Origin of the sequence: Burkholderia sp. FERM BP-3421, assembly GCF_028657905.1 — a bacterium.
GTDB lineage: Bacteria > Pseudomonadota > Gammaproteobacteria > Burkholderiales > Burkholderiaceae > Burkholderia.
In genome coordinates, this window is the sequence record NZ_CP117780.1 from 171,470 (window position 1) to 286,812 (window position 115,343).

Genomic DNA, 115,343 nt, shown 5'->3' on the forward strand with positions numbered 1-115,343 from the left:
ATAGGTCGGCAGACTGACGCGCACCGGCTTGCGCGTCTCATGGAGGGCATCCCAGGGAATACTGAGCCCGTTCAGCCATAGCTGAGCGATCTGATGATGCGCTTGTTCACGGCCCCACTTGTACAACAGCGCACGCATGTCCACTTGCTCATTGAGAAGCTCGCCAAGCCGGTTACGCACGGTCGTGCTGCCGCACATCCAACGCGCGTCGCTGGTGACGCCCCCCTGGAAACGCTCGAGCGCATCGAGCAGCGCGTCGCGGCTGTCAACCACGAACACGACGCGATGGTCGAGATGATGGCGGCCGACTTGCAGGGTATATGCGACCGCATCGAGATCGATCGTAGCCGGATCATCGCGCATCAAGCGATCGCGCAAGCGGCGCGCGAGGCGCGGCAAGAGGGCCGGCCGATGGGCGGACAATGGTATGAGATGGCGTCCCGCGCGACCTTCTCCGGCGCTTGCCGGCCAAGCCTGCAACACCACATGCGCATTCGACCCACCCGCACCGAAGTTGCTGATGCAAGCCGACACCGATTCGCCGTCTGACAATACGGGCCAGTCGGCAAGCGTGCGCTGCACCTCGAAGCCGGCCGCGGAAAAATCGATCGCCGTGTTGTCTTGCGCCGAAGTCAGCGTCGGCACCCACTGACGATGACGGAATTGGAGCAGGACTTTGCTCAGGCTCGCGAGAAACGCATTCGACTCGCCATGGCCGACATTCGCCTTTACGGAGCCGATGCGCCGGGAGCCCGTTGCGCCCAGTTCGCGAAACGCGCGGCCAAGCGCGCCGACCTCGATCGGATCGCCAAGCGCGGTGCCGGTACCATGCGCCTCGACATAGGCAATCTGCTGGACCGGCACGCGCGACGCGCGCAGCGCGCCCGCGATCAGGCTCGCCTGCGCATTCGGATTCGGCACCGTGAAGCCATTGGTCTTGCCGCCGCTGTTGACTGACGATGCCTTCACGACGGCGTGGATGTTATCGCCGTCAACACGTGCGCGAGACAAGCGCTTGAGCAGCACTGCGCCAATCCCCTCCCCGAGTAGCGTGCCGTCCGCGTCATGCCCGAACGGCGTGCAACTGCCGCTGCCGGACAGCATGCCCGTCTGGGTGTACTGGACCAGCCGGCTCGGGTGCAGGATCAGGTTGACGCCGCCGACAATCGCGGATTCACAGTCGCCGTCTCGAATCGCCTGGCAGGCGAGATGAAATGCGGTGCCCGATGACGCGCAGGCCGCATCGATCGACATGCTTGGCCCATTGAGATCGAAGTGATACGAGACGCGGTTCGCGATCTGGTAATAATCCGTATGGCGATATTGCTCGGGGTACTGCAACGCATGCAGATTCGCGTACATCGCGTAGTCACTCGACAACACGCCGACGAAGACGCCGGTCGCGCGATCGAGCATCTGGCGGGTATAGCCGGCGTCCTCGAGCAATCCCCAGACGACCTGCAGAAACAAGCGCTGCTGCGGGTCCATCAGCTCGGCTTCCTTCGGCGTGATGCCGAACAGTTCAGCCTCGAAGCATTCGATGCTGTCGAGGTAGCCGGCGCGGTCCATGTAGCCGTGCAACGTCGACGCGACGCCAGGCAGCGCACGATCGATCAAATGCCGCCTTGCAAGGGGCATCGGCACGATATGGCTCTCGCCCGCCCGCAGCAATTGCCAGAATGCCTCCATGTCGTCAGCACCCGGATAAACACCGTGCAGCCCGACTATCGCGATGTCGTCGTGATGCTCGTCCGCCTCGTCCGATCGGATGTTCGATTCCGCCGATCCCACGGTTGCCTTCTTCGGTTCGGGCATGACGCCCGGAGCCCTCGCGTCGTATTCGGCAATCAGGCCGCGCACCACATCGCGCAGCGTGCGGTGCGCAAACAGAAACGTCGGCCCAAGCCTGGGAACGAGACGGGTCAGTTCGACGGTCAGATTTACGACATCGATCGATTCAAGGCCGTATCGCTCCAATTCCTCATATTCGGACAAAGTGTCAGGATCGATCGACAGCACGCGCGCGTAGCACAGCTTGACCTCACGCAACAACGCCGCCTCGTGCTCAGCCCCACTCGCGGCGGCAACCAACTCGGTTTCGCCGCACGCCAAGGTATCCGGCAAAAGGGCGGCGCCGGACGCGGGCTCCTCGTCGCCCGATGCGCCGATTGCGTCGAACGCTCGATTCGACCGTTCCGCAATCCCCACATAGTCGGTGCCTTGGATGGGCGGACTCGCGCCGACGACGAACGGCGGCGCCGAGGAAGCACCATCGGGTTCCGCCCGAGGCCCGTGCTCGAGCCAAGCCTGCCGATCGAGCGTTTCGCGCAGCGCGCCGAGTTCGAATACATAGCGCCCCGTCTCGCCGCGCGCCTCGTCGTCAACCATGATCTCCGACGGTGCGAGTTTGTCCAGAAATTGCTGGAACGGCATATTCTTGCGGGTCGACACGAAGGCAACGTGGATATGCTCGACGCCATGCTGCCCCGCGACCGTGGCAAGATATCGCGCCACGCGATCCTCGACCGTGCGACCGAGCACGCGGCAACTGAGCAGAAAAGCATCGACGTAGAGGCACGATAATTCGATCCGGTACGCGACGAAGCCGGCGGTCCCGTAGTCACCAAACCGGTCGATGACGTCGATCGTGACCAGGCGCCACGTGTCATCGTTCATCATCGCGATGATTTCCGCCTTGTCGCGCCGGATCGTCGTGTTGTTGAACTGATTCGTGCGCATGGTCATCTGCGACGCGCGATCGACGCCGCCAGCCGTAAGCGGCTCGATCGCGACGTTGAGATTCAACCCGTCGATGAAGACGCGAAACGACTCTGTCGATTGCCGGAACCGTTCCCGCTCGGACTGCTCACGATACATCCGCGCACGTGCGCTATCCTCGCGCGTGTGCGTCAGTTGGTCGAAAACCCAGAGCCGTTCAGCCCATTCCGATGGAGCAATCCCGCTTTGCGTCGTGCAGACGGTCAACACCTCGGGCGCACCGGCTCGAACCTCCGCGCATTCAAGTGGATTGTCGTCGAAGAACACGAAGCTGTTCATGCCAAGTCCGAGTTCATCGGACAGCATGCGTAGATTGTCCGATTTCGGCAGCCAGTTGATCTTCGCGGCAGTGATGTCCTCGCGGGTGAGGATCATGTCTGGATGCTGGTCGAATACCTTCCAGACATCTTCCTCCCGATTCTTGCTGCAAAGACACAGGATGAAACCTCGCGCGAGCAGCGCTTTCATCGACTTTTGAAACGCGCGCATCTCGTCGTCGATCAAGAGCTTGACGACATCGCTTTCCTCGCCACAGACGCCGTGCCACAGCGTGTTGTCACAATCGAGCACCACTACCTTCGCGGGCAGCTGGCGCCGGGCGTTCAGCATCCGGATCGCCAGTAACGCGAGGAAGCCGAAATAGTCCTGCACGTAGGGGATGTGTGCGATACGGTTGCGTGACGCATCGTCGATGCGCGTCGCGTCGATCCGGTGCAGCGCATGATGATCGCATGCGAACACGGTGGTGAGTCCCGGCAGCTCGACGGGCAGTGAGCGCAACCTCGCATGCACCGTAGCGAGTAGCTCGGCGCCTGCCACATCGGCCGGATCGAGGCGCGGATCCGGGCAAACAATCAGCAATTCCCAGGCGCGGCTACGTTCCGCGAAGCCATGCAGCGCGGCGACAAAATCGTCCACGACGCGCCGTATGAAATCCCCCTCTTCCGATAAACGCAGCCCTTGATCTTGCCAGCAGGCCTCTCGATCATGCAGCCAGTCCGAGACGCGCAAATACAGCAGATTCACCGTGCCTTCAGCGATATTCAGCACACTGTCCGGGCTGAGCAAGTCCTGCATCATCCGGTTGTAGCCGGTCTGCCGCGCCGCCTGCTCACCTGGCAGACACGTGAGCCAGCCATCGAACTCCCCGAGCATCGCATCGAGCGCGAAGCTGGCGGTCACCATGAGCGTCTCCGGCGCGCGCGGTGTCGCATCGTCCGTGAAACTCGCCAGCAGGTGATGACGATCGCTTCCCACCGGCAGTGCATTGACGATCCGCATTGCGATCTCGTTAGGCGGGTGCGCATTGATGATGCGTGTCGGCGTGTTGCTCATCTCCGTCAGCAAATTCGGCGGCCGCGCAATCAGTGTGCGAATCGACGGTTGCGTGTCGGCGAGGTGTCGTACGCATGCCTCTGTTTGCCGCTTCAGATCGACGTAGTGGGCGTAGCCGGCCGGTACGCTGTCGACCATCTCCGACGATATCGCAACACAAACACCTTGACTCGCCGCCAACAGATCGGAGAAAACCGCGAGCGGAACGTTGACGAGTTGCAGGTTGCGCGAAAGATAGTGTTCGCGGCGCACCGCGAACGACGGCGCATCGTCCTCCATCCGCAGCGGCGGCTCGCAGGCATTGCAGATCAGTATGTCGAGGCGGCCGTGTCGAGCAAGCAGTTCCATTCGCACGACGTCGAGCCAAGCGCGATCGCCGACATCACCCTTGATCAACGTGACCGAAAGACCATGCGATTCAAGATCGTCGACGACGGCACGCGCATGCGCGGCACTGCCAAGATAATTCAGATAGACGTGGCATCCGAGCACCGCGAGACATCGCACGAGCGCCGCCCCGAGACCACGCGAGCCGCCTGTCACGAATGCGACCTTGCCCGCCAGCCGTATCGCGTCCGAATCGGACCGCGCCGTGAGATAGCCCTGTACCGGCAGGTCCACGATCGTCTTCCTGACGAAGGACCGCAATTCGCCCTGTGCGATCGTCGTGTGTGCGTCGCCGACCACAAGCCGTGTCTCGAGCAAACCGTAGTCGCGATGGAACGACTGAGTCGCATGCAGATAGTTCAGCGCCCCATCTGACTCTCGATGTTCGAATGTCAGCGTCAGCGCCGAGAACAGCGCTCGACGGCCGGGCAGTTTCATCCCCGTCAGGAAACTGCATAACGCGATCGTGTCCAGCACGGTCTCGCCGAACATGCGAAGCGCACGGGGATAGCATGTTCCGAGGCCGGTCGGCGGATATTCGCCGGACAGTTCGATGCCCGCTTCCAGTGCGCCGTCGTCGTGGTCAACGATATTTTCAACGCTGCTGGCAAGCGCGGGTTCCGTGTGAGACGCTGGCTCCTCACCATCGATTGGCGCCCATGTAACTCCGATCTGCGTCAGCAGCGTTGTACCGTCGCGCAAGGTCACAGTGCGGCAGTTGTCACCCTGCACCTCGACTTGGCACGTATAGGTCCGGTCGACAAACATCGGATTCTTGAAACTGGCCGACAGGCTGGTGACGCGAACCCTTTCCGCGAGCCCGATCCGATCAAGCGCGGCCAGCACCCCAATCGCTCCATGGACGATGCATCCTCCAAACGTCGATCTCCGTGCGTAATCCGGATCGATGTGCAGAGGATTGCAATCCCGGCTGAGTCGAGCGAAAGCTTCGACGTCCATTTGCGTAAACCGCACATCAAGATGAATCGGATCGGCATTTCTCATGGCAATGGCTCGCACGTGATTCGATACTCGTTGCCGAGCGCACCTGGAAAAGTGCGGGACCGGCGAACATACTCGCCCAAGCTGGGCGAACGATGGTCCGGCAGCGGCGTTGTCAGGCCGCTGTTCGAGCAGGGGATGCACGGTCGAACCAGGTGATGCGAGAGGACAATCTGGCGCGGAGCAGCCCGCGAGCAAACCGGCCCGATGCCTCAATGCATGGACAAACGGAACGTCGGCACGCGACCACGACCACGACCACGACCAAAGCAAGCATCGTTTTGGCGCAGGGCGCAGCGAGTGTGATGGAAGGCAAATCGGCGCCATTCGCTGCGGATATGCCCGACCGGGACATTGACGAGGCAACCCGTATACCTCGCTCCTATGCGCGCGTGATGACAAGACCTGTGCGATCGACCTGTCAATTCACCTAGGCCGCCAACCGACTGATTGATGGCCCGCACCGACTCTCGTGGCTAAAATTGCAATCACAAAGGCACCTTTGGCTTCAATTTCACCTCATTCAAAAATGCGGTTCCACATCGACAGGTTAAACGCTCTCTCAAACCATGTCTGCACCGAATTCCAGGGACAACACCCCGCACAGCGGTCGAAATGGCACGATTCGATGACGCATTTCGATTAGCAAAACTAAATATTTTCCTCACTTTGTCATGAGGAAGTGGAACTCGGCTGATACTCCCTCAACCCCGAAGCAACCTTAATCTTGGAAAGCTCGCTTTCGTCGCGTTCCCCAGGCGCGAGCAGACCGCATATTGCGGTCGCACGCTCGCGTCAGCACGTTCCTTCCGCCGAACGCTATGCCGCGCAGCCCGGCGATTCGGGCAGGGGAATGGATAGCGCCGTCGCTGCGCTTACGCGGTACGCATGCGCATGACAGATACGGGCGTCGGGCGCATCCAATGCACGGGATCAAGCGTCGGGTGTCGAGAAAATGGCGTGCATACGGCGAACGTTTCCGATCGGCTAGCCTCCTCAAGCAAGGTTCGGCAACCAGTCGACAATGTGCCCGATGGACTGATGTCAAGATAGACGCAGGCGCTGCGCCGCTCCATGTATTCGATGGTTCGTTTGAAATCGATCACGTCCCGCAGCACCGTGTCGAAATGCTCCGCGTCGTACCGCTCGACCGGCCTGCCCGTGCGACACGACCAGGCCGGCAGCACCGGCCGGCTCGATGCCACGGACTGAAAACACAACCGGAGCGGCGCACGTGCCGGATCAATCGCCGAGGAGTGGAAACCGTACTCCACCGGCAACCTCATTGTCGTCTCGCCCAGCACGCTCAGATGCGCCTCGGCCATGTCGATCCCGGCTCGCGTCCCTGCCATGACGAAGTGCTGTGCGGACGGAATCGAGGCGATCTCGCCAGCCTCACGCAGCCGGGCGTCGCGCTCAAACAGGTCCGGAGTCGCGAGCACCGCCAGCATACCGCCCGGGGCACAATGGCGCGCCATCACGCGCGCGCTGTCCGCCAGCAAAGCAATGCAGTCACGTGGACTCAGCGCACCAGACACGGACGCGCACACCAATTCACCGAGGCTCGCGCCGAGCAGGTGGTCGGGATAGACGCCATGCGAGATCAACGCTTGCGTCATCGCATACTCGAAGCAAAACACGGCCTGATTCGAGTACAGCGTCATGTCGAACGGCGATGAGACGTCGCGACCCGCGTCGAATACGTAGTCGATCAGCGACGTACCAATCTCGACCGTGACCATGCGGTCGAGTGACATGAGGCTATCGCGGAACACGCGGTCGTGCTCGAAAAGAGACTTGCCCATCTGGAAATACTGCACCCCCTGCCCGGGATACATGAACACGATCTCGCGATCATCCATTCGCTTACGTAAGGTCATGATATTTGCTTGGTGCCGTCCGCCGGCCCAGCCGCTGACGAGCACGATCAATAGAAGTGTTGGTCGCCGCTCTCGCACCGCCCTTCAGGTACGTAAGGTTTGATCCCCAACGGCGTGGATTCGGGAACGCGCCTTGTGATGCCACTCGGAACGGCACGCAAACCCTCAATGCTCACCGGTCCAAGTGCGCCCTCTCGCCCATGGCGCCAATTCCGCGCATCGCCCAGCCTCGCATCAAGTCATCGCACCGGAAATGACCGTGCCGCGAGAAAGTCCGACTGAAGCGACGACCCTCTCCGCGCAAAATCAATGCCTTAGCCAACGGCGCAAGCATGTCCGGCACGCCACCACAAACCAGCCGGTGCTCAACGGCACGGCTACTCAAGGCCCTGTCAGGATTCGCTTAGCGCCCACTTGACGAGGCCATGGCGCCCCTTGAAACCGAGCTTTGTTGCCGCACGCTTGATGTACGTTTCGATCGTGCTGCTTTTCACACCAAGTTCATCAGCCAATTCGCGAAATGTGCTGCCGCTCAGCAATCCAGCGCACACTTCAATCTCACGATCGGACAGCGTAATCGCCGCGCTCCTGAGCCTGGATTCAAATTTTCGACGCACCGTCAAATGACCAATCGAACTCTCCGCGTCGCCCGACACCTGCATTGGGCGGCGCGCTAATTCGCACAGCCTGTGCGATGCATGTATCTCGACGATCGGCATCAGTGCTTCCGCATAGCTCTTCAGAAGCGACATTTCCTGAATTGTATAATCAGGCGTTCCACAGGTTCGATACAGCGAAATCAAGTATCGACGGTTCAATTTGCGCGATACGAGATGCACCTGGAAGCCTCCATCAGAGCCGCAGGAACGCAGCCTCTGCCACTCCGTTTGAGGTGTTGCCGATGTGCCAAAGTGGATCAGATGTAGTTCTCGGGCGATCAACACCCTTTCCATCAACCGGCTGTCTACAGCATCAAATACGGACTTCTGCAGCAGACCCACGTCGATATCACTTCGTCCATCGGCGGAAAATTCCCCCAACGGATGCATGCCGACGATCTCTTCCTCTCTTTCGTTTATGAACCACACGGCGATCTTGGTGGATCCCACGTTTACGGAGGTAACGAACAGCGAATGCAGGGCTTCAGCAAAGCGCTCAGTGCCGATGTTTGATATTACTCTTCCAAGTTTTGTAAATACGCTAACCATCCAAATTTCCTCGAATTTTGCATGACTAAATATATCAATCAACCTATTTAATTGATGAATTTTTAACATGCTCCTGTCAGAATTTAGGACCGGTCAAATGTGAAGGAATGATGACCGCCGGAAAGAACCTGACCGCCGAAAAACCAGGCATCAGCCATCGTCACAGCAACGTCTACGCACGCGCCGCGGCGCCTGTGCCGATGAGTAACGGCTCGTCCGCGGCGAACGCAGCGGAGCGTCGCCGGTCGAGCGGGCAATCGCCCTACATCTGAGGAAGAACCTAGCGGGTCGATGGCGTTGCCGGGTTGGTTCGTGGCCACGGCGGAAGGTGTCCGCAAGTCTCGTCCGGGAAGACGATCTCGACTGCAGCTCAGGCATCCCGAGCTGAATCGTCGACGTTGATACACATCGCTCAGCAGGTCGAGGCGACTCGCTGTGGACCGACATGCTGCATTACGATCTTGAGCGGCGCGCTCGCGCGCAAGGACGTCACGCTCAAGCGCAGTTGGGTCTCTCTTTGAAAATGCACTGCGCGAATGAATCCACCATAGTGCAGGCCCTGTCCGACAAGCACCGGAAAGCCTCCAGCACGGTCGCAAGGCGCTCACCATTTCAGCACGGAACCGGCCATTGCGGTTCGCTGCCAGTTCCGAGAAGCTCGTCACCACAAGGCCAGCCTCATGAGATCGAACCGGAAACGTCTTGTCGGCGCTGTGTGTCCGGGGCACTCGATTTCGGCACGAACGAATGGATCTATAACTGCGCATGCTGGCGCCAGCATGCGTGTGGATGTAGCCCGATTCATCGCCAACCTTCCCGCCCCGGTCGATCGAGAACCACCTCGGCGCGCGATGTCAGGCACGCCGCAATGGACAACGCCTCGCGACGCAAAGACGTCCGATGACGCTCGAATGGGCCGCCGACAGACGTCTGCCGCGACGCGGCAATTGATGGGAAATGCATTGCACGATCTCCATATTTCGACAACTGTTCCGGTCGACGGACGAACGCGTCATAGCGGGTCAGCCATCGGCAACGGCAGGACGAGAGGTCCGCCGCCCATCACTTCGAGTTGAGGCTGACTACCGGGCAACACCTCCGTGACGTGTCTGGATGCAAGGCCGATGGCAACCACGCGATGCGGATCGACATGGTTTTCGTACGAACCGTTAGCGCAAGGAATTCGTAAGTGTCCTAATGTACATTGAAACTTAGTCAAATCTTCAGATTTCTCATGAAAATTTTCGAAATATACATTCACAAAACACGATAAAAACCGATACAGATCGATGCATTGTTTCTATTTTATAAATTTTCCTCTGCGAATCGTTGTCGTTTCGATGCGTGCCGACCTGCCTCGGGTTTTGTGGACGCGCCAGCCCTTGAGAGTAATTCGTCAGGATTTCCCGACCCCGAACGGTGGCTAAGGTCGGCCCATTGTCTAGTACATTGAGCCCAGTTGAGAGTGGGACCCGCGACCCAGCGAGCACCCCGAAGCAGCTTCTCTGTCATAAGGCTCCCTCACCAAAATGGAGCCATGAACAAGAAGCCAGGCACCGAGCACGCACAGTGCGCCTGGTATGCTGGCAACCTCAGTGAGAACTATTGACGCATGGCGAACCGCCCTCAGAGCTAGAGCTGCCTCCGCCCCACACCTACATGCGCACCGAGTTCACGGCGCGGCGCGCTCGCGTGAAAGGCCTGCCGATCGCGACGATCGTGCAGCTCTATTTGGCCCCCCACAAGCACGAGATCCTCGACGTCGAGCGCCTGCCGCGCAGCATGCGCGATGACTGCGTCTCGATCGAGCTGCGCAAAGGCTCGCCCATCCTGCATCGATTCAGAAACGAGGCGAGCCAAGACTGACCGCAGTGCCGCGCAGCTGATCGAGGCGGCTTTGTCACGTTGGCGCCCAGGAGCATGAAGGTATGGTCCGCTCCTTGTAACAGGTAATACGTCGTGACCGGTATCAGGCATTGCGGCGGCAGTCGCTCTCCTGATTATTTTAGGAAGGCAGTTCGTTACTGAACATCTATCAGAGATCCGAGCCTGGCCGCCCCCGCGCGGCGTCCCCACTACGCAAACGGCCCGATGACGTGATTCAGTGCATGTTGAGCCTCTACATCGGCGCTTGATTACAACATCGAACAACGTGTTCGAAAAATTCTTAGCCGGCAAGTGCTATGGATCGGCCAGGGCCGCTCACGCGAAACCGCCCGAGCCTTCTTCGAGCAACTTCCCGAATCCGCGCTGCGTTCCCCGGTAATCCACGATGAACCAAATTTAAACCACTGACTCTTCCCACCCTATACAAGCTCGAAGCCCGATCCATCAGTCCGCCCCGTTGCGACTGCCGCGAAGGATCAGCAATCGGCTGTTCGCGCGAAACGCAATCGGTTCGTCAATCTCAGGAACCCAGCAACACAGCATGAACGGTAGCCATGCCGTCTGACCTGTCTTCGCGTCAACGGCCACCGTCGTGACGCACGAAGCGCCACAACCCCGGCTACTCAAAATGTAGTGCCCGGCAAAATTCCGGCTTACCGCGAGTGACGTCCCGCAGGCGAGTCGCAAATTCTCGGTCCGCCATCGGCGGCCTTGCGCCGATGGCCAGACTTCCTGCTTCGAGAATCAATCTATTGACGCTTCACAGCCAATCGGCGCAGGCACCGCAATCATTGTGCTCTGGCAAGCCCCAGATAGGTTACCCGCGCCGGATCGCGTGCATCGATGACGACCCTCACCCGCTCCCCCGCGCGCGGCATGTTGCCGAGATCGACGTACTGCCGGATCGTCACGTCCCGGGACACGCCGTGATCGCTGATGCGCAGCACCATCCGCATCTGCGGCACCTGATTGAGCGTCACCCCCGTCTGCCCGATCTCGACAACCTCGGCGACGGCCTTGACGCCATCCGTGACGATCGCGTCGCCCCGCGCGGCCGAGATGATCCGGGGCAATACGACGCCCAACGAGAAGATCAGCGAAGTCAGCGCAATCGCGACGATCGTGCTCATGATCGACATCATCGAAAATGCCATCATGCGTGCTCCCCCTTTCAACTGTCCGGCGCGTCCGAAGGGCTCGGGAGTTCGCCGGGCGCCACCCCGGCCCGCCTCATTGCGACTTCGCGCCCCGGGACTCCTGGAACACGCCGCTCGGTTGCACGCCCGAGGCTTCCTTGCTCGCGGCGGTGTCGGGCGTGCGCGCCGACTGGATCACCTTGTGCGCACGCGTCGTCGCCGATTGCATCGCATCGTTCGTCGCCGACTGCACGCCCTGGCTCACCTGCCGCTGCGTCGTGCTCGTCACCTGATCCTTGACCGACTGCAACAGCTGGTCGAACTGGGCATAGGCGCTCACCGAGAATACACCTGCAAGGAGTCCGAATAAAACTTTCTTCATGATCCTGTTTTCCTATCGAATGGTCGGGCGCGCCGGCTGCCGCCGGCCGCGCCCCGAAAGCCCCGAACCCCGCCGCAAACACGGCGACGTCCGAGGACGGTGCACCGCTCCCGTCCGGGCGGCCTACTTGCCGGTCTTGAACGGCGCGAAGAAGTTGGACGGCATTTCCTGCGGGAAGCCGACCGAGTTGGTGGGCCGCAGGTCGTTCATGTTGGCGTTGAAGTCGTAGGTCTTCTCACGCTGCTGCGCATCCTGGTGCGCGGCGACCTGCTTGTCGACCGACGACTTGATGTTCGACATGTGCTCCAGCATCTTGCCGCCCACCTGCTGCACGTTGCCGATCAGGTTGCTCGCGTTCTGGGACGACGCCACCGACATGTCGGGGATCGAGTCCATGAACGGCTTCGCCATCGAACCGCTGGCGTTCTGTCCGTACTCATGCGCGTTGCTGCACGCGGACAGGATTTCCTTCGGGTCTATCATCTGCTGCTCCTTTCCAAGTTCGCGCCGGCTGGCGCATTCCGATACAAGAGGCGTGTCACGACGGGCACCTGAACCCCTGCAGGATCCCCGACCAGATCGGCGACGGCGTCGTCAGCGCCTGCCACTCCAGCCGGACGGTCCCGATGTCCGTCTGATACAGCCGTTCGCGACGGTCGGCCGTCCCGCCCGCCGCCTGTCCCGCGTCGAAGAAGCGGAACAGCGCCCAGGGTCCGTCGAACTGAAGCGTGCTCAACCGACCGTCGACCGATTTGAGTTGAAGCTGGATCGCCAGCTTGGTGCCTTGCCCGCTCCAGTCGATGCGCTGCGGCGACGTCATGCCGTGCGCGTAGCGCAGCGTCTGCCCGCCCACGATCAGCTGTGCTTCCGAGATCTGCGAATCCATGTCGAGGAAGCGCAGCACGGTCGACACGCGCAGATGGCCGGATTCATCGAGCGTCACGCCGCGAATGCGATCGGCCGTCTCGTAGGACGACAGCACGCCCGGGCTCACCAGACCAAGATTGCCGCCGTTCGAGCGCAGCGCCTTCCACGGCGTGCTCGACGTATCGACATAGGCCGCCAGATGGTCGCGGAAGTAAGACGCCATCAGGCCCTGGGCGCTGAACAGGCGTTCGAAATCCGCGACGCCCGCGTCGACCTGCGCGTTGCGCCGGAACGGATAGCGGCTCGTGAAGCCGGCGCTGCACACCGTCGAGGTCGCGCCCGCCGCGCCGCGATTGAGCAGCGCGCCCGATTCGCGGGTCGTCATCGTGCTGCCGCTGCCGATCAGGTCGAGCATGATGCCCCGCACCGGCTCGGGCTGCCGCGCGGCGGTTTCCTTGAGCCGCGAGAACGCGTCGTACTGCGCGGGCAGCACCTGGCCCGCCTGCAGCGCGCCATTGACGAGCCCCAGCTGCCGATACAGCGGCTCGAACAACCGGGAGAGCGGGTTGCTCGACGCCACGCTGCGGTTGTTCAGCTGCGCGGCCAGTTGCCGGACTGCCAGGAAGTGTTCCTCGACCACATGTTCCGGCAGCAGCACGGTGCGGTAGTGCTGGCCGCTCAGTTCGCCGACGATCTGGCGACGCCCCTTCTCGAAGCGGTATTTCTGGCGATCGATCCAGCTGTCGATGTTGCCTTCGTCGCTCGCGCCGGTCAGGGTCGTCTCGCGCGCCGCGAAGCGCAGCAGGCTCGCGAGCGGCGATTGCGAATCCATCATCGCCGCCGCCAGCTGCGACGCATCGTCGAGGCCCGTGACGCTGCGCACCGTCACGTCGTTGAGGAAGTTCTGCCAGCCGGCGATGTAGTCCTGCAGGAACTGCGCGCGGGTGGAATCCGCGAGCTTCTGCACCACGCCGTCGATCTGGAAGCTGTTGCCGCGCAGGGTTTCGTCGCGCAGCACCCAGCTTTCCTCTTCGAGCATCGCGCGCGCGGCCTTGTCGAGACGCGGCAGGAACACGTCCGTGTAGCCCGCCCGCGTGAACCAGCCCGATACCGCGACGTCGGTCGCCGGGACGTCGCTGCGCATACGCAGGCTCATCGCCGACTCGAAGCCGGCCGCGCGCGACAGCGAGATGTCGTTGACCGACGCCGGCAGCCCTTGCGCATGGATGTGCTGCAGCACGCGCGTCACGATCGGGATCTGCGCGGCCCGCACGCGCGCCGCGCGCACCAGGTTCGCATCCTCCGGCGTGCCCGGCAGCTTCGGCAGCTCCATCAACGCGCGCACGTGCGCGAGCAGCGCGCGCCGGTCGTCGTCGCCGTATTGCTGCCCGCCGGACAGGCTGTCCCACCGGCTGCTCAGCCAGCGCTCGACATCGGTCGCGTTGCGCCGATCGGGCCGGCACAGCATCAGGTAGACCTTGAGCGTCTGGTAGACGTCGCCGGGCGCGCCGTCCGACTGCGCGACCAGCACGCGCCGCACCTCGTTGTACAACTCCGGCATCAGCATCTTCTGCAACTGCCGGTGATAAGTGTCGCGCGCCGCGGCGGCGACGAGACCATGCTCGAAGTACGGCGTCGCCAGCCCGCGCCCGGCGTCTTCCGCCTGTTCCTGCGCATAGCGCATGTGGCTCGCCACGTCGAGCAGCGGTGCGCCGCCGTCCGGGCCGTAGGAGGCCTGCGTCTGCGCGAGCCGCTTCGCCTCGCTGAACTGCGCGCCGATGTCGTCGAGGTAGTTGCTCTCCGCGACATAGCCCCAGCCGAACCACATCAGCAAGCCAAGCGCGAGGACGGGCAGCGCGGCCCAGCGCAGCAGGTGCCCGACCCGGCCGCGCCACGAACGCACGCCGCTCGGCCGCACCGCGTCGCGTTCGAGCGCGACCTGCCGGAACAGCGGCGCCCACAGCTCGCCGAGCGGCCGGGTCTGCGCGGGCAGCCCGGGCGCCGCCCCGCCCGGCTGGGCCACCGCCAGCTCCGCCATCGAGCCCATCCAGACGCCGCGCAGACGCGCGGCCGAATGCGCCTCGCCGGGCGCGATCGCGATCTGCAGCCACACCAGCAGCGCCTTGTGCAGGCTGGCTCAGCGTCTCGACGAAACGCAGCGCGTAGTTCGCGCCGACCTCGGTCGCCGCCGGCGCGGCGAACAGCACCTGCTGCTGGACCCGCTGCTGCAGGTGCTGCAACGCCTGCCGCTCGCGCCCGCTTCGGCGGCCGTCTCGCCGAGCGCCTGCTCGGGCAGGCAGAAACCCATCCCGCTGGCCCAGCGGCCCGCGTCCACCAGCGACAGCATCGAGACCGCGCCGTCGAGCCGGTCCACGCCGTTCAGCGCGACATAGACCTGCGCCTGCTCTCCGAACACCTCATGCAGTTCCGCCAGCCGGCGATGCACGACATCGGCGAGGCGCTTGCGCGCCTCCAGCGGCGCATCGACCATCGACGCGCTGTCGACGCACAACACCACGCCGTTCACCGCCGCCCCGCCGCGCAGGCGACGCATCCCCTGCAACAACCGCTTCCAGGTATCGAGCGCCGTCTCGTCGAAGCCGTCGCGCAGGTTCCAGCGCCCGCCGATGTCGAACCAGACCGCGTCGCTCGCGATGCGGAAGTTGAAGTCGTCGCCGCGGCTGTTCAGCGGCTCGACCGCGAGGGCCCGCTCGCCTTCGGAGCCGGCCGCGTTCACCGCCTTCGCGACCAGGTTCGTCTTGCCGCTGCCTTCCGCGCCCATCACCAGATACCAGGGCAGCAGGGTCCGGTGCTGGCGGCGCAGCGCGCCGGCCCAGCGTTGCCGGCGGCCGTGCGGCTCGCGCTGCCAGCGCGCCTTCAACTGGCGATCCAGGTCGCGCAGGCGCTCGTCGATGAAATCGGCGCGCGCCGCCGGCTGCGGCGTGCGCACCCGGCGCGGGCTCATCGCGAGCCTCGCCCACAGTCGCGCAAGCGCCGGCCACAGGCCCCAGACGAGCACCGCCGCCACCAGCACCTCGCGCACCCAGAGCGGCGCGAACGGCCGGTAGATGCCCAGCGCGAACAGCGGGCCCACCCACCAGATCAGGACGGCGATCAGAATCGCGACAAGAACCCTCAGGCTGGTTCGTATCATGGTTGTTTATCCTCCGTTGCATACGGCGACTGGCCGTCGGGCGCGATCACCACGCCCTCCGGCAGCGCGGGGCGCGCGTCGGCGTCCGCCGTGCGCCGGCCGCCCGCCGGGATCACCTTCCACAGCACGTCCACGCGCCGGTTCCGTTCGTAGGCGGCCGGCGTCTGCGCCGAATCGATCGGCTGCGTGTCGCCGCGCCCCGAAAATCCGATGTTCCGCTGCACGGCGTTCCCGGGCGCCTGTGCGCCGCCCGGCAGCGCGGTCCGGCGCAGCTCGTCGGCGACGGTGCGCGCCCGGGCTTCCGAGAGCGCCTGGTTGTTCCCGAACTCGCTCGTGCGGATCGGCTGCCGATCGGTATGACCGATCACCTCCAGGTCGCCCGGCCACGGCGCGAACGCCGCGCCGAGCCGCTCGATGTTGCGTTCGAAATCGGTGCGCACCTGCGCCTTGCCGACATCGAACGCGCCGTCGCTGCGGAACACCAGCAGCCAACCCTGCGGATGCTTGTATGCCGTGAGCCAGCCCTCGGACAGCAGTTGCGGCAGCGGCGGCGGCAGCGTTTCCGCGAGATTGATGGTGCGGGTCGGCGGCATCCAGGCCGCGAGTGCATGGCGGATCGGCCCGCCCTGCGCGTCGAGCACGGCGCTGACGATGCCGTAGGTCAACAGCACCGCGCCCAGCGCCGCCGCGCCTGCGCGCATCGGCGTCCACCAGCGCCTGCGCGCGCGCGCCGGGGTGATCAGCCCGGTGCCGAGCGGCTCGGGCGGCACGTGATGCCAGATCAGCGCATGCAGCTGCGAACGCAGGTCCTGCAGCAGCACGTCGCCGCGATCGAGCACGCGGTAGCGGCCCTGCCAGCCGAGCGACAGGATCAGCTAGAACGCGAGGAGACGAATGGGCGGATCGTCCGCCTTCATCCAGCGGCCGAGATCGGAAAACGCGTCCTCGCCGCCCCACGCATCGTCGTGGAACTCGACCAGCAGGCTGCGCTCCCCGTCGTAGAGCACTTGCGACGCGGCGCGCGCGATGTCGCTGACGTTCTCGTCCAGATACGTGCACAGCAGATACGAAGCGTCGCGGATCTGTTCCCACTCGCAGCCCGAGCCGGCCAGCCGCTCGCGGTACAGGCGCACTTCGAGGCCGAGCTGGGTGCGCACCGTCGACTGGTCGGGCGGGCCGTCCGCGAGATGACGCTGCAATTGCAGGATCGCGGGCAGCGCGTGCGACACGAACGGATTGCTCCAGTTGGCCGACTGCTGGCCGGCCTTCAGGATCGCCACCTGGCCGCCCTGGGGGGTATACACGACGGGCGAGGCGTCCGCGCCGTCGTCGTACGCCGCGCGGAACGCGCCGGGCGGAGTCGGGAAGCGCAGCACCGCGTGCTCCGCGTCGCGTGGCGCGGCGAAGCCGCTGGAGCCGCTGGAGCCGGTCGGGCCGACGGCGTCGGTCGTGACCGCGCCGGCGACCGACGCCTCCTGGGCCAGCGACGACAACGTGGGCACCCGGGCGATCAGGTCGGGATTCGTCATCGCCCGGTCGATCAGGTTGGAGGCCGACGACGTGCGCCGGATGGCGGAGGAAAGGTTTCTGAGCAGGTTCATCGTGGATAGCGGTTCATATCGTGTGTCATGCCACCTTCCCGTCTCTCAAGCCCCAGGCTTCGAAACGCAGATCCGGAAAATCGCCGACGATGCGCAGCGCCATCGCCGAGCCGGCGAGCGTCTGCGTCCAGAACGGATCGGTCGATTCGACCTCGAAGTAGGTGCTTTGGGCGTAATAGGGAATCTGGCGCGGCGGGTTGGGCAGCGGGATCAGGCGGGCCCCCGGCAGTTGCAGGTCCACCAGCTTCTGGATCTGTTCGACCGCGCCGAGCTTGGTCTGCTGCGGCAGCAGCTGGCGCAGCTTGTCGGCCGGCATCGCGGCCGACACCGCGAACACGAGCTTCTTCAGGTTCCACTGCTTGTCGACCACGCAGATATGGACCTGGTCGCCGCGATCCTCGAAGCGCAGCGGCAGCACCGGCGTCTCGATCACGCGCGCGAGCGCATGCCGCAAGGTGGCCGCGAGCGGCTCGAAGCTGCCTTGCAGGTCGTCGTGGCGGTAGCCGAAATCGCGCTCGGCCAGCTCCTCGTCGACGCCGGGCAGCACGCTCAGCCGCCCGAGCAGGCCGATCAGCTCGCGATACAGCAGCGCGGGCGGCAGCGGATCGAACGCATCGAGATGCGCGAGCCGCATCCGGTACTCGGCGATCGCCTGCCGCAGCAGCAGCTCGATCAGGTCCGCGATGCCCCCGCCCGCGGACAGCACCCGCTGCCCGGACGTATGCGCGAGGCGCACGCGCAGCGTGCTTTGCAGCTCGTCGATCAGCGAATTGAGCACGACGTGCGCGCGCGTGTCGAGCAGCGGCGGGATGAAGCGCGGATCGAGCAGCACCGTGCGGCTCGCGCTGCGCCCGGCCACGCGGGCGATCGGCAGCGCCGCTTCGTCCGAGCGCAGTTGCGACTTCCAGCACAGCCGCGTCGCCAGCTGCCCGGTCTCGATCGTCAGGCTGCGCGGCGTGCCCGGCGCGTCGAGGCCGACCGCGAGATCGGGCACGTCGGTGGTCATCGCCCGGTAGCGCGACGACGACGCTACCTCGCCGAAGGCCATTTCCGGGCCGCCGCTGCGCGCGGCCTGGATCGCGAGGCACGCGATGTCGCCCGCCTGCGCCCGTTCGGTCTCGAGCGGCGCGGGCAGCGGGGTCGTGCGACGGCAGCGAGAATGCAGTGCCGTCCTGGAACACGCCGCGCGCGCCGCGCAGCGCGAGCCGGCCGAGGCCGAGCCCGTCCTGGTCGACGTCGAGCAGCGTGAAGCCCCAGCCGTGATTCACGGTTTGCCCGAGCCGCGACGCGACCTGATGGGACAAGTGGCGCTCCAGTTGCTGAAAATGCTGCGTCTCGATCAGCATGCCGTCGCTCCACGCGACCGGTCCAACCGGCAGACTGCTCATTGCCTGTATCTCCTCGTGCCCGAGCCGTGGCGTCGGGCGGGTTTGTCGGTTGCGGCGTCGGGGTTCGGCGCGCTCGCGGCGATGGGCGCGTCGGGCGGCAGCGGCACCGCGCCCGGCAACGACGCGTTGTAGATTCCGCTGCGATCGAGCCATACCGCGAGATGAAGCACCCCGCTTCCGTCGATGCGCACGCGCAAGGGCGCGTACTGGGCCGGGCGCTGCGCGTAGTCGGCGTCCGCGACGAGCCAGATCTCGCCGCTGCGCGGCACGTCGATCCAGAACTGCAGCACCTGGTTCGGCGCGATCACATGGCGCGACACGGTCAGCACCGCGCCCTCCTGGTCCTTGGCGGCGCACGGCGCGTCGCCGTTCGCCATCGGCAGCCAGTCGGCCGCGCGCACGATGTACACGCACGACTGGATCGGCCGCGGCTCGCCGCTCGCGCCGACGTTCAGCCGGCTGCCGCCGACCAGCGTCACGTGCAGCTGGCGCGGGTCGGCCAGTTTCGAACCGAACAGCGAGCAGCCCGACAGCAAACCCAGCGCCAATCCTGCAATCAGGATACGAATGGACTTCATCAGCTAAGCGATATCGTGATGATCTGGGACGGCGCGATGGTCTTCATGGCCGCGGGTAGATTCGTGTCGGTCATGCGCGTCTGAGGCGCGCCATCATGAATCATCACCTTGTCGGCCCCTATCACGTGGCGCGGCTGCGTCGACACGATGCCCGACATAACCCCGCCCATCGAGCCCGGCTCGCCGTTGTGTGCACGAACAGGTTGCATCAGCTGAGCGTCATCGTGATCGTCTGGGACGGCGCGCTGGTCTGCCCAGACGTGTTCTGGTTGTTGGGCAGGTTGGTATCGGTCAGCCGGGTCTGGGGCGAGCCCTGGATCAGTACCTTGCCGGACCCCGTCACGTGGCGCGACTGCGCCGACACGGTGCCGGACGCCACCCCGCCCATCGATCCCGGCTCGTCGCTGTGCGTGACGGGAATGATCGTGTTCATGTTGTGGACGGGACCGCCCGCGTAAATGATGTTGGTGACGTTCGGGACCGCCTCCGGCTTGTTCGCGATGTTCGAATACGACACGGGAATCGCGAGCGGCGGCGTCTTGCAGACGTCCGAGCCGGACAGCGCCATTCCGCCGGCAGAGCAATTGGCAAACATGAGAATCTCCAAGCGTAAATCGCATCAACCCACGTGAATCTGGCCGGCGTCCATCTTGAGCAGGGCTTCCGCCGTCACGACCGCGCTTTGCGCGTGCATGCCCAGGTGGCCCTCGGTATGGACGAACGTGTTGCCGGCATGCGTGGCGTCGGTGCCGCTGACGTGCGCGTGGCGCTCCGCCGCGGCCTCGGTGATCACTTCCGCGCGGCTCGACAGCTGCGCGGCTTCGAGCCCGAGCCGGTCGCGCGCCTGCACGCGCACGTCCTGCGCTTGCAGCAGGACCTCGGCCGCGCCGAAATCGAGCACGACGTCGGCCGCGTCACCACGCCGTTCGAGAATGGCGAGCACCCAGCATCCGTCCGCCGCCTGATAGAGCTGGACCAGATCGTCCGCCTGCGGCCGAACGATACAACTGACCGCGGCGCGGGCATACAGCGCGCAACCCGGCTCCACGACGATGCGCCACAGTCCGTCGGACTCCGCGCCCGTCACACGGCCGATCGACATGCGTCCCGCCGCGCCCGGCGAGAACGGCGCGGCGCTTCGCTTCAGCAAGGTGCGCATCGGTTCCGGCATCTCGTCTTCGCTGGATTCGACCTGCCGCTCACGAACCATTCGAGTCTCGATCATCGTCACACTCCTCTGGCGCCCGGCTGGGCGCGTTGCCGCCATTGGCGGTCTTCTTCCAACACTGCATCGTCGAACGTCGCCTGCTGCGTATCCGCCGCGCGCCAGGCCTGCCTGGATTGGCCGACCAGCATCCCCGCCCGGCAATCCGCGCCGTTCAGGCCGACCTCCTCCAGCGTCGCGCCGCGCGCATCGAGTCCCGCCAGTTGCGCGGCGGCCAACTGCACGCGCGCGAGCTGCGCGTGACGCAGCGCGATGCGCGGCGCGCGCAGGCCGCGCAGGTCGCTGTCCCGCACCTGCGCGTGATCGAAGATCGCCTGCGGCAATTCCGTGTCGCGCATGGACAGGCCGCTCAGCTTCGCGTGATCGAAGCACGCGAGCGGCAGCCGGCTCGACGCGATCCCGCCGCCCGACCAGACGCTGTGCGACCACGCGGCCTGATTCAGTTCCGATCCGCGCACGTTCATCCGATCGATCTGCGAATCGATCCAGCGCACGTTGATGCCCGTGCAAGCGTCGATCGAACACTCGGCGCAGCTGGACTGCCCGACGATGAAGTTGTCGAGCCGGCTCGCCCGCACTTGCAGCCCGCTCAGTTGCAGGCTGATCCAGGACGCATCGGACCAGTGGCCGCCGTCCAGCTCGACGCCCGTCAGCTCGCCCGCGATGAACGACGTATGCGCCGCGCGCACCGCGTCGAAACGCAGCGACGCACCGTTCGCCCTCGCGAAGATCACGTCCTTCAACAGGCTCTTCGACCAGGCCGCATCGCGTATCCCGCTGCCGGCGAGCGACATGCCGCGCAGCACGCAATCGCTCCATGCGGTTTCGGCGATGCTGCAATCCTCGAAGACGAGACGCGTCAGCGCGCTGCGCACGAAGCGGTTCGCCTCGAAACGACAATTGACGAAGCGCAGGTTGGAGAGCCGGCATTCCGACCAGCTCACCCGCTCGAAATGGCAGTCGCGGTAGATCGTGTCGCTCAGTTCGAGCCCGTGATGCGACGTGGTGTAGCGCCGTCCCTCGATCACCTGGGGCAAGGCCGGCGCGGACACCGGCTCGCGGGGTGCGTTCATTCGTCCCTCCTCGGCACCGCGAGCATGCCGGTGTACAGGTTGCCTCGCCATGCGCCGGATTCGGGCAGGTGGGCCCACGACGTGCGGGCGCGGATCAGGTTGCAGTCGCGCATCCGGGTCTCGCGCATGTCCGCGCCGTACAGCATCGTCTCCTTGAGCGAGCAGCGGTCGAACGACGCGCCGCTCAGGTGGGCATGCGTGACGTTCGCGCCGTCGAGCTGCAGGTCCGTCGAGCGCTCCGCCTTCAGGTGCTGCGCGTTGAGCTGCATGAACGAGCAGTGGTCGACCTGCACCGACGACGCCCGCAGGTCCTGGAAGCTCGACGCGTTGAACAGGCAGTCGCAGAGGATGGAGCGGTCGATCGAGGTGCCATGCGACAGCACCGCGAACGTCAGCACGTTCTTGCGCCAGGTGCTCGCCGACAGGTCGCTCAGCAGCACGCTCGGCTTCATCAGACGGCAATGCGACAGCGTGAGGCCCGGCATCCCGCATTCGACCAGCCCGAGATTGCCGGCGCTCACGCGGCTCCAGGTCCAGTGACGCGCCTCGACGCCGTTCCACGACACGCTGTCCCATTCGGTGTCCTGCACGACGCCGCGGATGCCGCCGCGCCCCTTCACCGTCACCATCGACCACGATCCGCCCGACACCGACAGATCGTCGAGCCCACAGTCGTCGAGGTTGACCCGCTCCAGCGCGACGCCGCGCCATGCGCTGCGCGCCAGATCGCCGCGCGCAATCGCGCCGCCCGTCCAGACGAGATCGTCGAACGTCGTATCGGCGAACCCGCAATCGACCGCATGCACGTTCGTCAGCTGGCAATGGCGCCAGGTGCTGTGGGCGAACCGGCAGCGCTCGAACCGCACGTTTTCGAAACGCCAGCCATCGAGATGCAGCGAGGTCAGGTCGGCTCCGCGGATCGTTGCATCCGACAGCGCCATGCTGCCGGCCTGATCGAAGCGCTGCCGCCAGTCGATGCCGTCGGCCGGCGCGGCGGGCAGCGCCATCTGTTGCGCCTCCTCTTTGAAGGCCTGCAATCGGGTTCGCCCCTGCTGCGCCTCCACGAGACTCCGGCGATGGCGCGCGAGACGCTCGCCGACTTCCTCCCGCGTACGTGGCGGCGGCGCGAAACGCGGATGGTCGTCGGTGTCGAGGATCAGTTCCCAGACCCAGTTCCGCTCGACGGCCGGCATCAACGCATGGTCGGCCTGCTGGAGCGGATCGGTGTCGGTCAGGTCGGCGCGCTGCGCCGCGAAGGCCGTCAGCATGCCGACGTCGATGGGCTCGTCCGCGTCCTTGAACGCAGCGATCAGCGTCGCCGGGCTGTCGTCGAGCACGTAGTCGGTGCGGATCGCGCCGTTCCACCACAGCACGCCGAGGTCGTGGTCCGGCAGCAGCCAGATGGTCTGCTGCCGCAGCGGCACCGGCTCGACGCCCGCCCGGTTCCCGCGCAGGATCATCGCCACCGCCGTCAGGCGCGGCAGCGCACCCACGCACCCTTCGCCGCGCGGGCCGAAGCCGCCGAGCTCGAAGCGGGCGCCCGGCGTCCAGCTGTCGTGACGCGACCATTGGTCCGGCGCGGCCAACTGGAAGTAGCGCAGGTCGACGTGTTCCGGCCAGCCCATGTGCGTGCCGTCGCGCGCCATCGCCTCGGCCGTGCCCGGCCGGCTCGGCATCCATTGGTGACGCTCGGGCCAGTCGCTGCCGAGCGCGCCCATCGCGGCCAGCGGGTCCGGCCCGACGCCGAGCGCGCCCACGCGCTGCAGCGGCGCGGAACCCGACGCCCGGCCGAGCGGGTTCTCGCGCGCGCCGCCCGCGACCGCCTGGGCCGGATCGATCGCGAGTCGTGCGAACCCATCGGATTGCGCCTGTTCGTCGACCGTCGCGCGACACGACACGGTCTTGCGCACGCCGTCGAGTTCGACCCAGGCGGCCCAGTCGATCGCGCGTCCGCACGCGCCGGCCGGCGCGCGCTGCACTGAATGCCCGGCGAGCAGCCACTCCGCGCAGCGCTTCGGCATGGCCGCCTCGGTCAGCGGCACCGACGGCGCCGCCGCCTTCAGCGCCTCCCAGACCGCCGCCTCGTGCACGAGGATGGCCGGGTCGCTGAGCCGGAATCCCACCCCGACACTGATCGCGAACATCGGCGTCGAGCCGATCTGGGTGCGCGTCGTCGCGACGAGCGCGGCTTGAGGTTTGATGTGTCGGACCGGCATCAGCTTTTCACCTGCATGCCGAGTTTCTTCAGATCCACGCCCACGTCCGAGTAGCTGGCGCCCGTATAGGAATAGCTGAAGCCCGTGGTCGACACGCTGCTGCCCGTGGTCGACACGCTCGACCCCGTCGCACCGACCGAGCTGCCGACCGTCGACATGCTCGATCCCGTCACGCTCGTCGAGCTGCCCGTGGTCGAGGTCGACACACCCACTATGCTGGTCGACACCCCTGTATTTGACATTGACGTACCGACGATACTGGTCGACGTGCCGGTCACCGACGTACTCGTGCCCGTCATGCCGTTCGAGGTACCGACATACGACTCCGAGACGCCTGTCGTGCTCCGCGACTGCCCGACGCATGACATGCTGACATCCGTCATCGATGACGAAATGCCTGTCATGCTGTTCGACACACCTACCACCGACGTGGTCGTGCCGGTCATGCTAGTCGACGTCCCCGTGAACGACGTGGATGTCCCCGTGAAACTCGTACCGACGCCGGTGAATGACGTGCTGGTGCCAGTAATTCCCGTCGACACGCCAGTAAATGATGTGCCGACACCCGTGAAGCTCGTGCTGACGCCCGTAAACGAGGTGCCAAGCCCGGTGAACGACGCCGACACGCCGGTGAACCCCACCGATAGGCCCGTGTACGACACCGCGATGCCCGTAAAGCTGACCGTGATCCCGATCACCGACGTCGACGTGCGCTTCACCGTGAGGTTTTTATCCTGGCCGACGGCCTTCGAATCGTTGCGCTCCACGGTGTGCTGCATGTCGCGTTCGGCGTGGATCATCACGCGCTCCGCGCCGCGCTGGTCGTCGAACGTCAGCTGGCTCGCGTTTTGCGCCTGCCCCGCCAGCTTGGTCGAACGCGACACCAGCCCCGTGTAGCGCGTGTCCTTCGGCAGGTCGTAGGGCGTCGGGTTCTCGCCGTTGTAGACGATCCCCGTCGCGAGTGGCCGATCCAGATCGCCGTCCACGTAGGTCACCACCACTTCCTGCCCGACCCGCGGCATCGCGATCACGCCCCAGCCCTTGCCCGCCCACGCCTGCGACACCCGGATCCAGCACGACGCGTCGGCTTCCGTCGTCTTGTAGCGATCCCAGTGGAAATGCACCTTGATCCGGCCCAGCTTGTCCGTGTACACCTCGGACACCTGCGGCCCCACCACCGTCGCGCTCTGGATGCCCGGCACCTCCGGACGCTTCGTCACGAGCAGCGGCCGGAACGGCTGGTCGTCGGCGAGCGCGCGGAACTTCACCGTCACGTTGCGGCCTTTCGACGTGCTGTCCGGGCCATCCTGGATGAACGACAACTCACTGCCGATCACGTAGTAGCGGCGATTCCGGTTCAGCGCCGGATAGCCGACCAGCGTGAACGCCTGGCCGGTCGTCAGGCCCCGCGCGTTCGCCTCGCCGACCAGCACGTGCGCATCCGCCTGGAACGCCTCCAGCCGCAGCCGCGCGAGACGCTCGCCCTTCTCGGCGTCCTGATACCCCGTCGCATAGTCGTAGTATTCGAGCTGCACACCCGACAGCCCCGGCCCCGGCTCCGTCTGCGCATCGCTGTCCAGACGATTCGACGGCGACCAGTAGTTGAAGTCGCGCAGCGCGACGTTGTTCGAGCGCACCCGCCGGGTCCGCTGCAGGCGCTGCACGCCTTCGCGTCCCTGGATCGCGCGCCCTTCCTCGCCGTCCGGCAGATATTGAAGCTGGCCGGACTGGGACGGCTGGTCCTCGAAGCGCTGCGTGTCAGACAGCACCACCACGTGACGCTCGTTCTCGTGCTCGACCCAGAAATAGATGCCTTCGTCCTCCAGGAGACGCTTGACGAAGTTCAGGTCGGTTTCCTGGAACTGCACGCAGTACTCGCGCGGCTCATACGTGCTTTCGAGATCGAACCGGTAGTCGGTACGCTGATGCCCCTGGAACACCTGCTCGACGATCTCCGGCACCGTCAGGTTCTGGAAGATCCGGCTGTTGCGGTTCTCCTCCAGGAACGACAGCCAGCTTTTCAGTTCAAGCGTATAGGTGTACTGCCCGCTCAACTGCCCCGTGTCGTAGCCACCGAACACGTAGGTGCTGAACGTGCGCACCGCGCCGTTGCCGAGGTCGATGTCGGCGAACAACGGCGTGCCGAGCAATTCGTCGAGGTCCAATTCCGGGTCTCGGCTCAGCAGCTCGAGACGGTAGGACGGTTCCCGCGACAAGCGTTCGTCGGCCGTCAGGGACAGCGCGATGTTGCTCGGGGCCAGTACGTCACTGCGCAATTCGATCAGGCGCATGCTGCTTCTCCTTCCGATCCTGCGTGGATCGGTGCGTTGGTTTCATCCGGTGGGACCGCCAGCAGCGCATCGTCATCGTCGAACGTAAGCGACAACGTGTCGCCGGCCGACAGCCGCACGCTGCGCAGCGTCCGGCCCTCCGCCCGCGCGGCGAGCACGCCGCGCGCCACCGCCGGCAGCACATGCTGGCGCAGCAGGTCGCGCACCGCGCGACCGTTGGCCGGGTGCTGCGCGACCGCCCGGGCCACCCAGCCCGCGACCGCCTCGTCCACGCGCCAGTCCAGCCCGTTCTGCGCGAGCCGCTCGCCGATCTCGTCGAGCGCCTGGCCCGCGATGCCCGTCAGCGCTTCGGCATCGAGCGGCCGGAACGCGACCACCTGGATCCGCGCGAGCAGCGCCGGCGAGAACCGCTCGCGCAGCCGCTCGTACACCCGCGCCGCGAGCTTCGCCTGCGACACCTGCGGGTCCGCCTTGCACGACGCCTCGATCTCCGCATCGCCCAGATTCGTGGTCAGCAGGATCAGGCTGTTGCGGAAGCTGATGCGACGTCCTTCGCCGTCCTCCATCCAGCCCTGGTCGAACACCTGATAGAACACTTCGTGGATGTCCGGATGCGCGCGATCGAACTCGTCGAGCAACAGCACGCTGTACGGCTTCTTGCGGATCGCCTCGGTCAGCCGGCCGCCCTTGCCGTAGCCGACATAGCCCGGCGGCGCGCCTTCAGCGTCGACGCCGTGTGCGCCTCCTGGAATTCGTTCATGTTGAACTGCACGAGATTGCGCTCGCCACCGAACAGCAGTTCGGCGAGCTTCGCCGCGGCCTGGCTCTTGCCCGTGCCCGTCGGCCCCGCGAACAGCATCACGCCGAGCGGCCGATGCGGATCGCCAAGACCCGAATGCGACAGGTGCAGCGCCTGCGCGATCGCCCGCATGCCGTCCGCCTGCCCATGGATCGACGCACCGAGCGCGCGCTCCAGATCGACGATCCGCTGCGCCTCGTCCTGCGCCAGCTGCGCGACGGGAACACCGGTCCACTCCGCCAGCACCTCCGCGATCACATGCTCGTCGACCCACGGCCGCACCCAGCGATCGGCTTCCGCCAGCGCCGCGCTGTCTCCCGTTTCCTCGGCCGACGCGCGCATCCGCGCGAGCCACGCGCCGACTTCCTCGCGCTGGGTCGCGACCACGCCTTCGAGCGTGCGCGCCTCTTGCACGAGATGGTCGCGCTGCGTCTCCAGCTCGGCCTCGTCGCCGGGTGTCGAAACCCCCATGCGCCGGTCGCTCGCGCGCCAGTCGAGCGTCTGCCCGATCGCCTGCGCCTGTTGCCCGAGCCGTTCCAGTTCGGCCGGCGCGCAGCGCTGGCTCATCGCCACCCGCGCGCAGGCCGTGTCGAGCAGGCCGATCGCCTTGTCCGGCAGCTGCCGCGCCGGCAGGTAGCGGCGCGACAGCGCCACCGCGCTGCGCAGCGCCGCATCGACGATATGCACTCCGTGATGCTCGGCGAAGCGCGACGCGATGGTCCGCAGCATGCCCACCGCCGCCGCGTCGTCCGGCTCCTCGACCGGCACCGCCTGGAACCGCCGCACGAGCGCCGCGTCAGGCTCGATGTACTGCTTGTACTCGGACCACGTCGTCGCCGCGACCATCCGCAAGCCGCGCGCGAGCATCGGCGATCAGGTTCGCGGCGTCGCCCGTGCCCGCCGAGCCGCCCGCGCCGATCAGCGTGTGGGTTTCGTCGCAGAACAGGATGATCGGCGCGGGCGCGGCGATCACCGCGTCGACCAGCGTCTTCAGGCGCTGCTCGAACTCGCCGCGCACGCCCGCGCCCGCCTGCAGACGGGCCAGATCGAGCGCCCACACCTGCGCGCCCAGCAGCCCCGGCGGCACCGCGCCCGCGTGGATCTTCTGCGCGAGCGCCTCGACCACGGCCGTCTTGCCCACGCCCGCCTCCCCGACCAGGATCGGGTTGTTCTGGCGACGCCGCGACAGCACGTCGATCACGGTGCGCAGTTCGTCGTCGCGACCGACGACCGGATCCAGCTCGCCACGCGCCGCCTGATCGGTCAGGCAGGTCGCCCATTTCGCGAGCGCGTCGTCCGGCGCCGCCGCGTCGACGGACGCATCGACGTCACCCGACGACGGGCTCTCGATCGCCTCAGGCCACCCGGCGGCCAACGCCTCGTAGCGTTTCACGACCTCGTCGATCGCGACCGACGTGAGGCCCTGCGGACAGCGCTGCTGGAGCCAGCGGCGCGTGACATCGTCGTCGAGCCACGCCAGCAGCAGGTGGCCCGAGCGCACCTTGCCCGACGGCGCGGCGACCTGGCTCCAGATCACGGCCGGACCCACGCTGCGCTCCAGCGACGCGGAAATGTCGCGCAGCGAATCGCCGCCCACGTCGAACGTATCGAGCGCCTTCTCCAGCCGGCGCTTGAGATCGCCGACGTCGTGGCCCCATTCGGCGAACAGTTTCGCCAGATCGCTCTGCTCGCGCTGCAACAGGCACAACGCCCAGTGATCGAGGTCGATGAAAGTATGACGGCGCGAACGGCCCAGCACCGTGGCGTCGACCAAAGCCGCATAAGTCGTGCGGCCGAGACAGTTGAAGATACGTTCCCGATTCACGTTTAGTTCCGAAAAGATTCGTAGATAGTCAGCGTGCGCAGCGCATGATCCGGCCGCGACCACGCATCGACGCCGATGCGCATGCGCCCGACTTTCCCCGCCGCAGGGCGCGTTCGTACTTCGACCTTGATGACAGGGTCGATCCTTCCGTCCACAAAGTCCGTCGCGACCGCGCATACCGCCATCACGGCCGCCGACCGGCGTTGCCAACGGTGAAACTCCTCGGCCTCGATCGGGCCGATCACGATCTCCATCGAATGCTGGACATCCCAGATCCGCGCGCCGAGCCGCCAGCCGCCCAGCCGCCGGCCGCCGCGCGGCGGCACCGGAATCCAGCGTCCGTGGCGCGGCAGGATCCGCAGCGGCACGCGAAAGTAGCCGGCCAGCATCCGCCGCAGGTCGCCGAGCGAGCGCCGCGGCGCGCAATACACGCCGGGAAACGCGCGCCGGCACGCTTGGGCGTCCCGATCCGGCGAGGCCTCGCCGGATCGACGAGCCGCGTTCGCGAGCGTGGTGACCCGTTCGACGAACGGATTGCGCGCACGCTCGTAGCCCAGCACCGGGTGCATCGCCGACCAGGCGCTGTAATGCAGCCACGCCAGATCGCCGCAGGCCACGTTGACGAAGCGCTCGAACGCCGCATTGCGCTCGAAACGCTTCTCCTGCATGGCGTGTTCGGTCACGTGCAACGGCAGCGGACCGAATGGCGCGAACAGGCCGAAGTGCCGCTGGGTGATCTTGACCCGCGGGTGATCGTCCGCGTCGACGAAGCGGGTCTGCTCGACCGTCACGTTCGCCACCTCGGTGCTCGCGAAGCGCATGTCGGCCGACTGCTCGATGCGCAGCCACGCGGGGCGCGCGCCGCGGCGGCCCGCCCAGTTCCCGCTCCAGCACCTCGACGCGGCGCATCAGCTCGAAGAAGGTGCGGCGTGGCGTCAGCGCCCGCTCAACGCGTGCGAGCCTCACAGCAGCCTCCCGTCGCCGACGGCCGTGTTGACGTGGGTGCTGACGGTTTCGCCGTCGAGCCGCACGATCGTCTCGATGCCGTCGTTGAGCGTCGCCGCCTCGCCGAGCGCCTGCGCCAGCACCCGGCCGAACAGCCAGCCGCCGCGGTCTGAGTGGGCGCTTTCCGCGACGTCGATCTCCACCCGCGTCGCCCGCACCAGCGCGAGCGGCGTCGCCCGGCCCGCCGCGATGAAACGCGCCCCGAGGTGCACCGAACGCAGGCTGTCGATGCGCTGGCGGTCGAGCGCGTCGTCGCGGTTGGCCGCCAGCAGCAATTGCTCGACGATGCGGGCGGTGACGTCCTGCGACTGCCCGGCCCGCAGCGCGAGCGGACTCTGGCCGAGCTGCGCGGTCGCATCCCAGCATGCCTCGACGGGCGGCGCGCCGCGCACTGGCGGGCCACAGGCACTCGATGCGCCGCACCCCGACGGGATCGAGCAGGCTCAGCTCGGCGTCGAGCAGCGCCGACGGCCGCCAGTCGCGATCGGCCACCAGCGCCCTGCCGGTGATCGACGCGATGCCGTCCAGCTCGATGCTGTCGTCGAACGTCGAGACCGCGATCAGGTCGTGGCTCGCGAGCGGATCGAAGCGATCGCGCCGCACGCCGTCGGCGAGCAGCGCGTTCTCGCGCCGCAGGCTGTAGCGCACCGCCTCGTCGCGCGCCCCGTAGCCGCCCGTCTCCAGCACGGAACGCGCGGCGTGCGCCCGGCCGTCGCTTTCGCACACGCGCACCTCCGTCAGTCCCCATAGATGGTGGGCGGCGGGCGACATGCGGTCGACCGGAATCCATTGCTCGGTCAGGTTGGGGTCGTACGGCACCGGGTCGAAGCGCTTCGTGTACAGGTTGATCGCCGGGGTCGCGAACAGGCGGAACTGGCTCGCCTCGACTTCGCCGACGAGGCCCGTCGGCACGTGCCGCAGCGCGAAGAACAGCTCGAAGGCGCGCGCGGACGGATCGACCGCCGCGACGCGTGCGAGCACGTCGAGATAGACGCCCAGGAGGCGGGTCGGCTGCGCGAAATACTCGCGCATCAGCCGCAGGCCGGGCAGCCCGCCGAAATCAGGCGGCAGCAGCGCCTCGGCATCGTCAACGCCGGACAGGCGGATGCCCGCCGCGGGCAGCGTCAGCACCTCGTCGCCGCGCCGGGTCGGCACCACCGCGTACCAGGCGCTACTCGACGCCAGCAGCGCCTGATGCAGCGCATAGGCGCGCGGCAAGTCGCCGGCAAGGCTCAGGTGCAGCGGCGCGAAGCCGCCGTCGCCGCGCCCCAGTTCGCCAACCGTCGTCAGCCCTTCCAGCTCGAAGCGAAAACGCAGCACCGCCTGCGAAGACGCCAGTTGCTGGGCGAGTTGGGACGGCAATCCGTTCAGGCTCCGGCTGCACTCGACTTGCGCGATGCGCAACGGCAGCAAGGTCACGTCGCGCGCGGTGGAAAACGTGACGGGCAGCTTGCGCCCGGGCAGACGGGCCGAGATCAGCGAACCGCGCGGCAGCGTGCTGCCCCGGAACGCTTCCGGTGACTCCAGGTCCGGGTGAAACGCAAAACTCGAAATGGCAGGCGTGGCCGCCATGAACAACGGGCAGACCCGCCCGAGCGCTTGCTGCGCGAACTCCGCGCATTCGCGATCGAGGCGCGTCTGCACCCTTGCCGACAGATAGGCCACGCCTTCAAGCAACCGCTCGACGAACGGATCGGTCACTGCATCCGGATGCAGGCCGAGCGCCGATGCGACCTGCGGGTGCTCCTTCGAAAAGCGGGCCCCCGCGTCGCGCAGCTGACGCAATTCGTCGTTGTAATGGTCCAGGAAATTCATGATCGTTCGCCGTTCGTCATTCGTCGACCAGACTGAAATAACCACTGAGATAGTCGAGCGCGAGGCTCACCCTGATTTCCGCCCCGTCGTCACGGGACAGCGTCAAGATGTCGAAATACATCGTCTGCGGCGCGTGCCGGGCGCCGCCGGCTCTCGGCTGCACCACGGTCCGCCCGCTGTCCACGCGCGGCTCGAAGCGGCGTATCACCTCGCAGATGTGCGAAGCCGTACGCACCGGATCGATCCGGGTGGCGCCGCCCAACTGCAGCGGCGGGCAACCGTAGTTCAGCACCGAATAGGCAGCCGGACTGCTGTCCGACACGCCGATCCGCGCGCCGCGCGATGCACAGTTCATCAACTCGACCAGGTGATGCCCGACGATGTCCTGGAGCGAGTCGCGACGAAACCGTCTCGACAGCTTGTTGTAGAGCGGATGCGCGCTCACATGCGTATTCCTGCGTGTCGCGCCCTAGGTCGCCACACGTCCATGGTTTGCTCGAAAAGAAAACGCGCGGCCGATCAGATCGCCGAGTTCAGCTTGAGGTCGTAGCCGGCCTTGATCACCGCGCCCATCGTGCCGTCGTTGCCCTGCTCGCGGTACTCGAACTCGATCTTCGCGAAGTTGATCTTGATCTCGTCCGTCGGCAGCACGTTGTCGACCTCGCCGCTGCCATGGCCCAGTTGCGAGAACGGCATGTTGCCGAGCGTGCGGAACGACGACACCAGCCCGCTTTCGAACGAAATCGTCAGAAACTCCTGCTGGCCCTTGCCCGACTTGCGGCAGATCAGCTTGGCGCTGGGGATGTGGTCGCCGGTCGCGCACATCAGGAACAGTTTCGGCGAGGCCTTGTTCGACACCATCCGGAACTCGAAATCCTTCATCTCGACCTTCCCCGCACCGCCGCCGCTGCCGAAGCCCCAGCGACCCGAGTTTTCTTCCGCCCACTGCCAGCTCTGGATCTGGATAAGGTTGGGATATTGCTTATCGATCGACTCGCCATCAACGCCGTCGATCTTCAGAAAATAGTCGACCAATGCTTTGGACATCCTGAGAACTCCTAATATATTTCAAGAAATGAAACAAGCTCACCATGCGTGCAACGACACCGCGCCACGACCTCCGCCACGAGGCCGTCCCGCGATCTTTCGAATCCGCCTTCCGCCGCGCGGGAGGGGCTCCACCGGCTGCCGCCGGTCAGGCGCCGACTCCTGCTTGGTCGACGGCAGTTTCGAAACCAGCCGGAGAGACACGGTCAACCCTCCAGCTGGAAATGGGGCGCAGGAAAACTGCGCGCGATAGTAGCCGGGGTTCTCCGGGATCTCGTCGACCACCACCTCGGCGGCCGACAGCGGCCGCTTCGCCTTGGTGGTCTCGCTCGAGATCGACGGATCGCCGTCGACGTAATTCATCAGCCAATCGTTGAGCCAGCGCTGTGTATCCTCGCGCGACTTGAACGAGCCGATCTTGTCGCGAACGATGCACTTCAGGTAATGCGCGAAGCGGCAGGTCGCGAAGATATACGGCAGCCGGGACGAGAGGTTGGCGTTCGCCGTGGCGTCGTCGTCCTCGTAGATCGACGGCCGGTGCACGGTCTTCGCGCCGATGAAGGCCGCGGTATCGGAATTCTTGCGGTACACGAGCGGCATCAGGCCGGATTCCGACAGTTCATGTTCGCGACGGTCCGAGATCGCGATTTCCGTCGGGCAATGCAGCTCGACCTCCTGGTCCTGCGACGGCAGCACGAACTTCGGCAGCACTTCCACCGCGCCGCCCGACTCGATGCCGCGGATCTTGGTGCACCAGCCGTAGGTCTTGAAGGCACGGGTGATGTTCGCGCCCATCGCATAGGCGGAATTCGCCCAGCAGAAATCCTCCGAGCGGTCCGGATCGACCTTTTCCTCGAAACCGAACTCCTCGATCGGCTGCGTCTTCGGCCCATAAGGCACGCGCGCCAGGAAGCGCGGCATGGTCAGCGCGAGATAGCGCGAATCGTTGCTCTCCCGCAGACGGCGCCAGAACGCGTACTCGGTCGACGTGAAAATCTTCGAGACGTCGCGCGGATTCGACAGTTCGTTCCAGTTGTCCATCTGCAGCAGCCCCGGCGCGGCCGCCGACACGAACGGCGCGTGGGCAGCCGCCGCGATCTTCGACATCTCGGTCAGGATCGACACGTCCTGCATGCTGTGGTCGAACTGGTAATCGCCGATCAGACAGCCGAACGGCTCGCCGCCGAACTGACCGTATTCCTGCTCGTAGATCATCTTGAAGATCGGACTCTGATCCCACACCACACCCTTGAAGCGGCGCAGCGTCTTGCCGAGGTCCGACTTCGAGATGTTCAGGTAGCGGATCTTGAGGTTCTCGCTGGTGTCGGTGTTCGATACCAGATAGTGCAGGCCGCGCCACGCGCCCTCGAGCGCCTGGAAGCGCTTGTTGTGCAGCACCTCAGTCAACTGCCCGGAGATCTTCTTGTCCAGTTCCGCGACCAGCTGCTCGATCGTCTGCGCGACATCCTCCCGGACCACGACCCGGTTGCGGCGCGCATACGTGAGCAGCGTCTCGACGGCGCTCTGGACCGCCTCGGCGGCCTCGTTGGTCCTGGGCCGGAACGAACGGCGCAGGATGTCCTTCAGGTCGTCGTCGACGCGTTCCTCGACGACGACGTGTTCGGCGGACGGTTCAAGCTGGCTGAGCGTGCTCATTTCACCTCCTGGTTCGATTCCGGATCGCCGGACGGCCCGGCAGTGGGCGCCGGTTCGGCAACGGCGGCCTCCTCGTCCGACCATTGCGGATTCTTGAGCAGCTCGTGGATCAGATCCTCGGCCGCGGCCTTGCCGTCCATGTAGGTCAGCAATTCCTTCAGACGATTGCGCGCTTCGAGCAGCGTGGACAGTTCCGGAATGCGCCGCACCACGTCGGCCGGCTCGAACGAATCCATCGACGTGAAGGTCAGGTCGATCGGAATCAGCGTGCCGTCGTTCGTCAGGACGTTCTTCACGTGATAGCTCAGCGACGGCGCGATCTTCGCCATGCGCTCGTCGAAATTCTCCACGTCGATTTCCGAGAACCGACGATCTTCGACCGGGCCGAGCGGCTCCACGTTGTCGCCCGACAGGTCCGCCATCACCCCTGCCACGAAGGGCAGCTCGACCTTCTTCTGCGACCCGTAGATCTCGACGTCGTACTCGATCTGCACCCGCGGGGCGCGGCTCTCCCCGATGAATTTCTGACCATCCTTGTGACGCACCATGCTATTCGCCCTCCTAAATTAAGAAATCCAATTACCTGGCCCCTGCCGGGCGCCCGAGCTGGGCTGCCAGTGCCGCCCCTTCCGGATAAAGCTCCGCCATGACCTCCTCGAAGCCCGCGCCCAGCATGCGCCGGACCCGCGACAGGAAGATCGGCGCCGGATGGCTCGGTTCGTGAAGCAGGAAGTATTCGACGATGCGATCGAGTGCCGCCTCCACGTCCTTTCTCGTTGCCAGACTGGATCGGATTCCATACGTTTCGCCATGGCGGACCGGCTCAACGACTGAGACTGATGGCTCATCGCTCGTGTCAGGCGGCTCATTCGTGTTGATTCGCGACAAAGCCTGACCCAGCAGCGTCAACACGCCCGTGACGTCGACCGGCTGCTCTGTGGCACCCATCGATTCATTTATCCTTACAAAGGAATCCTGAATTTGATGAAGAAAGCTTGATGCCGACGCCTTATGCGCGGAATCCTCGAGGATCGCACCGGCCTCTCCGTTCGCCAGTGCATTCAAAGAGATATCCGTCTCGCCGAAACAGGCACCGCCGAACTGATGCAGGAACTGATGACCCGAAATCCAACCCAGGTGCAATGCGTGAATTTCTCCGGGCACCTCACCCGCCAACGCGCGCGGATGAATCGCATCGACCGGCAGGCTCATGATGTCGGCCAGCACCCTGACGCTCTCGGCCAGCCCGGCGATGCCTCTTCTCGCCATGCACGCGCGGATGTACCAGATCGCCACGCGGATATCCTTCGCCCGCGCCAGCAGCCCCAGACAGGCTTTTTCGATCGACGTCCACTGAAACGCGCTCTCGCCTTTTCGCTGCGGTGCGCTTCCCACAGAGTCGTATTCCGAAATTGCCGCGTCGATTCGGATGAAATCTTGATCAAATTCCAGTTCATCCAATTCCTGCGCTGACCCCTCGCCATCATTTTTTATCATTTCGTTTATCGATTCAAAATCACAAACAATTTCAATTAAATAATAGATCAAGCAACATAAAATCTATGAACGATGACCCACAAAATTGGTGAAGTGACAGTTATCCATAAAGAAACTCTATCAATCATGGTTTCACGAAATGTAAAGATTCGGAGGGGCAGATGGCCCGGCAGAACCTCGTGGCATCACCAGCGATAACCGACTTGCGCCTTGAACGCGGTAGAGCCGCCTTGATTCGAAGCCGCCAATGCCGTGGCAACGTTCAGATGCATGTTCACCTGGTATGCAGCGCCGATACCTAGTGCACTCGCCGTTCCGTAAGTACCGACTGCCGCACCCACCCATTTCTCGCCGGCGGCGAGCATCGGAATGCTCGGCATTGCGAGTGCCGATGCGATCCCTCGATCCACGTATGCACGCGTCTCGCCTAGGCCACGATTGAACTGCTGGACACTTACGGCATCCGTTGGGCCAATGCCTTCCGCGAGGTTCGTAATGCGACGCTCCTCACCCGGCCGTCCGACAGATACCGTGTTCGGTTCGCTCGCGATCGACCGTGAACCAAGCGCCACCGACGTTCCCTGTGCGACTGCGCCTGCGCCAAGCGCAGTGGCGTCCTGGCCACTCGCGGTAGCGCCTGCACCTATCGCCATTGCACGTTCGCCAACCGCCGCTGCACGGGCCCCGTATACAGCATTCGAGTTGCCGCTGCTCCTCGCGAGTACACCCTCCACGGTTGTGTCATTGCCCAATGCCGAGGCGCCGAAACCCGACGCAATCGAGCCCTGGCCGCGCACCGACGAACCCGAGCCTTGTGCAATCGATCCGCTACCTTGCACGTTTGCCATGAAGCCATTCGCGACCGAGTCATTGCCGGTTATATTGGTCAGCGCACCGGCGGCCATGGAGCGGCTCCCAATCACTGTGCCGTTCGTACCCAGTGCGACCGACTGGGTTCCGGCTACGGATGAGTCTGTACCGACCGACATCGCACCGGGGCCGTTTGCATATGCACGCGTGCCGCCAGCGAACGAACCAACATCGGCAGCCCTAGCCTGAGCACCAAATGCGCTGGAGTCGATGCCCGATGCGAGCGACGACTGACCGTTAGCCGTGGCGTTCATGCCAGACGCGAGCGAGCTTTGACCGAAGGCAGCGGACATTGCACCCGTCGCCTTTGCACCCTGCCCATTGGCGGTCGAGTTCTTGCCGGACGCCACCGAATCATTACCCGCAGCGGTCGCGTTGTCGGCGATGGCCTGTGCGTTCTGGCCGTTCGCCGTCGAATTCACACCGGACGCCATCGCGTTGTTACCCGTCGCCGTTGTGTTCTTCTTGCTGGCCTGCGCATTCTGACCGAGGGCCGAAGCACCTTCGCCGGTGGCCTTTGCACTCTGCCCGGTCGCGATCGAGTTCAAACCGGACGCCATCGAATCATTACCCACCGCCGTCGCGTTGTCGGCGATGGCCTGTGCGTTCTGGCCGTTCGCAGTCGAATTCACACCGGACGCCATCGCGTTGTTACCCGTCGCGGTCGCGTTCTTCTTGCTGGCCTGCGCATTCTGACCGAGGGCCGAAGCACCTTCGCCCGTGGCCTTTGCACCCTGCCCGGTCGCGATCGAATTCAAACCGGACGCCATCGAATTACTACCCACCGCCGTCGCGTTGTCGGCGATGGCCTGTGCGTTCTGGCCGTTCGCCGTCGAATTCACACCGGACGCCATCGTGTTGTTACCCGTCGCGGTCGCGTTCTTCTTGCTGGCTTGCGCATTCTGACCGAGGGCCGAAGCACCTTCGCCCGTGGCCTTTGCACTCTGCCCGGTCGCGATCGAATTCAAACCGGACGCCACCGAATCATTACCCACCGCCGTCGCGTTGTCGGCGATGGCCTGTGCGTTCTGGCCGTTCGCCGTCGAATTCACACCGGACGCCATCGCGTTGTTACCCGTTGCGGTCGCGTTCTTCTTGCTGGCTTGCGCATTCTGACCGATGGCCGAAGCACCTTCGCCCGTGGCTTTTGCACTCTGCCCGGTCGCGATCGAATTCAAACCGGACGCCATCGAATTACTACCCACCGCCGTCGCGTTGTCGGCGATGGCCTGTGCGTTCTGGCCGTTCGCCGTCGAATTCACACCGGACGCCATCGTGTTGTTACCCGTCGCGGTCGCGTTCTTCTTGCTGGCTTGCGCATTCTGACCGAGGGCCGAAGCACCTTCGCCCGTGGCCTTTGCACTCTGCCCGGTCGCGATCGAATTCAAACCGGACGCCACCGAATCATTACCCAGCGCCGTCGCGTTGTCGGCGATGGCCTGTGCGTTCTGGCCGTTCGCCGTCGAATTCACACCGGACGCCATCGCGTTGTTACCCGTCGCGGTCGCGTTCTTCTTGCTGGCTTGCGCATTCTGACCGAGGGCCGAAGCACCTTCGCCCGTGGCCTTTGCACTCTGCCCGGTCGCGATCGAATTCAAACCGGACGCCACCGAATCATTACCCACCGCCGTCGCGTTGTCGGCGATGGCCTGTGCGTTCTGGCCGTTCGCCGTCGAATTCACACCGGACGCCATCGCGTTGTTACCCGTTGCGGTCGCGTTCTTCTTGCTGGCTTGCGCATTCTGACCGATGGCCGAAGCACCTTCGCCCGTGGCTTTTGCACTCTGCCCGGTCGCGATCGAGTTCAAACCGGACGCCACCGAATCATTACCCAGCGCCGTCGCGTTGTCGGCGATGGCCTGTGCGTTCTGGCCGTTCGCCGTCGAATTCACACCGGACGCCATCGCGTTGTTACCCGTTGCGGTCGCGTTCTTCTTGCTGGCCTGCGCATTCTGACCGAGGGCCGAAGCACCTTCGCCCGTGGCCTTTGCACTCTGCCCGGTCGCGATCGAGTTCAAACCGGACGCCACCGAATCATTACCCAGCGCCGTCGCGTTGTCGGCGATGGCCTGTGCGTTCTGGCCGTTCGCCGTCGAATTCACACCGGACGCCATCGCGTTGTTACCCGTTGCGGTCGCGTTCTTCTTGCTGGCCTGCGCATTCTGACCGAGGGCCGAAGCACCTTCGCCCGTGGCCTTTGCACTCTGCCCGGTCGCGATCGAGTTCAAACCGGACGCCACCGAATCATTACCCACCGCCGTCGCGTTGTCGGCGATGGCCTGTGCGTTCTGACCATTTGCAGTCGAATTCACACCGGACGCCATCGCGTTGTTACCCGTCGCCGTCGCGTTCTTCTTGCTGGCTTGCGCATTCTGACCGAGGGCCGAAGCACCTTCGCCCGTGGCCTTTGCACTCTGCCCGGTCGCGATCGAATTCAAACCGGACGCCACCGAATCATTACCCACCGCCGTCGCGTTGTCGGCGAGGGCCTGTGCGTTCTGGCCGTTCGCCGTCGAATTCACACCGGACGCCATCGCGTTGTTACCCGTTGCGGTCGCGTTCTTCTTGCTGGCCTGCGCATTCTGACCGAGGGCCGAAGCACCTTCGCCCGTGGCTTTTGCACTCTGCCCGGTCGCGATCGAGTTCAAACCGGACGCCACCGAATCATTACCCACCGCCGTCGCGTTGTCGGCGAGGGCCTGTGCGTTCTGACCGTTCGCAGTCGAATTCACACCGGACGCCATCGCGTTGTTACCCGTTGCAGTCGCGTTCTTCTTGCTGGCCTGCGCATTCTGACCGAGGGCCGAAGCACCTTCGCCCGTGGCCTTTGCATTCTGACCATTCGCCGTCGAATTCACGCCGGACGCTATCGAATTGTTACCCGTAGCCGTTGCGTTCTTCTCGGTGGCCTGCGCATTCTGACCGATCGCAGAAGAACCCTCGCCCTTGGCCAGTGCATTCTGACCGTTCGCCGTCGAATTCACGCCGGACGCTATCGCGTTGTTACCCACAGCAGTCGTGTTCTTCTCCGTGGCCTGCGCATTCTGACCGATCGCAGAAGAACCCTCGCCCTTGGCCAGTGCATTCTGACCGTTCGCCGTCGAATTCACACCGGACGCTATCGCGTTGTTACCCACAGCAGTCGTGTTCTTCTCGGTGGCCTGCGCATTCTGGCCGATGGCCGAAGAACCTTCACCTGGTGCTGTCGAATTTTTACCCAGAGAAAATCGGACGACACCTGACGATTCGGTTGGGCACCCAACACCGACCAAGCAGGTAATCGCTCCTAGCCCACTCGTGACCATATTTTTCACATTTTCGAATGAGCCCTTGAGCCCGACGATCTCCTTCTTCTGCTCTTCGACAGATAAGGTCAGCGCGTTTTCCGTTCCTTGTGGATCGCTAGCTTGAGATGCGTCTGACATCAGGCCCGGGTGATCATTCGCAAAAGCAATACCACTCGCCGATACCAGCGCCACGGCCAGCGCGATACGATGCAACTTCATTCTTGCTTCCTCTTTAGGACTATTGATCGCTTAAGAACCCGTCGATCGAATGAGTTTCGGGTCGACCAGATCGACGCGATATCGAATTGAAACGACTCCCCGACAGTGCGGTCAGCCTCTCCCATGGGATCTAGTGCTGGCTGCAGACACGGCGATATCTCCTCGCAAGTTAACTTCCACCCCTTCTCAGACCCGCGCGGTCAAACATGGCCATCATCTCGGGGAAGGCCGAGGCATGAGCTTGAGTGCTGCGCGAAATTGGTTGGTGCCAATCACAAGTATTTCGACCGGCAATAGACGCCGGGGCGGAAGAAGAATTGTCGCGACGAAGCAGGATTGTGGTAATGGTTAGAATCCTGAATTTATTAATAGGAATATTCCTAAAATCTATGTCGGAAAATTCTTATTGTTAAGTTATGTATTGATATTGTATCGATTTGCATGCCGAAATTTTTACAACAGAAAGTTCAAATACAGTACGCATTACCAAATAAGACTGATAGCCTCTAAGCCACCGCCAGAGAAAATTCGACCTAGACCTCCATCGCGCTCCTTCCAAAAAGCTATCAATGCCTGATCACAAAACATGTGCAGCATCTGATTGTTTTCAGGAAACCAATATAAACAAACTACACGCAAGAGCGCCACGATCCCTCATCAGTGACGCTGATACCTGAGCTAGGCAATATCCATGGATACAACGACACCGCATTCGTCTCAACGCATTCGGGTAATCGTCGCGGACGATCATCCCGTTGTCCTTATGGGAATCCGCAAGGCACTGGAGGCAGATGCGAACATCGCCCTCATCGCGGCCGTAGGCAATCTTGGCGAGTTGCATGCAGTACTTGAGGCCCATGTGTGTGACGTCCTCGTATGCGACTACTCTTTCAACGACGACATTGCACAAGACGGCATGCGACTGATCGCTCGTCTAAAGCGCACCTATCCCGGCCTGCGCATCATGATGCTGACCGTTCACGACGATCCACTGCTGGTGCGTCGACTTCTTGCAATCGGCGTCGGCGGCTTCATCTCGAAGGCCAGCTCCGCCCTCATGTCACTCGTCTCCGCAATTCGCACGGTTCATCAGGGTGATCTGTACATCGACCCGAAAGTCGCGCAGATGCTGATGTCCGAGCACATCAAATCAATCTCGAATCGGGATACGCAGGGAGAAAAGACCCTCACCAATCGAGAGTACGAAGCTGTTCGGCTGATCTCACAGGGCCTGACAATCAGCGAGATCGCCCGTCAGACATGTCGCAGTGTGAAGACCATAAGCACACAAAAAGCATCGGCCATGAAGAAGCTCGGGGTACGCAACGACATTGATCTTGTGATCACCTTCCGCAGCCTGTCCGAGGACGACGCTGCATGATCACGAAAGTCGCAAAAGTACTTAATTTACTGTCGAAGATCCTGAAAAAAAGATGGCTTCGCACCACGCGCAGCGGCTTCCAGTTTGCTGCGGACGGTTATGCACGAGCTATCCTATTCGCTGGCTCTTCTCTCCTGACAGTCGCGCTTTTTTCTACCACGGCGTTACTTGTCCTGCGCAATTTCGACAGCTACCTATCGAGCCAGGCCGAACTGCTCGATGATCAGATCAACGCGGTCAATGTGTCGCTCGCACACATCGCATCACAGGCCGACTACTCGATCGGCTTGTATGAAACACTTTTGAACGTGGAATTGGGAAGCAATCTACGCAGGTTTGGACCTAGCGACCGCAAAAGGCATTCCGACTATCTACGGCAGTTTGACATCGCCGAGCGCGACTGTCCTCTAGTCGTCTATCATTCGCCCTCGCGTCGAGGTAGGGGCAAGCACGACCACCTACCCTGCTCGTCGCGTCTCCTGCGTAACTTCTGGTTCTGGGTCATGGACGCCCCAGACCCGCTGAGTCATCCAAACTACGTCAGCTATATCTTCGGTGCCAACGGAAATTACCTTGCAGAACTAGGCAAAGTGATCCGAAGCAATCCGAAGGACATCGATGCGTACATTGCTGATCGGATCCATCCCATATTCGAATCGCTGCGCGCCAACCCGCCGAAACGCCATAATCATCAGAAAGGATGGTGGCTGCCGCTGCACTACGATCGCGCACTACAGCAGCAAGCACTGAGCTACGTTTTGCCGGTTGTACACCAGGGCAAGGTGATCGCCATCTACGCATTGAGCATTCCTCGATCGACGATATACAGTCGTGTGCTTAAACATAAGCGGCTACATCATTATTGCCTTGTCAACGGTACCGACGTGCTCGCCTACCCACCCGAGGAAACTCGCCAATGCGAGGCGCATGCACTGGCTATCGCACGCAACCGTGGGGACCATGCCCATACGTCCAACGGAGGCTGGATACGAATCGGTTCGACATTTTATCTGTTGAAAGAGGCTATCGACCGGAAGTGGATTTGGGTGTACACAATCGACCCAGCGCTTTCCGTCAAGGGGCAATTGCTGGACGCGCTTGTCGTAATCAGCGGACTTGTCGCAATTCTCACCTTACTGTGGATGATGACCTTCTGGTTCGACAGCCGGGTTCTGATGCCGATTGCAATACAAATCCGCGAGGGTCGCGAGAACGAACAATTCACCCGCGCGATGGTCGATCTGCTGCCGTTCGGCGTATCTGTTCACGACCGGAAGTTCGGCGCCGTTGTAATGATGAATGGTGCTGCCCGTGCCTACGCCTGCGAGCACGCAAAGCTATTCCTGCTTCTCCATTCACGCCTACCCAACAACGATTCGGTCGAGGTGACCCCGTTACGGATAGAACACGAGATCACGGCGGGGGGCGAATCGATCCACCTCGAAGTCATGGGTCTTGGCACAAGATACATGGGACGTGACGTCGTGCTCTGCACGACGCACGATCAAACTGCACGTGTTCGCTCCGAACAGTATCTGCTCGCGGCGAAGCAAGCGGCGGATGAAGCAAGCCGTGCGAAGAGTGCTTTCCTTGCAGCAATGAGCCATCAAATTCGCACGCCTCTCCACGGCGCGCTCGGGAATCTCGAATTGCTAGGCAATCGAAGGCTCAGCGCCGACCAGCGTGAACTTGTGGATGTGATCCAGCGTTCGTTCGGTTCGCTCCTTGCACGCGTCGACAACGTGCTCGATCAGTCAAAGCTTGAAGCGAATCAATGGCGGGTCACAACGTCAATGCTCAATCTCGGAGAACTCGTCGAACAATGCATCCAGGCATTGTTACCTCTTATCAGGCGCCCAGGCGTACGCATCGACTACCGAATTGGCGCCGGGCTGGATTCGATATGCGGAGACGCCACAATACTGCGGCAGGTGCTCATGAATCTGCTCCACAACGCAGGAAAGTTCACTCATCGGGGTGCAATCGTTGTGACCGCGCGTCTATGCGAGGGCGCAACCTCCAAACATGACGTCGAGATCATTGTTGCCGACTCGGGCACCGGCATCCCCCCGGAGCAAATGCAACGGCTTTTTGAGCCTTTCACGCAGTTGACACATGCCGGGGCGGATTTGCACACAATCGGCGTCTACGGTTCGGGGCTGGGGCTTGCGCTCTGTAAAAGCTTCTGCGACTTAATGGGTGGAAGCATTCATGTCCACAGTACGCTCGGCGAAGGCAGTCGCTTTTCGTTTCGAGTGCCGTATGCGGGAGGCAACGAGTCCTCACGTCACGACAACGCGCGACTGCGTGGAACGACATGCTTGGTTTGCGTCGAGCGTGCCGACTGGCCGAATGATCTGCCGCGCTGGCTTCTTGGAGAAGGTGCTCAGCTGTCGCGCTGCTCTTCGCAGGAAGTTTCCGAAGCGTCCACTGACCATGTGGTTATATTGGTAGTAGGCATGCAAGCACCTGCACGACAGCGACTTGCGAAGATAGCTCGTTCCGCGCGCGGCATCGTCGTGGTTGCGGACGATGGACCTCTACGCCCCGTGCGTCGTGGTTGCGCGTGGTTCGTGTCTTCATATTCGAAAGTCGCATGTATCGATGCGGTACTCCTTGCAGCGGGGGGGAATGTCGAAGATGAGGGTGCCGCCACCGCCGCTCATTTCTGGACCACGAGCCCTCCGCCGAATGCGCTCAGAATGAGCCGCCGGATACTAGTCGTCGACGACGACGAAATCAGCCGCCAGTTGATTGCGCAGCAACTCAGGCAACTCGGCGTTGCATGCGTCGACGAATCAGCAGATGGTGACGATGCATTCGATCGGACGTTGTCACACAAATACGACCTGATTTTCACCGATCTCAGGATGAGCCGCGTGAACGGCGACACGTTTGTGCGGATACTTCGCGAGGCCAACATAGCAACGCCGGTCGTACTGGTCACTGCAAACATCGAATGGCGCAACGTCGCAGACGACGATCACACCGGATTTGCGGCGATACTAGTCAAGCCAGTGACACTTGCGGACATCGGGCGCGTGCTGGAAGAAAACATGTCCGGTATTGTCCGCTTGCTGAGCGACCCTCATCCACGGCTCGACTATTCCCGCGACCCGAAACTGGAAGAGATCGTAATCGAATTGGTCAGCGCGGATCTTGCACTCGGGCGCGCCGCGACTGCCAATCATGACGCGGAGTTGCTCGCCCGAGTCACACACAAGATTGCCGGCGCGCTACTCATGGTTGGCGAAGAGGGTCTCGGCGCACGCGCTCGGGCACTAGAAAAGGCTTGTGCGGGCGGCTATGACAAAAAACTCGAGGGTCAGTTTGAAGCGCTTGACAGATGTGTCGACGAGTGGCTCGATGGGCTGCGTACTGGAGAAAAAGGTATGCCGCACGCCTGGACCATCGAGTATGCGATCTAGACTGCCCAGCAATGATCCGGTTGATAGAGGATTCGACGAATCCGGTCGAGATTCCCCGGCCAGTATGCGGTCGTGTGCGGTCATCAATCGGAAAATCGCGATTAGCCAATAGATACATGACCACGTTCATGCGTTTGTGACGTGCCTGCCTGATCTGACGGCTCGAATACGGAACGCGTTACTCGCACCGGTCAAGGAGCCGATAGAGTTTCTCCACGAGCGCTTGCCAGCCTGCGGCAACACTGGTCCAGAGGAAGCTGCGTTCGCCGACCCGAGCGTGGTCTTCAATTCAGCGCAATGACTGTCGTGGAGGCGGCGAAGTACACCGCAGCCTTGCGCGAAGTGCAGAAGCGTGTGATTTGCACGACAACATATTCCTGCTGGATACAGTTGATCAGCAACTTCCCTCCGTCTCGTAGACAGGAAAGAAACGTTGTGCAATCACTTCCCAGGCTTTTCAACGGCTACCATGGCTAACAAAAAATTATCTCAATGAAAGTCGCCATGACGCTCGGCCTGCGCGGCCCGACCTCGCTTTACCGACGTCAAGTTCAAGGAACCCTCCATCATGACGAGATAGGCGAGACAGCACAGCACCGTCATATTCTTCGTCACTGGGCCGAACGGATGAAAAATGAACGTCGGAATACACACAGCAATAGCGATCGAATAGAAGACAACAACCACGAACTGCAATTGCCAGATTCTTCGAGATGGAAAGAAGCACGACACCACACCCATGGCCAGATCGAGAAAACACGCGGCTACAAATGCGGGAACGGCGTTGTGCGTAAGCCCAACCTGTCGCAGCCATTCCAGCGATTGCGCGTGCGGAAAGATGAACCATGAAGTGAATGCGGTCCATATCCATATGAAGGCCATTGTCATCCGCATGGCCCAATACAGCCGAACAAGATTTTTCCCGGGATCGCTCGGGTTTCGATGATGCTCAGGATTCTTGATCGGTTCGTCAACCGTTTCTCCCCGTGTCGACCTGCTCGATGTATGACGAGGCGAATTCATAGCGCGGGCTTGAACACCATCAACCAATACACGATGACGAGCGCACTGAATGCCGGAACGCCAAGCCAGAACCAGGCGCGCGCGTATTGCCAGTACTGTCGAGGGAGCGTGGTGCATTCGGCATCGGCGATCCGCGCGATATCGCGCATTCTCATCTGCAGCCACACCACCGGAAGCCAGCAGCACCCTGCGAGCAGGTACAGGCAGATTGCATAGAAGATCCAGCCGCTACCGATCGCATAGCCGGCAGGCCAAGCGAGCCCCAAGCCGGTGAGCGGCTGAAGGATGACGGCAGGGGTCGTGAAGATCCAGTCGGCTAGCACCGTGCGTTCGGTCACAATGCGGATCGCCCTGACGTCTCCGCTGCGGTCCGTTATCCACTTGAAGAATGCGATGCCGATTCCCGTGCCGAACAGCACAGTCGAACTGAGGATATGGACGCATTTGAGGATGAGATAGGTGTTCATGCGGGCACTTCGTGAATGTCGAATTCCCTCAGCGCGGCGAGATAGTCTTCAACAGTCAGCAGGCCAACGCACTGCATCGCGCCGCTGGGCAAGATGTCTCCTCGCGCCAGCTTCTGCGCGAGAGCGATGGCGGCCCCGCACGGAATATACGGGCCGTGGTTGTTCGCAGCGACGAGATGCCAGTCGAGTTTTTGCGGCCTACCGTCATGACCCGCTCCTTCCAGCGAGACGAACATTGCGCCTTTGTCGCTGACGAACGGCTCCAGCCAGCGGCTTATCGCATGTAAAGGCGCCGCGAGCGGCAGGATGCTGGAAATCAGGCCCAGGCGCACCAGCTGCGAAGCCATCCACACCACAAGGTGCCCCGGTGCACTGGCGAAGCCGGCATGAAACGTAACAGTGCGCACATCCGGATAACGACGCGGGAACACGACCAGATCGGGGACATCGCAACTGCCGAGAAAGCGCTTGCCAACAGGAGCGGGAAAAGGATAGCGCTGCAAATCGAGCCAGCCGCGAGTGGTTTGCCAGCGCCCCTCCACCAACCGGTGAATCGGCTTTCCGCAATACCCAAAGACGCCTTTCATCGTGGCAAGCCCTGGAGATCTTGCACCGGAACCGATGCCGTGACGAATGGAATCAAGACGGGAGAACCGGCTCAGATAGCGATCGACCACGGCTGACGAAAGTGCTGGCAGCGAGCTCGCACCGCTTGTCACGAATACGCCGCGTTCGCGAGCCGCCGTGTCCAGTTGTTCGATGCCGACGACAAAATCGCGGCCGTCCGCCAAATCGATGTAGTTTGCACCGGCAGCAATCGCCGAACGCGCCACCGTGTAGTCTTGGTTCTGAAAAGGACCGGCCGTGTGAATCACGGAGTTGACGCCGAGTGCGAGAAATTGCTCCGCGAGATCCGCCTTGCGTGCGTCGATGGCCAAGCCCTGAGAGGACTTCAAACCGAGCTGTTCAGCGACCGCCCTGGCTCGGGCAGCATTGCGTCCGCCGATCAGCAGGCGGATACCCTCGGTCTGCGCGAGGGCCTCACAGATGCGTTCGCCAAAAAAGCCATAACCGCCGATAACGAGAATGGTATGCATGTTCTTGTGCTGTAGTTTGCTTCCCGGCGCGCTCACGGGACGACAACCTGGCCGTTGGGGCTTTGGCGCAAATAGCTGTCCTGATCGAGACGTTTCTTATAAATACGGATATCCCAGCGGTTGGCAAGGATAGCATTCCAGACGACGGGTGCGGTGGTACCCCTGAGCCCGAGAGCGGAGGCGTAAAACTGGCCTTTGAGAATGCGATGAGTTCGCCTCCAATGACCGCGTTGGGCTGGCGCGACAACGCGCTGCGCTCAAACAGCATGGGCTGCATTCGCGCGTGGAGTTATCGCGACGCCAGCGTTCGACGCGACAGAGCGCGATATGGAAGTCCCGCTTCAGCGGGGCATCGAGATAAATGAGCGTCTTGAGATGAGTCCGGCTTAATTCTCTCCGCAGTGCGGAGAAAATCGGCTCATCGGGAACAACCTCAGCCACGCGCAGACAGTGTCGCATGCTGCTTGCTCCAGCCGCGCCCATATTCGGCCGTGAGCCGCTGCGCCGGCGCGGCAACGATCTGCTCGCCCGATCCCCTCGCAGCACGCGTTCTGCAGGCGCCGGCCGATCTGCCAGTACCGCCAGGTCAGCTCGCCATTGACCGCGGTGGCAGCCCGTCTCGTTACGGCTACCATGAAGATTCGAATCAATTTCTCGTGAACTCTCATGCCGCAGGCCGGATGCTTTGCTCCAGTATTGGGCTTGCCTCACCCGACATCATGTCGAGTCGGCTTTCGTTCGAGGGCATGGAATTGCCCACCGTTGAGATTTCACCAACCTCGTCGAGCCGATAACCGTGCGTATACACGGCACTCAACCGGAATCCATTTTCCGGACGAAGTGCTAATTTCAGTCGAAGTCGATAGATGTGGGTATCCAGACTCCTTGATGTTCCGTCCAGGGCTCTGCCCCAAGCGAGCGTTGCCAGCAGATCTCGAGAAACGATATTCCCAAGGTTGTCGAACAAGCAATTTGCCAAAGCGAATTCTTTCGCTGTCAAATCGATGATCTCGCCGCGAAACGTCACAGTTCGCGCCATCGAATTTAAAACGTAATCACCGACCCGAATCAAACCGGATCGATTCTGGGTGCGCTTATTTCGGCGTATCAGCGCATTAATCCGCGCTGCAAGTTCAGCGCCACGAATCGGCTTGACAATATAGTCATCCGCCCCCGCCTCCAGCGCTGCGACGACGTCAATCTCCAATATCCGGGCCGTCAGGAACAATACGATTGGTTCATCGCCGAGATTGCTACGAATCCAATACAACACGCCCAAACCGTCTACTACTGGCAATCGCCAGTCAAGCACCACGAGCTCAATCGCCTTGCTTTTGAGCGCTTGCACGGCGCGTTCACCATCGCATACCCAGCAAACCTCACGACCCGCCTCTCGTAACGCTTTCTCAACAATTGAAGCTTGAGCCGGATCATCTTCCACTAATAATATACTCATCGCGTCACCACACGTTTATATTCCGCCATTTCGAGTTCGCAGATATTTCGGCAAAAATTCCTCACCAATTGAAACTCGATTAATCCCGCCATCGACTCAAGCGTGCGCACCGAGATCGCATGATCCTGGCCCCGACAATCCAGGAAGCGATCAACGAATTCAGATTCGGCATATTTAATGCCACCTTCAATTTTTTAATTGTTATTAAAATCTGAAAATCCGATTCAATATGCCCGCAACCTCGGCGGATTTTATATGCCAACCACCTCCTTGAAAATAAATCAACCATTTATCGGCATTGAAGCCACATTCTCTTCAACCCACCACCCCTATTCATTGCGGTCAGATAGATATATCCAAGGCAGCGCAAATTCAGTCATTTTTTTCGATGACGCCGCCGCCTTCGGCAAGCTGCGAGCCACCGCATCGCAAAGTGCTTCGATATAGGCCAGGATCGTTGCGTTCGAGCACGCGGTCAGCTGTCGGTTGGCGTTGATGCACAAGGAAACGTCAGCAATTCCGGCCAAAGGCGATGCAGGGCTGTCGGTCAGGGCAAGAAGCCGCGCCCCTTGCTCATGCGCCCGTTTAGCCAGTGCGATCGTGTCGCGCACATATCGGGGAAAAGCGATCGCAATAACCAGATCCCGCGATGTGACATTGAAGAGGTGACGCGCGGCATGTTCCGGCCCGCCCGCCATCGACAGGGCCTGCACGTTATTCCGATAAGGATTCAGCCCGTGTTCCATCAGGTTCGCGAGATAGCCGCTGGACCCGTAACCGAGAATAAATACCCGGTCAGCTTCCACGATTTCCTTCACGGCTTCCTCGGACGCCTGATGATCCAGTCCGCGCAAGCACATGTCGATATTCTGAGCCTCACGGGCAAGAGCCTCGCCAAGCGCCTGCCGGACGGGCGTTTGCGATTCAAGAGCACTGCGCAAGCGCTCGACGGGTGCGAAGACTGCTTCAAGGTCAGGCACCAGACTTGCCCTGAAATGCGGATAGCCGTCGAAGCCTAGTGCGCGCGCAAAACGGTTGGCGGTGGCGACAGACACATCAACAGCCTCTGCAAATTCGTCAATCCGCATGGTGGCGGCATGGAGAAGATTCGTCCTCACGAATTCCGCGACGCGCCGATGTGCTGGCGTGAGCATCGGCATCATGCGGGCAATCCGCGCGTCGACCGACTCGTCACAAGACGGCTCGTTCGAATCGACTGGAACAGGGGCCATATCCACTGGGGCACGCTCGCATCAGGTATGTAAACCAATTTACAGGGAATTATATGTTGTAAATTGGTTTACGCAACCGGGGAAAAACGAGAAAGTTCTTGTCTGACATTAAGGGCAGCCAAATTTCAGGAGTGGCGATCCAAAGCACTCCCAACGTCTTCCGCCACGGATGCCTGGCAGCGATCAAGCGTCGCGCCTGTGCGCAACGCAGCCTTGAAGGCAATTTTCAGCGCCTCGTCCGGATCGCTCGACGTGATGTGATCAATCGGCCTGACCTCGGGAACGACGCCGCCGCGGTTCGTCCAGTGCCGCGTCTCGTTCAACGCGTGTTCAGCGAAATCCTGCTTGAGATCCGGTTGCAGAATCCCATCGCGTTCGGAACGGGCGCGGCGCTTGTCCGGATCGCGCAGTTGCGCATCGCCTGCCTCACCCGGAGGCAATCTGAAACGACACGACTTCGCCGAGCCGACCGACCCGCGCCTCGGATTCGGCCGCGACGCGCGACCGGCTCGTGACCGCTTGTGCCGGCACGGCCCGCATCGCGTCACGCGGACGCCGGCCGCCGACGCCCTTGCTCCCCGGCCGTCAAACGAAAGGCGCCCGCGCTGAAGTCCGGCCCCGCCCCCGGCAGGCGAATTCAGGCCGTCGCCGCCTCGACCGCGACATAGTCCGCGATGTTGAAGAACCGAGCTTCGTTCAACAGGTCCGTCCCGGGAAAGCCCTCGGGATGGATGCGGCCGTAAATCGCGTCGCGCGGGCTCAATCCCGCGAGGCACATCCCGAGCACGAACTCGTCGAACGGCGCCATGAACTGCCGCGACACGCAGTGCATGCCCCAAATGAACACCGCCGGCACTTGCTCGGAACGGGTCCAGCGGCCCGGGTCGGCAATCGCGTCGTCCAGCAGGCCCACGGCCCACGGACTGTGCCCGTCCACGACGAGGAAGCCGTGCTTCGCGTGCGGCTTCCAGCGCGCGATGAAGTCGATCAGATCGGCGGCCGCGACATAGCCCGGCACGAGCCCTTCGGCATCGCTGAACGCGACGCGGAACGCGCGCTTGATCTCGTCGAGCGGAATTCGTCCGACACCGTCAGTTGTCCCGGATAGTAGTGCTCGATGACGCTGCGCAGATTCTTCCGGTCGACCTGCCGCAGGAGCGTTCAAGGATCGCGTCGGCAGCATCGCCGCGACGCACGTCGAGCCGCCGGTTGTGGACCAGGAACATGAACGTATGCAGCAGATCGCTCAACCGCGCCGCGCGGCAGACGCCGTCCGGCCCCTTCACGGTCAGACCGCTCGCGGCCACCGCTTCGTCGTAGCGATCGGGCTGCGAAATGTCGGCGTCGATCACGCGCACCTGCACGCCCGGCACGCTGCCCAGCGCCGACAGCGTATCCGCGGCGCGGCTGCGCGCCGATTCGTTGTAGTCCGCGCCGACCACGATGAGCGGATAATCGGCGAGATGCCGGCCGCGCCGCGTCGAATGTATGACGTACTGCGCGAGGCACAGCAGCGCGCTGCCGTCGCCGCAGCCCATGTCGGAGAGGCCCGCCGGCTGTTGATCGAGCGGCGTCTCGTCGAACAGGCGGCACATGATCTTCGTCGAGATTTCCCTGGACGCCGGGCCCGACCCCGCGCCGCTCGATGCGTAGACGTTCATCACGCGCTCGACGTCGAGCGGATCGGGGTTCCGAACAGCAATTCGTCGAGCAGCGCGTAGGTGCGCAGGTACGATGCGGCGAGCCCCGCGTACGGCGCGGCGATCGGCCGATGGATGCGACCGGCTTCGTTGAGCCGCGCGCGCGGCCGCCTGATCCACGTCCGCGACGCCCGTGCTGCCCATCAGCGCCCACGCCGCGTTCAACACGAAGTGCTCACGAGAAGTTGACTGGGAAACGGGGGTGATTCGGCGGCGCAGGCGGCGATATTCGCGGCATGGCCACTCACGGCATTCGAATTCCGCGATGACCGCCGCGTCGGACGATCCATCGAAAATCCTCGAATTGAAACTCCGACATCATCAATTCATTATTTGGAATTAAAATCAAAATCCTTACAATCACATTTCACCAGCTCAGTACGCGCCATACCAAATGCAAATCCCATAAAAATAAATCACCTCCAGATGCCATCCTTTTCAATAATTGCGCCCAAAGTATTCTGCACAAAGCACATTATGATTCTATTTTCTTAAACAATTTCATGCATCATAAGATGAAAATGAAATTTTCTATCGAATCATTAAAATTACACTCTATCAATGCACTTTTATTTTCACCAATAGAACAACAAATCGGCATTTTTGTGATTAACACCAATTCCCGCTATTGACCCGTTATCCGATTGAATGACGCGTCCTGGCGGGTCATTAACTTGAGCGGCGCGCCGATGCAATTTCGTTGAGCGCAACGTCGGCGACCTTGTTCCCCGTCAATTCACGCGCGCCGCGTCGACCTCGATCACCGACCGATTTCCGTCCAGGTGCCGCGATGTGTCCGCCCAGGTCGGAAACCGCCGCGCGCTCCGCCCAAGAAGCAACGCTTGCCTTGCGAAGGAGAAAGCCCGTCGCGACGCCAGCGCCTGCGCGAACCCGAGACGGCGTGTGCGATCGCGTCTGCCCGCGTCCGGGGCGAATGGCGAGCGCAAAATGTCGGGCATGGGGTCAGGGCGAGACAACCGCGCTCCACCGCGCACGCGCGTCGGCCAGACGCATTGGGGAAGGCCCGGCCCGGATGGTCGCTACTCCTATGGCACAATCGGCGATATCATGCGTTGCACGCCCCCGAGGGACGGCAAAGCCCCCGGAGCGAATCAGCGCCGCTTGACCGCCGAGGCCACGGCGCCAAGGCCGGGTCGGCTTCCCGACGCATGGGCTGTCGTTGACCATGACGCATGCCGGCGCAATTCCGACGGGGGAGCCCGCGCTGCATGTATCCCCGAGCGGGCCGCGCCCATTGCGCCGCAAGCGGCGCCTGCCGGGCACGATGCTCCCTGCTCGACGCGTCACAGCGTATCGATCACCACTGAGAGAACCTCTACATTCCGACATGCCCTGCCCTGCACGGCCTGGATTTGATGTCGCGGTAAGGAAAAATTTTTGTACAAAGGCCTCATGAAACAAGGGAAACCCAAACTTACCCGCCAGGACGCCGAGCGTCTTTTTGCCGGTCTGCCGGGAGAGAACACGAGCAGGCCGAGCAGCCGGCCGGCCAATCCGTTCGACGGCAACCCGTTCGACGCGGCCCGGCCCGCGGAAAAGGAAATCAAGCTCTGGAAGGACAACCTCGTCACGCTGCCGATCGCGATCGTGTTGCCCGCCGGCTACGCATCCCTGCCCCAGCTGCGCGAGGCGATGGCGCGCGCGTGGGGCGTCAGGTGGGTGAGGGAAACGAGCCGCGAGGTCGTCGCGGAGTTTCCCGAAGGATGGAAGGCCATTCGTCCCGCCACGGGCCCCATTGAACTACGCGACCCGTCGAACGTGGTGCGCGCGGTATACGGCTGGGCCGAGGACGCTGAACTCCGGCTGTTGCCGCGCTACCTGGTCGAGACGCAGTCGAACAGTTCGACCGGGATGGGCAGCCTGCTGGTTCGCGATCGCGCCAACGGACAGATCCTCGAGCGCGCCTCGAACTGGTCGTCATTGACCGGCACCAATCATCCGGACTGGGCCCGGCTGTCGGGGTGGATCAACTTGCACTACCCGCAGCATCAGGATCCGCTGCGCTACTGGGAAGATTGCGAGCTGAACGTCAGCAAGACCGGCGCCTAGCCCGGGAAATAGCTCGCCCGCGCTGCGGCCGAATCGCCGCCGGACCCGGGTCGAATCCGGCGCTCGGTTCCAGCGGTGACGCTGGCCGCTCATGGTCGACAACCGCGACAGCGGCACGCATTCCGATTGCGGGTTGCCGACGCGCCATGACGCGAACGCGAATCATTCGGCGCTCAATCCCGGCGTGTCGTCGAGCGACAGTGCGACCTACCCGCCGCGCGGCGCATCGCACGCCTGCGTGTCGTGCAGCGTCACGTCGCGCTCGTTGAACCGGCCGGCACGATTGAGCGGGTACAACGCATCGCGCCGGCCGAGCCGGTTCTGTTGCGGATCCGGACGAATGGGCGTGCGTCGCGCCAGGCACGCGCATATCGCCGCGTGGACACCGTTTCGGCATGCTCACTTTCAGAGCGCGCCGCAAGCGGCTCAACCGAGATTCGCCCAACGACAACCGGGATTCGTCCCGGCTCAACCCCGCGACCCAATCACCGACATCATATTTCTCAGCGTATTGTCGCGTTTGACGAAATGGTGCCACAAGGCAGCACTCACGTGTATTGTCAGAAGTCCATAGAAAATACACGCCAGCGCCACATGAACGCGAATCAACTGGCGGACGAGGTCGGCATCCTGCTTGACCAGAATTGGCAATTCATAACCCAGCAGCGGCACCGGAATCGCCATGCCCTTCGCGTTGACTATCGCCCATCCGATCAACGGCTGAGCGATCATGAAGATGTAAATCACAATATAGACCGCGCATGCAAAATATCGACCGATATCAAATTTTCCCGATGCAACAGGCTTTGCGACACGGCGTCTTGCAAGGATGCGAGGCACGATCAAGGCGAATCCTGCCATGCCCGCCGCTACGTGCAACACCATGATGGGATACGCCACCATTGATGGCGCGCCTTGACTCCATCTGAAATATTCCCCGGAAAGCGCGACCATCAATAGCAATATCGCATTTATCCAATGGATTAATACAAAATACCCCCTGCGCGGCCCGACCTCGATCGCCAACGCCCCACCTCTCATCGCATCCATTGTAATTTTCCCGCAAGCGCCACAAAATATTAAATTCGAATATCCAACAGGCTTGTAAAGCGTATTTTCAATACCAGTAGTAACGCAGGCCGCTCATGATCGAGAACCGCGACAGCTGCACGAATTCCGATTGCGGATTGCCGACGTTCCATTGCGCGAACGCGAACCATTCGGTGCTCAACCCCAGCTTGTAGTTGAGCGACAGCGCGACATTCCCGCCGCGCGGCGCATCGAACGCCTGCGTGTAGCGCAGCGTCACGTCGAGCTTGTTGAACAGGTCGGTGCGGTTGAGCTGGTACAACGCATAGCGCCGGCCGAACAGGTTCTGCTGCAGATTGAGCGCCTGCCCGAGCAGGCCCGCCGCGGCGGGATTACCCGTCGCGAGCGCGGCGTTGCCCGCGCGGATCGCCTGCTGGTACGCCTGCCGCTCGCCGCTCGTATAGCCGTCGCCGTTGTAGAGCAGCTCCAGCGTCTGCGTCCACCCGGAGGCGAGCGTATAGCTCGCGCCGAGCAGCGCGCTCGCCCGCACCCCACCCGCCCCGGTCTGGTTCTGCACGAATCCCCAGCCGCCCGGCGCGCCCGGTTGCGGGACGGCGAACAGCGCATTGTTGCCCTGTCCGAGCGAACCGTCCGCGTAAAGCAGCAGCGCATTCGATGCCGTCCACGTGCCATACGCGCCGAGCCGGTTCACGCCGTTGTCGCGATGCGAGACCAGCACGCTCGCCTGCGCCGCCTCGCCCGTCCAGTTCAGTTTCAGCGCGCCGACCGGCGAGAAATACGGCTTCGCCGCATCGCGCGTGTCGACGTGGAAATTGCGGATGCCTTCGATGCTCCAGGCCGGCGCGAGCTGTGCCGTCACCCTCACGAAATCCCGGCCCAGCAATTCCCGCACGGGATCGGTCTTGCCGGTTTCGGCGAAGAACGGATTGCTCGGCGACAGCAGGATCGCGCTGCCCCACAGCAGCACGCCGCGCCCGGCCTCCGCGTTGACCGAACCCGACACGCGGCACGACAGGCGCCCCTCGTTCAGATAGGCCTCGGCGGACCCATAGCCGGCCGACGCGGGCGTCCCGCTCTGCCATACGAAGAACCCGCGCGGCTTCAGCTGCAGGAAGCACGGCTTGGCCTTGAAGGTCAGGTCCAGGCGCGGATCGATCTCGGCCCGGCTCTCCGAGATGGCCGCGACGCGGTTGCCCGGATTGACGAGCGACGCGTGGTTCAGCACGGTTTGCGTGCCGTAGCCGAGCACCTGCAGATTGGACTGGAACGACAGCCAGTCCGCCGCGCCGCCGCCGCTGTCGCCGTCGGCCCGGGCGGGGGCCGCCGCGCCCAATGCGAGCAGCCACGCGGCGGCCAGCAGGCCGCGCGCCGCGCGCCCCGGCCCGCGCCGGAGCCGCCTCAACCCGGACGGATGCATGGTCAAACCCGACCTCCGCCGTCAGGGCCGATTGAGCGCATCGATGCTGAAGGTATCCGCGTCGAACCGCTTCGTCCTGACCTCGCGATACTGCAGCACCGAGTAATTCGACTTCTCGATCGTGTCCTGGATGGTCATCTTGCTGACGAAGGTCTGGGGCTTGCCGTCGATGTCGAGCCGATTGTCCATTTCGAACGCGGCGGTCTTGAAGAGCTTGCCGGACACGGTGTAGAACTCCGCCTTCAGCGGCACGAGCCGCGCGACGGACACGTAGTAGACGATCCGGTCGTAGGTGACGAACTTGCTTTTCGCGACCAGGTTGATCACATAGGCGTCCTCGCCGTTCACCTGCTCGGTGCGCAGGATCGTCGCGTCGTAGTCCTTCGCGTAATTGGTCGACGCGATGTCGCCGTTCGATGCGGGGCCGACCATCTTCTGCCGCGCGGAGATCGACACCGGCTTGGTCAGGCTGGGCTTGCCGAACCACATGCTGCGGCCGTTCTGCAGCAGCCGGCTGCCCGCATCGCGCGGCGGGTAGGTCGATTCCGCGAGGCTGTCGTCGTCGCTCGCGCGCACCGCGTAGCTGCGCTTGTCGATCGGGCTGCCGCCGTCCTGGCCGGTGATGTCGAGCTGCCACTCGACGCCGCTCAGGCCGCCGCCGCGCGCGCGATCGCTCGCCGCGACGATGCGGGTGGCGTCCTGCGCCGCCGGCGGCGTGGCCGCGAGCGCTGCGTGGACGACGATCAGCGAGGCCGCGAGGGCGACCCAGTGTTTCAGACCTTGCATGATGAATCCTCGAAAGTAAGCGATGAGCGTGAATGACCGGTCAGACGAAACTGAGCGCGTCGACGATCTCGACCCGCGTCGCGCGATACGCCGGGTACGCGGCGCACAGCACGGCGAAGCCCATCACGACGAGCGCGATCAGCGCCATGCGCAGCCAGTCCAGGTCGATCTGCAGCAGCACCTGCTGCGACGAATTGGGCGGCACATAGCCGATCTGCGCGGCATTGAGCGCGGCCGCGACGACGAGCGTGACGACGAGCCCCAGCAGTGCGCCGAGCAGCGCGATCCAGAAGCCCTCGAGCGCGAACAGCCTGACCACGCCGCCGTGGCTCAGGCCCAGCGCGCGCAGCGTGCCGATCTCGCGCGTGCGCTCGACCACCGCCATCGACATGGTGTTCGCCACGCTCATCGCGGAGATCACCAGCACGATGCTGGCGATGAACGAGAAAATCATGTCGAACAGCCCCTTCACCTGGGTATAGAAGCTCGACAGCTCCTGCCAGGTCCGGATCTCGACGTCGAAGCCGGCGGCCCGCAGGCTGGCTTCCAGGTCCGTGCGCGCCTGCGCGGTCAGTTCGGCGCGATCGAGCAACACGACGAAGCGCTCGACCGCGTCGGTGTTCATCAGCGACTGGGCGAGCGCGAGCGGCACCAGCACGTACTTGTCGTTGGTGCCCGCGCTGCCGGTATTGAAGACGTCGGACACTTCCGCGTCCACCGCATTCGCCTGGCCGTCGAAGGTCGACGCGAGCAGGCTGAACACCTCGTCCTTCTTCAGGTTCAGCAGCTTCGCCAGATCCTCCGACACCGCGACGCCGTTTTCGCGGTGCGCGTTGAGCCGCCCGCTGGCGTCGCCCGGGCTCGCGGCGCCCAGCGCGTCGTTGTGCGCGGGCACGATGCCCTCGCCGATGAAGATGGTCGACGCCTGGCCGTTCGACGCCAGCCCGTCGAGGCTCAGGCGCGGCGACACGAGCTTCACGCCCGGCTCGCGGTAGATGATCGACTCGACCTTGCGGGTCTCCTGCGGCGAGAACAGGTAGCGCTTCGGCTTGAGCTTGCCCTCCAGCATGAAGCCGCGCTTGAAGATGGTCAGGTGCCCGAGCCGCTCGCCCATCACCGCCTGCTGCTCCAGCCCCGCGTAGACGTTCGCGATATAGCCGCTGAACAGGTTGATCGCCGCGAGCCCGAACGCGATCGCGATCAGCGTGACGACGCTGCGGCGACGGTTTCTGAACGCGTTCTTGAGCGCCAGTACAAAGGAATGCATCACAGCTCACCTCGATCGAGAAGCTGGCCGTCGCACAGGGTCAGGCAACGGTCCATATAGCCCAGCGCACGTTCGTCGTGCGTCGAGAACACGAAGGTCACGCCGTGACCGCGATTGAGCCGCTGGAACAACTGCATCGCGGCGCGGGTGTTCTGGCTGTCGAGACTCGCCGTCGGCTCGTCGGCGATCACCAGCTGCGGCTCGGCGATCAGCGCGCGCGCGATCGCCACCCGTTGCCGCTGGCCGCCGCTCATCTGGTCGGGGCGCTTGCGGATCTGCTGGGCCAGCCCGACCTCGCCGAGCAGCGCCTCCGCCCGCTCGCGCTCGGCCGGCGTCGGCTGGCCGTTGAGGCGCAGCGGCAGCAGCACGTTGTCGAGCGCGTCGAGCACCGGGATCAGGTTGTAGCTCTGGAACACGAAGCCGATCGCGCGGCGGCGACGCGCCGCGTACTCGGCCGGGGTCAACGGGGTGGTCGATTCGCCGAGCAGTTCGAGCTCGCCTTGCGACGGCCGGTCGAGCAGGCCAATCAGGTTCAGCAGCGTGGTCTTGCCGCTGCCCGACGGCCCGACGATCGCCAGCATCTCGCCCTTCCTGACCGTCAGGTCGATGTGGCTGAGCGCCGCGACGTCGCGATACTGCTTGCTCACGCCGATCAGGCGCGCGATCGGCGCGTCGTCCGGCGCACGCGCGCCGGGCGAGGACAGGTCATGCCATGCGGTTTTCATGAGGTCACCAAGGAAGCGGCGGGAACAGGGCCGTTCGGCAGCAGGAACACCCTGCCCTGCCGTCCGGGTTCGTCGGCATGACGCAGCGCCTGCGCGATGGCGTCCAACGGATAGGCGGCCGCGATTTCCGTGCGCAGCACGCCGGCGCTCAGGAGCGCGACCGCTTCGCCAAGCAGTGCGTCGCGCTGCGCATGCGTCATGCGCGACAGCCGCTGCGTGAGCCAGAAGCCCTTGAGCGTCATGCCGTGAAAGATCAGCGCCTCGCTCGCGAGCCGCACCGGCTGGCCCGACAGCATCCCGTAGTTGACGATCGTCGCGCCGGGTTCGAGCAGCTCGGCGAGCCGCATCACGCCGTCGCCGCCGACCGCGTCGAGCGCGAGCGGCGCGGCGTCGCCGCCCATCGCGGCCCGCGCGCGCCGCGCCAGCTCCGGGCCGTCTTCGACGGCGGCGTCGCCGCCGGCGGCGAGCACCTGGGCGACGGCCTCCGGCCGCCGCACGATGTTGAGCGTGCGCAGGCCGTCCTGCCGGGCCACCTGCATCACGGCCCGTCCGACGCTCGACAGCGGCGCGTTCTGGACCAGCCATGCGCCGCGCGCGAGCGGCAGATGGCGCCGCACCAGTTCGAGCGCGGTGCACGCGCTCACCTTGAGCGACGCCAGCTGCAGCACGTCCAGTCCGGGCGCGACCTTGTGCACGAGCGACGCGGGGATGCGGCGGCGTTGGCACCAGTTATCGTTGCCGACCAGGATCACCCGGTCGCCCACCGCGACCTCGCGCACCGACGCGCCGCATGCCGCCACGCGTCCGACGGCCTCGAGGCCGAGCGTCGCGGGCAGCTTCGGCAATTCGCCGTAGCGGCCGGCCAGCCGGGCCAGGTCGGCCGGGTTCACCGCGCAGGCCTCGACGTCGACCAGCACGTCCCAGGCGGACGGCGGGCCGGGATCGTCGACCTCGCAGCAGCGGGCCGCCTGCGCGGGGCGGCCGAAGGCATCGAAGCGGATCTGTTTCAAATCAACCCCTTGCTGGCCGGCGCGCGCTGCTTCAGCGCCGCGAGCAGGTCGATCGTCGTGTCGATCTGTTCCCGCGTGTGCGCGGTGTTGAGGAAGAAGCGCAGCCGCGCGGCGTCGCGCGGCACCACCGGAAAGATCATCGGGAACGTGAAGATCTGCCGCTCGAACAACTGCGCCGTCAGCCAAAGCGCCAGCTCGGCGTCGGGCAGCATGATCGGCACGACCGCCGAGCCGTGGCTCATCCCGATGTCGAGGCCCGCCTGCTGCGCGCGCGTGCGGAAGTAGTCGGCGTTCTCCACGACGCGGCGCGCGCGCTGCGGCTCCTCGCGCATGATGCGCAGCGCCTCCAGGCCCGCGGCCGCGTTCGACGGCGTGAGCGACGCGGCGTAGAGGCCGAGCCCCGGCGCGTAGTGCTTGAGCATCGTGATCAGATCCTTGCGGCCCGCGACATAGCCGCCCACCGTCGCGAACGCCTTGCTCATCGACGCGTAGTGGATGTCGATGTCCGCGCCGTCGAGCCCGAAATGGTCGACCACGCCCAGCCCGCGCGGGCCGATCACGCCCATCGAATGCGCCTCGTCGACCATCAGGAGCGCCTGGTGCCGCCGCTTGATGTCGATCAGGCGCGGGATGTCGGGAATGTCGCCGTCCATGCTGAACACGCCTTCCGTCAGGATCAGCACGCGCTCGAAATGAGCGCGGTGTTCGACGAGCAGCCGCTCCAGCGCGTCGTAGTCGTTGTGCGCGAACGCGAAGCGGCGCGCGCCGCTCAGCTTCGCCCCGGTCAGCATGCTGTTGTGCACCAGCTCGTCGTACAGCACGAGATCCTGCTTGCGCGCGAGGTAGCCGATCGCCGCGACATTGGTGCCGTAGCCGCTGACGCCGAGCATCGCATCCTCGACGCCCAGCACCTCGCTCAGCATCCGTTCGAACTCGCCGTACAGCGGGATCTCGCCCGTGATGATCCGGCCGGAGCCGGTCGAGGTGCCGTACACGTCGATCGCCTGCTTCGAAGCAGCCTGCACCCGCGGATCGCCGGACAGGTCGAGATAGTTGTACGAGGAAAAATTGACGACCTGGCGCCCCGCGATCTCGATCTCCGCGCCGGCGAAGCCGGCATGCTCGCGGTACATGTTCCACTCATAGCCCTGCTTGTCGTAATACCAGCGGGTGTTCGTGTATTCGCGCAGCTCGGGAAAATGCGCGAAGTCGTAATGCTCCGGCCCGATCTTCACCTTGCTCGACGCGGCGCGCGGCAAGATCGCATCCTCGCCGGCCGCGCTCGCCTTGCCGAGCAGGCTGGCGCGCAGACGCTCGACGTGCAGTTCTGGTTTCATGCTCTGGGTTCCTTTCGTTGGACGCGTGCGGGTCGGGTTCAGGCGGCTTCGCTCTGCGCGGCTGCTTCGCCGAGCCCGAGGTGGCCGAGGGTCTTGTCCGCGATCGCGCGGATGGTCAGGTCATCGAGAATCTCGAGCACCGACACGCCGATGCCGAGGTCGCGACGCAGCAGCGACTGGATCTCGGTCGCCATCAACGAATCGACGCCGAGATCGAGGATCGGCCGGTCGACCGGAATCGCATCCGCCGCCGTCTCCAGTTCGTCGGCGATCAGCGACGCGATCAGGCTCGCCAGCACCGTGAAGCGATCGCCCGCCGGCAGCGCCGCCAGCTCGACGCGCAGGCGATCGCCGGCGTCGGCGTTCGCCTGTGCGTCGGCCGCGATCAGGTCGGCGTAGCGCGACGATTCGCCCGCCCGGGTCTCGTAGCGCCCCCAGTCCGCCCAACTCGTGATCAACGTGATGCCGAGCTGCGTGACGCCGCGCCGCATCGCGCGTTCGAGCCAGTCGAGCGCCTCCGCCGACTCCATGCCGCGCAGCCCCATGTAGCGCATGAACTGTTCGAGCTTTTCGTCGCGCGTGACCACGCCGACGTCGGCGATCGCCCCCCAGTTGATGCTGGTCGCCGGCAGCCCGAGCGCCCGACGGTGCCACGCGAGCCCGTCGAGGAAGCCGTTCGCGCTGACGTAGCTCGCCTGGCGGCTGTTGCCGACCAGGTTCGCGATCGACGAATACATCACGAAGTGATCGAGCGGCATCGCGCGCGTCGCCACGTGCAGCAGACGTGCGCTTTCCGCCTTGCTGCGCATCACCTGCAGCAGGTGTTCGGGCGCGAGATCGACGATCGGCTCGTCGATGATCACCGCCGCCGAATGGAACACGCCGCGCAACGGCGGCGCCGCCTCGGCGAGCGTCGCGAACAGGGCGCGCACCTCGGCCTCGTCGGCGAGATCGGCGCTCATGCACAGCACTGTGGCGCCGCGCGAACGCAGATCCGCGACGAACGCGCCGCGCTCGGGCGTATCCGCACCGGTGCGCCCGACCAGCACGACATGCCGCGCGCCCCGCTCGACCAGCCAGCGCGCCGTCTTCTGGCCGAACCCGCCGAAGCCGCCGGTAACCAGATAGCTCGCATCGGGCTTGAAGCTCGCCGTTTGCAGCACCTGGACCTGGAGCGCCTCGGCGGCGTCGTCGAATTCCACGATCAGCGGAATGTCCGCATCGGGCAGTGCGAGCTTGCGGGTCGCCAGGTCGGTGATCGACACCGACAGACTGTCGCTCGGCGGGCAGCCGCCGGCGGCGACATGCGACACCGCCCAACGCAGCGCCGCCGCGAAGCGCTCGGCGCGCTGCGTCAGCACCGACAGATCCGCCCGCACGATCGACGCCGCCGCGTGCGGCACCGTGAACGGACGCGTGGACGGCTCGGTGTCGATCAGCACGCCGCCCGTCGCGAGCGCGCGCCAGCCGAACCGGTCGCCCCACGCGGCCATCGGCCCGACGACGGCGTCGAAGCCGCGTCCGCCGGTGCCGTCGAGCACGGCCGCTTCCAGCGCCGCGTGCGAGGCCGGCACCCGCGTCTGACCAGGCGCCTGCGCGGCCGCGCCCGGCGCGGCCAGCAGCGTCGTGCGGATGCTGCGCCGGCGCAGCGCCGCGTCGACCGCCAGGCCCAGCGCGTCGGCTTCGACCAGCACGTGCGCATCGGCATCGAGATCGGCCTGTTCGACGAGACGCGCCGCGATCGCTTCGCGTACCGCGACGAACAGCAGTCTCGCCTCGTCGACGCCGGCCGGCAGTTCGATCACATGGAACGCCGAGCGCGGCCCGCGCAGATGGCTGGCGAACTCGGCGGGCGCGAGGCCGTAGACGCGCTGTCCGACCCGCAGGTCGGTCACCGAGGCGCCCACGCCCGACACCGTGCCGATCACTTCCACGTGATCCTGGTCCAGCGTCTGACCGTTCGAAGTGCGCAGCCCGGCCATCGTCAACGCGACGCGCGCGACCTTCAATTCGATCTCGCCGGCGCGCAACGGCTCGCGCGGCACCTCGATCAGCTTGACGCTGCCGGGGCTGCCGTCCTGCTCCTCGGCACTGCGCACGCACACCGCGCGCTCGCCGCCCAGCGGCAACGCTTCGACCAGCGGCTCGGCGAGCCACGGATTCACTTCGAGACGGCTCGCGAAGCGGCGGCCACGACGGATCGCCACCTCGTCCTCGGCCGCATCGCACACCAGTTCCAGCACGGCCGCGCGGACGTCGCCGTCGGTGGCGAGCGCGGGCAGGTCGAGCGTGCCGAAACGCATCCCGTCGATCTCGTTGAAGGCGACGCGGGCGAAGCCATTCAACGCGGTCTGCGCGGGCTGCACCGGCGGATCGCTTTCGGTCACCCGGAACGCGTCGCGGGTCACCACGTAGGCGCGCGGCCGCTGCGCCGCCGGCAGGCCCGCCAGCTGACGCGTCACGGCGAGCATGAACAGCAGCGCCCGGGTGCCCGTCGGATCGTCGCCTTCGAGCGTCGCGTGTCCGCCGTGCACGAACACCACGCCGTCCATCGAACCGACGGTGGCGAGCGCGTGCTCGATGTCGCCCGCCGCGTCGACGCGCACGACGGTGCGCTCGTCCTGGATGCCGGGCGCGGTCCCGGCGCACAGCCGCGCGCAGACCCGCGCGCCGAAGCCCTCCAGGCCCGACGCGAGCTGGTCGGCCAGCACCCGGCTCGCCTCGTCCTCGACGACCAGCCAGTGTCCGAGCCGCTTGGGCTCGGACAGGTTGCCGGCGTCCGCCCATTCGTAGCGCGCCATCTGCAGCTTCACCGGATCGCCGAACGCGTCGGTGCGCGCGAGCTTCGTCGACGAAGCGGTCACGCGCATCCCGCGAATCACGGCGAGCACCGCGCCGGCGTCGTCGCAGAGCGTCAGGTCGGCGTCGACGTGGGTCGGCCCGGAGCGCACCTGCACCGCCTCGCACCAGTAGCGGGCGGGCAGCGCCGGCACGAGCAGCCGCAATTCCTTGAAGCCCGTCGGCAGATACGTGACGTCATTGCCGTCGAGCAGGCCGACCAGCACCTGGAAGCACGCGTCGAGCATCGCCGGCTGCGCGCGGTAACCCGCGCCCGACAGTTCATCGGGGCATTCGATCCGCGCCAGCACGCGTCCGCCGGCGCCGCCCGCGTACAGCGCGCGCACGGCCCGGAAACTCGGCCCGTACTGCAGGCCCAGACGCGACAGCCCGAGATAGAACGCCTCGGGTGGCTGCTCCGCGCCGAGCGACGCCTTCAGCGAGGCCAGATCGATGCGCCGGGTCTCGGCCGTCTGCAATGCGCCCACCTGGCCCGTCAGATGCAACTGGCCCTCCCCGATCTTGCCGCTCTCGACGCTGCGGATCGACACGTGCCCCGTGTCGCGCGCATAGCGGGACACATAGTCGACCGCGCGGTCGTTCGAGATCACGAGCGGCGCGCGGATCTCCACGTCGCTGATGCGCCAGCCCGGCGCGTCGGGATGCACGACCGCCGCGACTTCGAGCAAGGTCTCCACGTACCCGGCCGCCGGCATGATCGGCACGCCGGAAATCACATGCTCCTTGAGGAAGGCCAGCGCCTGGTGTTCGAGATCGTTGACCCAGATGTCGGTGGCCGGATGCTGCTCGCAGCCGAGCAGCGGCAGGTCGGTCGGGCTCACGCGCTGGTACACCGCGCGCTCGGTTTCGAGCCAGGTGCGCTCGCGCTGCCACGGGTAGGTCGGCAGCGCCGTGCAGCGGCCCGCGCCGTTGAGCGGGGTCCAGTCGATCGCGCAGCCGCTCGCGAACACCTGCGCCACCGCGCGATGCACGCGTGCGCGCTCGGGCTCGTTGCGCCGCAGGGTCTCGACCACGCGGATGTCCTTCGCATGCTGTTTCGCGCAGTCGCGCAGCGCGCTCGACAGCACGGGGTGCGGGCCGACCTCGACGAACGTGACGAAGCCGTCGTCGAGCAGCGACTGGATCGCGCCGAGAAAGGCGACCGGCCGGCGCACGTTCAGCGGCCAGTAGTCGGCGCCGAACGACGGCCCGGTCGCGCGCCGGCCGGTCACGGTCGAGACCAGCGGCAGCGCGGGCTCGCGGGCCACGATGGGCCGCAGCGACGCGCTCAGCTCGTCGAGGATCGGATCCATCAGGTAGCTGTGATACGGCACCTCGACGGCCAGCACGCGGTTGAACACCTCCTGCGCGCTCAACGCATCCGCGAGCGCCTCGATCGCCGCCGTCTCGCCCGACAGCGTCAGCGTGTTCGGGCCGTTGACGGCCGCGATCTCGACGCGCCCGACGAACGGCGCGAGCCATGCCTCCATCTCGCGCGCGCCGAGCCCGACGGCCAGCATGCTGCCGCTGCCGGCCGTCAGCGCCTGCAGGCGGCTGCGCTCGTAGCTCACGCGCAGCGCATCCTCCAGGCTCAGCGCGCCGCTCACGCAGGCCGCGGTGACCTCGCCCACGCTGTGGCCCACCACCGCGCCCGGCCGGACGCCCGCGGCGCCAAGCAGCGCGGCGAGCCCCCACTGGATCATGAAGTTCGCGGGCTGCGCGTAGGCAGTGCGCGTGATTTGCGATTCGGCCTCGCTCTTCAGCATCTCGGCGACGATGGAGAAACCCGCGATGCGCTGGAAGATGAGGTCCGCCTCATCCACCGCCGCCCGATACAGCGGCTCGTCGCGATACAGCTCCTGGCCCATCGCCCACCATTGCGGCCCCATTCCGGTGAACACCCAGACCGGGTCGGTGCGGCCGAGCGCGGCCTGCTGGCCGGACACAACCTGCTCGGAGAGCTCGCCCTGCGCGAGCGCGTCGAGCCCGCGCCGCAGCTGCGCGCGATCGGCGCCCGTCACGACGGCGCGGTGCGTGAGCGGCGCGCGCTTGAACGCCGCCGAGTGCAGCAGATCCGTGAGGTCCGCATCGGGCGTCGCCAGCTGCGCGTCGTAGCGGCGGGCCAGCGCCTTGAGCGCCGGGCCGCTGCGCGCCGACAGCGGCAGATAGAGCGGAAAGCCGGCGGGGCGCGTCGGCGCCCTGGCCGGCGCGGACGCGGCGGGCGGCGCCGAGCGCAGCACCACGTGCGCGTTGGTGCCGCCGTAGCCGAACGAATTGACGGCGACGAGGAAGGGTTCGTCGGGCACGGCGAGCGGGATCGGCGCATCGGCGAGCCGCACACCGATCTCCTCGAACGGGATGCCCGGATGCGGCGTCTGCAGATTGCCGAGCGGGAACGCCTCGCGATGCATCAGCGTCAGCACCGCCTTGATCACGCCGGCGATGCCCGCGCCCGCTTCCAGATGGCCGATGTTGCTCTTGATCGAGCCGAGCACGACGCGCGCGTCGCCCTGCCGGTTCGCGCCGTAGACCGATCCGATCGCGGTCGCCTCGATCGGATCGCCGACCGCCGTGCCGGTCCCATGGCACTCGACATAGCGCACCTGCGCCGGGTCGATGTCGAACCGCTCGCAGACGTCCCGGATCAACAGGCTCTGCGCCTCGCTGCTCGGCATCGAGATGCCGGGCGTGCGGCCGTCGGAATTCACGCCCGCGCCCGCGACGGTCGCAAGGATCGTGTCGCCGTCGGCCAATGCGCGCTCGAGCGTCTTGAGCACCACGATGCCGCCGCCTTCGCCGCGGCCGTAGCCGTCGCCGCGGGCGTCGAACGATTTGCATTGTCCGTCGCGCGACAGGAATTGCCCCTTGCACATGCCGATCGGATACTCGGGGCGCGTCATGATGTTCGCGCCGCCGACGACCGCCATGTCGCATTCGCCGGACCAGATGTCGCGACAGGCGTAGCTGAACGCGACCAGCGACGACGAACAGGCGGTGTCGATCGACAGGCTCGGCCCGCGCAGGTCGAACGCATGCGACAGGCGGTTGGCGAGCATCGTCATCATCATGCCCGCCGCGGTATTGGCGTTGTGGCGGGTGCGGTTCGTCACCTGCATCAGCGTGATCATGTGGTCGAGCATGAAGCCGCCGACATAGACCCCCACCTTCTTGCCGGCATGCGCGGGCAGGTCGAGCCCGGCGTTCTCGAACGCTTCCCAGATCAGTTCGAGCAGGAGCCGCTGCTGAGGATCGAGATTCTCCGCGACGCGCGGCGGCAGATCGAAGAACTCCGCATCCATCGACCGGACGTCCTGGCTCAGGAAGTTCCCCTTGTCGACGTAGGCCTTGCCCTTCGCGCTCTCGTCGGCCGCGTAATAGCGCGCGGCGTCCCAACGGTCCGACGGGACGGGCCCAGCGGTCACCCGGCGCGCGCGCAGCGCGGCCAGCAGGCCGTCGAGATCGTCAATTCCCCCTGGAAGCCGACAGGCCATCCCCACCACCGCGATTTCTTTCATTATTCGTCATCCAAAATAATATGAGTTCAAGCAGACGTAACAGGATGTGAGTAAATCACATGGATTGTTTCCTCTACTGTTCGCTACATGACTGACTCGCTTTAGCAATCCTGATCAACTCGGATTGCCTGTTTATCTGTAAACCCGATCCTGAATCGGCTTGCTTGTTACGAAACGGAAACGTCGCCGATCGAGGGGATCACGAAGGCGCGACGCAGGTGGATTTTGAGATGGCGCGGGCCTGCGCGATGCGCGCAGGCGGCATGTCGGAGGCAGGCGTTCCGTCGGGGGAGGAAGCAATGCGCTTGAATGCGACGGGATCAGATACGCGAACTCAAGCGATGGCGGAATGAGCATGAACGGCTGAAGAAACCGCATGCCGTCCCCGATCATCCTGCAGGAGCCTGCTTCAAGAAATGACCGGGGCCGTACCGAGGAAATGCGCGGTGAATTGCGTAGCGAGCGACTACGAATTGATGATGACGCGGGCCCGTCGACGCGTAAAACGTCTCACCGCCGTTGCATTACAAAATCGTCAAAAAAACGCCATGCATGGCTTACTGATACGTCATGGTGAAGGTCAGCACCGCGTTCGCGCTGCCGGCCGTCACGCTGGCGGCCGTCTGGTAGTACGCGGCCGTGAGCGGGATCGTGTAGGAGCCGCCCGTCGTCTTGCTGTAGCTCGTCAGTGTGTATTGCGTGTTGTATTTCAGCGGATTGCCGCTGCCGTCCTTCAGTTGCAAACCGATGCCGGTGGCCGTCGAACCGCTCGACAGCGCCAGCACCCCATTCGTGGCGTCGAGCACGGCATTGACCGGAATGAACTGATACTGGATCGAGTTCAGCCCCGTCGGGCAGGCATTGACCGCCACGTTGAATGCCTTGGCCGGCGTGCTGGTCGAGCCGATGCCCTTGAAGGCCGACTGCATGTACGAACCCATGGTGACCGTCACGTTCGGCGTGGTGCACGCCGCCACGGTGACGGCAGTCTGGGTCAACGAATACGACACGTGGTTCGCGGTGCCAACCGTATACTGACTGTTGACGTTTGACGCCGTCACGGATGCCCCCTCGAACAGTACGCCGCCCGTCACCGTCCCCGCCGTGATGGGCCCAGTCTTGACCAGCGCCGCCCGGGCCTGGCCACCATTGGTGACCGTCCCGCTCGAACCGTTTTGGTTACAGGCACCGCCCGTCCACGGGCTGGGAAAATAAGACGCCGGTGTACCGAGATCCAGCCATGACGTGTACCAGCCACACCCGTTCGCGAAAGCACTCACGCCAATCGCAACCCCGACACCGGGCACATTGGTATTCCAGACCGTATAGGTGCCACCGCTCGGTCCGGCTACGGTCATGCCCGCTTTGGTCAGCGACAGCGGTTCGAAAGCCATGCCCGAGGCGGCCGATCCCGACACCGTGCATTTGTAGAAATTGTTGACCTGTGCGGTGGTGATCCAGGAGGTCAGCACCGTTCCGACCGCGGCGTCGCGCGGAACCGTCACCGAAGTCGGCATCGAGAGCGTCACCGTCTGCGCCGTGCCCGTGCAACTGACGCTCTGGGCGAAGGTCGCACGCGAACCGAAGCCCAGCATCAACACCGCCAGCGCGAGCAGCCAGAACGCCAGGCCACGCGCCGATTTCGCCTGCCTGCGTATCGCGGCCGGCTTCTCATTCCATTTCATAATCTTTCCCAGGCTTTTCGGAGGGCGCGAACGATGTCGAATCCGACGCCCCCGCATGACCGAATGCATCGATGCGCAGACCACGACCGGGCGTCATGCGCCCGGCAGCATCCCTCGCCTCGACGGTCGCCACCATGACTTACTGATACGTCATGGTGAAGGTCAACACCGCATTCGCACTGCCGGGCGTCACGCTGGCAGCCGTCTGGTAGTACGCGGCCGTGAGCGGGATCGTGTAGGAACCGCCCGTCGTCTTGCTGTAGCTCGTCAGTGTGTACTGCGTGTTGTATTTCAGCGGATTGCCGCTGCCGTCCTTCAGTTGCAAACCGATGCCAGTGGCCGTCGAACCGCTCGACAGCGCCAGCACCCCATTCGTGGCGTCGAGCACGGCATTGACCGGAATGAACTGATACTGGATCGAGTTCAGCCCCGTCGGACAGGCATTGACCGCCACGTTGAATGCCTTGGCCGGCGTGCTGATCGAGCCGATGCCCTTGAAGGCCGACTGCATGTACGAACCCATGGTGACCGTCACGTTCGGCGTGATGCACGCCGCCACGGTGACGGTGGTCGAGGACAGCGAAAACGACACTTGATTCGAGGTAGCGATCGTAAACGCACTCCCGCTGGTCTTCGTCGCTGACGCCCCCACGAACAGCGCGTTGCCCGTCACTGTGCCCGGCGTGATGGGACCGGTCTTGACCAGCGCCGCCTGGGCCTGGCCACCGTTGGTGACCGTGTAAGTAGCACCGGTTGTGTTGCAAACGATCCCCATCCAAGGAGAGGGATACGACGAACTTGGCGTTCCGAGATCCTGCCATGGCTGCCATGCACAACCGTTCGCGTAGGTACGCGTGCCGATCGCAATGCCAACGCCAGGCACATTCGTATTCCAGACGGTATAAGTCCCGCCATTCGGCCCGGGCACGGTCATGCCGGACTTGGTCATCGACATCGGGTTGAAGAGCATACCTGCGACCACAACACCCGATACCGAGCAAGAGTAATAGTTGCTGGTGGCCGGGGTACTGGCCCACGCGGTCAGCACCGTGCCGACCGCGGCGTCGCGCGGCACCGTCACGGAAGTCGCCATCGGGATCGTCACCGTCTGCGCCGTTCCCGAGCAATTGATCGTCTGGGCGAATACCGTGCGCGCCCCCAAGCCGAGCATCAGCACGGCCATCGTCAACAGCCAGAATGCCAGGCGGCCAAACCCTCGCGCCGTTTTCGCCTGCCGGCGCGCCGCGGCCGACTGCTCATTCCGTTGCGCGCTCGTCCCCGTGTCCGACGCACCGGCTCCGCTTATTGGGTGCATACCGCCTCCGCATCCGTCCAGCGCTGCTTGCTCGACTTGTCGGCCATCGGCAGCGTGTATGTCAGCGAGCACGCCTCGCCGGCCGTATCGCCCCACTTCACCTGCAGGGTGCCGGTATCGGTCTTCACGCCGCGCAGCACGACGCGGCCTTCCTGCGCCACCGTGCCGACGTTCTGCCCCGCCGCATCGCTCACTTCCGCGCCGAACGGAACCGGCTCGCCACCGGCCATGCGCGCGCGCAGGATCACCGCGCGCCCGCCGCCCTCGGTCTCGAACTTCAGGCGCACCACCGCGCCCGCGGTCGGCGCCACGTGCTGGGCGCTCGACTTCAGCTCGACGCTCATCGGCACGCCCTTCGGATCGATCTCCACCTCGTTGGTCGAGAACGGCGTCAGATACGACACCAGCGCATGGCCGAACGGATCGATGCGCAGGCCGCTGCCGGACGTCACGCGCGCCCCGCCCGCGTCCTTGGCCTCGATGATCGCCACCGTGTCGCCCATCGTCGGCGTGAAGGCCACGCCGCCGGCGTACGCCACCATGCCGCCCGAGATGCCGCCGCCGTACTGCGTGAATCCGGTGCCCTTCGAGGCATTGCCCATGAAGGTCGCATACGGCGACAGGTAGGACAGGTTGCCGCCCACGTTGGTGGTCGTCTGCGCGCCGCCGCTGGTGTGGCCGACGTTCACGCCGTAGCTGAGCGCGTTGTCGACGCCGAGCGAGCCCGTCATCGATTGCTGGACCAGCGTCGAACCGTTGGAGTCGTGCTGCAGGCTGGTCGACGCATACACCGTGTGCGAGCCGAGGTTCAGCGGGATCGACAGGTTCAGCATGAAGCGGTTGTCCCAGCGATTCTGCGTCACGTCGAATTGACGAGACGCCGACACGCCGTAGTTGATGCGCCGGAAATTATTGTTGTAGCCGGCCTGGAATTGGGTGTCGTTGCCGGCGCGATTCCAGTAGTTGACGGTCGAGCCCGACAGGTAGAACGAACCCCATCCTTCCGGCAGGCTCTGGTTCAGCGTGACCTGGAACTGGCCGCGACGCACGCCGCCCGACAGCAAATTGTTGACGCCGCCCGTCAGCTGACCGCGCAGCTGCATCGCATCCTGCAGGCCGAGGTAGCCGCTGCTCGAATAGCGATAGGCCGCCACGGCAATATTCGTGCTCGTCGGACTGATCAGCTTGCTGTACGAGACCTTCACGCTCTGACCGTGACGCGTGCCCGTGCCGGGTACATCGGTGTTGGCCTGCGTGATGTCGACCGCGAACGCGCCCAGCTCGGTATTGAGCGCAGCGCCGACCAGGCCGGCCACGTAGCCGGGCGCGGCCGTCACGCCGCCGTAGCCGGTGAGCAGGTTGGTGAAACCGTGCTGCACCGTCGCCTGGAACAACGCCGGCTTGCCCGAGAACAGCGCGTTGCGGTACTGGCCGCCCGTCACGCTGAAGTGCGTGACGCCGGGGCGCAGCGAATTGACGGCCGACGCATACGGCACCTTGAAGGTGTGGATGCTGCCGTCGGCCTCGGTCACGACGACATCGAGGTCGCCGCCATAACCGGTCGGATAGAGATCGTCGATCACGAACGGACCGGTCGCGACGTTGGTGCTGTAGATGATGTTGCCGTTCTGGCGCACCTGCACGAGCGCGTTGCTGTTGGCGATGCCGTGGATGGTCGGCGCATATCCGCGCTGCGATTCCGGATACATGCGCTCGTCGCTCGAGAGCTGCACGCCGCGAAAACCCACGCTGTCGAACATCGTGCCGTCGGTGAACGCGTCGCCGATCACCAGTTGCGCCTTCAGAGACGCGATCGAGCGCTGCAGGCTGGTCTGCACGCTCTGGTAGTGCGAACCGCCGTGCGTATCGTAGGTGTAGTTGCCGTTGTGGCGGAAGCGCCAGGGCCCGACGTTGAAGCCGGCGGTCAGGCCCAGGTAGGCCTGGGTCGACGACGTGCCCTGGTTCTCGGCGCGATAGATATTGCCGTTGTACGACAGCAGCGCGGCCGGCACGCCCTCGTCCCAGTAGCGCGGGTCCACGTAGCCGCGCGCATCGCGGCTCAGCGCGGCCTGCGGGACACTGACGTCGAGCCGCTGCTCGCCGTTGTCGAAGGTGGCGACGGCGTCCGGCACCAGCATGCCGATCATCAGGCAGGCCTGGCTGCTGTCCGTCAGCATGTGCGTCGCCTCGGGCGACAGCTTCGCGAGATCCACCCCGACCTGCTGCAACAGCTCGCGATCGAAGCAGGGCTGGACGTTGTTCGGATTGTTGCCCACCGGACGCAGCGTGATGCCGGCGCGACCGATCCAGTTCGTGTTGACGAAGAGGTCGACGCGGTACGCACCCGGCATCGCGGCATTCCCCTCTTTTCGAAGCGGCTCACATCCACCCGCGCACCGCCAGGATGCTGCAGGAACATGTCGTCGAACTGGACTTCCGCCACTTGCGTGGCGTCCGGGATGGCTGCCATCGCGCCCATCGACGCGAACACGGACAGCACGAGCAGCATGCTCTGGCGCGGACGCCAGTACATGGTCCGCGGCAAGCGAGATATACGTTGAATCACGATAGACAGCCGAGCATAAGCGAGCCCGCGCCCTGCCCGTCCGGGCATGCGTGGTCTTGCAATGAAAAGGAGAGCGCGCGCTATCCGCGCCTCGCGCAATGGAAGATGGTCAGCAGTGCATCACGGCGACGTCGCCGCAGCGCCGGATCGCAACGGCGTCTCGCCGCTGACCGCGCCGCCATAGTCATTGAGTGACGTGTAGTGCACGCGAGCGCCCGCCGCGTCGGGAACGTCGCCCTTCAGCGGGAAGGCGCGCGTCTCGCCCGGCCCGACCATGCCGCCGTCGTCGAAAGCCGCGCTGCGGTCGCCCAACTGCACGCTGATCGCGGTCAGCGACACGTGGAACGGGGTCGGGTTATGCGCTTCGATGGCCGGCTTGCCGTCGACCTGCGTGAGGCGCCAGGTGAGCTGCGCCGGCATCCGCGGGCGAGCCCTGAGCGTATCCGGTCGATAGAACACCTTGATGCGCGAACGGAATGCGAGCTGCACCCGGTTCATGTCCGCGTCGGCTGCGCTCGGCTTGGGGGGCACTTCGAGCACGTTGAGCCAGAACACCGACTCGCGATCCTGCGGCATCGGCTCGCCGGTATAGACGATTCGCAGCGTCTGCGACTTCGACGGATCGATTCGCGCGATCGGCGGTGTGACGGTGAATGGAACCTTGATCGTGGACGGCGCGCTGTGCACGTCGCCTGTATCGACCCATGACTGCACGAGCGCCGGCGCCTGGCCTGCGTTCGACAGTTTGAGCGTGACCTCGGACTCGCTCGCGCCGTAGATCACGCGCGTGCCGCCGATCACCACGGAAGCGTCGGCGGGCGTTGCCAATTGGCTGAACCACGCGATACACGCGGAGGCGATCGCAAATCGTAGTGCTTGACGGAACTTCATGGTCTTAACCAGTGCGTGTGAAATGGGAGGAGTGAATACGAATCACCCCATCCCTTATTATTATGTAAAGCTAATTAATTATTTACTGATAAATGAGCGAGTACGTCACGCTCGACGTTGCCGCGCCAGCCGTTGCGGCGCCGGTGGCGACATACTGCGCGTAGTACGCGAGCGTGGCCGCGCCGGCGGAGCTGATCGCGACCGACTTCGAGTTTTGCGAAGCGTCCGCCGCGCCGACCTTGATCGTCGAGAAATCGCTGTTCAGCAGGCCGATCTCGACGTTGGTCGCGCCGCCCGTGGTCAGGACCAGGTTGCCGGTGGCGGTGTCGACCGTCGGGCCCGGTTCGAAGTAGGTGTGGACATTGCCCGATGCCGGCGTGCAGGCCGTCAGCGCGACAGTGAACGGCGTGGCGCCGGCGACCTTGCCAGCGGCAGGCAGCGCGCTGGTCGACACTTGCGGCAGCGTGACCGTGAAGTTGTTCGAGCCGCTGCCGTTGCCGTTGATCGTGCAGGTTTGCGCGGTGATGCTGCCGTTGAACGTGATCGTGCCGTCACTGGCGGAGGCGATTTGCGAAGCGGTGGCGGCGCCCACGAGCAGCAGGGCGGGAATGATTTTGGTTTGCATGGTCTTTTATTTCAGATGCGATATGAATTGATATACGACGCCGCGGTATTCATTTAATAACGTCGTGCGCCATCCGGCGGCAACCCCGAATCAAACCTTGCATTGCGATCAATGCATTGCTTTCAAGACGGCAGCGCTTGGACAAACGAATCGTAGCGAGACCACCCCCCCACAAAATGAACTATTGTCACTGAGCAGAGCAAGTGAGCCGATCCGCGGCGCCGTGGGTGATTGAAGGGGCAGAAGACTGCGACTGGCAGCGTGTCGCCGCCGCGGGGTCTGACCGTCTGGAATAGCGCACGCATCACACATCGGGCTGAAACAGCCTTCCAAACGCACCGCGCCGTCGGCACACCTGAGAAGAATGATTGACGATCATGGGGACCGAATAATGCAATACCTCGTCTCGGCGCTGGCGTTGTTTTTTGTCACTCATGCCTGGGCCGGGAAAGATCCGGAAATCAGCAGCGACAGTCAGATTCGATCGTTCCTGGGCAGCCCGGGCGTGCAGAACTTCAACTACCCCGACCCAACCCACTGGAAAAGCTACCGGAAATACATCCAGCTCGGCACCTGGATGCCCGACGGGTCATGCCGATACCGCTACGAATCGATCAGTTCGTCGAAGCAGGCATTCGTGCGGAAGGCGATTGCCGTCGATCGGGCCGGCTGTCGGTCGCTCATGCTCGAAGGCGTGCCGGACGACGCCACCCTTGCCCAGTGGAAACAGATACAGCAGGCCATCCACCCGGGATCGAGGCTGCCGGGGCAGACCGCCGGCAAGACCGTCACGATCCGTCAAGACACCACGTCGGGCGCGCAGAGGCTCATCAACCGGAATTCCGCCGTGAGCACTTCAATCCTGGCTGGGTGATCGCGCTTCGTGGGCGATCACGGCCCGCGTGATGGGCCTCGATCCGAGCAACGCATGCGCCACGGCGCGGAGCAGATCTTCGCGCGGCGGCAAGCCGACGCATCGACATTCGGGGCGGCATACTCCGCATGGCGTCCGATGCAAACGCAACGCCGTCGCCGATCCCGACCGCCAATACTGAACCAAACCGACGCCATCGCAATCAGAAGACCTGACCGCAAAACTCGAGGAATGTCCATGCCGCCATCCAGACCCGCATCGCTGAAGCGGTGCATCGCCGCTGCCTGCTTCACGCTATCCGCCCTGTCCGGGCAAGCGAGCGCGGCGCCCGTGCGAAATTTTCTCTATGCCAGCGCCGGCGACCTGAGGCAGATCGACGCGATGATCAAGCGGCCGGAGATCGAAGGCGTCCAGGTCGTATACAACTGGAAGGCCATCGAGACGAGCAAGGGGCAATACGATTTCTCGCAGATCGAACAGGATCTCCATTACCTCGGCGGCTTGAACAGGAAGCTGTTCATCCAGATCCAGGATCGCTTCTTTGAACCGCAGGCCCGGAACGTGCCGGCCTACCTGCTGCAGGATCCGGTGTATCGAGGCGGTCTCGCGCCGCAGTACGACAACCCCGGGGAAAACCGCCCCGTCGGCAACGGCTGGGTCGCGCTGCAATGGAACGGGGCGGTGCAGGAACGCTACCAGCAACTGCTGGCTGCATTGGCCAAGCAGTTCGACGGTCGCGTGATGGGCATCAACCTGCCGGAGACGTCCGTCGATCTCGACATGAAGCGCGACAAGACCGGCTTCAACTGCGACAAGTATTTCGACGCCACGCTGGGAAATCTCGACTTTGCGAGGAAGGCATTCCACAAGTCCTACGTCGTCCAGTACGTCAACTTCTGGCCATGCGAGTGGAACAACGACCATCGATACATGTCCCGCCTGTTTTCATTCGCGAGCAAGAACGATATCGGGCTCGGCGGGCCGGACATCGTGCCCTGGAAGAAAGGCCAGATGAAAAATTCCTACCCGTTCTTCCATCAGTACAAGGGCAAGCTCGCCCTCGTCGCGATGGCGGTCCAGGAACCGACCTTGACCTATACCAATCCCAAGACCCGCAAGCCCTTCACGCGCGGTGAGTTCGTGGACTACGCACAGGACTATCTGGGCGCCGACATCATCTTCTGGAGTACGGCGGCTCCCTGGTTGCAGGAAAAGTAGGCTCGCTCGGGGCGAGCCGGTCCCGGCAAGTCCTTCGATGCGCAAGGCCCGCTCGAATCACGCCCCCGGCGGCACGCCCCCGGGCCGGGCCGTGAACACTGCGCCTCAGCCGCCGGGCGGCCAGAACCGCCCGGCGAGCAGATCGACGAAGGCGGCCACCTTGGGCGAAAGATGGCGTCTCGTCGGATAGCGCGCATACACGGGGACTTCCGCGCAGGGCCAGTCGCCGAGCAGGTGCAGTAGACGCTTTCCGCGGATGTCATCGGCGCAGCAAAGCTCGGGCAGGCAGGCGACCCCCACGCCCGCCAAAGCGCCGCAACGCGGCGAGGCCGAGATCCGCCGTATCGGGCATCGGCTTCGCGCCGAGGGCAAGGACAGCCGCGCGCTGCGGTCGATCCGACATCTGACCTGGGCGCCAAATCGATGTCCAAGGGCGCGCGGCGCTCGCCCGCTCAGCCCGACGATGCCCGCGCCGAACCACCGGCATCGAACCGGGTTCGCCGCATCGCGTGATACTCGGCGTCGAACTGGAGCGTGATCCCGCGCGCCTGGCCCTCGACGGCAAAGGCGTCGATCAGCTCGCGCACCGCCGGATCGATGAAATCCGCGCGCGTGGCGTCGACGATGATCGTCGTGTGGTCCGGAATGCCCTGCAGTTGCGCCTTCAGCTCGACCACCGCAAGAAAGGAGATGTCCTTCCTGAACGACAGCAGCACGTAGTTCTCGTGCCGGACCAGCGTGAACGTGCGGTGCAGGTACGGCCGCATCGACAGCGCCAGGCTGCACAGCACGCCGAGCACGATGCCGATCAGCAGGTCGGTCGACAGCACCCCCACGACCGTCGCGACGAACGGCAGGAACCGATGGGGCCCCTTGCGCGCCATCTCGACGAACAGCGCGGGCCTGGCGAGCTTCGCGCCGGTGACGATCAGGACGGCCGCCAGACAGGCGAGCGGAATCATGTTGAGCACGCCGGTCAACAGCAGCACGCTCAGCAGCAGCAGCACGCCGTGCAGTATCGCCGACAGACGCGTCTGCCCGCCCGCATGGACATTCACCGAGCTGCGCACGATGACCGAGGTGATCGGCAGCGCACCGAGCGCGCCCGCGAGCAGGTTGCCGACGCCCTGCGCCCGCAGTTCCCGGTCGGTCGGCGTGACGCGCCTGCGCGGATCGATCTGGTCCAGCGCTTCGATGCTCAACAGGGTTTCGAGGCTCGCCACGATCGCGAGCGTCGCCGCGAGCCGCCACACGTCGGGATTCGCCAGCTGGTCGAGGCGCGGCCAGGTCAATGCGGCGCGAAAGCTGTCGAACGAATCCAGCAGGGGCAGCGCGACGCGATAGTCGGCCGCCAACGCGTACGGCGATGCGCGCTCGCCCAGCAGCGCCACGACGACGATGCCCAGCACCACGACCACCAACGGGCCGGGCACCGCGCGCACCAGCCGATACCGGTTCAGCGCCGGGCCGCTCCAGGCGGCCAGCACGGCGACCGACGCCGCGCCGAGCAGCAGCGCGACGGTCGACAGCGCTCCCCACGGCGTCGCGAGCGACGCGCCCGCCGCGAGGCCGCCTCCCGAGCCGCCCAGGCCCAGCGCGATCGGCAGCTGCTTGACGATCAGCAGCAGGCCGATCGCCGCCATCATCCCCTTGATGACCGGCGACGGCACATAGGCGGCGAAGCGGCCCGCCTTCAGCCGCCCCAGCACGCATTGCAGCGCGCCGGACAGCATGACCGCGGTCAGGAAGGCCTCGAAGCTGCCGATCTTCGCGATGCCGTCGACGACGATCACGACGAGCCCCGCCGCCGGGCCGCTCACGCTCAGCGGCGAGCCGCTCAGCGACGCGACCGCCAGCCCGCCGATGATGCCGGCGAGCAGGCCCGCGAACGGGCTCACGCCCGACGCATGGGCGATGCCGAGACACAGCGGCAGCGCCACGAGAAAGACCACGGTTCCCGCGAAGACGTCGCGCGGCAGATGAGTCGGTGTATTGCCGAAATTCATATTCGATTCGATGAGTATTGCGGGTTGCGGCGCGGGCGCGCGCTCAGGTCAGCGCCGCGCGCCTGTCTGCGTCGACGGGATGAGGCGTCGGGTTCATGCGGCCATGGCGGGCTCGCCGTCGACCGCGAGCGCCCGGATATGGCCGCTGCCGACATCGAAGATCCAGCCGTGAATGCCCAGCGGCCGGCCCGCGTTGCGCACGATGTCGGATTGCCGCAGCGTCCGGACCTGCTGCAGGACGTTGAGTTCGGCGAGCCGGTTGATCCGCGCATCGCCGTCGGGGAGGCGGTCGAGTTCCTCATGGTGAACGTGAGCCAGCTGGCACAGCGGCGCAATCCGTCGCGCGACGCGCGGCAGATCGTCCCGGATCGGGAACAGCGACGCGCGCACGCCGCCGCACCCGTCATGCCCGCACACGACGATTTCGTCCACGCCGAGCGCATGGACCGCGTATTCGACCACGCTCATCGTGTTGTCGTCGCTCGGCAAGACCAGGTTGGCGATATTGCGATGGACGAAGATCTCGCCGGGATTCGAGCGGGTGATCGTTTCGATCGGCACGCGGCTGTCGGAACAGCCGATCCACAATACCTTCGGGCTCTGGCCCTGCCTCATCCGTTCGAGCAGCTGGGGCGCGACGCGCTCCGTCTCGTGTGCCCAGACGATGTTCTGCAAGCGCAATCTTGTCGAGAAGTTCATTGGATCCTCACTCAGTTCAATACCGTGAAGCCGGGGATCGTGCGGGCAGGCGCGCCCCGCATGGACGCGCCCCGGCCCCGCTCAGTCGTTGACGACCTTGTCGGCCTGGCTGCGCGCCGTGCCGACATCGTCGGGATAGGAGATCGCGTAAAGCTCCTTGTTGCGGAGGATCGTTTCCTCGCTCGGCGGGTAGTCGACGTCGCGCGTCGGCAGCAAGCCGTCGCGTTGCGCCTGGATCAGTTCCTGGTAGACCTGCTCGCGGGTTTTCCTGACCGGCGTGTACTCGTCATAGGCGACGGCGGGAACGGCCGCGCACAGACCGGCGACGATCGGGATCCATCGAATTGCTTTCATTTTCAATACCTCCAGAGTGGGGGGGTTTGCCATGCGGCGTTGGAAAAAAACGCGAGCCCGGTCCTTCCCGTCAGGCTTAGGAATACTTAAAGAGACGGAAATGGGCGAACCCGGCCGATCGCGCGGCTTGCACTCAGTCGCAACCCGCCATCACGTCATGCATGACGGGCGGCAGGATCGCGGTGCGCGTCCGTCGCATCGAATGTCTCGGCGATGCACGCGCATGGACGTCTCATGCGCGTGCAAACGTTTGCCGCTATCGGCGGGAAAAATAGACGCCTGGTGAGTTCACGGGGACATCGATCGGCCGCGCGCAGCGCAACGCACGGCGCGATCGGACGAACCATGCGCGCCGATCGGCGCGGCCCATTCCCGAACGGCGCGCGGCGCGCGTCCGTTGCCGCGTCGCATCGCGCCGCCGGGCGTCGATCGCCTGTCCGACGGCGGATTCGCGCCCTGCCGCAACCGCGACTCGCATGCCGAAGCCATTCGCCCTCCACTGCCGGCCGCCACGCTGCTCGCGCGCAATTTCGGAATCCTGAATCGACATGGGTTCTTTCCGCGATAGTGTCTGTAAGACAAATGTAATTACATCAACCTTCGATGTAAACGCGGCGTTTGTAGTGATTTGTGCAATGCGATGACGCAATGTGACGACGCCTCATGCGCAGCGGCAAACGCGGTTCGAGCACACCGTGCCGGGCCGCGCTCACACGCCGTTGCCCATGCAACGCGACGCGCGAAACCGGCCGCGCATCGATGCGCGGCGGTCGCATCGAGCCCGCGAGGCATCGCGCGTCGCGGCGCTACGCGCGCCTGCGCGCGTACAGCCCGATGCTTGCGACGAGCGTGACGGCTTCCGTGATGAGCAGCGTGTACCAGATCGCCGTGCCGCCGAGCCAGGTGTTGAGCAGCAGCAGCACGCCGAGCAGCAGCACCCAGCTGCGCAGCGTCGCGATCACGGCCGAAGGCCCCGGCGCCTCGATGGCCGTCAGATAGCCGGATACGATCAGATTGCCCGCCGCCGGCAGGAAGGCCATCGCATACCAGATGACCGCGTGTTCGAGGATCGACCAGGCATCGCCGCCGGCCGGCAGGAACAGGAAGGTCAGCGGCTTCGACAGGGTCGCCATGACGACCGCCACCACGGCCGCGAACGCCAGCGAGGCGATCGCGCCGATCCGGAACGCGCCGCGCACCGCGCGCGCGTCCGCCGCGCCGCGATAGAAGCTGATCATCGGCTGCATCGCCTGCACGAGCGCCCCCATCGTGACCATCGCGCCGAGCGTCAGGTATTCGAGGATCGCGTAGGCGGCCAGACCGTTCTCGCCGAAGTTGGCGAGGATCACGCGGTTGAACGCGAACACCGTGACCGCCGGGGCGACCGCGCCGAGAAACTCGGACGAGCCGTTGTACAGCATCCTGCCGATATACGACACGCCGTCGGCGAACGGACGCCACGCCGGCACGACGCGCGTGGCCAGGAACAGGTGATAGCCGAGCATGACGAGGCTCGACACCATCATGCTGAGCCCCGTGGCCAGCGCGGCGCCGGCCATCCCGTCGCCGCGCATGACGATGAACCAGTAGTCGAGCGCGGTATTGACGAACGCGCCGGCGATCATCGCGTACAGGCCGAAGCGCGCGGCGGCCGCGCCCTCGACGCGCAGGAACATCTCCATCGCATACAGGCAATTGGCGAACAGGATGAACCACGCGTAGCGCGACAGATAGGCGTTGACCTGCCCGGCAAGTTCGCCGTGCGCGCCGAGCGCCGCCGCGATCTCGCGGCCGAACGTCAGCACCAGCACGCTCATCACGACGCTGAACGCCAGCATGCTCCACAGCACTTGCGAGAACGCCTGCCGCGCGGCCTGCTCGCGGCCTTCGCCGAGCAGCCGGGCGATCAGCGTGGCGCCGCCGACGCCCATCATGACGCTGAAGGCATAGGGCACGTAAAGCAGCGGCAGGATCAGGTTCAGCGCCGCGAGCGCCTGCGGGCCGACATAGCGCCCGATGAACACGCCGTCGATCAGCGTGTAGATCGTGTAGACCCAGCCGGACAGGATGGTGGGCACGGCCAGCGCCGCGTAGCGCTTGAGCAGTGCGTGACCGTGATCGTTGTCGAAGAATGACATGGAGGCGTCCTTGAACTTGCCGGTCAGCCGGCGGCTCGACGGCGACCTGTGAAATGGCGGGTGACGTCGGCGCACGCGCGGGCGCGGTTGGCGCCGCGCATCCGGGCGTGCGCCCCGTCGGAGACACAATAATCCGATCCGCCTCGCCGGGCAAAGCCGGCATGCCGCGCCGTTCCGGCGGGAACCCCGCCCAAGGCGCGTGCGCCCCGGCCTGACGTCCGTGGCCGTCGCCGCCGGTCGGCCACGGCGCGGGACGCGATCTAACGTCCGGTCCGATACCGGTTCCACGTCACGCCGTCGTCGAGCAGCGTGTGTTCGAACCATGCGAACGCGGCCGGTCCGGTCTCGACGCCCTCGAACAGGCCGGGCGACGCGGGTCGCCCATCCACCACCGGATAGGTCAGGATGCTCAGCTCGTCGATGCGGCCGGCATCGAGGAAGCTGCCGTTGATGCGCCCGCCGCCGCCGACGACGAGCCGGGCGACCCCGAACTCCGCGCGCATGCCGGCCAGCATCGCGTCGATGTCGATCGCATGCCGACCCGCGAACATATAGGACACGTCGCGCTCGCGCAGATACGCGAGGTAATCGTCGTCGACCTGCTCCGTCAGCACCGCGACCACGTGCAAAGCGTCCCCCTCCTGCAACTCGAACACGCCCCGCTCCCACAGAAGCTTGCCGCCTCCATCGATGATGAAGGCGAGCGGCGCGACGCTGGCCGGCGCGGCCCGGTACGTCGTCCGGGGAATCGGCGCGGTGGCCAGCCCGCGCGGGGCGACGCCGATTTCGGCGTCGCCGTTCTCGCTGACGGTCGCGCGGCCGAATACCATCGCGTCCGGCCGGTGCAACTTCGCCACCCGGCAATACTCGGCAAGCTCGCGCCCCGCGAACGGCGGGAAGTCCCAGCCGCGGATATCGATCTTGCCGTCCAGCGACACCATCATGTGACACACGATGTAAGGCCTGTTCATTCACACTCCTGCAAGTTGACGCGCGACATTCATGGTTCCCCGCGCCTAGGCATGCCGAGGCATCGCCTGAACGGCATGGCGCCACGCGGATTCAGATTCCCCGATCGGGCATGCCGTGCGCTTCAAGTACGCATGAGCACCTTGACCAGCCATCGGATCGACCACATCGGCCAGCCCGCGCGCTTCGCCCCTGACCGCGCGGGATCGCATGCCTCGATGATCGTGTTGTTCAACGGCGTTCTCCCATCGCGACGTCATTCCGTCGGCTTGCCGCCGCGCAACGCGGCGGCGACTCGTTCGTGCAGCATCACCAGTTCCCGCGTGACTTCGCACATGTGCCACGACGTGACAGTCACGCGGTCGGTCACAGCGGCCAGCGACCGGTCGAAGCGCTCCGCCCCATACCGCCCGGCCGCGTCGTGCGGCCAGGAGGCGTCCGCACCGCGCCCGGCGTCGCGCATCGCACGATGCTCCGCGAACGGCCGGTCCAGCGCGACCCGGTCCAGCGCGACTCGATCGAACGCGACCCGCTGCATGGTCTCCCTGAAGCGCTGCTCGACCTCGCGCATCTCGTTGCTGATCCACTGGAGCCGCGCGACGATCCGATTGATCGGGATGAATACGTGCTGCTCCACGTGGCATCCGCCCCGCCCCGCATCGCCGGCGGGCGACGGGCCGCCGAATCCCGCCGGCGAGGCGGTCGACGTCGCATGGCCGCCCGCCCCGTCGCGTTCTCCCGGTGCGATGTGTGGCCCCGGCCCCGGCTTCGACAAGATGCTCATGTCATTCCTCCTCGTCGTGGCAAGCGAGGCAGTGCTCGATACGCGCCTTCAACGCGCTGTGGACCCTGTGTTCGCCGCACCAGTTGCGCGCGGTCTGGAACGCCTTGACGGCATACTCGCGCTCGCCGATTCGCCGGTAACTGCAACCGGCATGATAGGACGGCCGCGGATCGCCCACGCGAATGATGTCGGACCAGCTCAGGCAAAAGATCGCGTGTTCGTGCCGATCGAGGTTCTGGTAGCAAAGCCCCAGGTTGAACCAGTAGTCGAAGTTCCGGCGCTCGATGCGCGCCAGCATGAAATAGCAGTCGCGCGCGACAGCCCAGTCCCCGGCCTCGAAACGCCGGCGCGCCAGCACGCCGAGCGCGTGCAGGTCATGCGGATCGAGGTCCGGCGAAATCCGGATCGAATCCTCTCCGGCGAAAAAAGCGCGCAGCAGATCGCCGTGCGCCTGCTCGATGTCTTGCGTTGAAAATGTCATGCAACGGTTTCCCGGCGGGCGGACCGACACTGCGATCCGCCCCGCGCCGCGCAGGGCGAACGGCCGGATTCAATTCCTGGTTCGACACCGCGCTTCGGCCCGGCGCGTTGCCGCCGCACCGAACGGCGATGCCGTGGATTAACGATTGATGGCGACGAGCCGGTTCATCCGGCCTGATGAACGCCGCCGGCGCGATCGGAACCGGCGCCGCCGCATGGCGGCGCGCCGGCCCCGTCCTTCATCGGCATCCGCTGATCCCGCCGCGTGGCAACGCCCGGCGAGTCGCGTCGTCGCGACGATGTCTCCTCCTCGACGCGAACCGCACCGGCTCGCCGTCGATTGCGCCATCCAGGCGTGATGCGAACGCGCTCATCCGGCTCGCATCGCGCCGCGCGTCTGCGCGCGCGACTTGGGTCCGCCAGGCGGGCGCACGCGCCGCCGGCGGTCCTCGCCTACGGACCGATACCGACGCCCGCATCGACGCGCCGCACAGCCGCGTCGACGTCCCGCATACCGCGCTCCACCTGATCCGCCTGACCTTCCAGGCGCTCGATCCAGCACCGGCCTTCGTCCCGCATCCGCGCGCCGACGCATTCGAGCCGCCTCCGCGCCTCGAGATCAGTCGACGCGCCGTGCAGCAGCCCGCCGATTTCACCGCGCAGCATATCGAACGCTTCAATCTGGCACTGGAGCGCGGTCCGGCTGCAACGCAGCGTGGCCATCGCGCTTTTCAGCTGTTCCAGGGCATCCATGGAATTGAACTCCTCGCTCGACGGCAGTTCATCGTATCGGCGCATTCGGACCCCGTCTTCCGCAATCGCGCCGAAGGTATTGAAATTGACGCGGCCATACTCAGGATGCCGCACCCGCGCGGCCCCACGTCGATCGCCACGCGGCCGCGACGAATCCCGGCAGTTGCCGATAGGCATCGTCGGTGCTGATCCTGCCTTCCAGCGGGTGCTCGCCCATCCCGTCCGACACGAACAGGCCGGCAATGGACCTTGAGGTCGCCGCCGGACTCGCGCATCGCCCGGAAGATATGCGCGGTCTCGACGTCGACGTTGCCGGTCGCGCGGTTCTCCGCGACCCGGCGCTGATTTTCCGGGGGCGGAGAATCCACCGTGAGTTTGTCCGAACGCGCATGCGAGAACATCGCCCCCCCGGCGGCGCGAGCAGGCTCGATCGAGACGCGCCTGATTCAAACGTATTCATGCGCCGTCGCCTGCGCATCGTCGCACTCCCGGCCGTCGATGAAGCCTTCGACGCACCGCACGATCCGGCCGAAATCCGCCAGCAGGGTCGGCAGATCGCATCCGGCGATCGACTTGGCGATCCAGCATTGCCAGCGTTCGCCGCGCAGGGCGAAGACGGGCTGGATATCCACGCCCGCCGGCCGGTTCAACGCCAGCGCGCGCGACAGATCGCGCGCCGTCGCATGGCGCGCGGGCCACTCGGCCAGCAACAACAGCTTCCCGGCGTCGGACAGGCAGCAGTGGACGTCGAACCGCTGGTCCACGTTGATGACCAGTGAGGTCTCGTCCGGATCGGCTGCGCCGGACAATCCGAGGTGTTCGAGCCATTCGGTCACCAGGGCTTCATAGTGATGCTGATCTTTCACGACAGAATTCTCGCGGGTTGAAGGTTGCGCCTCGCCATCGGCCATCGGGTGTGCCGCGCGAGGCCGGCCCGCGCGCGAACGCGCGGGCCAGGCGGCCGCGGCCGCCGTCTGACGCAGGGGCGCGTCTACTGCCGCGCGCCCGCGACCGGATAGTGCAGCCACCAGTCGCCGTCGATCTCCCGCCAGTACGCGCCCTGCGCCTCGAGCACCGTGGCGAGCCGTCGGCGCAGCGCGTTGAGCGACGGATTCGACGCGGTCTCGAACAGCATGCCGCGCACATCCCGCAGCGGCACGCCGCCCCGCTCGATCCGATGGACCAGGCGAATGAAGGTGGTCACGGCGTCGCTCGCGCCGTCGGTGCCGTCCGCCGCCGAGAAATCGCAGATCACGAGGCTGTCGCCGTCGAGCCGGTAGACCAGCTCCAGTTCGTTCACCCGCACCCGCCATCCCACCCGGAAGCTGCTCTGCCCGAAATAGGCCGGCTCCGGGCGCATCCCCTGCGCCACCAGATAGTTCGTCACGCCGTCCGTCATCTGCATCGTCACGATTCCATCCGTTCAGAGCCGCACCGCGGACGCGACCTGGCCGCTCAGCGACACCAGATCGCGCGTCACGTCGCGCATCTGCCGCGACGCGTCGGTCGCGCGCTCGACGGCCGTGGCCAGCGTCTTGTCGAAGCGCTCCGCCGCCTGGCTCTCGAAATCGCCCTGCAGCTGGATCTGTTGCGCCTCGCGGGTCATGTTCGCGGACGCGACGCCGGCGATCCCCTGGCCGCTCTTTGACAGCCCGTCCGTCGTGGACGTCGCGATCTGGCTGCCGGACAGCGCGCCCAGCGCACTCACCGCGCCGCCGACGATCTGCGTCACCGCGGTCGCCATCGCCGCATCGAAGTTCTGCTCGATCGCCTGCCGCTTGGTGTCGAGCGCCAGCACCTGACGGTCGAACGCGATGCGCTGCATCGTTTCGCTGAACTGGCGTTCGAGATCGCGCATCTCGCCGCCGATCTTCTGCAGCCGCGCGATGATCTGGTTGATCGTCGCGAGCGCGCCGCTGCCCGCGCCAAACCCGTCGAGCGAATCGATGCCCAGGGTGTCCATGCTGACCGGCGCGCGGCCGGTGGGGGTGATTTCACTCATGCTGTTTTCTCCATCAAACCATCGACGAGGCGATCTGCGCCTGCAAGGTGGCCGTTTGTTTCGAAGTCTTGCTGCCGTCCGCGAGGATCTCGCCCGACTTCTCGAGCAGATCCTTGGCCTCCTTGGTCTGCGCCTCCTTTTGCTGCGCATAGAACTGGAAGCACATCTGCAACCACTGCTGATCGAGCATCAGCTGGTCGATCTCCTTCTGGAGCTTCGCGCGCTCGATCTCGAGCGCGCCCGTCGTCACCTTGCCCGCCGCGCCGACCGACGCGCGCGTCGCGTTCAGCACGATCGACGTCGACGCCTTCAGCACGGCCGCCATCACTTCCTGGTTGACCTGCCGGGTGATCGCCTTGGTCAGCTCCTTCGCCGACATCTCGATGCCTTCCTCGATCGCCTTGCCGGCCACCTTCTCGACGCTCTTCGTCACCATCTTCTCGATCGCCTCGCGGGAGAAGCTCTCGAGCATCCGGTTCACGCCGAGCTGCTGCACGGCCTTCTGCGCGGCATCCTTGCCGACCTTCTTGGACGCTTCGAGCGCGGCCTTGCCGATGCCCTGCAGGATCTGGTCCGACACCTGCGCGGCCACTTCCTTGCCAACCGCCTGGGCGGTGCTCTTGACGGCGTCCTTGCTGCCCTCCTTGATCGCCGTCACCAGCGCCTGCTCCGCGCCTTCCTTCAGGACGGCGGTGGTCGCCTTCGGGATCGCCTTGGTCAGCAGCATGTTGCGCGCCGCGCTGGTGACGTCGACCACCGCGCCCGCGATCTCGAACGTGAGCTGAACCTTGGCGGCGACGTCGGCCACCGCGCGGTACTTCTCCGCGTTCTTCTCGTCGACGAGCGCCAGCGTGTTCATCGTCGCCTTGATCACGCCCGCGAATCCGGCCATCAGGTCCATCGCGCCGCCCGCCACCGTCATCACGTTGCCGGTCAGCGCGCCGCCGATGATCTTCGCCACGCCCGACACCACCTCGACGGCGGCGATGATCCAGTCGAAGATCACGCCGAAGATGCCGGCCTTCTTCGCCTTCTGCTGCTGCTCGATGGCCTTGTCGATCTGCTCGCGATATTCGCTGACTTCCTGCCGGCGCACCTCCTCCTGCTTCGCCGACATGATGCTGAGCGCCTTGGTCTTCAGCTCGGCCGTGTTGCCGAGCACCTGGGACGACAGCAGCGTGGTCGCGAGCAGCATCGAATCCATCGACACGCTGCCGACATCGCGCGGATCGCGCGTGCCGCGCTTCGCTGCCGGCGCGGCCGCACCGTCGAATTTATCGACGATCCGCCCGAGCGCCTCCGCGGCGTCCTTCATCGTCACCAGCGCGCGGCCGGCGATGCCCGTCAGGCCGGGCAGCCGGGCGCGCACGTCGTCGACGATCACCGAGACGCCGCCCAGCATCGCGTGGGCCGCGGCGCGCGCCTTCTCGGCCTGTTCCGCCGGGTCGCGCGACGCGATCGGCGCGCCGCCCTGCGGCCCTGCCGTGTTCAACGCAATAGTCATTTCATCCCTCCTGCTCGCACTGTGCCAAGTGCTGTTCGATGTTCGTCTTGAGCGCGCGATAATCCGGCTGCGCCCCGCACCAGTTGCGCGCGGCGTCGAACGCCTTGCGCGCATACTCGAGATTGCCCGCCAGGCGGTAGCTGATGCCCGCGTGGTACGACGAACGCGGGTCGTCGACGCGGATCATCCCCGCGCGGCTCAGGCAGAAAATCGCCTCTTCATGCTGGCCGAGGCGCTGATAGCACACGCCCAGCCAGAACCAGTAATCGAAATTCCAGTGATCGATGCGCGCCAGCATGAAATAGAAATTGCGCGCGGCCGCCCAGTCTTCGGCGCTGAACAGCTGGCTCGCGTAGGCGAATACGGTGTCCAGGTCGTGCTGGTCGACGTCGGCGAGCATCCGGATCGACCCGCCCGACGCGAAGAACTGCTGCAGTACGTCGTGATCGTCCCCGGACGCAGATAGTGGTGTGGACATGCATTGGTCTCCTGCGGCCGGCGCGGTGACGCCGGCCGCCACGCGGCTTAGCGGATCGCCGAAGCGATGCCCTTGGTCGATTCGGCCAGCATGCTCTGCAGGCTGTTGATCATCTGCACCGCCGTGTTGTAGTTCTGCATCAGCTGCTGCATCTTGAGCTGGCTCTGCTGCACGAAATCCGATGCCCGGCCCGCCACCGATTCCAGCGCCGCCTTCACCGACATCAGGTCCGCCTTGTCGAGCTTGCCGTCCTTCTTGTCGGCCAGGAACTCGTCGATCGTCTTGTCGTTGACGAGAATGTTGTTGTCGCGCAGGTACTTGACCACGCTGTCGTCCAGCGTCGTCTTGTCGTCGGCCTTGACGAGCTTCGCGAGCGACGCCTCGACCTTGTTCGCCATGTCCTGCGCATCGCGCGAGATGTTCGACTTCTTTTGCATGTCGTCGAGCTTCGCGCTCGTCTGCCGGCTCAGCAGATCCATGATCACCAGCATCATCGCGATGCTGTCGCCGATCGGGTGCGAATTCTTCACGTTGTGGCCGCCGGCTTCGCTGCCCGATACGGGCGGGGACATCTGGAACTGAACCGGCTGATTGCTGATGGAGGTCATAGGATTTTCTCGATGTATGAAAAGTGATTCGGAGACTGCTCAAACAAATGCGCGGCGGAACTTCGCGACCTGCCGCACCTCGCGCGGCGCGGCTTCGGCCGGCGCGGCCAGCTGCTGCAACTCCTCGCCGATCTTCTGCATGCAGCGCTCGGCCTGGCCGGCCTGCTTGACGAGCGCGTCGACCAGATGCTGGCCGCCGTTCTTCATCAGCGCGTCGAGCCGTTCGAGCTTGCGGCGCGCCTCGCCGTCCGCCTGGGAACGCTGGCGCAGGCTGACGATCTCGCGCTGCAGTGCATCGAACGCCGCCATTTCCCTCTGCAGGGTCGAGCGGCGACGCTGCAGGTCGCCCATTGCCTCTTTCAACTGCGCTACGGTTTTCATGCGATGCCTCCTTCGACGACGCGTCGTCGTGGTCACACGGTTGGCGCCGGCTTGCCGTCGCCGGCGAGCGCTTCGGGCATGCGCGGCTCAGCGGATCGCCGAGGCGATGCCCTTGGTCGATTCGGCCAGCATGCTTTGCAGGCTGTTGATCATCTGCACCGCCGTGTTGTAGTTCTGCATCAGCTGCTGCATCTTGAGCTGGCTCTGCTGCACGAAATCCGACGCCCGGCCCGCCACCGATTCCAGCGCCGCCTTCACCGACATCAGGTCCGCCTTGTCGAGGCCGGTCGAATTCTGGAGCGCGTCCAGGATCGTCTTCATGTGATCGAGGCTGATCTTCCGGCCCGATTGAAAATCGACCTCCGGCAGGCTCCAGATGTAGTCGCACACGCGCTTGCCGTCGATCTTGATGCCCAGCGAATCCATGTAACTCACGACGTCCTGCCATTCGCGCGACTGCATCCCGTCCGGACCCGACTGCGCGATCATCTGCTGCAGCTTGGCGACCATCGCGGCGAACTTCGCCGGATCGTGTCCCGGCGCGGCCCGCGCGGCCAGGAATTCATCGATCGTCTTGTCGTTGACGAGCACGTTGTTGTCGCGCAGGTACTTGACCACGCTGTCGTCCAGCGTCGTCTTGTCGTCCGCCTTGACGAGCTTCGCGAGCGCGGCTTCCACCTTGTTCGCCATGTCCTGCGCATCGCGCGAGATGGTCGACTTCTTCTGCATGTCGTCGAGCTTCGCGCTCGTCTGCCGGCTCAGCAAATCCATGATCACCAGCATCATCGCGATGCCATCGCCGATCGGATGCGGGTTCGTCACGTTGCGGCCGCTGTCCCCGGACGACGCCGACGACCGGCCCGCGTCGGGCAGCGCCCCTTGACGTTCGATAGCAAGATTCATCGTGGTTGCACTCCTGGTTGCGCGGCCTGATGCCCGCCGCGTTCGTTCCGAGATCGTCCGCGCCGGCCGTCCGTGCGTCGAGGCATCCGTCGCCGTGTTCGTGATGTCGCAGCGCCGACACCCCCATCGTAGGCGCGGGCGTTCGGGGTGTTTTCCGGAATTCGGCGGGCAGTTGCGTTTTTCTCGCGCCACCGCGGCACGCGGTTTCAGGTGATGACCTGAGGGGATTTCAGCGCCGGATCGGCGATCATGCGATCAACGCAACGACACGACGTATTCGCTGGGGACCTGATGCAAGTTGTACGAATGATGTTCGGCTGCTGCGGCGGCCAGATTCGAACCGCCGGGACCAATCACCGCGTGCCCGATCACTGCGTCGTCATGACGCAAGCCGACGCGGCGCTATGCGATGCGGGCGCCGATTCCGATTTCCAGACGATCGACTTCTATCCGGCGCACTTCCGCCAGGTGTTCGCGGAAATCGCCGAGCTGGTCGATCCGGACCCCCGCGCGCGCTTCTGGCCCGAGCCGTTGCGGATCGTCGAGGCGCCCGTCGCCGTGATCCGCATGGTGGACCTGCTGAGCCGCACGTCGCCGCCGCTTTTGCTCCGCTTCGTGTACCTGTATTGCCTGGGCGTCGATCGCGCGTACTTCTCGCGGCTGCTGCACCACATGATGGCCGGCGACACGGCATTCGTCGATTTCGTCGAGGCCAACGCGCTGCAACCGTGGACCGTCGCGCGCTTCGCGGACGGCTTCGGCCTGCCACTGCGCAAGTTCAACATCCTCTTTTCCGAGAAGTTCGGCATGCCCGCGAAACGCTGGCTGCTGGAGCGCCGGCTCAGCCATGCGCGGCATCTGCTCACCGCCACGTCGATGCGGGTGCTCGACATCGCGCTCGAATGCGGCTTCGCGAACCATGCGCACTTCACCGACAGCTTTCGCAAGCACTTCCTCTGCAATCCCACCCAGTACCGGCTGCGGACCACGCAGCCCGAGCACTCGGCGGCCTGACTTCCGGCGCATCATGGATATCGAATCGGTCAATCAACAGCTGTCCCAGCTCGTGGACAAGGTCGGCAACGACGTCGAATCGAAAATGTCGGCGTCGGATCTCAACAATCCGGCCAGCATGCTGCAGGCGCAGTTCGCGATCCAGCAGTATTCGGTGTTCGTCGGCTATCAGAGCGCCGTGCTGAAAGCGGTCAAGGACATGCTGTCGGGCATCATCCAGAAGATATGAGCCCGCTGTCCGCCGATGCGCGCCGCCTGATCGTCGAGGCCGGCCTCGCCGCCGTCAATCACGGGCTGCATCGCGAAGCCTGGGCGATCCACGCGGCGCTGCCCGCGCTGATCCCCGATGCGCACGACCGGCTCGCGCTCGAAGCCGTGATGCTGATCGGCCTTGGCCGAAGCGGCTCGGCCGCGCGGCTGCTCGAACGCGCGAGCGCGCAGCACGCGCAGTTGCTCGCCCCCCTGCTCTCGCCGCCCGCCGCCACGCCGCGCGGGCTCCGTTCAAAGGAATCCTGATGGAAGTCAGCGCCGCTCAATCCGCCGTGCAGGTCCTGCAATCGCAGACCACCGCGCAACCCACCGACGCCGACCAGATCAGCGCGTTCACGCGCGCGCTGTTCGGGCAGGGCGCGCAAGCGCCCGAACACCATGCCGTCGACCGCTTCCAGCAGGTGTCGCAGCAGGTGGACCGCGCGCTCGCGCCGGCGCGCGACGCCGAGCCGACGCTCGCGAGCCCGCTCGAGATGCTCGCGACGCAATCGACGATGCTGCGGTCGATCATCGAGGTCGACCTGATGGCCAAGGCGGCGGGCGCGGTCTCGCAGGGCGTCAACAAGCTGGTGAACATGCAATGACCGCGCGGAGCGTGCGCCGGCTCGGCGTCGGCCTGCTCGCGTGCGCGCTGGCCGGTTGCAAGACGGAGCTGTACAGCAATCTGCCGGAGGCGGAGGCGAACCAGATGCTCGCGCTGCTGATGCTGCGTCACATCGACGCGGACAAGAAAGTGGTCAAGGACGGCAACGTGACGATCCGGGTCGAGCCCGATCAATTCGTCAACGCGGTCGAGCTGCTGCGGCAGAACGGCCTGCCGGCGCGCAAGCTCGCGACGATGGAGGAGATGTTTCCGTCCGGCCAGCTCGTCACGTCGCCCGCGCAGGAGCAGGCGAAGATCCAGTTCCTCAAGGAGCAGCAGCTCGAGAAGATGCTGCGCGCGATGGACGGCGTGATCAACGCGCAGGTCTCGATCGCCGAAGACGCGGCCCAGGACCGGCGCAACCCCGATCCGCCGTCGGCGGCGGTGTTCGTCAAGTACAGCCCGGAGTACAACTTCACCGCGCGCGTGCCGGAAATCCGCAGCCTCGTCGTCACGGGCGTGCCGAACCTGAGCCCCGAGCGGGTCAGCGTCGTCGTGCAGGCCGCCGATTATCGCTACGCGCAGCCCAGCGCCGCCGCGCCGGGTCTCGCCGGGCGTTTCGAGGAGGCGCGGCTGCGCGTGGCCGGCGTGCTGGCCGCGCTGGCCGTGTGCGCCGCGCTCGCGGGCGCCGGATACGGCTGGCATCGGCGGATGCGCCTCCGGGGCGCGTCCTCATGACGCCGAGCGCGATCACGCCGGCCGTGTCGCGTCTGCACGCGCTCGCGTGGCGGCCCGGCGCAGAAATGCATCCCGGCTGGTGGCCGGCGCTGGACCTCGCCGCCTGGCGGGACGGCTACGCGCATCCCGCGTGCCGCGCGCCGATCGACCGGCTGATCGTCGCGCGGCGCGGCTTTCCGCGCGCGGCGCTGCCGCCCCGGCTCGATGCCTCGCAAGCGGCCCTGGTCGCGCTCGAACCCCGGCTCGACGCGTTGATGGTCGCGCTCGGCCTGCTCGCGCACGGACGCCCCGACTACCTGCTCGCACAACCGTATCGAACCTTGCTCGCGGCGCCGCTCGGTGAACAAGGATGCGCGCAGCTCCTCGCCCTGTGCCGCGATCGCCCCGTTCGCGGGCCGGATCTCGCGCCCGACCCGTCGTTCGTCGATGCGCTGCGCAGCGCCGGCACGCGCTGGTGGCGCGCGGACGCCGCCGCATGCGTCGCCACCCGGCTGCTGAGCACCGTGCTGCCGCCATCGCCGCCGGGACCGGCCGCCCCCGCGGACAACCTGCGGGAGCGGGCATCGGATTGGCTCGTCAGGATGGGGCGCTTGCTGTGACCGATTTCCCGATCTCCATCACTTACCTGCCCGGGCCCGCGCCCGTCGAATCCCTGATCCCCGCCGCGACGCTGGCCGGCTATGTCGACGCGGCGTCGATCGTCGAACGCGCGCAGGCGCACGCCGCGCGCGTGCTCGAAGCGGCGCGCAGCACGCTCGCCGACGCCGAACGCGATGCGCATCGGCTCCGCGAGGACGCTCACCGGCAAGGACTGGCGGATGCCGCCGCCGAACTGGCGTACGCGCGCGAGAATCTGATCGGCGAGACCGTCCGGTGGCTGGTCGACGAGGCCGACTTGGAAGCGCAGATCGCGATGCATCTCGACGACCGGCTCCGGGTCCTGGTCGCGAGCGTCGTGGAGCCCTATCTGCGCGACCGCGACGCCGTCGAGTTGCTGCTGGCGCAGGTGCGCACCTGCCTCGCCGGGGACCAGGGCGCATCGCCGCTCGAGCTGCAAGTCAGCGCGGCGAGCGCCGAGCGCATCCGCGCCGCCCTCGGGGACGCGCCGCGCGTGCGCGTGACGGTCGAGGCGGCGCTGCGCGCCGACGAGGCGCGTCTCGCATCGCCCTATGCGATCGTCCACTTCAATCCCGGGCTGCATCTCGACCTGCTGCTGTCCCGTCTGCTGCCCGCCCCTTCAACCGCCCGCGCACCGACGCCCCCGAACGATGATGAACCGCATTGACCCGGCGGCCGTCCGGCCCGCCTCCGCCACGCCGACCGGCCCGGCCGCCACGCCGCTCGCGCGGGAAATCGTCCCGGCCGGCTCCGCGCTCGATCTGGCCCAGGAGGCGCTCGCCGACCTGCCGCACGATTTCGGCGCCGTGCCGCCCGAGCTGACCGGCGTGTCCGCCGAGTCGTTCGCCGAAACGCTGGAGGACATCGGCTTCGTGGTCGGCACGCGCCTGCGCGAACCCCGTCGCGCGCAGGCCGACGGTTCGACCGACCGGCCGCGCACGCGCGCGATGCTGCAGCAGTTGATCCGGCAGATCGGCGCGGTGTCGGCCGCGCAGCTCGACGATCTGCGGCGGCGCATTCCGGGGCTCGACGAACTCGAGGACGTCGGCGACGCCATGCGCGCGGCAGGCATGAACGACGGCGAAATGGCGCTGCTGCTCGGCGCGCTGCTGGAGGAGGGCAGGCTTGCGGGCGCGCGCCGCCGGCGCGCCGAAGCGCAGCTCGCAACCGTGCTGAGCGGCGACGCATGGGCATTGCAGCTGTTTGCGCATCTGGAGTTCGGCCGCGCGGACCATGCGGGGCTGGCGGACCTGCGCCAGCTCTATCAGCGCGCCGCCGCGCGCGAACGCCGCCTGACGCAATGGTTCGACGAGTTCCGCCGGCTGCCCGACCGGCGGCGCAAGCTGAAGACGCTGATCCGCGCGCTCGCGTTCGAGCTGTCTTCCGAGGGGCCCGCGATGGATGTGCGGCTGGCCGCCGTGATCACCGATCTCAAGCGGATCCTGCAATTCCTCGGCATCGAGGATCATTGCACGCGCTGCGCGGACGGCCTGCGGGCGGCAGGCGTCGACGGCGATGCGCTGATCGCCGCGCTGCTCGAGATCGTCGAGCAAAGCTGGCTCAGCGCCGCGTGGCTCGATGCGCAGACACAGCGGATCGTGCCCGATGCATCGCTGCGGTATCGCCACGCGAAAGGCATGATGGAACTGGTGAAGCTGCTGCCGGACGACTGCTTCGACGACGCCGACCAGCACGCGACGATCCTCGATGCGTTCGGCGAGCATCTGGAAGCGTTGATCGATGCGCAGGGGTGAGGCCGGCGCGGCGGGCGCGATGCGGGACTGGCCGGGGTTTTGATGCCCGTCGCGCGATCGGGCGCCGCGCTCTTGTAGCAGACACGATGCCCGGTGCGACTTGAACGCATGCGCCGGGCACCCCGTTCAACGATGGCTCAGTTGCTGGGAAGACGCGCCATCAGCATGTCGCGCGCGTCTGTATAGGCTTCCCTTCGCACGCTGGTCACGTTCGGCTCCCATAGCGGATTGAGCGGAACATGGAATCCCTGCTTCTTGGCGCCGGCAATCAGTTCCGCCAATTCGGCTGCATCGTGCACGATACAGATTTCATCGAAGCGGCCGATGCGCTCCGGTAGCGCGAACGCGGCGGGATAGTTGGCCGTCGGATCCGCCGCAGGACTGCCCGCGTCGGCATTGTGATGGATCACCGGCTCGCCGTCGCCGACCAGGGCCTGATTGAGGATCGGGATCATCGCGCGAATCCTCGGCGACGCATTGCCGATCTCCTTGTCCTCTTTTTCATAGAAAACCGCCGGATTGCCATAGGCGGCCCGAAGCGGCTCGGGAACGGGGGACGTGTAACGATCCATGCGCGCCTTGAAGACCGAGTGCGCGACATCCGGAACCGGGACGTTGTCCTGCGGACCGAGATCCTCCATCCGCGGGGCGATCACGAGCAGATCGTAGTCGGCCGTCAGCGGCTTGGCGTCCGGCTTCGGCGGCGCCAGCACCTCGATCGGCCGCCCCTCGTGCGTGATGGCGTAGCGCATCCCATCGCCGGTCGCGAGCGGCTTCGCCTCGAATGAATAGATCTTCCCACTCGGTGCCTTGGCTTCGAACGCGACCGGATTGCGCTGCGCGTCGTACTTGATCCGATCGATCATCCCCATGCCCAGCAGTTCATCGAGGCGCGCGCCCGATACGGCGAGCGGAACCTTCTTCGCATACTGGTCGCGCAGGCAACTTTCGACTTGCCCGTTGAATTTCGCGACCCGCTCGGCGTTGTTCTCGAGTTTGCTCCACCGCTGGTCGACGCAGATGAACGCCGCCTGCGGCCCCCAGTTCGCGCTTTTGCCCTTGATGTGAAAGCCCTTGGTCGGATGACCGCTTTCGATGAGGCTCGTCGCGATCGGTTCGACCGGTCGGATGCCGATCAGACATCGATGCTCCGCGGCGGATTGCTGCAACTTGATCAGGTGCGACGGGACGATGCCCGTCTCGCTCTTCACCCGCTCGCCCATGGCTTGCAGCCGCGATACCTGATCGACCTGAGCGCTCTGCGGCCGGTTGTTCGTATCGACGGCCGGCGTCCCGTCCACCGGGAGGCGATTGCCCCCGCCGACCTGCACGGACATTTCTCTCATGCTGTGCTCCTTCTGAAACGTGATGGGGATGAAGCTCGTGTACCGATGCCGGGCGGCGAGGCGCGAACGACCAAGCCGATTCGCCCGCGCTTCCGCCCGGAACGCCGCCGCGCGCCATTCACTGCGCCGGCGGATGCGCCTGTCACGCCAGACGATCGGGATCGACCCGCGACGTCTGGATGCTGACCGTGCCCATCTGGCGCAGCTCCGGATGCGTTTCGCACAGCGCGCCGTGGTTCTGCTCGTACGCGTCGTGGATCGCAAGCACATCCCCGGTCGCGCTCGTATAGTTCGCCGCCATGCCGGCGACGCGCTGATACAGGTTCTCGTGCTGGAGATCCGTGCTGGTCGGGCCGAAGAAGTCGGCGCGCAGCGTATCCAGCGTCAGTGGATTGCGCGACGTCTCGATCGCCTGCTGCAACGCCGGCTGCCGCGCAACGTTTTCCGCGAGCCGTTCAGCCGCCCGGAACACAGTGCCGGACGACGGATTGAATTCGTCTGCGCCGTTCGCCATCGCCATGCCGACCGGAACCGTTTCCGCGAACGTGTGATAGCCGCCGAAGTTCATGAACGCAGCGATGCCGAGCGTCGCGGGCTCGACGATGTCGAAGCGGTCGTAGAGCGGCCCGTCGCTCAGCGTATTGAGCGCCAGCAGCGCGTCGCAGGTGCCGCCCGACTGCGCGCCGGCGGACGGCATGCCGCGCAGGTTGGATTCGACCGCGAACGTGCCGGTGGGCTGCCAGCGGTTGACGCCGGTGCCGTGGGGAAACGCATGGGTGCCCAGCGCTTCGTGGAAGGTCTGATCGGCGCCGCCCTGGGTGCTGAACAGCAGGTTCTGGTACGCATGCATGAGCGGGCTGTCGAGCGCAAGCTGGATCTCGTCGGACGCCATCATGAAGGGCCGCTCCGGCAGGCCGCTCGCGCCGGGTTCGATCGGCGCGCCGTCGCGGGCCGCGCCGTTGATGTTGGCGTAGACTTTCGCGCCCGCCGTGTTGACCTTGGCGCCCAGCAGTTGATCCAGCTCCGCCTGCCGATCACCGTCCGCGGCCGTGACCGCGACGTTGCCGAAGCCCAGCCCGTGCAGATGCGCGGATTCGTATCCGACGGGAAACGGCTTGCCCTGCGCGTCCAGCGGCTGGCGTTCGCTGCGCATCCGGCTGATCGGGTCGTCGAACAGCGGCGTGCGCATCACGTCCCTGAATTCGTCGAAGCGCGCGCCGAACTGGCTCGCCACGCCCTCGCCCAGCGGCTTCATCACGTCCCGCAGCACCGCCTCGTTCTGTGCGCGCTTCGTCGCGTCCGGCTGGTTCATCAACTGCCAGACGGTCGTGCCGAAACCGCATACCGCCTTGACCTTGGTCAGCAGGTTCTGGAAATTCTGTCCGGTCGCGTACTCGCCCGACGGCGACATCAGCGGCGTCTCCAGCTGCGCGACGATCCACGCCGCACCCTCGCCGCCCTCGCTGGTCTTGCGGCCGATCTGGTCGGACTTCGGGTCCGTCATCGGCGTGAGCATCGTGTCCTTGAACACGTCGGCGAGCGGCTTCTGGCTGCCGTTGAAGTGGACCGTGCGCGCGGGCGCGCCGTCGCCCGTCAACACCGGCGCCAGCACGTCGGCCAGGCGCGACGCGTAGGTGTCGAACACCTTGCCGACCGTGCCGGGACGATCGAGCACCGCCATGCTGACGCCCGCCTCGAACAGCCGGCCGTTGGTCAGCGCGAGTTGCTGCGCCGCGTTCAGCGTGATGCCCTTGGCCGTCGAAACCGCGGTGATTTCACCCGTCCGGTTCGTCTGGGTGATGTCCTTCAACCCACCGTTCTCGATCTGCGCCTGCAATTGAATCGGCGGATGGTTGGATTGGATCGTGCGCATCGTTCACCTCGCAATCGTGATAAGCCATGAAGTACCTGCCCGATTGTCGATGCCTAAAATCAACCCCGCTTCTGTATCTTTTCGGCCTCTATCAGTTATCGCGAGTGCGCCGCTTTCGACAGAAAGGACGACTTTTCCGAAGCCGCAGCGCATCGAATCGCCAGAATGCGTCGCATCGACATGAACCGGACCGGAGGCGCACGATGCACCCCATTGCTTGGCGATTCGTCGGCACCCCGACACGCGACGGGCATCGATCCGCAGCCGCCGCGCCGCGCGCCGCGTCACGGCCGATTGTGATAACGCGCCCACAATCGCTCGATCACCTCGATCGCCGCGCGGTGCGCCTCGTCCAGTTCCGGCGTCGCCGCCCGCTCGGGCGCCGCGGCGCCGGCCTGGCGCAGGGAGGCAACGCACGCATCCCGCCGTTCGCCCCGCACATCGGCCGCCAGTTCGTCTTCCAGTCTCGTCAATCGCACCATCGCCTTGTCCTCAATGTTCTTCGCCTCACACGTCGAGCGGGATCGACACCAGATGTTCGCCGTTGCGCAGGCTGATCGCATGCCGACTCAAGCCGACGATCGCATAGCCGTTCGGCAGCACGCCGCCCACCTGCAGGCGCATGCCGTTCGCGAGCACGACATAGATCGAGTTCGCCTGACCGCCGACCGTCACCACCGGCGCAGGCAACAGCGACTGCGCGGCGTCGGCGGTGGGAATCGCGTCGTAGATCGCCGTGAAGCCATCCGCGCCGGCGCGATTGAACGCCGCGATCGCCGCGTTCAGCGCGGCCGTCCTGCCCTCGTCGAGCTTGCCGCTCACCATCAGCGTCCGGCCGGCCAGCGAGACGCCGACCCCGTCGAGCAGGTCCGCCTTCGACAGCGCGTCCAGCAAGCGCTCGAACTGTTGCGCGCGGTCATTGATCACCTGCCAGGTCCGCAGCCCGGCCACCGCCTGCAGCTGCGCGACGGTGCGCCGCCAGCGGCCGTCGGCCGCGATCGCGCCATGGATCTCGACCGAACCCGGCCCACCCGTGCTGCGCACGTCGATGTCGCGATAACCGTTCAGCATCAGCACGTCCTTGACGTTGCCGCGCAGCGTATCCGCGCACTGGCTGGTATCGCGCACATGCACGCCGCGCGCGCGCAGTTCGCCGCGCAGTTGCTCGACTGCCTGGCTGAGCGCGCACGATCCGCTCAAGCCCACCGTGCCGTCCGGCTCGCGCGTCGCCCGCAGGCCGTGCAGCGCGCTCGCGCGCAGCCGCGCGGCGAGCCAGGCGTCGAGGTCGGGCGCGCGGGCCGGGGCCGGCTGCCACAACGCCAGCACGAGCGCGCCCAACAGGCCGGCGCACGCGAGCGCGCCGGCCGCGTGCACGCCGCTCGGACGCCGCGCGCGCGGGGCATGGCGCGGCGGGACGAGCGCCACCGGGAGCGGATCGTCGACGCCGCCCACGATGAACGCGAGCCCCGCGAGATCCACGACCACGTGCTCCGGCAGCGGCGTCGCGGCGTCCCACCGTGCCCCCGCGACCCACACCGGCACGCCCGGCGACACCGTCACGCCGTCCGCGCCCACGTTCAGCACGGCGCTCGCCTCGTCGTCGAGCACCAGCGCGAGGTCCGCGTCGGCGCCGCCGATCCGCAGCGGCCCGTCGGGCAGCACGAACGGGTGGCCGGCCAGCGGGCCGTTCAGCCATCTGAGCTTGCGCGCCGTCATGTCTGCAGCCAGGGTTCGGCCTTGATCAGGAACAGCCGCACCGTGTGGCGCTGGCTCTTGTGGCGCGTCTTGAACAGATTGCCGAGCAGCGGAATGTCGCCGAGCAGCGGGATCTTCCGCTCGCCCTCGCTCAGCTCGTCCTGCACGAAGCCGCCGAGCAGCAGCGCCTGCCCTTCCTTGAGCAGCGCATGGGTGGCGATCTCCGAGTTCAGCGTCTGCGGCAGCGGTTCCTGCTTGCTGATCGGATCGGTCTGCCGGCCGTCCTGAACCATCAACGTCAACATGATTTCCTGTTTGCCGGGATCGCCGATCACGCGCGGCGTGACCCGCAGCAGCGATCCGGTCGAGATCGATTCGAGCTTCGCGACACGCTCGGCGCTGACCTTCGTATAGAACGTGATGTTGCGATCCAGCACCGCCTGCATGTTGTCGAGCGTGACGACGGACGGCCGCGACAGGATCTGCGCCTTCGCGTTCTGCTCCAGCGCGCTCAGCCGGACCATGAACTGGCCGGTGTTCGACACGACCGTGGAGAAGCTGCCGGCATCCGGTGTGTCGCCGCCGTTGAAGCTCACCGAGCCGCCGCCGATGCGCGCCGACGCCGACCAGTCGACGCCGAGCATGCTCAGATCCTGCGCGTTGACATCGATGATCGCGACCGAGATCTCGACGAGCTTCGGCTTGCGGTCGAGCTGCGCGATCAGGTCGCCGTACAGCTTCATGTTCGTCTCCTTGTCACGCACGATCACGGCGTTCTGGCGCGCATCGGCGGCGAACATCGGCAGCAGGCGGTCGCTCGCCGGCTGCTGGCCCTGGTTGTCCTTCAAGGGCAGCGCGCGCCCTTGCGCCATGTCTTTCAGGACCGACACCACGCCCGGCACGACCACCTGCTGCGACCGGTAGGCGTAGCGGGTGTCGGTGGCGGTGGCGTACTGCAGCGGAAACAGCTTCACCGACTCCTGGTTCTGCGCATGGTGGATGGTCTGTTCGTCGAGCCGCTTCGCGAACTGGGTGACGCGCTCGATGCAGATCGGCACGCCGCGCGCCTCGATGGCGTTCGACGCGGGGATCGCCTGCACGAAGCACTGCCGGGCATCGAGCAGCCCTGCCGCGCGCAGTTGCGGAATCAAGGTCGACGGCGGCAGATAATCCGGCGTGATCAGCGCGCTCGACACCTCCTGCGCGCGGTACACATACAGCGTGAGGCCGTCGTAGTACCACGCGAGCTGATAGAGCCGCGCGAGCCGATCGAGCGCCGCCTCCGGCGTGCGGGCGTCCACGGACCCGATGAACGATCCGTCGATCTTCGGGCTGACCACCACCGGCGTGCGATAATTCGCGCCGAGGTCGCGCAACACGTCGGACAACTTCATACCGCGCGTGCTCAGGAAAAACGGGGCGATGCCCGCGGTCGGAATCGATTTCGCCGGCGCCGGCGCGACATGCGCCAGCAAGCAGCCGACGAGGAGCGCGCGCCACGCGGCGCGCAAACGGCGGGCGCGCCGGTTCATGCCGGTCTCCATGCCGCGCGCGGCGTTTCCTTGAGCGCCGCATGATGCGCGCCCAGCCAGCGCGCGATCGCGATCTGCTGTTCCAGGCTCGCGCGCAGCGCGGCGGCGCCCGCCTCGGCATCGTGGCGGCGCACGAGCACCAGCGTGTTCGCGGCGTCGAGCCACAGCGCATCGTCCGCTGCGCCGCGCAACGACATCAGCCAGAGACACGCCTGTTCGAGCCAGCGGGCGTCGATCGGCGCGACGTCGACCTGACAGCCGACGCACAAGCCCGGCGGCGTCGCCGCAGCCACGCACCAGCCGTCGATGCCGTCGATCGTCATCGACCAGCGACCCTGCCGCCAGACCCCGGCCGAAACCGTTTCCAGACGCCGCAATGCAGGTGGAAATTCCATCGAAATCATTTCATTCATGCATCAAGATTTTTGAGATAAATCTTGATAAGATCGATCCGGTGATCACCTGAATTCCTAAATAAGTCGAGGCGGGCCGCCCCTCGATCCCATGTTGACTCCACCATGCCCGTCGTCACTCATACCGCCATTCCCGCCGAAGTCCGCATCCTGATCGTCGAAGATCACCCGGTCGTGCGGTTGGGTCTGAAGAACCTGCTCGACGCCGCCCCGCCGTTGAAGGTCGTCGCCGAAGTCGAGGATGGCCTCGAGGTCTATTCGGCGTGCCAGCGCCATGCGCCGCATATCGTGCTGCTCGATCTCGGCCTGCCCGGGATGAGCGGCATCGATGTGATCCATCAGCTGCGCCGCCGCTGGTCGGACCTCGGCATCGTCGTGATGACCGCCGACACCGCCGAGCATCGCGCCAGCGCGGCGCTGCTCGCGGGCGCGAACGGCTACGTGCTGAAGAACAGTTCGCAGCAGGTGCTGCTGGAGACGCTGTGGAAGGTCTGGCGCGGCCATACCGCGCTCGACCCGGCGCTGAACGCCGCGCAGCTCGGCACGCCGTCCGCCGCCCGCGCGGAGGTCGCGCTCACGCCGCGCGAACGTCAGGTGCTCAAGCTGATCGCCGAGGGATGCCGCAACCGCGACGTGGCCGAGCGCCTGACCATCACGATCAAGACGGTCGAAACGCACCGCCTGAACCTGATGCGCAAGCTCGACGCCCACAACGCGGCGGACCTCACGAACTGGGCGCACCGTCTCGGCCTGAATTGAGACGGGACGCGCCGCCGCCGGCGATCAGGTGAACTGAATCGCGATCAGATCAGCCAGGTCGCTCAGATCGCGGCGGCTGACCCAGCGGCCCGAGCGGATCTGCCGCTCCTGCTGCTCGATGCCCTCGCGCACCAGATCGAGCCCGCCTTGCCCCGCGCAGCCCTTCAGCGAATGCAGGATGTTCAGGATGCCTTCCGTATCCTTCGCGTGCCACGCCACTTCCGCCTGCTGGTGCAGGTCCTTCAGCGTCTTGCGCAGCTGCTCGCGCATCATCTGGTCGTTCCAGTCCAGGAGCGGTATGTTCGCCATCGCATTGGGCGCAAGCTCCATGCCGCGCGCCAGCTGCGTGGCGGCCACCCGGTTCAGCGTGCCCGCCATCTGCTCGAGCGACACGGGCTTGGTCAGATAGGCGTTCATGCCCGCCTGCCGCGCGCGCTCGTGCTCCGCCGGCATCGCATTGGCCGTCAGCGCGACGATCGGCGTGTCGGCATCGAGGATCCGCTCGTCCGCATGGCGCCAGCGGCGCGTGGTCGCCATCCCGTCCAGGTCCGGCATCCGCACGTCCATCAGCACGAGATCGAACACCTGGTTGCGGCCCAGCGCGAGCGCCCGCTCGCCCGAGGCCGCCGACTGGCACTGGTGGCCCAGCTCGCGCAGCATCTTGCCGACGATGTCGCGATTGACGGCGACGTCGTCGACGACCAGCACCTTGAGCGCCCACGGGCACATCGCCGTCGGCCGCGCATCGTCCTGCACGGCCTCGCCGCGCAGCACCTGCGCGATGCTGCGGTGAAGCTTGCCGGGCAGGTAGCACAGCTCCGGCATCGCGAGCAGCGGATTGTCGCCGTCGACGGGCTCCATCCCCCAGCTGCGCAATTGCGCATGCAGCGTCGCGGGCGCCGTCACGGAGCCCGCGAGCGGCTTCGGCGCGACCTCGCCGCGCTGCAAGGGCAGCAGCACGGTAAACCGGGTGCCGCGCCCGAGCTGGCTGCTCATCAGGATCTCGCCGTTCATCAGGTTCGCGAGCCGCGATGCGATCGGCAGGCCCAGTCCGTTGCCGCTGTCATGCGCGCGCACCTGCACGAACGGCTTGAAGATGTCGAGCTGATATGACGGCGGGATGCCCTTGCCGGTATCCTCGACGATCATCGCGAGCAGGCTGCCGCGCCGCTCGACGACGAGGCGGATGCTGCCGAAATCGGTGAACTTGACCGCGTTGCCGAGCAGGTTGATCAGGATCTGCCGCACCCGCAACGCATCGAGCCAGATCTGCTGCGGCACGTCGGGCGCGACGAAGGTCGACAGCGTGAGGTGCTTTTCGTTCGCGCGCAGGTGGATCGTCAGCATCGCCTGATCGAGGAGCGGCAGCAGCTGCGTCTGCTCGTAGGCCAGCTCCAGGTGGCCCGCCTCGATGCGCGAGTAGTCGAGCACGTTGTTGACGATCCCGAGCAGGTAGCCGGACGACTGCTGCGCGACGCCGACCAGCTCCTGCTGGCGCGGCTGCAGCTGGCTGCGCGCGAGCAGCGCGAGCGCGCCCATGATGCCGTTCAGCGGCGTGCGGATCTCATGGCTGATGCTGGCGATGTGCTCGCTCTTGCGGTGATTCGCCGATTCCGCCATGCGCTTCGCTTCGTTCAGCTCGCGGGTGCGCTCGTCGACCTTGTTTTCCAGGGTCTTGTGATACGCGTTCAGCGTGCTGAGCAAGGTGTTGTACGCGCGCGCGATCCGCCCCAGCTCGTCGTCGCGGCGCGCGGGCAGCCGGCGGCCCCAGTCGCCGTCGCGCTGCGCGTCGATGGTCTCGACGATCAGCCTGAGCGGCCGTCCCAATTGCCATTGCAGGATCTGGAACACCACGACGATGAGCCACAGCTGCATCACGAGCGTCCACGGCACGGTCTGGCGCAGCAGGGTCATCACCTTGTCGGTGACGGCCGCCGTCGGAAAGATCACCGCGAGCTGCCAGTGCGGGCCGTCGAGCGGCATGCACACCACGTACTGATTGTTGACGCGCCGCGAATAGCTCTGCGCGCACATCGGCAGTTGGTCCAGCACCTGATTCAGATCGGCGGGCACTTCGCCGTCCGACCACAGCAGCTCGCCCTGCGCGGAGCGCAGCACGAAACGCGGCTCGCGATCCAGATGCAGGTCCTTGCTGAACTTCGACAGATCGCCGATGCGCAGATTCTGCCCGGCCATCACGCCCGACTCGCGATCGATCGCGGCGGCGGCCACCCGCACGAGGCCGTGCGAATCGCGGTGCGCGTCGCTCCAGTGCATGCCGCTGCCCGCTTGCGTCGCGCCGCGCAGCGACATCAGCATCGTGAGCTTGCGCTGCATGTCGGCGGCGCTGGCTTCCGCCGCGCGGTACAGCACGATGCCCTCCGTCGGCAGCAGCAGGAACGCGTCGCGCCGGCTGTCCGGGTCCGCGTCGCCGAAAATCCCGAGGATCTCCCGCGCACGCCGGACGAGCGCCGCGTCGCCGCGCGCGTCGGGGAACGGCACGAACGTCGTGTGCGGCGACGGTTCGGGCGCGGGATCGAGCGTGGTCAGGCGCTGGTTCAGGGTCTTCCAGACCCACAGCAGCGCGCGCGTATGGCGCTGTGCATCATCGAAGCGGCGATTCTCGCGGCCGACGATCGCCTTCAGTTCCCAACTCAGCACATCACGCAGTTCGCTTTGCGTTCCCGTGTAGCGGTAGTAAAAGCTGATTGCTTCGGACAACATCCAGAACGAAACCATCGCGCAGCAGAGGATCGCGACGATGCGTGCCGTCAGCGATTTTTCCCAGAATGGGCGCATGTTTTCTTTCCATCAAGATTCCAGCGTGCGCAGTCCTTGAGTCATGGCTGCACAGGCCCTTTTCAGGTCTTCGCCGGATGGTTCGTGCGGCCGTGATTATAGAAGATGCGTCGTGCCTTTCCGCAGAGGAAGGATTTTTTCTTCAGGAGTCGCATGGATTTGCAAACGGAGCGCAAGCTGGAACAGTTCCTGCGGCTGCTCGAATTGCCCTGCTCGCGCATCGCTTCGCGCCTCGAATTCGCCCAACCGCCGCTGCGCGTCTTCATCGAGGCCGTCGGCGCCCGGCTGGTGCTGTCCGTCGCGCGGCCGATCGACGCCGCGCGCCGCGACGACGCCCTGCGACGACTTGTCGCACGCTGCGATCCGGCGCGCCACGGCGGCCTGATCCTGCGGGCCTGCGCGCTGCGCCGCGACCTGATGCTCAGCTGCACGCTCGACGCCGCGCACGACGTCGGCGCCTGGCTCGACGCGCATCGCACGCTGCGCCGCCTGCTCGACGCGCATGCGGGGGACGCGCGGTGAACCGGATCAGCCGCTGGCTGGCGATCGTCGCGTCGCGCCAGGACATCGCGCTCGCGGTGCTGCTGCTCGTCGCGGTGTTCATGATGATCGTGCCGCTGCCGACCGGGCTCATCGACCTGATGATCGCGTTCAACCTGATGATCGCGATCATCCTGCTGATGATGTCGCTCTACATCCGCGACCCGCTCGAATTCGCCGCGTTCCCGTCGGTCCTGCTGATCACGACGCTGTACCGGCTCGCGCTGACGATCAGCACCACCCGCCTGATCCTGCTGCAGGCCGACGCGGGCGAGATCGTCTACACCTTCGGCAGCTTCGCCGTGGGCGGCAATCTCGGCGTCGGGCTGATCGTGTTCGTGATCATCACGATCGTCCAGTTCATCGTCATCACGAAGGGCTCGGAGCGCGTCGCCGAGGTCGGCGCGCGCTTCTCGCTCGACGGCATGCCCGGCAAGCAGATGAGCATCGACGGCGACATGCGCGCCGGCATCATCGACGCCAACGAGGCGCGCCGCCAGCGCGGCCTCGTCCAGAAGGAAAGCCAGCTGTACGGCGCGATGGACGGCGCGATGAAGTTCGTCAAGGGCGACGCCATCGCCGGCATCATCATCATCCTCGTCAACATCCTGGGGGGCACGGCGGTCGGCGTGTTCATGCACGGCATGAGCGCGAGCGAGGCGATGTCGACCTACGCGATCCTGTCGATCGGCGACGGCCTGATCGGACAGATTCCCGCCCTGCTGATTTCGATCACGGCGGGCATCATCGTCACGCGCGTGCCCGGCGAGGTCCGCCAGTCGCTCGCGGCGGACCTGACCGAGCAGATCGGCCGGCAGCCCCAGGCCCTGTGGCTCGCGGGCGCGGTGCTGCTGGTGTTCGCGGTGCTGCCGGGCTTTCCGGTGGCGTACTTCCTCGCGCTGGCCGCGCTGATGCTCGGCGGGGCCTGGCTGCTCAAGCGGCGCGGCCGCCGCGCGGGCGCGGCCGGGCCCGCGGCGCATGCCGCGGGCGCCGCGGCGGCGGGCGCGGCGCCCGGCGGCGGCCCGGCCGGCACCGCGATGACGCCGGGCGCCGTGCCGCTGATGATCCGCTTCGCGGAATCCGCCGCGCGCGCCGACAAGCTGGCCGATGCGCTCGAAGCGCTGCGCTGGCGCACCTTCGAGCAGCTGGGCCTGCCCTTGCCCGACATCCACCTGCAGGCCTCGGCCGGCCTCGACGCCGGCACGGTCGAGGTGCTGCTGTACCAGGAACCCGTGCTGGCGCTCACCGTGCCGCGCGACCTGCTGCTCGCCGATGCGCGCGGCGCGCGCGTCGCCCACAGCGAGCGCGTCGACACCCTGCCGTTCGGCAAGCTGCGCCTGCATTGGATCGCACCGGGGCAAGCCGAGACGCTGGCCGCGCTCGGCATCGTGCTGCATCGGGACGAAGCGCGCATCGTCCACTGCCTGTCGCTCGTCGTCGAGCGCTTCGCGAGCCAGTTCGTCGGCGTGCAGGAAACCCGTTTCCTGATGGATGCGATGGAAGCGCGCTACGCGGAACTCGTGAAGGAAGTGCAGCGCCAGATGCCGATCGGACGGATCGCCGACGTGTTGCAGCGGCTCGTCGAGGAAGGCATCTCGGTGCGCGACCTGCGCAGCATCTTCGAGGCGCTGATCGAATGGGCGCCGCGCGAGAAGGATCCCGTGATGCTGGTCGAGTACGTGCGCATCGCGCTGCGCCGCCACATCGGCGCGCGCTATCGCGCCGGGCAGGCATGGATCAGCGGCTGGATGATCGGCGACCGGATCGAGGCGATGGTGCGCGAGTCGATCCGCCAGACCGCCGCCGGCTCCTATTCGTCGCTGGGCGCCGAAGCCAACCGCGCCATTCTCGCCCGGATCCGCGCCGCGCTCGCCGGCGCCGACCTGCGCCGCATCGTGCTGCTGACGGCGGTCGACGTGCGCCGCTTCATCCGCAAGATGGTCGAGCGCGAATTCGGCGGCCTCGCCGTGCTGTCGTTCCAGGAGATCGGCGACGAAGCCGAGCTCCGCGTGATCGGCACCGTCGACCTGATCGGGGAGCCCGCCGATGCGCTTGCCTGACCTCGACCCATTGCGCGCGCGCGTCGCCGCGCGCCTCGCGCCGCGCGGCGATGCGCCCGCTGCGCAGCAGCGCTTCGGCCGCGTGACCGAGGTCGGCCCGACGCTCTTGCGCGCGACGCTGCCGCACGTCGGGCTCGCGGACCTCTGCCGCCTCGAACCCGCCGGCATCGACGCCGAGGTCGTGTCGATCGAGGGCGACACCGCGCTGCTGTCACCGTTCGCCGAACCGCGCGGCATCGCCGCCGGCTGCGCGGTTCGGCCGCTCGGCCGCGCGCACCGGATCCCGGTCGGCGCGTTCCTGCTCGGCCGCGTGGTCGACGGCCTCGGCCGTCTGATCGACCCCGGCCCGCCGGCGCCGGACGGTGCCGCCTGGGTCGATCTGGCGCGCGCCGCGCCCGATCCGCTGCAACGCGCGATCATCGACACGCCCTTGCCGCTCGGCGTGCGCGCGATCGACGGCCTCCTGACCTGCGGACGCGGCCAGCGCGTGGGCATCTTCGCGGCCGCCGGCGGCGGCAAGAGCACGCTGCTCGGCATGATCTGCGACGGCAGCCTCGCCGACGTGACCGTGCTCGCACTGATCGGCGAGCGCGGGCGCGAGGTGCGCGAGTATCTCGAACACACGCTCACGCCCGAGGCGCGCGCGCGCGCGATCGTCGTGGTGGCCACCTCCGATCGCCCCGCGCTCGAACGGCTGAAGGCGGCCTATACCGCCACCGCGATCGCCGAGCACTTCCGCGACCAGGGCCGCGACGTGCTGCTGATGATGGATTCGCTGACCCGCTTCGCGCGCGCCGCCCGCGAAATCGGTCTCGCCGCCGGCGAGAAGCCCGCCGCCGGCAGCTATCCGCCCAGCTTTTTCGCGCGCCTGCCGGGCTTGCTCGAACGCGCCGGCCCGGCCGCCACGGGCAGCATCACGGGCCTCTACACGGTGCTCGTCGAAGGCGACGACCTGAACGAACCCGTCGCCGACGAGGTGCGCTCGATCCTCGACGGCCACATCGTGCTGTCGCGCAAGCTCGCCGAGGCGAACCACTATCCGGCGATCGACATCGGCGCGAGCGTGAGCCGCGTGATGAGCCGGATCGTCGCCGCACGCCATCGCGACGGCGCGGCGCGGCTGCGCCGGCTGGACGCCGTGTATCGCGACATCGAACTGCTCGTGCGGGTCGGCGAATATCGGCACGGCGCCGATCCCGAAGCCGACGACGCCCTCGCCCGCCGCGAGGCGATCCGGCAATTCCTCTGTCAATCCGTCACGGATAAAACCTCTTTCGACCAAACGCTCGAACAGTTATGGAACACGGTGGACGCTCGACCCTGACCACGCTCATGGCGCTCAAGGTGCGGCGCGAACGCAACATCCGCGCCGCGCTTGCGCTGCTCGACCAGCGCGAAACCGCGCTGCTCGCCGACAAGGCCGCCTTGCTCGACGAGCGGCGTGCGCTATGGAATGCCTGGCGCACCTGCATCGCCGTCGACGGGGTGCACGATCACGCCTCGCTGCAAATGCTCAAGCACGAGCTGGCCGGCTATCACCATCGCGACCAGACGCTCGTCGATCGCGTCGAGCTGGTCGACGCGCAATGCACGGAGCTGCGGCTCGAACGCGATCAGCAGCGCGCGCTGCTGCGCCGCGCGCAGATCGATCACGAAAAACTCAAGACCCTGCTGGAGTGACACGATGTCCGTTCAGTTCAAGCCCGGCCTGCCCGCCGGCGCGTGCGCGGCGGGCGTCGCCGGATCGCGGCGCGCCGCCGCGCCGGACGCCGCCGCGCGACGCTTCGCCGATTGCCTGACGCAGCCCCGCGACGAGCACGCGGCGCGTGACGGCGACGATGAGGCGCGGCGGCGGCGCCTGTCCGTCGCGCACGCGGCGGCGGCCCGCCTCGAACCGCTCGACGGGCGGCCCGGCGCCACCGCGGATGCGCTGAGCTGGCGCCTGACCGGCGGCCGCTTCGCGGGGCTCGTCGTGCAGGCGCGCGTGCAACACGGCACGCTGATCATCACGCTCATCCCGGCGAACGCCGGCCAGCGCGCGCGCGCCGCGCGTCATCGCGCGCGGATCGAGGCGGCCTGCGCCGCCCGTTTCGCGGGCCCCACCGTCGTGACCTGGCGCGATGCGACCGATCCCGCTTGACGCCGACACGGCCGCCGTCCTGCGCACGCTCGGGCACGGCCGCGCGTATCGGCGCGACGCGGACGCGCTGACCCTGCTGTTTCGCCGCGGCGGCGGCGCGGGCCTGGTCCTGACCGCCCGCGCCGACGACGCCGTCGTGCGCGCCTGGTGCGACAGCGCGCAATGGTGCCGCTGGATCGCCCCGGTGCTGCCCGTCGCCGACTGGCATGCCGTTCCCGACGAGTTGCGCGCGCCGCTGGCCGCCTGGACCCTGGCCTGCGTCGCGCCGTGCGCGGCGGCGGCCGGGCTCGCGTGGCCGGACGCCGAGGCCGTCGAGCCGGAGGCCTCCCCGATCGCGCACCGGTGGCTGCTGCGCCTCGAACGCGCCGGCGCGACGCTCGATCTGCTGATCCTCGATGCGCCGCCCGCCTGGATCGCGCAGCTGGCCGCCGACCTCGATCCGCTCGATGCGCCCGCGCCCGGCCGGCCCGCGCCGGCGCTGCGCGCGGCGTTGATCGCGGGCTGGAGCTGCATCGACACCGCACAGCTCGCGCGCCTGCACCGCGGCGACGCTTTGCTGCTGCACCACGCCTACGCCGTCGCCGACGGCGAACTGGGCCTGTTCACCGACCGGCCGCTCGCCAGCGTCACCCGCTGCGACGCGCTCGGCTACACGATAGGAGTCACGATGGAAACCTTTGACGACTGGCTGGACGTCGAACCGGCCGCTCCCGCGCCGACGCCGCCCGGCGTCCTGCCGCTCGACGCGAGCGTGCGGATCATCGCGCAGGCCGCGGCGATCGACGTGCCGCTCGAACGGCTCGCCGCGCTCAGGCCCGGCGACATCCTGGAAGGCCCCGCGATCGGCGACGGCCTGTGCACGCTGAAGATCGGCGGCCGGCCGCTCGCGCGCGGCATGCTGCTCGACATCGACGGACGCCTCGCGATCCGCATCGAGCACTTCGTGTAGCCGTGCGGGCGCGCCGCCGGTTCAGGTCTCCGCCGGATGGGCGTCGCGGCGCGCGCGCCGCACAATGCACCCGATGATGATTTCTCGCGGAGTGATGCATGAGCGTGCTCGACCAGCCCGTTCAATTGATCGTGGTGCTGTTCGCGTTGTCGATCCTGCCGCTGCTGGTGGTGCTCGGCACGTCGTTCCTCAAGCTCGCCGTCGTGTTCGCGCTGCTGCGCAACGCGCTCGGCACGCAGCAGATCCCGCCGAACATCGCGCTCTACGGGCTCGCGCTCGTGCTCACGCTGTTCATCATGGCGCCCGTCGGGCTCGCGATCCAGGACAACCTCGCCGAGCATCCGGTGCGTCTCGACGACAAGCACTTCACGCAGCAGGTCGAGACCACCATCCTCGCGCCGTACCGCGACTTCCTCGTGCGCAACACCGCCCGGACGCAGGTGCGCTTCTTTGCCGACATCGGCCATCGCACCTGGCCCGAACCGTATCGCAACCGCATTCCGGACGATTCGCTGATCGTGCTGATGCCGGCGTTCGCGGTCAGCCAGCTGATCGAGGCGTTCAAGATCGGCCTGCTGCTGTTCCTGCCGTTCGTCGCGATCGACCTGATCGTGTCCAACGTGCTGCTCGCGATGGGCATGATGATGGTGTCGCCGATGACGATCGCGCTGCCGCTCAAGCTGCTCGTGTTCGTCCTGATCAACGGCTGGGAAAAGCTGCTCGGCCAGCTCGTCCTGTCGTTCAGCTGAGCGCGTCGCGCGCGTCCGTCCGATGAGCGAAGCCGTCATTACCCAGCTTGCCGCGCAGATGATGTGGCTCGTGCTGCTGCTGTCGCTGCCGGTGGTGGTGGTCGCGTCGGTGGTGGGCATCCTCGTGAGCCTCGTCCAGGCGCTGACCCAGGTGCAGGATCAGACGATCCAGTTCCTGATCAAGCTGCTGGCCGTCGCGGTCACGCTCGCCGCCACCTATCACTGGATGGGCGACGTGCTGATCAACTATGCGACGCAGAGTTTCAACCAGATCGGCAGGATGGGGCCATGACGGCCGCGATGGCCGTCGAATGGCTGCCGGTGGTCGCGCTGTCGATGCTGCGCCCGCTCGGCGCGATGCTGCTGGTGCCGGTGTTCAGCACCGGCACGCTCGGCGGCGCGCTCGCGCGCAACGCGCTGGTGCTCGCGATCACGCTGCCGGTGCTGGCCCTGCACGATCTGTGGCCCGCCGCCGACGCGGCCCGGTCGTGGGCCGCGTATCTGTGGCTCGCGTGCGGCGAGCTGAGCATCGGCCTGATGATCGGGTTCTGCGCGGCGGTGCCGTTCTGGGCGCTCGACATGGCGGGCTTCCTGATCGACACGATGCGCGGCGCCTCGATGGCGAGCGTGCTCAATCCCTTGCTCGGCCAGCAGTCGTCGGTGATGGGCATCGTGTTTTCGCAGGTGTTCTCGCTGCTGTTCATGATGTTCGGCGGCTTTCATGCGCTGCTCGAAGCGATCTATGCGTCCTACCTGACGCTGCCGCCCGGCGCGGCGTTCCGCTTTCGTCCGGCCGCGCTCGGCTTTCTCGGCCAGCAGTGGCAATTGATGTACACGCTGTGCCTGCGCTTCGCGATGCCCGCGATCGTCGCGATCCTGCTGGTCGACATGGCGCTCGGGCTCGTCAACCGCTCGGCCCAGCAACTCAATGTGTTCTTCATCGCGATGCCGATCAAGAGCGCGTTCGCGCTGCTGCTGATGATCATCTGCGCGAACTTCGCGTTCCAGCTGCCGCTCGCGGAAAGCCTTCGGCTCGTCGAACATGCCGCCGCGCTGACGAACGGGCTGCGATGAGCGAGAAGACCGAGCAGCCCACCGCCAAGAAGCGCGCCGATGCGCGCCGCAAGGGCCAGGTCGCGAAAAGCGCCGAAATCACGAGCGGCGCGCAGCTGGCGGTGCTGCTCGGTTATTTCCTGTTCGAGGGCCCGCGTCTGATGCAGGCTTTCGAGGCGCTCGCCCGCGCGTCCATCGACGTCGTCAACGACGATCTCGTCACCGCCCTCGACCGCTGGCTCGGCGTGCTCGGCGCGGTGGTCGCGCGCTTCGTGATCGGCCTCGCGCTCGTCGTGATCGGCGTGACCGTGATCGCGGTCGTCGCGCAGATCGGCCCGCTGCTCGCGCCCGAGGCGCTGAAGCCCTCCGCCGACAAGATCAACCCGATCGCGAACGCGAAGCAGATGTTCTCGATGAAGAGCCTGTTCGAGTTCGCGAAGTCGCTGTTCAAGGTCGGCGTGCTGTCCATCATCTTCTATTACCTGATCCGCGAATATGCGCCGTCGCTGCAATTCCTGCCGCTGTGCAGCGTCGAGTGCGGCTTCGCGGTCAGCGTGCGGCTCTTGTATTGGATGTGGGCGGCGCTGATCGGCTTCTACGTGCTGTTCGGTCTCGCCGACTTCGCGTTCCAGCGCTATAACACGACCAAGCAGCTGATGATGTCGATCGAGGACATCAAGCAGGAATTCAAGAATTCGGAAGGCAACCCCGAACTGAAGCACAAGCGCAAGGAAATCCACCGCGAGGTGCAAAGCGGCAGCCTCGCCTCGAACGTGGCGAAATCGACCGTGGTCGTCCGCAATCCGACCCACGTCGCCGTGTGCCTCTACTACGATCCAGTCGCCGCGCCGCTGCCCGAAGTCGTCGAGACGGGGCGCGGCAAGCGCGCGCTGCATATCGTCGCGCTCGCCGAGCGCGCCGGCGTGCCGGTCGTCGAGAACGTGCCGGTCGCGCGCGCGCTCGCCGCACGCCTCGCGGTCGGCCAGGTCATTCCGCCCGACCTGTTCGACCCCGTTGC

93 protein-coding genes and 7 pseudogenes (2 of these 100 running past the window's edge) are annotated in these 115,343 nt (G+C 65.5%); 26 read left to right on the forward strand and 74 right to left on the reverse strand.

Going from position 1 to position 115,343, the window contains the following annotated elements:
* The 3 genes from Bsp3421_RS01755 to Bsp3421_RS01765 all read right to left on the reverse strand — a co-directional run.
* On the reverse strand, window positions 1–5,505 hold the 5' end (the start) of the coding sequence (locus Bsp3421_RS01755) for an SDR family NAD(P)-dependent oxidoreductase (RefSeq protein WP_273995518.1). 9,282 nt of this gene lie to the left of the window's left edge; only the first 5,505 of its 14,787 coding nucleotides appear in the window; the start codon lies at window positions 5,503–5,505; its stop codon lies beyond the left edge, outside the window.
* 872 nt (window positions 5,506–6,377) lie between these two features.
* Complete coding sequence (locus tag Bsp3421_RS01760; RefSeq protein ID WP_273995519.1) at window positions 6,378–7,382, reverse strand: acyltransferase domain-containing protein; 1,005 nt, start codon at window positions 7,380–7,382, stop codon at window positions 6,378–6,380.
* 392 nt (window positions 7,383–7,774) lie between these two features.
* Entirely contained in the window at window positions 7,775–8,659 is an 885-nt protein-coding gene (locus Bsp3421_RS01765) for a helix-turn-helix transcriptional regulator (protein ID WP_273995520.1), read from the reverse strand.
* 38 nt (window positions 8,660–8,697) lie between these two features.
* On the opposite strand from Bsp3421_RS01765, the gene Bsp3421_RS01770 reads away from it, so the two are divergent.
* Both Bsp3421_RS01770 and Bsp3421_RS01775 read left to right on the forward strand, forming a co-directional pair.
* Window positions 8,698–8,862: a hypothetical protein gene (locus Bsp3421_RS01770; protein WP_273995521.1), complete on the forward strand. Its 165-nt coding sequence runs from the start codon at window positions 8,698–8,700 to the stop codon at window positions 8,860–8,862.
* Window positions 8,863–10,249: 1,387 nt separating this feature from the next.
* On the forward strand, window positions 10,250–10,456 hold the full coding sequence (locus tag Bsp3421_RS01775; protein ID WP_273995522.1) for a hypothetical protein: 207 nt from the start codon (window positions 10,250–10,252) through the stop codon (window positions 10,454–10,456).
* A gap of 809 nt (window positions 10,457–11,265) precedes the next feature.
* Here Bsp3421_RS01775 and Bsp3421_RS01780 read toward each other — a convergent pair.
* The 25 genes and pseudogenes from Bsp3421_RS01780 to Bsp3421_RS01885 form a co-directional block, all read right to left on the reverse strand.
* Entirely contained in the window at window positions 11,266–11,607 is a 342-nt protein-coding gene (locus tag Bsp3421_RS01780) for a hypothetical protein (protein ID WP_273995523.1), read from the reverse strand.
* A gap of 100 nt (window positions 11,608–11,707) precedes the next feature.
* Window positions 11,708–11,995, reverse strand: coding sequence for a hypothetical protein (locus Bsp3421_RS01785; protein WP_273995524.1), 288 nt, complete (start codon window positions 11,993–11,995; stop codon window positions 11,708–11,710).
* A gap of 123 nt (window positions 11,996–12,118) precedes the next feature.
* Entirely contained in the window at window positions 12,119–12,478 is a 360-nt protein-coding gene (locus tag Bsp3421_RS01790) for a DUF6277 family protein (RefSeq protein ID WP_273995526.1), read from the reverse strand.
* A 55-nt stretch (window positions 12,479–12,533) separates the two neighbouring features.
* Window positions 12,534–14,993: a type VI secretion system membrane subunit TssM gene (gene tssM, locus Bsp3421_RS01795; RefSeq protein WP_443111420.1), complete on the reverse strand. Its 2,460-nt coding sequence runs from the start codon at window positions 14,991–14,993 to the stop codon at window positions 12,534–12,536.
* A gap of 6 nt (window positions 14,994–14,999) precedes the next feature.
* Window positions 15,000–16,016: a type VI secretion protein IcmF/TssM N-terminal domain-containing protein gene (locus Bsp3421_RS34185; protein WP_443111414.1), complete on the reverse strand. Its 1,017-nt coding sequence runs from the start codon at window positions 16,014–16,016 to the stop codon at window positions 15,000–15,002.
* Window positions 16,013–17,560: pseudogene (locus tag Bsp3421_RS01800) on the reverse strand (DotU/TssL family secretion system protein). Before Bsp3421_RS01800 ends, Bsp3421_RS34185 begins: the two are co-directional and overlap by 4 nt.
* 82 nt (window positions 17,561–17,642) lie before the next feature.
* Window positions 17,643–19,005: pseudogene (gene tssK, locus Bsp3421_RS01805) on the reverse strand (type VI secretion system baseplate subunit TssK).
* Window positions 19,002–19,583, reverse strand: a complete 582-nt coding sequence (locus tag Bsp3421_RS01810; RefSeq protein WP_273995527.1) for a type VI secretion lipoprotein TssJ — start codon at window positions 19,581–19,583, stop codon at window positions 19,002–19,004. The pseudogene tssK and the gene Bsp3421_RS01810 overlap by 4 nt, the downstream one beginning before the upstream one ends.
* Complete coding sequence (locus tag Bsp3421_RS01815) at window positions 19,583–19,792, reverse strand: hypothetical protein (protein ID WP_273995528.1); 210 nt, start codon at window positions 19,790–19,792, stop codon at window positions 19,583–19,585. Before Bsp3421_RS01815 ends, Bsp3421_RS01810 begins: the two co-directional genes overlap by 1 nt.
* Window positions 19,792–20,178 (reverse strand): DUF4150 domain-containing protein, encoded by a 387-nt coding sequence (locus tag Bsp3421_RS01820; protein ID WP_273995530.1) that lies wholly within the window; start codon window positions 20,176–20,178, stop codon window positions 19,792–19,794. Before Bsp3421_RS01820 ends, Bsp3421_RS01815 begins: the two co-directional genes overlap by 1 nt.
* Window positions 20,179–20,202: 24 nt before the next feature.
* Complete coding sequence (locus tag Bsp3421_RS01825; RefSeq protein WP_443111421.1) at window positions 20,203–20,754, reverse strand: DUF3540 domain-containing protein; 552 nt, start codon at window positions 20,752–20,754, stop codon at window positions 20,203–20,205.
* Between the two features lie 56 nt (window positions 20,755–20,810).
* A complete protein-coding gene (locus Bsp3421_RS01830; RefSeq protein WP_273995532.1) occupies window positions 20,811–21,881 on the reverse strand; it encodes a pentapeptide repeat-containing protein in 1,071 nt (356 codons plus the stop codon).
* Entirely contained in the window at window positions 21,878–24,097 is a 2,220-nt protein-coding gene (locus Bsp3421_RS01835; protein WP_273995533.1) for a DUF2169 family type VI secretion system accessory protein, read from the reverse strand. Before Bsp3421_RS01835 ends, Bsp3421_RS01830 begins: the two co-directional genes overlap by 4 nt.
* On the reverse strand, window positions 24,097–26,388 hold the full coding sequence (locus Bsp3421_RS01840) for a type VI secretion system Vgr family protein (RefSeq protein ID WP_273995535.1): 2,292 nt from the start codon (window positions 26,386–26,388) through the stop codon (window positions 24,097–24,099). Before Bsp3421_RS01840 ends, Bsp3421_RS01835 begins: the two co-directional genes overlap by 1 nt.
* Entirely contained in the window at window positions 26,379–26,846 is a 468-nt protein-coding gene (locus Bsp3421_RS34190) for a hypothetical protein (RefSeq protein ID WP_443111422.1), read from the reverse strand. Before Bsp3421_RS34190 ends, Bsp3421_RS01840 begins: the two co-directional genes overlap by 10 nt.
* A pseudogene (locus tag Bsp3421_RS34195) lies at window positions 26,823–28,054 on the reverse strand (AAA family ATPase); the annotation flags it as partial. The gene Bsp3421_RS34190 and the pseudogene Bsp3421_RS34195, both read right to left, overlap by 24 nt.
* A complete protein-coding gene (locus Bsp3421_RS34200; RefSeq protein WP_443111415.1) occupies window positions 27,984–29,012 on the reverse strand; it encodes an AAA family ATPase in 1,029 nt (342 codons plus the stop codon). The gene Bsp3421_RS34200 and the pseudogene Bsp3421_RS34195, both read right to left, overlap by 71 nt.
* Window positions 29,013–29,014: 2 nt before the next feature.
* Window positions 29,015–29,921: pseudogene (locus Bsp3421_RS01850) on the reverse strand (type VI secretion system baseplate subunit TssG).
* A 53-nt stretch (window positions 29,922–29,974) separates the two neighbouring features.
* Window positions 29,975–31,832: pseudogene (gene tssF, locus Bsp3421_RS01855) on the reverse strand (type VI secretion system baseplate subunit TssF).
* A 16-nt stretch (window positions 31,833–31,848) separates the two neighbouring features.
* Window positions 31,849–32,277 carry a GPW/gp25 family protein gene (locus Bsp3421_RS01860; RefSeq protein ID WP_273995536.1) on the reverse strand — a complete coding sequence of 143 codons (429 nt, stop codon included), beginning with the start codon at window positions 32,275–32,277 and terminating at the stop codon, window positions 31,849–31,851.
* A 74-nt stretch (window positions 32,278–32,351) separates the two neighbouring features.
* On the reverse strand, window positions 32,352–32,879 hold the full coding sequence (locus Bsp3421_RS01865) for an Hcp family type VI secretion system effector (protein WP_273995537.1): 528 nt from the start codon (window positions 32,877–32,879) through the stop codon (window positions 32,352–32,354).
* A gap of 159 nt (window positions 32,880–33,038) precedes the next feature.
* A pseudogene (gene tssC / locus Bsp3421_RS01870) lies at window positions 33,039–34,535 on the reverse strand (type VI secretion system contractile sheath large subunit); the annotation flags it as partial.
* Window positions 34,532–35,083 carry a type VI secretion system contractile sheath small subunit gene (tssB, locus tag Bsp3421_RS01875; protein WP_337995248.1) on the reverse strand — a complete coding sequence of 184 codons (552 nt, stop codon included), beginning with the start codon at window positions 35,081–35,083 and terminating at the stop codon, window positions 34,532–34,534. The gene tssB and the pseudogene tssC, both read right to left, overlap by 4 nt.
* A gap of 31 nt (window positions 35,084–35,114) precedes the next feature.
* Window positions 35,115–36,032: a type VI secretion system protein TssA gene (locus tag Bsp3421_RS01880; protein ID WP_337995255.1), complete on the reverse strand. Its 918-nt coding sequence runs from the start codon at window positions 36,030–36,032 to the stop codon at window positions 35,115–35,117.
* Window positions 36,033–36,217: 185 nt separating this feature from the next.
* Window positions 36,218–40,408 carry a beta strand repeat-containing protein gene (locus tag Bsp3421_RS01885; RefSeq protein WP_273995539.1) on the reverse strand — a complete coding sequence of 1,397 codons (4,191 nt, stop codon included), beginning with the start codon at window positions 40,406–40,408 and terminating at the stop codon, window positions 36,218–36,220.
* A 691-nt stretch (window positions 40,409–41,099) separates the two neighbouring features.
* Between Bsp3421_RS01885 and Bsp3421_RS01890 the strand changes: the two genes are divergently transcribed.
* Together Bsp3421_RS01890 and Bsp3421_RS01895 are read left to right on the forward strand one after the other, a co-directional pair.
* The gene (locus Bsp3421_RS01890) at window positions 41,100–41,789 is read left to right on the forward strand and encodes a response regulator transcription factor (protein WP_273995540.1); all 690 of its coding nucleotides are present in this window, start codon (window positions 41,100–41,102) and stop codon (window positions 41,787–41,789) included.
* On the forward strand, window positions 41,786–45,217 hold the full coding sequence (locus Bsp3421_RS01895; protein ID WP_273995542.1) for a hybrid sensor histidine kinase/response regulator: 3,432 nt from the start codon (window positions 41,786–41,788) through the stop codon (window positions 45,215–45,217). Before Bsp3421_RS01890 ends, Bsp3421_RS01895 begins: the two co-directional genes overlap by 4 nt.
* Window positions 45,218–45,706: 489 nt before the next feature.
* On the opposite strand, the gene Bsp3421_RS34205 is transcribed toward Bsp3421_RS01895, so the two are convergent.
* The 7 genes and pseudogenes from Bsp3421_RS34205 to Bsp3421_RS01935 all read right to left on the reverse strand — a co-directional run.
* Window positions 45,707–46,240 (reverse strand): DoxX-like family protein, encoded by a 534-nt coding sequence (locus tag Bsp3421_RS34205; RefSeq protein WP_443111416.1) that lies wholly within the window; start codon window positions 46,238–46,240, stop codon window positions 45,707–45,709.
* Window positions 46,237–46,707 (reverse strand): DUF2269 family protein, encoded by a 471-nt coding sequence (locus Bsp3421_RS01905; RefSeq protein ID WP_273995544.1) that lies wholly within the window; start codon window positions 46,705–46,707, stop codon window positions 46,237–46,239. The genes Bsp3421_RS34205 and Bsp3421_RS01905 overlap by 4 nt, the downstream gene beginning before the upstream one ends.
* On the reverse strand, window positions 46,704–47,804 hold the full coding sequence (locus Bsp3421_RS01910) for a saccharopine dehydrogenase NADP-binding domain-containing protein (RefSeq protein ID WP_273995546.1): 1,101 nt from the start codon (window positions 47,802–47,804) through the stop codon (window positions 46,704–46,706). Before Bsp3421_RS01910 ends, Bsp3421_RS01905 begins: the two co-directional genes overlap by 4 nt.
* A 664-nt stretch (window positions 47,805–48,468) precedes the next feature.
* The gene (locus tag Bsp3421_RS01920; RefSeq protein ID WP_273995548.1) at window positions 48,469–49,245 is read right to left on the reverse strand and encodes a response regulator transcription factor; all 777 of its coding nucleotides are present in this window, start codon (window positions 49,243–49,245) and stop codon (window positions 48,469–48,471) included.
* A 344-nt stretch (window positions 49,246–49,589) separates the two neighbouring features.
* Complete coding sequence (locus tag Bsp3421_RS01925) at window positions 49,590–50,492, reverse strand: MurR/RpiR family transcriptional regulator (RefSeq protein WP_273995550.1); 903 nt, start codon at window positions 50,490–50,492, stop codon at window positions 49,590–49,592.
* A gap of 125 nt (window positions 50,493–50,617) precedes the next feature.
* Window positions 50,618–50,932 (reverse strand): hypothetical protein, encoded by a 315-nt coding sequence (locus Bsp3421_RS01930; RefSeq protein WP_273995552.1) that lies wholly within the window; start codon window positions 50,930–50,932, stop codon window positions 50,618–50,620.
* Window positions 50,933–51,129: 197 nt separating this feature from the next.
* Window positions 51,130–52,369, reverse strand: a pseudogene (locus Bsp3421_RS01935) (AprA-related methyltransferase); the annotation flags it as partial.
* Window positions 52,370–53,605: 1,236 nt separating this feature from the next.
* On the opposite strand from Bsp3421_RS01935, the gene Bsp3421_RS01940 reads away from it, so the two are divergent.
* Window positions 53,606–54,262: a hypothetical protein gene (locus tag Bsp3421_RS01940; RefSeq protein WP_273995553.1), complete on the forward strand. Its 657-nt coding sequence runs from the start codon at window positions 53,606–53,608 to the stop codon at window positions 54,260–54,262.
* A 468-nt stretch (window positions 54,263–54,730) separates the two neighbouring features.
* Here Bsp3421_RS01940 and Bsp3421_RS01945 read toward each other — a convergent pair whose 3' ends face one another.
* The 14 genes from Bsp3421_RS01945 to Bsp3421_RS02010 form a co-directional block, all read right to left on the reverse strand.
* Complete coding sequence (locus Bsp3421_RS01945) at window positions 54,731–55,312, reverse strand: cytochrome b (protein WP_273995554.1); 582 nt, start codon at window positions 55,310–55,312, stop codon at window positions 54,731–54,733.
* A 67-nt stretch (window positions 55,313–55,379) separates the two neighbouring features.
* Complete coding sequence (locus tag Bsp3421_RS01950; RefSeq protein WP_273995556.1) at window positions 55,380–56,735, reverse strand: hypothetical protein; 1,356 nt, start codon at window positions 56,733–56,735, stop codon at window positions 55,380–55,382.
* A gap of 15 nt (window positions 56,736–56,750) precedes the next feature.
* Complete coding sequence (locus Bsp3421_RS01955; protein ID WP_273995557.1) at window positions 56,751–57,515, reverse strand: outer membrane lipoprotein-sorting protein; 765 nt, start codon at window positions 57,513–57,515, stop codon at window positions 56,751–56,753.
* A 40-nt stretch (window positions 57,516–57,555) separates the two neighbouring features.
* On the reverse strand, window positions 57,556–58,782 hold the full coding sequence (locus Bsp3421_RS01960; RefSeq protein WP_273995559.1) for an ABC transporter permease: 1,227 nt from the start codon (window positions 58,780–58,782) through the stop codon (window positions 57,556–57,558).
* Entirely contained in the window at window positions 58,782–59,507 is a 726-nt protein-coding gene (locus Bsp3421_RS01965) for an ABC transporter ATP-binding protein (protein WP_273995561.1), read from the reverse strand. Before Bsp3421_RS01965 ends, Bsp3421_RS01960 begins: the two co-directional genes overlap by 1 nt.
* Window positions 59,504–60,517 (reverse strand): zinc-dependent alcohol dehydrogenase family protein, encoded by a 1,014-nt coding sequence (locus Bsp3421_RS01970; protein WP_273995563.1) that lies wholly within the window; start codon window positions 60,515–60,517, stop codon window positions 59,504–59,506. The genes Bsp3421_RS01965 and Bsp3421_RS01970 overlap by 4 nt, the downstream gene beginning before the upstream one ends.
* Window positions 60,514–61,854, reverse strand: coding sequence for an aminotransferase class I/II-fold pyridoxal phosphate-dependent enzyme (locus Bsp3421_RS01975; protein WP_273995565.1), 1,341 nt, complete (start codon window positions 61,852–61,854; stop codon window positions 60,514–60,516). The genes Bsp3421_RS01970 and Bsp3421_RS01975 overlap by 4 nt, the downstream gene beginning before the upstream one ends.
* Window positions 61,855–61,892: 38 nt before the next feature.
* Window positions 61,893–68,207, reverse strand: coding sequence for a type I polyketide synthase (locus Bsp3421_RS01980; RefSeq protein WP_273995567.1), 6,315 nt, complete (start codon window positions 68,205–68,207; stop codon window positions 61,893–61,895).
* Between the two features lie 557 nt (window positions 68,208–68,764).
* Entirely contained in the window at window positions 68,765–69,892 is a 1,128-nt protein-coding gene (locus tag Bsp3421_RS01985) for a fimbrial protein (protein WP_273995569.1), read from the reverse strand.
* The gene (locus Bsp3421_RS01990; RefSeq protein WP_273995477.1) at window positions 69,879–70,028 is read right to left on the reverse strand and encodes a hypothetical protein; all 150 of its coding nucleotides are present in this window, start codon (window positions 70,026–70,028) and stop codon (window positions 69,879–69,881) included. The genes Bsp3421_RS01985 and Bsp3421_RS01990 overlap by 14 nt, the downstream gene beginning before the upstream one ends.
* A gap of 3 nt (window positions 70,029–70,031) precedes the next feature.
* Window positions 70,032–71,075, reverse strand: a complete 1,044-nt coding sequence (locus Bsp3421_RS01995; RefSeq protein ID WP_273995570.1) for a fimbrial protein — start codon at window positions 71,073–71,075, stop codon at window positions 70,032–70,034.
* A gap of 119 nt (window positions 71,076–71,194) precedes the next feature.
* Window positions 71,195–73,558, reverse strand: a complete 2,364-nt coding sequence (locus Bsp3421_RS02000) for a fimbria/pilus outer membrane usher protein (protein ID WP_443111417.1) — start codon at window positions 73,556–73,558, stop codon at window positions 71,195–71,197.
* A 335-nt stretch (window positions 73,559–73,893) separates the two neighbouring features.
* The gene (locus tag Bsp3421_RS02005; RefSeq protein WP_273995572.1) at window positions 73,894–74,664 is read right to left on the reverse strand and encodes a fimbria/pilus periplasmic chaperone; all 771 of its coding nucleotides are present in this window, start codon (window positions 74,662–74,664) and stop codon (window positions 73,894–73,896) included.
* Between the two features lie 82 nt (window positions 74,665–74,746).
* Window positions 74,747–75,289 carry a fimbrial protein gene (locus tag Bsp3421_RS02010; protein WP_273995574.1) on the reverse strand — a complete coding sequence of 181 codons (543 nt, stop codon included), beginning with the start codon at window positions 75,287–75,289 and terminating at the stop codon, window positions 74,747–74,749.
* Between the two features lie 391 nt (window positions 75,290–75,680).
* Here Bsp3421_RS02010 and Bsp3421_RS02015 point away from each other — a divergent pair, with 391 nt between their 5' ends.
* Together Bsp3421_RS02015 and Bsp3421_RS02020 are read left to right on the forward strand one after the other, a co-directional pair.
* Window positions 75,681–76,163: a hypothetical protein gene (locus Bsp3421_RS02015; RefSeq protein WP_273995576.1), complete on the forward strand. Its 483-nt coding sequence runs from the start codon at window positions 75,681–75,683 to the stop codon at window positions 76,161–76,163.
* Window positions 76,164–76,400: 237 nt separating this feature from the next.
* A complete protein-coding gene (locus Bsp3421_RS02020; RefSeq protein WP_273995659.1) occupies window positions 76,401–77,381 on the forward strand; it encodes a hypothetical protein in 981 nt (326 codons plus the stop codon).
* A 105-nt stretch (window positions 77,382–77,486) separates the two neighbouring features.
* Here the strand turns inward: Bsp3421_RS02020 and Bsp3421_RS02025 are convergent, their stop codons facing one another.
* The 18 genes from Bsp3421_RS02025 to Bsp3421_RS02110 form a co-directional block, all read right to left on the reverse strand.
* Entirely contained in the window at window positions 77,487–77,681 is a 195-nt protein-coding gene (locus Bsp3421_RS02025; protein WP_273995577.1) for a LysR substrate-binding domain-containing protein, read from the reverse strand.
* A 152-nt stretch (window positions 77,682–77,833) separates the two neighbouring features.
* Window positions 77,834–79,387 carry a SulP family inorganic anion transporter gene (locus Bsp3421_RS02030; RefSeq protein ID WP_273995578.1) on the reverse strand — a complete coding sequence of 518 codons (1,554 nt, stop codon included), beginning with the start codon at window positions 79,385–79,387 and terminating at the stop codon, window positions 77,834–77,836.
* 93 nt (window positions 79,388–79,480) lie between these two features.
* The gene (locus Bsp3421_RS02035) at window positions 79,481–80,086 is read right to left on the reverse strand and encodes a carbonic anhydrase (protein ID WP_273995581.1); all 606 of its coding nucleotides are present in this window, start codon (window positions 80,084–80,086) and stop codon (window positions 79,481–79,483) included.
* Between the two features lie 81 nt (window positions 80,087–80,167).
* A complete protein-coding gene (locus Bsp3421_RS02040) occupies window positions 80,168–80,440 on the reverse strand; it encodes a DUF4148 domain-containing protein (protein ID WP_273995583.1) in 273 nt (90 codons plus the stop codon).
* Window positions 80,441–80,696: 256 nt separating this feature from the next.
* On the reverse strand, window positions 80,697–80,990 hold the full coding sequence (locus tag Bsp3421_RS02045) for a hypothetical protein (RefSeq protein ID WP_273995585.1): 294 nt from the start codon (window positions 80,988–80,990) through the stop codon (window positions 80,697–80,699).
* Between the two features lie 256 nt (window positions 80,991–81,246).
* The gene (locus Bsp3421_RS02050) at window positions 81,247–82,578 is read right to left on the reverse strand and encodes an MATE family efflux transporter (protein WP_273995586.1); all 1,332 of its coding nucleotides are present in this window, start codon (window positions 82,576–82,578) and stop codon (window positions 81,247–81,249) included.
* A 260-nt stretch (window positions 82,579–82,838) separates the two neighbouring features.
* Window positions 82,839–83,549 (reverse strand): dihydrofolate reductase family protein, encoded by a 711-nt coding sequence (locus tag Bsp3421_RS02055; RefSeq protein WP_273995589.1) that lies wholly within the window; start codon window positions 83,547–83,549, stop codon window positions 82,839–82,841.
* 254 nt (window positions 83,550–83,803) lie between these two features.
* Complete coding sequence (locus Bsp3421_RS02060; RefSeq protein ID WP_273995592.1) at window positions 83,804–84,331, reverse strand: hypothetical protein; 528 nt, start codon at window positions 84,329–84,331, stop codon at window positions 83,804–83,806.
* 1 nt (window position 84,332) lies between these two features.
* Window positions 84,333–84,842 carry a CesD/SycD/LcrH family type III secretion system chaperone gene (locus Bsp3421_RS02065; protein WP_273995594.1) on the reverse strand — a complete coding sequence of 170 codons (510 nt, stop codon included), beginning with the start codon at window positions 84,840–84,842 and terminating at the stop codon, window positions 84,333–84,335.
* A 422-nt stretch (window positions 84,843–85,264) separates the two neighbouring features.
* Window positions 85,265–85,741, reverse strand: a complete 477-nt coding sequence (locus tag Bsp3421_RS02070; RefSeq protein ID WP_273995595.1) for a hypothetical protein — start codon at window positions 85,739–85,741, stop codon at window positions 85,265–85,267.
* A gap of 269 nt (window positions 85,742–86,010) precedes the next feature.
* Window positions 86,011–86,475 carry a hypothetical protein gene (locus Bsp3421_RS02075; protein ID WP_273995596.1) on the reverse strand — a complete coding sequence of 155 codons (465 nt, stop codon included), beginning with the start codon at window positions 86,473–86,475 and terminating at the stop codon, window positions 86,011–86,013.
* Between the two features lie 80 nt (window positions 86,476–86,555).
* Window positions 86,556–86,969, reverse strand: coding sequence for a secretion protein (locus Bsp3421_RS02080; RefSeq protein ID WP_273995660.1), 414 nt, complete (start codon window positions 86,967–86,969; stop codon window positions 86,556–86,558).
* Between the two features lie 18 nt (window positions 86,970–86,987).
* On the reverse strand, window positions 86,988–87,566 hold the full coding sequence (locus tag Bsp3421_RS02085; protein ID WP_273995597.1) for a pathogenicity island effector protein: 579 nt from the start codon (window positions 87,564–87,566) through the stop codon (window positions 86,988–86,990).
* Between the two features lie 13 nt (window positions 87,567–87,579).
* The gene (gene sctE / locus Bsp3421_RS02090; RefSeq protein ID WP_273995599.1) at window positions 87,580–89,070 is read right to left on the reverse strand and encodes a type III secretion system translocon subunit SctE; all 1,491 of its coding nucleotides are present in this window, start codon (window positions 89,068–89,070) and stop codon (window positions 87,580–87,582) included.
* Between the two features lies 1 nt (window position 89,071).
* On the reverse strand, window positions 89,072–89,548 hold the full coding sequence (locus Bsp3421_RS02095) for a SycD/LcrH family type III secretion system chaperone (RefSeq protein ID WP_273995600.1): 477 nt from the start codon (window positions 89,546–89,548) through the stop codon (window positions 89,072–89,074).
* Window positions 89,549–89,595: 47 nt separating this feature from the next.
* Entirely contained in the window at window positions 89,596–90,156 is a 561-nt protein-coding gene (locus Bsp3421_RS02100; RefSeq protein ID WP_273995601.1) for a secretion protein EspA, read from the reverse strand.
* Window positions 90,157–90,195: 39 nt separating this feature from the next.
* On the reverse strand, window positions 90,196–90,537 hold the full coding sequence (locus tag Bsp3421_RS02105; RefSeq protein ID WP_273995602.1) for a hypothetical protein: 342 nt from the start codon (window positions 90,535–90,537) through the stop codon (window positions 90,196–90,198).
* A gap of 87 nt (window positions 90,538–90,624) precedes the next feature.
* Window positions 90,625–91,440, reverse strand: a complete 816-nt coding sequence (locus tag Bsp3421_RS02110; protein WP_273995604.1) for a secretion protein EspA — start codon at window positions 91,438–91,440, stop codon at window positions 90,625–90,627.
* A 291-nt stretch (window positions 91,441–91,731) separates the two neighbouring features.
* Between Bsp3421_RS02110 and Bsp3421_RS02115 the strand changes: the two genes are divergently transcribed.
* Genes Bsp3421_RS02115 through sctW form a run of 8 tightly spaced genes read left to right on the forward strand, consistent with a single transcriptional unit; the run spans window position 91,732 to window position 96,417 of the window.
* Window positions 91,732–92,454, forward strand: a complete 723-nt coding sequence (locus Bsp3421_RS02115; protein ID WP_273995605.1) for a helix-turn-helix transcriptional regulator — start codon at window positions 91,732–91,734, stop codon at window positions 92,452–92,454.
* Window positions 92,455–92,467: 13 nt separating this feature from the next.
* Window positions 92,468–92,683, forward strand: a complete 216-nt coding sequence (gene sctF / locus Bsp3421_RS02120; RefSeq protein ID WP_252984963.1) for a type III secretion system needle filament subunit SctF — start codon at window positions 92,468–92,470, stop codon at window positions 92,681–92,683.
* Window positions 92,680–92,970, forward strand: coding sequence for an EscG/YscG/SsaH family type III secretion system needle protein co-chaperone (locus tag Bsp3421_RS02125; RefSeq protein WP_273995608.1), 291 nt, complete (start codon window positions 92,680–92,682; stop codon window positions 92,968–92,970). The genes sctF and Bsp3421_RS02125 overlap by 4 nt, the downstream gene beginning before the upstream one ends.
* Complete coding sequence (gene sctI, locus Bsp3421_RS02130; protein ID WP_273995609.1) at window positions 92,970–93,308, forward strand: type III secretion system inner rod subunit SctI; 339 nt, start codon at window positions 92,970–92,972, stop codon at window positions 93,306–93,308. The genes Bsp3421_RS02125 and sctI overlap by 1 nt, the downstream gene beginning before the upstream one ends.
* Window positions 93,305–94,045: a type III secretion system inner membrane ring lipoprotein SctJ gene (sctJ, locus tag Bsp3421_RS02135; protein WP_273995611.1), complete on the forward strand. Its 741-nt coding sequence runs from the start codon at window positions 93,305–93,307 to the stop codon at window positions 94,043–94,045. Before sctI ends, sctJ begins: the two co-directional genes overlap by 4 nt.
* Window positions 94,042–94,644 carry a type III secretion system domain-containing protein gene (locus Bsp3421_RS02140; RefSeq protein WP_273995613.1) on the forward strand — a complete coding sequence of 201 codons (603 nt, stop codon included), beginning with the start codon at window positions 94,042–94,044 and terminating at the stop codon, window positions 94,642–94,644. Before sctJ ends, Bsp3421_RS02140 begins: the two co-directional genes overlap by 4 nt.
* Complete coding sequence (locus tag Bsp3421_RS02145) at window positions 94,641–95,330, forward strand: EsaK (RefSeq protein WP_273995661.1); 690 nt, start codon at window positions 94,641–94,643, stop codon at window positions 95,328–95,330. Before Bsp3421_RS02140 ends, Bsp3421_RS02145 begins: the two co-directional genes overlap by 4 nt.
* Window positions 95,317–96,417 (forward strand): type III secretion system gatekeeper subunit SctW, encoded by a 1,101-nt coding sequence (sctW, locus tag Bsp3421_RS02150; protein WP_273995615.1) that lies wholly within the window; start codon window positions 95,317–95,319, stop codon window positions 96,415–96,417. Before Bsp3421_RS02145 ends, sctW begins: the two co-directional genes overlap by 14 nt.
* A gap of 137 nt (window positions 96,418–96,554) precedes the next feature.
* Here sctW and Bsp3421_RS02155 read toward each other — a convergent pair whose 3' ends face one another.
* The 6 genes from Bsp3421_RS02155 to Bsp3421_RS02180 all read right to left on the reverse strand — a co-directional run bounded on the left by Bsp3421_RS02155 (window position 96,555) and on the right by Bsp3421_RS02180 (window position 103,258).
* On the reverse strand, window positions 96,555–97,763 hold the full coding sequence (locus tag Bsp3421_RS02155) for an anthrax toxin-like adenylyl cyclase domain-containing protein (RefSeq protein WP_273995662.1): 1,209 nt from the start codon (window positions 97,761–97,763) through the stop codon (window positions 96,555–96,557).
* A gap of 142 nt (window positions 97,764–97,905) precedes the next feature.
* On the reverse strand, window positions 97,906–99,636 hold the full coding sequence (locus Bsp3421_RS02160) for a hypothetical protein (protein WP_273995616.1): 1,731 nt from the start codon (window positions 99,634–99,636) through the stop codon (window positions 97,906–97,908).
* Between the two features lie 284 nt (window positions 99,637–99,920).
* Window positions 99,921–100,118 carry a hypothetical protein gene (locus Bsp3421_RS02165; RefSeq protein ID WP_273995617.1) on the reverse strand — a complete coding sequence of 66 codons (198 nt, stop codon included), beginning with the start codon at window positions 100,116–100,118 and terminating at the stop codon, window positions 99,921–99,923.
* Window positions 100,119–100,143: 25 nt separating this feature from the next.
* Window positions 100,144–101,352: a type III secretion system inner membrane ring subunit SctD gene (sctD, locus tag Bsp3421_RS02170; protein ID WP_273995619.1), complete on the reverse strand. Its 1,209-nt coding sequence runs from the start codon at window positions 101,350–101,352 to the stop codon at window positions 100,144–100,146.
* Window positions 101,349–102,863, reverse strand: coding sequence for an EscC/YscC/HrcC family type III secretion system outer membrane ring protein (locus Bsp3421_RS02175; protein ID WP_273995621.1), 1,515 nt, complete (start codon window positions 102,861–102,863; stop codon window positions 101,349–101,351). Before Bsp3421_RS02175 ends, sctD begins: the two co-directional genes overlap by 4 nt.
* Window positions 102,860–103,258: a hypothetical protein gene (locus tag Bsp3421_RS02180; protein WP_273995622.1), complete on the reverse strand. Its 399-nt coding sequence runs from the start codon at window positions 103,256–103,258 to the stop codon at window positions 102,860–102,862. The genes Bsp3421_RS02175 and Bsp3421_RS02180 overlap by 4 nt, the downstream gene beginning before the upstream one ends.
* A 123-nt stretch (window positions 103,259–103,381) precedes the next feature.
* Between Bsp3421_RS02180 and Bsp3421_RS02185 the strand changes: the two genes are divergently transcribed.
* Entirely contained in the window at window positions 103,382–104,035 is a 654-nt protein-coding gene (locus Bsp3421_RS02185; RefSeq protein WP_273995623.1) for a two component system response regulator, read from the forward strand.
* A 24-nt stretch (window positions 104,036–104,059) separates the two neighbouring features.
* Here the strand turns inward: Bsp3421_RS02185 and Bsp3421_RS02190 are convergent, their stop codons facing one another.
* A complete protein-coding gene (locus tag Bsp3421_RS02190) occupies window positions 104,060–106,834 on the reverse strand; it encodes a two component system sensor kinase (protein WP_273995625.1) in 2,775 nt (924 codons plus the stop codon).
* Window positions 106,835–106,987: 153 nt separating this feature from the next.
* On the opposite strand from Bsp3421_RS02190, the gene Bsp3421_RS02195 reads away from it, so the two are divergent.
* The 10 genes from Bsp3421_RS02195 to Bsp3421_RS02240 form a co-directional block, all read left to right on the forward strand.
* Window positions 106,988–107,356, forward strand: coding sequence for a secretion protein (locus tag Bsp3421_RS02195; RefSeq protein ID WP_273995627.1), 369 nt, complete (start codon window positions 106,988–106,990; stop codon window positions 107,354–107,356).
* Window positions 107,353–109,434, forward strand: a complete 2,082-nt coding sequence (locus Bsp3421_RS02200) for an EscV/YscV/HrcV family type III secretion system export apparatus protein (RefSeq protein ID WP_273995628.1) — start codon at window positions 107,353–107,355, stop codon at window positions 109,432–109,434. The genes Bsp3421_RS02195 and Bsp3421_RS02200 overlap by 4 nt, the downstream gene beginning before the upstream one ends.
* Entirely contained in the window at window positions 109,421–110,758 is a 1,338-nt protein-coding gene (locus Bsp3421_RS02205) for an EscN/YscN/HrcN family type III secretion system ATPase (protein WP_273995629.1), read from the forward strand. Before Bsp3421_RS02200 ends, Bsp3421_RS02205 begins: the two co-directional genes overlap by 14 nt.
* A complete protein-coding gene (locus tag Bsp3421_RS02210) occupies window positions 110,731–111,114 on the forward strand; it encodes a hypothetical protein (protein ID WP_273995630.1) in 384 nt (127 codons plus the stop codon). Before Bsp3421_RS02205 ends, Bsp3421_RS02210 begins: the two co-directional genes overlap by 28 nt.
* A gap of 4 nt (window positions 111,115–111,118) precedes the next feature.
* Complete coding sequence (locus Bsp3421_RS02215; protein ID WP_273995631.1) at window positions 111,119–111,574, forward strand: hypothetical protein; 456 nt, start codon at window positions 111,119–111,121, stop codon at window positions 111,572–111,574.
* Window positions 111,555–112,523: a type III secretion system cytoplasmic ring protein SctQ gene (sctQ, locus tag Bsp3421_RS02220; protein ID WP_273995632.1), complete on the forward strand. Its 969-nt coding sequence runs from the start codon at window positions 111,555–111,557 to the stop codon at window positions 112,521–112,523. The genes Bsp3421_RS02215 and sctQ overlap by 20 nt, the downstream gene beginning before the upstream one ends.
* Window positions 112,524–112,621: 98 nt before the next feature.
* Window positions 112,622–113,272 carry a type III secretion system export apparatus subunit SctR gene (sctR, locus tag Bsp3421_RS02225; protein WP_273995634.1) on the forward strand — a complete coding sequence of 217 codons (651 nt, stop codon included), beginning with the start codon at window positions 112,622–112,624 and terminating at the stop codon, window positions 113,270–113,272.
* A 22-nt stretch (window positions 113,273–113,294) separates the two neighbouring features.
* Window positions 113,295–113,564, forward strand: coding sequence for an EscS/YscS/HrcS family type III secretion system export apparatus protein (locus Bsp3421_RS02230; RefSeq protein WP_252984986.1), 270 nt, complete (start codon window positions 113,295–113,297; stop codon window positions 113,562–113,564).
* Window positions 113,561–114,346 carry a type III secretion system export apparatus subunit SctT gene (sctT, locus tag Bsp3421_RS02235; protein WP_273995635.1) on the forward strand — a complete coding sequence of 262 codons (786 nt, stop codon included), beginning with the start codon at window positions 113,561–113,563 and terminating at the stop codon, window positions 114,344–114,346. The genes Bsp3421_RS02230 and sctT overlap by 4 nt, the downstream gene beginning before the upstream one ends.
* Window positions 114,343–115,343, forward strand: the 5' portion of a protein-coding gene (locus tag Bsp3421_RS02240) for an EscU/YscU/HrcU family type III secretion system export apparatus switch protein (protein WP_273995636.1). Its footprint extends 79 nt past the window's final position; the window shows 1,001 of its 1,080 coding nt (coding positions 1–1,001); its start codon is at window positions 114,343–114,345; its stop codon lies off the right edge, out of view. The genes sctT and Bsp3421_RS02240 overlap by 4 nt, the downstream gene beginning before the upstream one ends.

What these genes read in the sequence shown, in the direction of transcription:
- Bsp3421_RS02070 (WP_273995595.1), bottom strand. Translation starts at nt 85,741, where the DNA reads ATGCCTATCGGCAACTGCCGGGATTCGTCGCGGCCGCGTGGCGATCGA.
- Bsp3421_RS01815 (WP_273995528.1), bottom strand. Translation starts at nt 19,792, where the DNA reads ATGCAACCTGTTCGTGCACACAACGGCGAGCCGGGCTCGATGGGCGGG.
- Bsp3421_RS01910 (WP_273995546.1), bottom strand. Translation starts at nt 47,804, where the DNA reads ATGCATACCATTCTCGTTATCGGCGGTTATGGCTTTTTTGGCGAACGC.
- Bsp3421_RS01885 (WP_273995539.1), bottom strand. Translation starts at nt 40,408, where the DNA reads ATGAAGTTGCATCGTATCGCGCTGGCCGTGGCGCTGGTATCGGCGAGT.
- Bsp3421_RS01940 (WP_273995553.1), top strand. Translation starts at nt 53,606, where the DNA reads ATGAAACAAGGGAAACCCAAACTTACCCGCCAGGACGCCGAGCGTCTT.
- Bsp3421_RS01760 (WP_273995519.1), bottom strand. Translation starts at nt 7,382, where the DNA reads ATGACCTTACGTAAGCGAATGGATGATCGCGAGATCGTGTTCATGTAT.
- Bsp3421_RS01975 (WP_273995565.1), bottom strand. Translation starts at nt 61,854, where the DNA reads ATGAAACCAGAACTGCACGTCGAGCGTCTGCGCGCCAGCCTGCTCGGC.
- Bsp3421_RS02030 (WP_273995578.1), bottom strand. Translation starts at nt 79,387, where the DNA reads ATGAATTTCGGCAATACACCGACTCATCTGCCGCGCGACGTCTTCGCG.
- sctT (WP_273995635.1), top strand. Translation starts at nt 113,561, where the DNA reads ATGACGGCCGCGATGGCCGTCGAATGGCTGCCGGTGGTCGCGCTGTCG.
- Bsp3421_RS01785 (WP_273995524.1), bottom strand. Translation starts at nt 11,995, where the DNA reads ATGAAGAAAGTTTTATTCGGACTCCTTGCAGGTGTATTCTCGGTGAGC.
- Bsp3421_RS02035 (WP_273995581.1), bottom strand. Translation starts at nt 80,086, where the DNA reads ATGAACTTCTCGACAAGATTGCGCTTGCAGAACATCGTCTGGGCACAC.
- Bsp3421_RS01835 (WP_273995533.1), bottom strand. Translation starts at nt 24,097, where the DNA reads ATGCCGGTCCGACACATCAAACCTCAAGCCGCGCTCGTCGCGACGACG.
- Bsp3421_RS02215 (WP_273995631.1), top strand. Translation starts at nt 111,119, where the DNA reads ATGTCCGTTCAGTTCAAGCCCGGCCTGCCCGCCGGCGCGTGCGCGGCG.
- Bsp3421_RS01780 (WP_273995523.1), bottom strand. Translation starts at nt 11,607, where the DNA reads ATGAGCACGATCGTCGCGATTGCGCTGACTTCGCTGATCTTCTCGTTG.
- Bsp3421_RS02015 (WP_273995576.1), top strand. Translation starts at nt 75,681, where the DNA reads ATGCAATACCTCGTCTCGGCGCTGGCGTTGTTTTTTGTCACTCATGCC.
- Bsp3421_RS01830 (WP_273995532.1), bottom strand. Translation starts at nt 21,881, where the DNA reads ATGAACGCACCCCGCGAGCCGGTGTCCGCGCCGGCCTTGCCCCAGGTG.
- Bsp3421_RS02100 (WP_273995601.1), bottom strand. Translation starts at nt 90,156, where the DNA reads ATGACCTCCATCAGCAATCAGCCGGTTCAGTTCCAGATGTCCCCGCCC.
- Bsp3421_RS02075 (WP_273995596.1), bottom strand. Translation starts at nt 86,475, where the DNA reads ATGGCCGATGGCGAGGCGCAACCTTCAACCCGCGAGAATTCTGTCGTG.
- Bsp3421_RS01775 (WP_273995522.1), top strand. Translation starts at nt 10,250, where the DNA reads ATGCGCACCGAGTTCACGGCGCGGCGCGCTCGCGTGAAAGGCCTGCCG.
- Bsp3421_RS02010 (WP_273995574.1), bottom strand. Translation starts at nt 75,289, where the DNA reads ATGCAAACCAAAATCATTCCCGCCCTGCTGCTCGTGGGCGCCGCCACC.
- Bsp3421_RS02190 (WP_273995625.1), bottom strand. Translation starts at nt 106,834, where the DNA reads ATGCGCCCATTCTGGGAAAAATCGCTGACGGCACGCATCGTCGCGATC.
- Bsp3421_RS02185 (WP_273995623.1), top strand. Translation starts at nt 103,382, where the DNA reads ATGCCCGTCGTCACTCATACCGCCATTCCCGCCGAAGTCCGCATCCTG.
- Bsp3421_RS02180 (WP_273995622.1), bottom strand. Translation starts at nt 103,258, where the DNA reads ATGGAATTTCCACCTGCATTGCGGCGTCTGGAAACGGTTTCGGCCGGG.
- Bsp3421_RS01865 (WP_273995537.1), bottom strand. Translation starts at nt 32,879, where the DNA reads ATGTCCAAAGCATTGGTCGACTATTTTCTGAAGATCGACGGCGTTGAT.
- sctW (WP_273995615.1), top strand. Translation starts at nt 95,317, where the DNA reads ATGAACCGCATTGACCCGGCGGCCGTCCGGCCCGCCTCCGCCACGCCG.
- Bsp3421_RS02115 (WP_273995605.1), top strand. Translation starts at nt 91,732, where the DNA reads ATGCAAGTTGTACGAATGATGTTCGGCTGCTGCGGCGGCCAGATTCGA.
- Bsp3421_RS01990 (WP_273995477.1), bottom strand. Translation starts at nt 70,028, where the DNA reads ATGGTGGCGACCGTCGAGGCGAGGGATGCTGCCGGGCGCATGACGCCC.
- Bsp3421_RS02080 (WP_273995660.1), bottom strand. Translation starts at nt 86,969, where the DNA reads ATGCAGATGACGGACGGCGTGACGAACTATCTGGTGGCGCAGGGGATG.
- Bsp3421_RS01895 (WP_273995542.1), top strand. Translation starts at nt 41,786, where the DNA reads ATGATCACGAAAGTCGCAAAAGTACTTAATTTACTGTCGAAGATCCTG.
- Bsp3421_RS02050 (WP_273995586.1), bottom strand. Translation starts at nt 82,578, where the DNA reads ATGTCATTCTTCGACAACGATCACGGTCACGCACTGCTCAAGCGCTAC.
- Bsp3421_RS02110 (WP_273995604.1), bottom strand. Translation starts at nt 91,440, where the DNA reads ATGAATCTTGCTATCGAACGTCAAGGGGCGCTGCCCGACGCGGGCCGG.
- Bsp3421_RS01965 (WP_273995561.1), bottom strand. Translation starts at nt 59,507, where the DNA reads ATGAAAACCGCATGGCATGACCTGTCCTCGCCCGGCGCGCGTGCGCCG.
- tssB (WP_337995248.1), bottom strand. Translation starts at nt 35,083, where the DNA reads ATGGTGCGTCACAAGGATGGTCAGAAATTCATCGGGGAGAGCCGCGCC.
- sctR (WP_273995634.1), top strand. Translation starts at nt 112,622, where the DNA reads ATGAGCGTGCTCGACCAGCCCGTTCAATTGATCGTGGTGCTGTTCGCG.
- Bsp3421_RS02125 (WP_273995608.1), top strand. Translation starts at nt 92,680, where the DNA reads ATGAGCCCGCTGTCCGCCGATGCGCGCCGCCTGATCGTCGAGGCCGGC.
- Bsp3421_RS01810 (WP_273995527.1), bottom strand. Translation starts at nt 19,583, where the DNA reads ATGAAGTCCATTCGTATCCTGATTGCAGGATTGGCGCTGGGTTTGCTG.
- sctQ (WP_273995632.1), top strand. Translation starts at nt 111,555, where the DNA reads ATGCGACCGATCCCGCTTGACGCCGACACGGCCGCCGTCCTGCGCACG.
- Bsp3421_RS02165 (WP_273995617.1), bottom strand. Translation starts at nt 100,118, where the DNA reads ATGGTGCGATTGACGAGACTGGAAGACGAACTGGCGGCCGATGTGCGG.
- sctF (WP_252984963.1), top strand. Translation starts at nt 92,468, where the DNA reads ATGGATATCGAATCGGTCAATCAACAGCTGTCCCAGCTCGTGGACAAG.
- Bsp3421_RS01790 (WP_273995526.1), bottom strand. Translation starts at nt 12,478, where the DNA reads ATGATAGACCCGAAGGAAATCCTGTCCGCGTGCAGCAACGCGCATGAG.
- Bsp3421_RS02020 (WP_273995659.1), top strand. Translation starts at nt 76,401, where the DNA reads ATGCCGCCATCCAGACCCGCATCGCTGAAGCGGTGCATCGCCGCTGCC.
- Bsp3421_RS01985 (WP_273995569.1), bottom strand. Translation starts at nt 69,892, where the DNA reads ATGAAATGGAATGAGAAGCCGGCCGCGATACGCAGGCAGGCGAAATCG.
- Bsp3421_RS01820 (WP_273995530.1), bottom strand. Translation starts at nt 20,178, where the DNA reads ATGTTTGCCAATTGCTCTGCCGGCGGAATGGCGCTGTCCGGCTCGGAC.
- Bsp3421_RS02105 (WP_273995602.1), bottom strand. Translation starts at nt 90,537, where the DNA reads ATGAAAACCGTAGCGCAGTTGAAAGAGGCAATGGGCGACCTGCAGCGT.
- Bsp3421_RS01825 (WP_443111421.1), bottom strand. Translation starts at nt 20,754, where the DNA reads ATGCCGGAACCGATGCGCACCTTGCTGAAGCGAAGCGCCGCGCCGTTC.
- Bsp3421_RS02045 (WP_273995585.1), bottom strand. Translation starts at nt 80,990, where the DNA reads ATGTCGATTCAGGATTCCGAAATTGCGCGCGAGCAGCGTGGCGGCCGG.
- Bsp3421_RS01840 (WP_273995535.1), bottom strand. Translation starts at nt 26,388, where the DNA reads ATGCGCCTGATCGAATTGCGCAGTGACGTACTGGCCCCGAGCAACATC.
- Bsp3421_RS02205 (WP_273995629.1), top strand. Translation starts at nt 109,421, where the DNA reads ATGCGCTTGCCTGACCTCGACCCATTGCGCGCGCGCGTCGCCGCGCGC.
- Bsp3421_RS02230 (WP_252984986.1), top strand. Translation starts at nt 113,295, where the DNA reads ATGAGCGAAGCCGTCATTACCCAGCTTGCCGCGCAGATGATGTGGCTC.
- Bsp3421_RS01770 (WP_273995521.1), top strand. Translation starts at nt 8,698, where the DNA reads ATGATGACCGCCGGAAAGAACCTGACCGCCGAAAAACCAGGCATCAGC.
- Bsp3421_RS02000 (WP_443111417.1), bottom strand. Translation starts at nt 73,558, where the DNA reads ATGCCGGGTGCGTACCGCGTCGACCTCTTCGTCAACACGAACTGGATC.
- sctD (WP_273995619.1), bottom strand. Translation starts at nt 101,352, where the DNA reads ATGACGGCGCGCAAGCTCAGATGGCTGAACGGCCCGCTGGCCGGCCAC.
- Bsp3421_RS01890 (WP_273995540.1), top strand. Translation starts at nt 41,100, where the DNA reads ATGGATACAACGACACCGCATTCGTCTCAACGCATTCGGGTAATCGTC.
- Bsp3421_RS02160 (WP_273995616.1), bottom strand. Translation starts at nt 99,636, where the DNA reads ATGCGCACGATCCAATCCAACCATCCGCCGATTCAATTGCAGGCGCAG.
- Bsp3421_RS02175 (WP_273995621.1), bottom strand. Translation starts at nt 102,863, where the DNA reads ATGAACCGGCGCGCCCGCCGTTTGCGCGCCGCGTGGCGCGCGCTCCTC.
- Bsp3421_RS01925 (WP_273995550.1), bottom strand. Translation starts at nt 50,492, where the DNA reads ATGGCCCCTGTTCCAGTCGATTCGAACGAGCCGTCTTGTGACGAGTCG.
- Bsp3421_RS01980 (WP_273995567.1), bottom strand. Translation starts at nt 68,207, where the DNA reads ATGAAAGAAATCGCGGTGGTGGGGATGGCCTGTCGGCTTCCAGGGGGA.
- Bsp3421_RS01960 (WP_273995559.1), bottom strand. Translation starts at nt 58,782, where the DNA reads ATGCATTCCTTTGTACTGGCGCTCAAGAACGCGTTCAGAAACCGTCGC.
- sctJ (WP_273995611.1), top strand. Translation starts at nt 93,305, where the DNA reads ATGACCGCGCGGAGCGTGCGCCGGCTCGGCGTCGGCCTGCTCGCGTGC.
- Bsp3421_RS01945 (WP_273995554.1), bottom strand. Translation starts at nt 55,312, where the DNA reads ATGGATGCGATGAGAGGTGGGGCGTTGGCGATCGAGGTCGGGCCGCGC.
- Bsp3421_RS01905 (WP_273995544.1), bottom strand. Translation starts at nt 46,707, where the DNA reads ATGAACACCTATCTCATCCTCAAATGCGTCCATATCCTCAGTTCGACT.
- Bsp3421_RS02055 (WP_273995589.1), bottom strand. Translation starts at nt 83,549, where the DNA reads ATGAACAGGCCTTACATCGTGTGTCACATGATGGTGTCGCTGGACGGC.
- Bsp3421_RS02155 (WP_273995662.1), bottom strand. Translation starts at nt 97,763, where the DNA reads ATGAGAGAAATGTCCGTGCAGGTCGGCGGGGGCAATCGCCTCCCGGTG.
- Bsp3421_RS02060 (WP_273995592.1), bottom strand. Translation starts at nt 84,331, where the DNA reads ATGAGCATCTTGTCGAAGCCGGGGCCGGGGCCACACATCGCACCGGGA.
- Bsp3421_RS02210 (WP_273995630.1), top strand. Translation starts at nt 110,731, where the DNA reads ATGGAACACGGTGGACGCTCGACCCTGACCACGCTCATGGCGCTCAAG.
- Bsp3421_RS02040 (WP_273995583.1), bottom strand. Translation starts at nt 80,440, where the DNA reads ATGAAAGCAATTCGATGGATCCCGATCGTCGCCGGTCTGTGCGCGGCC.
- sctI (WP_273995609.1), top strand. Translation starts at nt 92,970, where the DNA reads ATGGAAGTCAGCGCCGCTCAATCCGCCGTGCAGGTCCTGCAATCGCAG.
- Bsp3421_RS34205 (WP_443111416.1), bottom strand. Translation starts at nt 46,240, where the DNA reads ATGAATTCGCCTCGTCATACATCGAGCAGGTCGACACGGGGAGAAACG.
- Bsp3421_RS02140 (WP_273995613.1), top strand. Translation starts at nt 94,042, where the DNA reads ATGACGCCGAGCGCGATCACGCCGGCCGTGTCGCGTCTGCACGCGCTC.
- Bsp3421_RS01880 (WP_337995255.1), bottom strand. Translation starts at nt 36,032, where the DNA reads ATGATAAAAAATGATGGCGAGGGGTCAGCGCAGGAATTGGATGAACTG.
- Bsp3421_RS02005 (WP_273995572.1), bottom strand. Translation starts at nt 74,664, where the DNA reads ATGAAGTTCCGTCAAGCACTACGATTTGCGATCGCCTCCGCGTGTATC.
- Bsp3421_RS02095 (WP_273995600.1), bottom strand. Translation starts at nt 89,548, where the DNA reads ATGTCCACACCACTATCTGCGTCCGGGGACGATCACGACGTACTGCAG.
- Bsp3421_RS01995 (WP_273995570.1), bottom strand. Translation starts at nt 71,075, where the DNA reads ATGGCCGTGCTGATGCTCGGCTTGGGGGCGCGCACGGTATTCGCCCAG.
- Bsp3421_RS02085 (WP_273995597.1), bottom strand. Translation starts at nt 87,566, where the DNA reads ATGAGTGAAATCACCCCCACCGGCCGCGCGCCGGTCAGCATGGACACC.
- sctE (WP_273995599.1), bottom strand. Translation starts at nt 89,070, where the DNA reads ATGACTATTGCGTTGAACACGGCAGGGCCGCAGGGCGGCGCGCCGATC.
- Bsp3421_RS01955 (WP_273995557.1), bottom strand. Translation starts at nt 57,515, where the DNA reads ATGCAAGGTCTGAAACACTGGGTCGCCCTCGCGGCCTCGCTGATCGTC.
- Bsp3421_RS34185 (WP_443111414.1), bottom strand. Translation starts at nt 16,016, where the DNA reads ATGATACGAACCAGCCTGAGGGTTCTTGTCGCGATTCTGATCGCCGTC.
- Bsp3421_RS01765 (WP_273995520.1), bottom strand. Translation starts at nt 8,659, where the DNA reads ATGTTAAAAATTCATCAATTAAATAGGTTGATTGATATATTTAGTCAT.
- Bsp3421_RS02195 (WP_273995627.1), top strand. Translation starts at nt 106,988, where the DNA reads ATGGATTTGCAAACGGAGCGCAAGCTGGAACAGTTCCTGCGGCTGCTC.